The 115,343-nt window shown below is 36.3% G+C and carries 96 protein-coding genes, 1 pseudogene and 2 riboswitches (1 of these 99 running past the window's edge); of the genes and pseudogenes, 26 read left to right on the top strand and 71 right to left on the bottom strand.

All coding sequences use genetic code 11. From position 1 onward, the window contains the following. The 15 genes and pseudogenes from AC0L8O_RS25140 to AC0L8O_RS25070 all read right to left on the bottom strand — a co-directional run. A protein-coding gene (locus AC0L8O_RS25140) for a swarming motility protein SwrAA (protein ID WP_473446008.1) crosses the window boundary here: on the bottom strand, positions 1 to 285 show its 5' portion. Its footprint begins 63 nt before the window's first position; 285 of the gene's 348 nt are visible here — the first part of the coding sequence; its start codon is at positions 283 to 285; its stop codon lies off the left edge, out of view. Between the two features lie 243 nt (positions 286 to 528). Beyond that, positions 529 to 1,992, bottom strand: coding sequence for a S41 family peptidase (locus AC0L8O_RS25135; RefSeq protein WP_473446007.1), 1,464 nt, complete (start codon positions 1,990 to 1,992; stop codon positions 529 to 531). Between the two features lie 354 nt (positions 1,993 to 2,346). After that, positions 2,347 to 3,690: a murein hydrolase activator EnvC family protein gene (locus tag AC0L8O_RS25130; RefSeq protein WP_473446006.1), complete on the bottom strand. Its 1,344-nt coding sequence runs from the start codon at positions 3,688 to 3,690 to the stop codon at positions 2,347 to 2,349. A 58-nt stretch (positions 3,691 to 3,748) separates the two neighbouring features. Next, a complete protein-coding gene (gene ftsX / locus AC0L8O_RS25125; RefSeq protein ID WP_473446005.1) occupies positions 3,749 to 4,639 on the bottom strand; it encodes a permease-like cell division protein FtsX in 891 nt (296 codons plus the stop codon). Next, positions 4,632 to 5,318 carry a cell division ATP-binding protein FtsE gene (gene ftsE, locus AC0L8O_RS25120; RefSeq protein ID WP_473446004.1) on the bottom strand — a complete coding sequence of 229 codons (687 nt, stop codon included), beginning with the start codon at positions 5,316 to 5,318 and terminating at the stop codon, positions 4,632 to 4,634. The genes ftsX and ftsE overlap by 8 nt, the downstream gene beginning before the upstream one ends. A gap of 300 nt (positions 5,319 to 5,618) precedes the next feature. Then, positions 5,619 to 5,954: a cytochrome c551 gene (gene cccB / locus AC0L8O_RS25115; protein WP_026559715.1), complete on the bottom strand. Its 336-nt coding sequence runs from the start codon at positions 5,952 to 5,954 to the stop codon at positions 5,619 to 5,621. Positions 5,955 to 6,016: 62 nt separating this feature from the next. Further along, complete coding sequence (locus tag AC0L8O_RS25110) at positions 6,017 to 6,874, bottom strand: YitT family protein (protein ID WP_473449147.1); 858 nt, start codon at positions 6,872 to 6,874, stop codon at positions 6,017 to 6,019. A gap of 269 nt (positions 6,875 to 7,143) precedes the next feature. After that, positions 7,144 to 7,653: a hypothetical protein gene (locus tag AC0L8O_RS25105; protein ID WP_473446003.1), complete on the bottom strand. Its 510-nt coding sequence runs from the start codon at positions 7,651 to 7,653 to the stop codon at positions 7,144 to 7,146. Between the two features lie 140 nt (positions 7,654 to 7,793). Next, positions 7,794 to 8,895, bottom strand: a protein-coding gene (gene prfB, locus AC0L8O_RS25100) for a peptide chain release factor 2 (protein ID WP_156931891.1) whose coding sequence is annotated in 2 segments (ribosomal slippage) — positions 7,794 to 8,822 and positions 8,824 to 8,895 — 1,101 coding nt in all. Because the reading frame shifts where the segments join, the coding sequence is not laid out codon by codon here. Between the two features lie 393 nt (positions 8,896 to 9,288). After that, positions 9,289 to 11,798, bottom strand: a pseudogene (gene secA / locus AC0L8O_RS25095) (preprotein translocase subunit SecA). Between the two features lie 220 nt (positions 11,799 to 12,018). Beyond that, a complete protein-coding gene (locus tag AC0L8O_RS25090; RefSeq protein WP_473446002.1) occupies positions 12,019 to 12,615 on the bottom strand; it encodes a CBO0543 family protein in 597 nt (198 codons plus the stop codon). A gap of 107 nt (positions 12,616 to 12,722) precedes the next feature. Then, positions 12,723 to 13,613, bottom strand: coding sequence for a ribokinase (rbsK, locus tag AC0L8O_RS25085; RefSeq protein WP_473446001.1), 891 nt, complete (start codon positions 13,611 to 13,613; stop codon positions 12,723 to 12,725). Between the two features lie 49 nt (positions 13,614 to 13,662). Then, positions 13,663 to 14,217, bottom strand: coding sequence for a ribosome hibernation-promoting factor, HPF/YfiA family (hpf, locus tag AC0L8O_RS25080; protein ID WP_078431741.1), 555 nt, complete (start codon positions 14,215 to 14,217; stop codon positions 13,663 to 13,665). 222 nt (positions 14,218 to 14,439) lie between these two features. Next, positions 14,440 to 15,861, bottom strand: coding sequence for an OmpL47-type beta-barrel domain-containing protein (locus tag AC0L8O_RS25075; RefSeq protein ID WP_473446000.1), 1,422 nt, complete (start codon positions 15,859 to 15,861; stop codon positions 14,440 to 14,442). Positions 15,862 to 15,983: 122 nt separating this feature from the next. Next, the gene (locus AC0L8O_RS25070) at positions 15,984 to 16,520 is read right to left on the bottom strand and encodes a hypothetical protein (RefSeq protein ID WP_473445999.1); all 537 of its coding nucleotides are present in this window, start codon (positions 16,518 to 16,520) and stop codon (positions 15,984 to 15,986) included. Between the two features lie 32 nt (positions 16,521 to 16,552). Here AC0L8O_RS25070 and AC0L8O_RS25065 point away from each other — a divergent pair, with 32 nt between their 5' ends. Next, positions 16,553 to 16,675 carry a hypothetical protein gene (locus tag AC0L8O_RS25065; protein WP_473445998.1) on the top strand — a complete coding sequence of 41 codons (123 nt, stop codon included), beginning with the start codon at positions 16,553 to 16,555 and terminating at the stop codon, positions 16,673 to 16,675. 139 nt (positions 16,676 to 16,814) lie between these two features. Continuing rightward, positions 16,815 to 16,904: riboswitch (cyclic di-GMP riboswitch) on the bottom strand. 123 nt (positions 16,905 to 17,027) lie between these two features. Here AC0L8O_RS25065 and fliT read toward each other — a convergent pair. The 26 genes from fliT to AC0L8O_RS24935 all read right to left on the bottom strand — a co-directional run bounded on the left by fliT (position 17,028) and on the right by AC0L8O_RS24935 (position 39,590). Beyond that, on the bottom strand, positions 17,028 to 17,378 hold the full coding sequence (gene fliT, locus AC0L8O_RS25060; RefSeq protein ID WP_473445997.1) for a flagellar protein FliT: 351 nt from the start codon (positions 17,376 to 17,378) through the stop codon (positions 17,028 to 17,030). Further along, positions 17,378 to 17,776, bottom strand: a complete 399-nt coding sequence (gene fliS, locus AC0L8O_RS25055; protein WP_473445996.1) for a flagellar export chaperone FliS — start codon at positions 17,774 to 17,776, stop codon at positions 17,378 to 17,380. Before fliS (AC0L8O_RS25055) ends, fliT begins: the two co-directional genes overlap by 1 nt. 24 nt (positions 17,777 to 17,800) lie before the next feature. After that, on the bottom strand, positions 17,801 to 18,157 hold the full coding sequence (flaG, locus tag AC0L8O_RS25050; RefSeq protein WP_473445995.1) for a flagellar protein FlaG: 357 nt from the start codon (positions 18,155 to 18,157) through the stop codon (positions 17,801 to 17,803). A gap of 113 nt (positions 18,158 to 18,270) precedes the next feature. After that, positions 18,271 to 19,821 (bottom strand): flagellar filament capping protein FliD, encoded by a 1,551-nt coding sequence (gene fliD, locus AC0L8O_RS25045; protein WP_473445994.1) that lies wholly within the window; start codon positions 19,819 to 19,821, stop codon positions 18,271 to 18,273. A 215-nt stretch (positions 19,822 to 20,036) separates the two neighbouring features. Then, complete coding sequence (fliB, locus tag AC0L8O_RS25040) at positions 20,037 to 21,266, bottom strand: flagellin lysine-N-methylase (RefSeq protein WP_473445993.1); 1,230 nt, start codon at positions 21,264 to 21,266, stop codon at positions 20,037 to 20,039. 132 nt (positions 21,267 to 21,398) lie between these two features. Beyond that, entirely contained in the window at positions 21,399 to 22,232 is an 834-nt protein-coding gene (gene hag / locus AC0L8O_RS25035; protein ID WP_473445992.1) for a flagellin Hag, read from the bottom strand. Between the two features lie 366 nt (positions 22,233 to 22,598). After that, on the bottom strand, positions 22,599 to 22,811 hold the full coding sequence (csrA, locus tag AC0L8O_RS25030; protein WP_473445991.1) for a carbon storage regulator CsrA: 213 nt from the start codon (positions 22,809 to 22,811) through the stop codon (positions 22,599 to 22,601). Positions 22,812 to 22,822: 11 nt separating this feature from the next. Next, the gene (fliW, locus tag AC0L8O_RS25025; RefSeq protein ID WP_473445990.1) at positions 22,823 to 23,260 is read right to left on the bottom strand and encodes a flagellar assembly protein FliW; all 438 of its coding nucleotides are present in this window, start codon (positions 23,258 to 23,260) and stop codon (positions 22,823 to 22,825) included. A gap of 21 nt (positions 23,261 to 23,281) precedes the next feature. Further along, positions 23,282 to 23,860 (bottom strand): DUF6470 family protein, encoded by a 579-nt coding sequence (locus AC0L8O_RS25020; protein ID WP_473445989.1) that lies wholly within the window; start codon positions 23,858 to 23,860, stop codon positions 23,282 to 23,284. Positions 23,861 to 23,893: 33 nt separating this feature from the next. Then, complete coding sequence (gene flgL, locus AC0L8O_RS25015; protein ID WP_473445988.1) at positions 23,894 to 24,802, bottom strand: flagellar hook-associated protein FlgL; 909 nt, start codon at positions 24,800 to 24,802, stop codon at positions 23,894 to 23,896. Positions 24,803 to 24,812: 10 nt separating this feature from the next. Further along, positions 24,813 to 26,405 carry a flagellar hook-associated protein FlgK gene (gene flgK / locus AC0L8O_RS25010; protein WP_473445987.1) on the bottom strand — a complete coding sequence of 531 codons (1,593 nt, stop codon included), beginning with the start codon at positions 26,403 to 26,405 and terminating at the stop codon, positions 24,813 to 24,815. A 17-nt stretch (positions 26,406 to 26,422) separates the two neighbouring features. Further along, a complete protein-coding gene (locus tag AC0L8O_RS25005) occupies positions 26,423 to 26,917 on the bottom strand; it encodes a flagellar protein FlgN (protein WP_473445986.1) in 495 nt (164 codons plus the stop codon). A 68-nt stretch (positions 26,918 to 26,985) separates the two neighbouring features. Beyond that, complete coding sequence (locus AC0L8O_RS25000) at positions 26,986 to 27,423, bottom strand: YaaR family protein (protein WP_473445985.1); 438 nt, start codon at positions 27,421 to 27,423, stop codon at positions 26,986 to 26,988. 118 nt (positions 27,424 to 27,541) lie between these two features. Further along, the gene (locus AC0L8O_RS24995) at positions 27,542 to 29,356 is read right to left on the bottom strand and encodes a flagellin N-terminal helical domain-containing protein (protein WP_473445984.1); all 1,815 of its coding nucleotides are present in this window, start codon (positions 29,354 to 29,356) and stop codon (positions 27,542 to 27,544) included. Between the two features lie 3 nt (positions 29,357 to 29,359). Further along, the gene (gene fliS, locus AC0L8O_RS24990) at positions 29,360 to 29,815 is read right to left on the bottom strand and encodes a flagellar export chaperone FliS (RefSeq protein ID WP_473445983.1); all 456 of its coding nucleotides are present in this window, start codon (positions 29,813 to 29,815) and stop codon (positions 29,360 to 29,362) included. A gap of 44 nt (positions 29,816 to 29,859) precedes the next feature. Next, positions 29,860 to 30,156: an EscU/YscU/HrcU family type III secretion system export apparatus switch protein gene (locus AC0L8O_RS24985; RefSeq protein WP_473449145.1), complete on the bottom strand. Its 297-nt coding sequence runs from the start codon at positions 30,154 to 30,156 to the stop codon at positions 29,860 to 29,862. Next, positions 30,156 to 32,549: a hypothetical protein gene (locus AC0L8O_RS24980; RefSeq protein ID WP_473445982.1), complete on the bottom strand. Its 2,394-nt coding sequence runs from the start codon at positions 32,547 to 32,549 to the stop codon at positions 30,156 to 30,158. The genes AC0L8O_RS24985 and AC0L8O_RS24980 overlap by 1 nt, the downstream gene beginning before the upstream one ends. 91 nt (positions 32,550 to 32,640) lie before the next feature. Further along, positions 32,641 to 32,904, bottom strand: coding sequence for a flagellar biosynthesis anti-sigma factor FlgM (gene flgM / locus AC0L8O_RS24975; protein ID WP_473445981.1), 264 nt, complete (start codon positions 32,902 to 32,904; stop codon positions 32,641 to 32,643). An 80-nt stretch (positions 32,905 to 32,984) separates the two neighbouring features. After that, positions 32,985 to 33,404, bottom strand: coding sequence for a TIGR03826 family flagellar region protein (locus tag AC0L8O_RS24970; RefSeq protein ID WP_026559735.1), 420 nt, complete (start codon positions 33,402 to 33,404; stop codon positions 32,985 to 32,987). A gap of 58 nt (positions 33,405 to 33,462) precedes the next feature. Next, complete coding sequence (locus tag AC0L8O_RS24965) at positions 33,463 to 33,900, bottom strand: ComF family protein (RefSeq protein ID WP_473445980.1); 438 nt, start codon at positions 33,898 to 33,900, stop codon at positions 33,463 to 33,465. A 269-nt stretch (positions 33,901 to 34,169) separates the two neighbouring features. Then, the gene (comFB, locus tag AC0L8O_RS24960) at positions 34,170 to 34,442 is read right to left on the bottom strand and encodes a late competence protein ComFB (protein WP_026559737.1); all 273 of its coding nucleotides are present in this window, start codon (positions 34,440 to 34,442) and stop codon (positions 34,170 to 34,172) included. 66 nt (positions 34,443 to 34,508) lie between these two features. Next, positions 34,509 to 35,996, bottom strand: a complete 1,488-nt coding sequence (locus AC0L8O_RS24955) for an ATP-dependent helicase ComFA (RefSeq protein ID WP_473445979.1) — start codon at positions 35,994 to 35,996, stop codon at positions 34,509 to 34,511. Beyond that, positions 35,993 to 36,091: a hypothetical protein gene (locus tag AC0L8O_RS24950; protein ID WP_473445978.1), complete on the bottom strand. Its 99-nt coding sequence runs from the start codon at positions 36,089 to 36,091 to the stop codon at positions 35,993 to 35,995. The genes AC0L8O_RS24955 and AC0L8O_RS24950 overlap by 4 nt, the downstream gene beginning before the upstream one ends. Positions 36,092 to 36,323: 232 nt before the next feature. After that, positions 36,324 to 37,166, bottom strand: a complete 843-nt coding sequence (locus AC0L8O_RS24945) for a DegV family protein (RefSeq protein WP_473449142.1) — start codon at positions 37,164 to 37,166, stop codon at positions 36,324 to 36,326. 519 nt (positions 37,167 to 37,685) lie between these two features. After that, positions 37,686 to 38,372: a response regulator gene (locus AC0L8O_RS24940; protein WP_026559741.1), complete on the bottom strand. Its 687-nt coding sequence runs from the start codon at positions 38,370 to 38,372 to the stop codon at positions 37,686 to 37,688. Between the two features lie 81 nt (positions 38,373 to 38,453). After that, positions 38,454 to 39,590, bottom strand: coding sequence for a sensor histidine kinase (locus tag AC0L8O_RS24935; protein ID WP_473449140.1), 1,137 nt, complete (start codon positions 39,588 to 39,590; stop codon positions 38,454 to 38,456). 163 nt (positions 39,591 to 39,753) lie between these two features. Here AC0L8O_RS24935 and AC0L8O_RS24930 point away from each other — a divergent pair, with 163 nt between their 5' ends. The 9 genes from AC0L8O_RS24930 (at position 39,754) to AC0L8O_RS24890 (ending at position 50,395) form a co-directional block, all read left to right on the top strand. Beyond that, a complete protein-coding gene (locus AC0L8O_RS24930; RefSeq protein WP_473445977.1) occupies positions 39,754 to 40,395 on the top strand; it encodes a YigZ family protein in 642 nt (213 codons plus the stop codon). A 61-nt stretch (positions 40,396 to 40,456) separates the two neighbouring features. After that, positions 40,457 to 41,374 (top strand): LCP family protein, encoded by a 918-nt coding sequence (locus tag AC0L8O_RS24925; RefSeq protein ID WP_473445976.1) that lies wholly within the window; start codon positions 40,457 to 40,459, stop codon positions 41,372 to 41,374. Positions 41,375 to 41,549: 175 nt separating this feature from the next. Further along, complete coding sequence (locus AC0L8O_RS24920) at positions 41,550 to 44,183, top strand: N-acetylmuramoyl-L-alanine amidase (protein WP_473445975.1); 2,634 nt, start codon at positions 41,550 to 41,552, stop codon at positions 44,181 to 44,183. 2 nt (positions 44,184 to 44,185) lie between these two features. Then, the gene (locus AC0L8O_RS24915; protein WP_473445974.1) at positions 44,186 to 44,830 is read left to right on the top strand and encodes an SH3 domain-containing protein; all 645 of its coding nucleotides are present in this window, start codon (positions 44,186 to 44,188) and stop codon (positions 44,828 to 44,830) included. 4 nt (positions 44,831 to 44,834) lie between these two features. Continuing rightward, positions 44,835 to 46,358, top strand: a complete 1,524-nt coding sequence (locus tag AC0L8O_RS24910) for a SpoIID/LytB domain-containing protein (RefSeq protein ID WP_473445973.1) — start codon at positions 44,835 to 44,837, stop codon at positions 46,356 to 46,358. A 130-nt stretch (positions 46,359 to 46,488) separates the two neighbouring features. Then, entirely contained in the window at positions 46,489 to 47,055 is a 567-nt protein-coding gene (locus AC0L8O_RS24905; protein WP_473445972.1) for a sigma-70 family RNA polymerase sigma factor, read from the top strand. Continuing rightward, positions 47,048 to 48,361, top strand: a complete 1,314-nt coding sequence (locus AC0L8O_RS24900) for a DUF4179 domain-containing protein (RefSeq protein ID WP_473445971.1) — start codon at positions 47,048 to 47,050, stop codon at positions 48,359 to 48,361. The genes AC0L8O_RS24905 and AC0L8O_RS24900 overlap by 8 nt, the downstream gene beginning before the upstream one ends. Positions 48,362 to 48,697: 336 nt before the next feature. After that, positions 48,698 to 48,928: a hypothetical protein gene (locus AC0L8O_RS24895; RefSeq protein WP_473445970.1), complete on the top strand. Its 231-nt coding sequence runs from the start codon at positions 48,698 to 48,700 to the stop codon at positions 48,926 to 48,928. A gap of 318 nt (positions 48,929 to 49,246) precedes the next feature. Then, positions 49,247 to 50,395, top strand: coding sequence for a glucosaminidase domain-containing protein (locus tag AC0L8O_RS24890; protein WP_473445969.1), 1,149 nt, complete (start codon positions 49,247 to 49,249; stop codon positions 50,393 to 50,395). Positions 50,396 to 50,447: 52 nt separating this feature from the next. Here the strand turns inward: AC0L8O_RS24890 and AC0L8O_RS24885 are convergent, their stop codons facing one another. The 10 genes from AC0L8O_RS24885 to AC0L8O_RS24840 form a co-directional block, all read right to left on the bottom strand. After that, positions 50,448 to 51,806 carry an O-antigen polymerase gene (locus tag AC0L8O_RS24885; RefSeq protein ID WP_473445968.1) on the bottom strand — a complete coding sequence of 453 codons (1,359 nt, stop codon included), beginning with the start codon at positions 51,804 to 51,806 and terminating at the stop codon, positions 50,448 to 50,450. A gap of 205 nt (positions 51,807 to 52,011) precedes the next feature. Beyond that, positions 52,012 to 53,070, bottom strand: coding sequence for a non-hydrolyzing UDP-N-acetylglucosamine 2-epimerase (gene wecB, locus AC0L8O_RS24880; RefSeq protein ID WP_473445967.1), 1,059 nt, complete (start codon positions 53,068 to 53,070; stop codon positions 52,012 to 52,014). A 33-nt stretch (positions 53,071 to 53,103) separates the two neighbouring features. Further along, positions 53,104 to 54,258: an oligosaccharide flippase family protein gene (locus AC0L8O_RS24875; RefSeq protein WP_473445966.1), complete on the bottom strand. Its 1,155-nt coding sequence runs from the start codon at positions 54,256 to 54,258 to the stop codon at positions 53,104 to 53,106. Between the two features lie 11 nt (positions 54,259 to 54,269). Further along, positions 54,270 to 54,536, bottom strand: coding sequence for a lipopolysaccharide biosynthesis protein (locus AC0L8O_RS24870; RefSeq protein WP_473445965.1), 267 nt, complete (start codon positions 54,534 to 54,536; stop codon positions 54,270 to 54,272). Beyond that, complete coding sequence (locus tag AC0L8O_RS24865; RefSeq protein WP_473445964.1) at positions 54,537 to 55,268, bottom strand: acyltransferase; 732 nt, start codon at positions 55,266 to 55,268, stop codon at positions 54,537 to 54,539. It lies immediately after the preceding gene. A 20-nt stretch (positions 55,269 to 55,288) separates the two neighbouring features. Then, positions 55,289 to 56,605 (bottom strand): nucleotide sugar dehydrogenase, encoded by a 1,317-nt coding sequence (locus AC0L8O_RS24860; RefSeq protein ID WP_078431792.1) that lies wholly within the window; start codon positions 56,603 to 56,605, stop codon positions 55,289 to 55,291. 13 nt (positions 56,606 to 56,618) lie between these two features. Then, positions 56,619 to 57,632, bottom strand: a complete 1,014-nt coding sequence (locus tag AC0L8O_RS24855; protein ID WP_473445963.1) for a Gfo/Idh/MocA family protein — start codon at positions 57,630 to 57,632, stop codon at positions 56,619 to 56,621. Continuing rightward, positions 57,625 to 57,960, bottom strand: coding sequence for a hypothetical protein (locus AC0L8O_RS24850; protein WP_473445962.1), 336 nt, complete (start codon positions 57,958 to 57,960; stop codon positions 57,625 to 57,627). Before AC0L8O_RS24850 ends, AC0L8O_RS24855 begins: the two co-directional genes overlap by 8 nt. Next, the gene (locus AC0L8O_RS24845; protein WP_473445961.1) at positions 57,957 to 58,253 is read right to left on the bottom strand and encodes a hypothetical protein; all 297 of its coding nucleotides are present in this window, start codon (positions 58,251 to 58,253) and stop codon (positions 57,957 to 57,959) included. The genes AC0L8O_RS24850 and AC0L8O_RS24845 overlap by 4 nt, the downstream gene beginning before the upstream one ends. Positions 58,254 to 58,497: 244 nt before the next feature. Continuing rightward, complete coding sequence (locus tag AC0L8O_RS24840) at positions 58,498 to 59,607, bottom strand: DegT/DnrJ/EryC1/StrS family aminotransferase (protein ID WP_473445960.1); 1,110 nt, start codon at positions 59,605 to 59,607, stop codon at positions 58,498 to 58,500. Positions 59,608 to 59,931: 324 nt separating this feature from the next. Here AC0L8O_RS24840 and secA2 point away from each other — a divergent pair, with 324 nt between their 5' ends. After that, on the top strand, positions 59,932 to 62,304 hold the full coding sequence (gene secA2 / locus AC0L8O_RS24835) for an accessory Sec system translocase SecA2 (RefSeq protein WP_473445959.1): 2,373 nt from the start codon (positions 59,932 to 59,934) through the stop codon (positions 62,302 to 62,304). Beyond that, positions 62,294 to 63,133, top strand: coding sequence for an accessory Sec system S-layer assembly protein (locus AC0L8O_RS24830; protein ID WP_473445958.1), 840 nt, complete (start codon positions 62,294 to 62,296; stop codon positions 63,131 to 63,133). The genes secA2 and AC0L8O_RS24830 overlap by 11 nt, the downstream gene beginning before the upstream one ends. Before the next feature lie 126 nt (positions 63,134 to 63,259). Here the strand turns inward: AC0L8O_RS24830 and AC0L8O_RS24825 are convergent, their stop codons facing one another. The 8 genes from AC0L8O_RS24825 to AC0L8O_RS24790 all read right to left on the bottom strand — a co-directional run bounded on the left by AC0L8O_RS24825 (position 63,260) and on the right by AC0L8O_RS24790 (position 76,970). Next, complete coding sequence (locus AC0L8O_RS24825) at positions 63,260 to 64,792, bottom strand: transglycosylase SLT domain-containing protein (protein ID WP_473445957.1); 1,533 nt, start codon at positions 64,790 to 64,792, stop codon at positions 63,260 to 63,262. Between the two features lie 11 nt (positions 64,793 to 64,803). Beyond that, a complete protein-coding gene (locus AC0L8O_RS24820; RefSeq protein ID WP_473445956.1) occupies positions 64,804 to 65,328 on the bottom strand; it encodes a hypothetical protein in 525 nt (174 codons plus the stop codon). Then, positions 65,315 to 65,914, bottom strand: coding sequence for a C40 family peptidase (locus tag AC0L8O_RS24815; protein ID WP_473445955.1), 600 nt, complete (start codon positions 65,912 to 65,914; stop codon positions 65,315 to 65,317). Before AC0L8O_RS24815 ends, AC0L8O_RS24820 begins: the two co-directional genes overlap by 14 nt. Before the next feature lie 172 nt (positions 65,915 to 66,086). Further along, a complete protein-coding gene (locus tag AC0L8O_RS24810) occupies positions 66,087 to 68,240 on the bottom strand; it encodes a M14 family zinc carboxypeptidase (protein WP_473445954.1) in 2,154 nt (717 codons plus the stop codon). Between the two features lie 165 nt (positions 68,241 to 68,405). After that, positions 68,406 to 70,844: a S8 family serine peptidase gene (locus AC0L8O_RS24805; protein ID WP_473445953.1), complete on the bottom strand. Its 2,439-nt coding sequence runs from the start codon at positions 70,842 to 70,844 to the stop codon at positions 68,406 to 68,408. A 72-nt stretch (positions 70,845 to 70,916) separates the two neighbouring features. After that, positions 70,917 to 72,674 carry a hypothetical protein gene (locus AC0L8O_RS24800; RefSeq protein WP_473445952.1) on the bottom strand — a complete coding sequence of 586 codons (1,758 nt, stop codon included), beginning with the start codon at positions 72,672 to 72,674 and terminating at the stop codon, positions 70,917 to 70,919. A 1,213-nt stretch (positions 72,675 to 73,887) separates the two neighbouring features. Then, a complete protein-coding gene (locus tag AC0L8O_RS24795; protein ID WP_473445951.1) occupies positions 73,888 to 75,918 on the bottom strand; it encodes a glycosyl hydrolase family 18 protein in 2,031 nt (676 codons plus the stop codon). A 155-nt stretch (positions 75,919 to 76,073) separates the two neighbouring features. Further along, the gene (locus AC0L8O_RS24790; RefSeq protein WP_473445950.1) at positions 76,074 to 76,970 is read right to left on the bottom strand and encodes an LCP family protein; all 897 of its coding nucleotides are present in this window, start codon (positions 76,968 to 76,970) and stop codon (positions 76,074 to 76,076) included. Between the two features lie 297 nt (positions 76,971 to 77,267). Between AC0L8O_RS24790 and AC0L8O_RS24785 the strand changes: the two genes are divergently transcribed. Both AC0L8O_RS24785 and AC0L8O_RS24780 read left to right on the top strand, forming a co-directional pair. After that, positions 77,268 to 77,759, top strand: a complete 492-nt coding sequence (locus AC0L8O_RS24785) for a hypothetical protein (RefSeq protein WP_473445949.1) — start codon at positions 77,268 to 77,270, stop codon at positions 77,757 to 77,759. 14 nt (positions 77,760 to 77,773) lie between these two features. After that, positions 77,774 to 78,676, top strand: coding sequence for a L,D-transpeptidase family protein (locus tag AC0L8O_RS24780; RefSeq protein WP_473445948.1), 903 nt, complete (start codon positions 77,774 to 77,776; stop codon positions 78,674 to 78,676). 40 nt (positions 78,677 to 78,716) lie between these two features. Here AC0L8O_RS24780 and AC0L8O_RS24775 read toward each other — a convergent pair whose 3' ends face one another. The 3 genes from AC0L8O_RS24775 to AC0L8O_RS24765 all read right to left on the bottom strand — a co-directional run bounded on the left by AC0L8O_RS24775 (position 78,717) and on the right by AC0L8O_RS24765 (position 81,832). Then, positions 78,717 to 80,498 carry a hypothetical protein gene (locus AC0L8O_RS24775; RefSeq protein ID WP_473445947.1) on the bottom strand — a complete coding sequence of 594 codons (1,782 nt, stop codon included), beginning with the start codon at positions 80,496 to 80,498 and terminating at the stop codon, positions 78,717 to 78,719. Between the two features lie 116 nt (positions 80,499 to 80,614). Beyond that, the gene (locus AC0L8O_RS24770) at positions 80,615 to 81,094 is read right to left on the bottom strand and encodes a hypothetical protein (protein WP_473449137.1); all 480 of its coding nucleotides are present in this window, start codon (positions 81,092 to 81,094) and stop codon (positions 80,615 to 80,617) included. Positions 81,095 to 81,343: 249 nt separating this feature from the next. Continuing rightward, positions 81,344 to 81,832, bottom strand: a complete 489-nt coding sequence (locus AC0L8O_RS24765) for a hypothetical protein (RefSeq protein ID WP_473445946.1) — start codon at positions 81,830 to 81,832, stop codon at positions 81,344 to 81,346. A 320-nt stretch (positions 81,833 to 82,152) separates the two neighbouring features. On the opposite strand from AC0L8O_RS24765, the gene AC0L8O_RS24760 reads away from it, so the two are divergent. The 6 genes from AC0L8O_RS24760 to AC0L8O_RS24735 all read left to right on the top strand — a co-directional run bounded on the left by AC0L8O_RS24760 (position 82,153) and on the right by AC0L8O_RS24735 (position 88,125). Further along, complete coding sequence (locus tag AC0L8O_RS24760) at positions 82,153 to 83,433, top strand: L,D-transpeptidase family protein (protein WP_473449135.1); 1,281 nt, start codon at positions 82,153 to 82,155, stop codon at positions 83,431 to 83,433. A 199-nt stretch (positions 83,434 to 83,632) separates the two neighbouring features. After that, positions 83,633 to 84,175 carry a hypothetical protein gene (locus AC0L8O_RS24755; RefSeq protein ID WP_473445945.1) on the top strand — a complete coding sequence of 181 codons (543 nt, stop codon included), beginning with the start codon at positions 83,633 to 83,635 and terminating at the stop codon, positions 84,173 to 84,175. Between the two features lie 8 nt (positions 84,176 to 84,183). Beyond that, positions 84,184 to 84,510 carry a hypothetical protein gene (locus AC0L8O_RS24750; RefSeq protein ID WP_473445944.1) on the top strand — a complete coding sequence of 109 codons (327 nt, stop codon included), beginning with the start codon at positions 84,184 to 84,186 and terminating at the stop codon, positions 84,508 to 84,510. A gap of 57 nt (positions 84,511 to 84,567) precedes the next feature. Further along, on the top strand, positions 84,568 to 86,334 hold the full coding sequence (locus tag AC0L8O_RS24745) for a hypothetical protein (protein WP_473445943.1): 1,767 nt from the start codon (positions 84,568 to 84,570) through the stop codon (positions 86,332 to 86,334). A 58-nt stretch (positions 86,335 to 86,392) separates the two neighbouring features. Then, a complete protein-coding gene (locus AC0L8O_RS24740) occupies positions 86,393 to 87,262 on the top strand; it encodes a hypothetical protein (RefSeq protein ID WP_473445942.1) in 870 nt (289 codons plus the stop codon). A 17-nt stretch (positions 87,263 to 87,279) separates the two neighbouring features. Next, positions 87,280 to 88,125, top strand: coding sequence for an O-antigen ligase family protein (locus tag AC0L8O_RS24735; RefSeq protein ID WP_473445941.1), 846 nt, complete (start codon positions 87,280 to 87,282; stop codon positions 88,123 to 88,125). Between the two features lie 41 nt (positions 88,126 to 88,166). Here AC0L8O_RS24735 and AC0L8O_RS24730 read toward each other — a convergent pair whose 3' ends face one another. Further along, a complete protein-coding gene (locus tag AC0L8O_RS24730; RefSeq protein ID WP_473449132.1) occupies positions 88,167 to 91,646 on the bottom strand; it encodes a S8 family peptidase in 3,480 nt (1,159 codons plus the stop codon). Between the two features lie 560 nt (positions 91,647 to 92,206). Here AC0L8O_RS24730 and AC0L8O_RS24725 point away from each other — a divergent pair. Both AC0L8O_RS24725 and AC0L8O_RS24720 read left to right on the top strand, forming a co-directional pair. Beyond that, positions 92,207 to 92,866 (top strand): hypothetical protein, encoded by a 660-nt coding sequence (locus AC0L8O_RS24725; RefSeq protein ID WP_473445940.1) that lies wholly within the window; start codon positions 92,207 to 92,209, stop codon positions 92,864 to 92,866. A gap of 12 nt (positions 92,867 to 92,878) precedes the next feature. Continuing rightward, positions 92,879 to 94,120 carry an efflux RND transporter periplasmic adaptor subunit gene (locus tag AC0L8O_RS24720; protein ID WP_473445939.1) on the top strand — a complete coding sequence of 414 codons (1,242 nt, stop codon included), beginning with the start codon at positions 92,879 to 92,881 and terminating at the stop codon, positions 94,118 to 94,120. 76 nt (positions 94,121 to 94,196) lie between these two features. Here the strand turns inward: AC0L8O_RS24720 and AC0L8O_RS24715 are convergent, their stop codons facing one another. Together AC0L8O_RS24715 and AC0L8O_RS24710 are read right to left on the bottom strand one after the other, a co-directional pair. After that, complete coding sequence (locus tag AC0L8O_RS24715; protein WP_473445938.1) at positions 94,197 to 97,676, bottom strand: hypothetical protein; 3,480 nt, start codon at positions 97,674 to 97,676, stop codon at positions 94,197 to 94,199. Between the two features lie 350 nt (positions 97,677 to 98,026). Further along, positions 98,027 to 99,592: an N-acetylmuramoyl-L-alanine amidase gene (locus AC0L8O_RS24710; protein WP_473445937.1), complete on the bottom strand. Its 1,566-nt coding sequence runs from the start codon at positions 99,590 to 99,592 to the stop codon at positions 98,027 to 98,029. 201 nt (positions 99,593 to 99,793) lie between these two features. After that, positions 99,794 to 99,882: riboswitch (cyclic di-GMP riboswitch) on the top strand. A gap of 121 nt (positions 99,883 to 100,003) precedes the next feature. On the opposite strand from AC0L8O_RS24710, the gene AC0L8O_RS24705 reads away from it, so the two are divergent. Together AC0L8O_RS24705 and AC0L8O_RS24700 are read left to right on the top strand one after the other, a co-directional pair. Then, positions 100,004 to 101,506 (top strand): hypothetical protein, encoded by a 1,503-nt coding sequence (locus tag AC0L8O_RS24705; protein WP_473445936.1) that lies wholly within the window; start codon positions 100,004 to 100,006, stop codon positions 101,504 to 101,506. Positions 101,507 to 101,661: 155 nt separating this feature from the next. Next, a complete protein-coding gene (locus tag AC0L8O_RS24700; protein ID WP_473445935.1) occupies positions 101,662 to 103,956 on the top strand; it encodes a hypothetical protein in 2,295 nt (764 codons plus the stop codon). A 167-nt stretch (positions 103,957 to 104,123) separates the two neighbouring features. On the opposite strand, the gene AC0L8O_RS24695 is transcribed toward AC0L8O_RS24700, so the two are convergent. From AC0L8O_RS24695 to AC0L8O_RS24675, 5 genes are all read right to left on the bottom strand, one after another. Beyond that, entirely contained in the window at positions 104,124 to 106,337 is a 2,214-nt protein-coding gene (locus AC0L8O_RS24695; RefSeq protein WP_473445934.1) for a 5'-nucleotidase C-terminal domain-containing protein, read from the bottom strand. Positions 106,338 to 106,942: 605 nt separating this feature from the next. Beyond that, a complete protein-coding gene (locus AC0L8O_RS24690; protein WP_473445933.1) occupies positions 106,943 to 107,878 on the bottom strand; it encodes a CAP domain-containing protein in 936 nt (311 codons plus the stop codon). A 389-nt stretch (positions 107,879 to 108,267) separates the two neighbouring features. Then, positions 108,268 to 110,250, bottom strand: a complete 1,983-nt coding sequence (locus AC0L8O_RS24685) for a methyl-accepting chemotaxis protein (RefSeq protein ID WP_473445932.1) — start codon at positions 110,248 to 110,250, stop codon at positions 108,268 to 108,270. Positions 110,251 to 110,708: 458 nt separating this feature from the next. Next, positions 110,709 to 111,482, bottom strand: coding sequence for a DUF7225 domain-containing protein (locus tag AC0L8O_RS24680; protein WP_473445931.1), 774 nt, complete (start codon positions 111,480 to 111,482; stop codon positions 110,709 to 110,711). Between the two features lie 111 nt (positions 111,483 to 111,593). Continuing rightward, positions 111,594 to 112,199: a GIY-YIG nuclease family protein gene (locus AC0L8O_RS24675; RefSeq protein WP_473445930.1), complete on the bottom strand. Its 606-nt coding sequence runs from the start codon at positions 112,197 to 112,199 to the stop codon at positions 111,594 to 111,596. A 625-nt stretch (positions 112,200 to 112,824) separates the two neighbouring features. Between AC0L8O_RS24675 and AC0L8O_RS24670 the strand changes: the two genes are divergently transcribed. Together AC0L8O_RS24670 and AC0L8O_RS24665 are read left to right on the top strand one after the other, a co-directional pair. Continuing rightward, positions 112,825 to 114,606 (top strand): MBL fold metallo-hydrolase, encoded by a 1,782-nt coding sequence (locus AC0L8O_RS24670; protein ID WP_473445929.1) that lies wholly within the window; start codon positions 112,825 to 112,827, stop codon positions 114,604 to 114,606. Positions 114,607 to 114,675: 69 nt separating this feature from the next. Then, a complete protein-coding gene (locus AC0L8O_RS24665; RefSeq protein WP_473445928.1) occupies positions 114,676 to 114,924 on the top strand; it encodes a DUF3006 domain-containing protein in 249 nt (82 codons plus the stop codon). Positions 114,925 to 115,091: 167 nt separating this feature from the next. Here AC0L8O_RS24665 and AC0L8O_RS24660 read toward each other — a convergent pair whose 3' ends face one another. Then, positions 115,092 to 115,301, bottom strand: a complete 210-nt coding sequence (locus tag AC0L8O_RS24660; RefSeq protein WP_473445927.1) for a hypothetical protein — start codon at positions 115,299 to 115,301, stop codon at positions 115,092 to 115,094. Positions 115,302 to 115,343 lie beyond the last annotated feature (42 nt).

Below are 115,343 nucleotides of genomic sequence, written 5' to 3'. Positions count from 1 at the left end.
TTCCATTCCCAGTAAATCCACAATCACTTTCATCGACTTTTTAATATCACTTAAAGAAAGTGACAAACGCTTATGATTTTGCAGCAAGTATTGAAAATACTCCTTTACACAGTCCTCATCAATTTGTTCCACCTTTTTAATGGACGTGTAGTTTGCCACATACATGCTAAATAGCCTAATCGGCTTACTTGGGCTCGAATGAAACAGCTGTGCCGCACTGCTTTCGGTTAATTGTGTAAAAATCTCCTGATAAACCTGCTCCTTTTGAAAGCTTGAATTTCTCATTAACATAAAACCTCCCAAATTTACCCGACTATAAGAAAAGCGCAAGCGCCCTGATCAGCCTAGCGATTTGGAATAGAAAGTGCTCTTACCCTTCAATTCCAAATTGGCTTATCACCTCGAGGGACTAGGCGCTGGAGCTAGACACTGTAGAATATGTTCTACTATATAAGTTCGGAAACACTTGAATTTTTACGTCCTTAAATGAAAAATAAGAACTAGCATCAGCCAGTTCTTATTCCACCCTTATTTAAAAAGAGCTTTAATCGCCATCTTCAGTTGTAAATCATTTTCTTCTTTTTCTCTTTGCTCCAATACTTTTTGATTCAGCGTATTAGCTGTTTGTTGGTCAATTTTTCCGCTAATTGGAAGTTCATTTGTTTGTTGAAAAGCTTTTACAGCAGTTTCCGTTCCTTTACTAAAATACCCATCTTCCCGTTCTGGTTCAAAACCTAATCCTTTTAACGCAACTTGTGCCGTTTTGACCTGTTCATTGTTCATATCAGGTACTAGTGGTTTTTCAATTTGGAGTGGGCTGGCTTGGTACAATTCCGGTTGCTCTACTTTTATTGTCGGCTCGACTCCTTTTTTGTGAATCCAATTGCCTTCCGGTGTTAGCCATTTGTAGAGCGTTAATTTAATGTTACTTCCATCCCCCATCGGAACGGCCTGCTGAACGGTTCCTTTTCCAAACGAAGTAACACCAACAATGTCATACCCTGACGCTTCTTTTAACGCACCTGCAAGGATTTCAGAAGCCGATGCACTTCCTTTATCAATCAATACTGTTACCGGATACTCTTTTTTCTTAGAAAGTGTTGAGAAATAGCGCTTTTTATCACCATTTCGCTCCTCAATCTGAATGTATGGAGAATCCTTTGTTACAAACTGCTTTAAAATTTCCTCAACGCTTTGTAAGTATCCGCCCGGATTTCCTCGAACATCTAAAACTAGACCTTCAATGTTTTCCTTTTCAAGCTTAGATAAAGTGTTTTTGAAATCTTCTGCCGTGTTTTCTGAGAAAGATGTAACCTCAATATACCCAACCTTTTTGCCTTCATAATCTTTTGTTGAACCAAACACTGTTTCAAGTGGGATTTCATCGCGAACAACATCAAACGTTAGTTTTTCTCTTGAGTTTGGACGAAGCACCTCAATGGCTACCTTTGTTCCCTTTTTGCCGCGAATTTTCAAGACAGTTTGATGAAGATCTAAGCCCTCAACGTTTTCTCCATTAATACTGATAATCTGATCATTTGGTTGTAGACCTGCTTTTTCCGCCGGTGATCCTTTAAAAGGTGACACAATCGTTACTTTGCCATTATTCATCCCAACCTCTGCACCGATTCCTTCAAATGAAGAATCAAGTGATTGAGAGAATTGCTTAGCTGTTTCTTTATCCATATACACAGAGTAAGGATCATCCAATGTAGAAAGCATGCCCTGTATCGCACCCTCTAAAAGTTCTTCCTGATCCACTTCCTCCACATATTTTGTTGAAATTAATTCTAGTGCTTGCTGAAACTTTTCATAGCCTTCAATTTCGGTAGCTTGTTTTTCTTCTTCAGCTTGAAACACGTTTCCAAAGGTTGGGACTGCCTCAACCTCTTGTGTTGATTTGTCCTCTGTTAATTCCATTCCTACATACATACCACCAGCGCCAACTATTAAGGCTAGGGTCATCAACATTGCTGTGATTTTCTGATTCATCTTTTACCTCCTATTTCCAACGTCGCCAGGTTATGTCATTCCTAATTTTTTTAGACTATTTTAGTATATGACAAGCTTGGCCAAATCATGTAAGGCAATTGAGAGGGGATTTTTTGAGTGGATTGTAAGGGAAGGGGTGTGACATTCGAGCTGAATGTTTGCTTGATGGAAAAGGCGTTTTCGGTTGCTTTCAATTGTTTTCTTCTCAATAACTTCAGGTTAATTCTCACTTGTTTTGTCCTTCATCTACCAACACCCCCGAAAAACCGCCCCTATTCACAGAGTTCCCACCAATTCCAAACACAAAAAACCTCCTAAAACAACGTGTTTTAGGAGGTTTTAATCCGGGTAATGTTATGGTAAATAGTTTAATGGGTTTACAGAACTTGCTGATCCGTTCCATGCACCTTTATGAATTTCAAAGTGTAAATGCTGTCCTGTTGAACGGCCTGTGTTCCCCATGATTCCAATTTGTTGGCCTTTTGATACAGATTGTCCCGAACTTACCATCAGTCTTTCTTGGTGTGCGTAAACAGTTGTAAAGACTTGTCCATTTATTCTATGAGAGATGTACACGACATTCCCAAAGCTGCTGGAGTAGTTTGCACGAATAACGGTTCCACTTGCAGCAGCAACGATTGGTACATCTGCACTGTTGGCGATATCAATACCGCCATGAAGTTTTCTTCCGCCTGTTACAGGGTGCTCACGGTAACCATATCCTGACGTAAATGTTCCGGATGCCGGCCACATGAACGAACCACTGCTTACAGCTGGTTTTTGAGATGATGCTGAATTACTACTGCTACTGCTGCTTGAGCTTGATGATGACGAAGAAGATGACGAGCTTGACTTCGCCGCTGCTGCTGCCGCAGCTGCCTCTGCTTCAGCTCTTTTCTTAGCTTCTGCTGCTGCTCGTGCCGCTTCTTCACGTTGACGTTTTTCTTCTGCTTCAATTGCACGTTTTTGCTCTGCTAGGAAGGCTGCTTCATCTTCCAACTCGTGCATTTCATGAAGGGCATCATCTTGTTTCTGCATAACTTGTGACATTAATTCTTCTTTTTTCTTCTTTTGGACAGCTAATTGCTTTTTAAGAGATTCTAATTCTGTTAAAGCTGTCTCTAATTCTTTTAGCTTACTATTTAGATCTGCCTCTGATTGCTCTAAAAGCTGTTTATCAGCTTCATGTGCTTTAATAATTTCACGATCAGCTTCTACAATGGTTGATACAGCACTTACACGACCTACAAAGTCTCCAAAGTCCTGAGCACCAAGAAGCACATCTAAATAGCTAATCATTCCACCCGTTTCTTGAAGTGCACGTGCTCGATCTTCAAGTAACTTATTGCGCTCTTCGATACGCGCCTTTACTTCAGCAATCTGTATTTTTAGCTCTTCGATTTGCTTTTGCGTTTCCTTTATTTTTTCTTCTTGCTCTCTAATTTTCCCATTTGTTTCTGAGTATTGAGTGTCAATTTTTTGAATCTCCGAATCAATATTTGCCTGTTGGCCTTTTAGTTCATTGATTTCATTTTCTTTTTCATTTAAGCTTGATGACACATCTGATTGTTTGCTTTCAATTTCCTGCTTCTTTTCCTGTAGTGTTTCTGCAAGGGCGAGGTGGTTATTCGGAAGCAACAACCCGCTTGTCCCAACTACAGCAGCCAAGCTATACGCAACTAGCTTTCTTTTCATCATTCATCCTCCCCCATAGTTATGTAAAAACTAGTAAACTAGCAATTAAGAAATTGCTAGTTTACACTTTTAAGAATTTACGAACAGACATTAAACTTCCCCAAACACCGATCAACGCACCAATTAACAATAATAGAGCTGAAACTTGGAACACAAACGGGCTAAATGGTAATACTTCAACAAATGATCCTTGAAGCTTAGGTAGTGCCCATGTATATAACGATTGATAGCTGACGCTAATTAATACGATTGGAACAACTGAGCCAAGTACACCTAATAATAATCCTTCAAGGAAAAATGGCCAGCGGATAAACCCGTTAGTTGCACCAACTAATTTCATAATTTCAATTTCACGTCTACGAGCAATGATCGTAATTTTGATTGTATTTGAAATTAAGAACATCGCCGTGAAAATTAACCCGATAATCAACGCAATACCGATGTTTCGTGCAACAGAAATGGCATTAAATAATTTATCAACCTGATCCTGTCCATACCGAACTTTTGATGCATTTTCTAATTTTTCTATTTTTTCTGCAACAACAGTTGTATCACGCGGTTCTTTTGCTTTTACAACAAACACATCATTCAAAGGATTGTTTTGCTCAAATAGTTCAAACGATTTTCCTTCTTCTCCCAAGCTATCTACTAAGTTTTCTAATTCTTTTTCCTTAGGTGAGAAAACAACCGAATCTACTTGGCTTATTTTTTCAATTTCGCCTTTCAGTGTTTGCTGTGCTTTTTCATCAGCTGTGACATCTATTAAAACGCGAATTTCAACGTCTTTTTCAAGATTATCTGCGACATGATTCAGGTTCATCATAATCACAAGGAATGTTCCGACTAAAATTAACGTGACAGTTACAGCACTGACGGATGCAAATGTCATCCATGTATTTCTCGCTAAACTTTTTAAGCTTTCACGTAAATGACGGCCAAGAGTATTAATCATATATACCGTACTCCCCTCTTGCTTCGTCACGCACAATTTTTCCATCTTCAACAGCAATAACACGTTTTTTCAATGTATTTACAATCTCTTTATTATGAGTTGCCATCACAATGGTTGTGCCACGATTATTTATTTCTTCAAACAGATTCATAATCTCCCAAGATGTATCAGGGTCAAGGTTTCCTGTCGGCTCATCCGCGATCATCACTGCCGGATTGTTGACAATCGAGCGGGCGATGGACACACGCTGCTGCTCCCCACCAGATAACTCATCAGGGAAAAACCTTGCTTTATGTTTAAGCTGAACTAAATCTAAAACATCTAGTACTCTTTTTTTGATATTACTTTTGTTTTCACCGATAACTTCTAATGCAAATGCGACATTTTCAAAGACTGTTAGTTTTGGTAATAGTTTAAAGTCTTGGAAAACGACACCGATTTGACGTCGTAACATCGGAACCTTAGATTCTTTCAGGGTTGAAAGATCAACACCATTAATGACGATTTTTCCGCTTGAAGGCTTTTCTTCACGGTACATCATTTTAATGAAAGTCGATTTCCCTGCACCACTTGGTCCGACCACATATACAAATTCGCCTTGATTTATCATAATATCTATTCCATTAATAGCTAACACACCATTTGGATATGTTTTATATACTTCTGACATTTCAATCATAGATATAAACCACCTAAAGTTGTTTTTTAACACTTTGAAACTATGTCAATACCTGTCGATAAATGTCGACGATGTAGACATAGTAACCCCTTGTCCTTAAATTACAAAATTAATTATACCATCAAATTTCGGCAAATATAGACTAAATTATATTACATTTTTATTTCATCTGTGTGAAGTGCCGTCGAAACGTTGGCATATAAGGGGTTTCCTGAAGAAATAATGGTATAATGTAACAGACATATTTCACAAAAAAATAAAAAGATAACCTTTTGCGGGCTATCTCTTTTGCATGTTGCCTTATTTCTTTTCTGCTAACCAAGATGCTACAACTTCCGCATCTGCATCATTTAATAATCCTTTTGGCATACCGCCTTGTCCATTAATGATGATGCTTTTAATTTCATCTTCACTATATTTTGCGCCAACTTCTTGTAAATTAGGACCAGATCCGCCTTCAAGGTCCCGACCATGACAACCGATGCAGCTTTTTTGGACAATTTCCTCAGCATTGCCTGCTGTTTCAGTTGTAGTACCGCCGCCTTCAGTTGTTTCTTCTGCTGGTTCTTCAGCACCTCCGCATGCACTTAACACAAGAACTGTTCCGAATAATAAGGCCATTAATTTTGTTTTCATAACTGCCACTCCTAGCACACGTATTATGGTAAATACTCCAATTCAAGGATATTATAACCTATCTATACCCGTTTGAAACCCTCACCCAGTACCTCAGATGCGTCTGTCACCGTCACAAAAGCATGTGGATCGATATGTCTGACAACTTGTTTCAATTTTGTGAATTCTGTTTGATCAACCACACACATTAACACTGGCCGTTCATTATTCGTGAATCCCCCGTGTGCTGCAAGCCTAGTGACACCGCGATCAATTTCATGTAAAATCGCATCCTGCACTTCCTGCTGTTTATTCGTAATAATCATCGTCATTTTCGAACGACCCCAGCCAATTTGAACAATATCAATCGTTTTGCTAGTCACATATAAACCAATTAACGCATAAAGACCTCTTTCAATATCAAACACAAAAGCAGCTGATAACACAATTAATCCATCTATAAGTGCCACACATGTCCCAAGTGATAAACCTGTATATTTATGTATAATTTGTGCAGCAAGATCTGTTCCGCCTGTAGACGCTTTTCCCCGGAAGACAATGCCAAGACCAAGTCCTATACAAATCCCTCCAAAAAGTGACCCTAGTAACGGATCCATTGTTGCAGGTTCCCATTCTCTGGTGAGGTACACAACGAATGGAACAAAAATTGTTCCAATCAATGTTTTGAAACCAAATTGCTTTCCTAAAAGGATAACCCCTGCAATAAATAACGGGATATTAAAAGCCCATTGCACATAAGCTGGCTCAAATCCAAATGTTGCATCAAGGATTGTACTGATTCCACTAACTCCCCCAGAAGCCACACGATTAGGTAATAAAAACAAGTTAAAACCGATGGCGACAAAAGCAGAACCAACTACGATGTATATATACTCCAGGATTTTTTCTATTTTAGGATTTTCGATGTTTCTTCTTTTCATATTCAAACCATTTTCCTCCCTATTCACATAGTGAATGATCCTAGAAGAGTATAGCACCAGAGTTTTCCTATGTGAATAACAGCTAGATAACGTGGTAGTGAGGTAAAGAAGTTACGGTTAGTGTTTGTTAGTTGTGGGGATTTTACACAGGGAAACTTTAAGGTGATGTTATTTTTGGAGAAAAAAACGCACTTAGATAGGCGTTAGTTATTTATACGATTTACAAGAATATAGAGTCGATTATTATTTTGTGTCATTCGATTGTTCAATTAATGGAAATCACCCTCCGTTTTTTTGTTCAAAAGATTTAATAAAGCAATAACATCTTCCGTTTGTGATGTTTCTATTCGATTTACTGTTTCTTTAATATCTACTACATCTGATTTTAATTTTCCGGTGTCATTTTTCAGTAGTTTAACATCAGTCTTTAATTCTTGTGTATCGTTTTTTAATAACTGAACATTTACCTTAAGTTCTTTCGTATCTGTTTTTAGTAGCTGGACATCGCCTCTTAATTCTTTCGTGTCCGCTTTTAATAGCTGGACATCCCCCTTTAGTTCTTTCGTGTCCGTCTTTAATTGCTGGACATCTCCCTTTAGTTCTTTCGTGTCCGTCTTTAATTGCTGGACATCTCCCTTTAGTTCTTTCGTGTCCGTCTTTAATTGCTGGACATCTCCCCTTAATTCTTTCGTGTCTACTTTTAATATCTTGACGTTAGATATGACTCCTTTCATATCCTTTTGTAGTTCTAATAAGATGTTCAGTATTTGTTTTTCCACAGTCTCTATCACCTCTCTTAGATTTTTCACCTTTAGTACTTACCATCATTATGACATGTTTTTTCTTAGAGGAAAAATAGCCGAAAATAAAAAATCACACTGATTTTGATACATAAACAGTGTGATTTTTTACTTTTATATTATGAAAGTTTTGAACGTAAAAAGGCATCAATAAATGGATCTAGCTCTCCATCCATCACTGCATGTACGTTTCCGATTTCTGTGTTAGTACGGTGGTCTTTTACCATTGAGTATGGGTGGAATACGTATGAACGAATTTGGCTTCCCCAACCAATGTCCTTTTGTTCACCACGGATTTCCGCAAGCTCTGCTTCCTGCTCTTCAATACGCTTCTGATAGAGTTTAGCTTGAAGCATTTTCATTGCACGTTCACGGTTTTTAATTTGTGAACGCTCTGTTTGACATGTTACAACGATGTTTGTTGGTGTATGTGTGATACGAACAGCAGAGTCTGTTGTATTGATATGCTGTCCACCGGCACCACTTGCACGGTACGTGTCAATTTTTAAATCTTCGGTACGGATTTCAATGTCGATTTCTTCATTGAATTCAGGCATGACTTCACAAGAAACGAATGATGTATGACGACGACCTGATGAGTCAAATGGTGAAATACGGACTAAACGGTGAACCCCTTTTTCCGCTTTTAAATAGCCATATGCGTTATGACCTTTAATAAGAAGGGTTACACTCTTGATCCCGGCTTCGTCACCTGGTAGGTAATCAAGTGTTTCAACCTTAAAGCCTTTTTTCTCTGCCCAGCGAGTGTACATACGGAGAAGCATGGAGCCCCAGTCTTGTGACTCAGTTCCACCTGCACCCGGGTGAAGCTCAAGGATGGCGTTGTTTTTATCATGTTGTTCACTTAGTAATAGTTGAAGTTCAAAGTCGTTTAGTTGTGTAACAAGTTCTTTCATTTCGGACACAAGTTCACCTTGGAGATCTTCGTCTTCTTCTTCTTTTACAAGTTCATATGTTAGTTGAAGATTTTCGTAGGATTCGTTTAGGTTGTGGAATTGGTCCACCATTTCTTTGAGTGCGTTTGTTTCGTTGATAATGGCTTGTGCTGCGTTTTGGCTGTCCCAGAAGTCGGGGGCTGTCATTTGTGCTTCTAGTTGTTGGATTCGTGCTTCTTTGATGTCGAGGTCAAAGAGACCCCCTAAAGTCCGCTAAACGTTTAGCTGTTTTTTCAAGTTCTTGTCGAATTTCTACTAGTTCCATATTGTTCACTCCGTTTATAAAATTAGTCTTCTTAAATTGGCCGTTGATTTCCGCTGCAGGCATTCGCTTTCCGTGGGCGGTCCGGGAGCCTCCCCACTCATCTCGTGTCTTGCTCCAGCGCCTAGCCCCTCGAGGTCATAAGCCAATTTAGAATTGAAGGCAAAGAACGCCTTCTATCCTAAATCGTCTTACGCTTGTCGGGGCTGACCAAGGCGCTTCCGCATTTCTAACAGGAGTCTCGCACCTTCCGCTCCAATCAACTAATTGCTACATACATTGTAAGCTTAATAAATTATCGTTCTACTTTATATCCGTAAACAAGAGAGAGGCTATTAAACCTCTCTCTTCTTCAATAATTGTTTATTATATCCTGTAATGGCTGTGGAATGCTAGTTATTGTCCGCAGCAGTTTTTATATTTTTTTCCGCTTCCGCAGATACAAGCGTCGTTGCGGCCGATTTCGACCACTTTACGTTTTGGTTTCTTTTTCGGTGCTTCGTCGCCTTCTTTTGGGTGTACGGCTGTTTGTCCTTGTGCTACTTCCTGGCGTTCAAGGTTGTTGCGGATTTGGGCTTTCATGATGAATTTTGCTACATCTTCTTCGATGGCAGCGATCATGTTTTCAAACATGGCGAAGCCTTCCATTTGGTATTCACGTAGCGGATCGTTTTGACCATATGCACGTAAATGGATACCTTGACGAAGTTGATCCATTGCATCGATGTGGTCCATCCACTTCGTATCAACAGCACGAAGAAGGATCACTTTTTCAAATTCGCGCATTTGTTCTTGGCCGAAATCTTCTTCCTTCGTATCGTAGTGTGCATGTGCTTTTGCATAGATAAACTCAACCATTTCTTCTGGATCTTTACGGCGAAGATCTCCAATTGTCAGCTCATCCTCTTGAAGAATATTCGCGTTCATATAATCAAGAATCCCTTCAAGATTCCACTCTTCCTCTACCTCATCTTTTGGAGTGTACATCGCAACAACACGCTCGATTGTTGATTTAAGCATTTTCTCAACGATTTCACGCAGATTGTCAGAATCAAGAACCTCGAAACGCTGTTTATAAATAACTTCACGTTGTTGACGAAGAACATCATCATATTGAAGAAGCTGTTTACGTGCATCAAAGTTATTGCCCTCTACACGTTTTTGCGCTGATTCAACTGCACGTGAAACGATTTTACTTTGAATTGGCTGTGTATCATCCATGCCAAGACGATCCATCATGTTCATCATGTTTTCAGATCCAAAGCGGCGCATTAATTCATCTTCCATAGAAAGATAGAATTGCGTAATACCAGGATCACCTTGACGACCTGAACGTCCGCGAAGCTGGTTATCGATACGACGTGATTCATGGCGCTCTGTCCCGATAACGGCTAACCCGCCAAGTTCACGGACACCTTCACCAAGCTTGATATCTGTACCACGACCAGCCATGTTTGTCGCGATCGTTACGGATCCACGATGACCTGCGTTTTCGATGATCTCCGCTTCTTTTTCATGGTTTTTCGCATTCAAGACATGATGCGGTACACCTTTTTCTTTAAAAGCTGTGAAAGTAATTCAGAAGTTTCAACCGCAACTGTCCCAACTAACACGGGCTGACCTAAGTCATAACGTTGCTTCACTTCTTCCACAACAGCCCGGAATTTCCCTTCCATAGAACGATACACCAAGTCTGCTCTATCATCACGAGCGATCTGTCTGTTCGTTGGAATCGCCACAACCTGCATGTTGTAAATATTACGGAACTCTTCTTCCTCTGTTTTCGCTGTACCTGTCATACCAGACAGCTTTTTGTACATACGGAAGTAGTTTTGGAATGTAATGGTTGCTAATGTCATGCTTTCATTTTGGATTTCAAGGCCTTCTTTTGCTTCAATTGCCTGGTGAAGTCCATCACTATAGCGACGTCCCTTCATTAAACGACCTGTAAACGAGTCAACGATGACAACTTGTCCTTCTTCGACAACATAGTCCACATCATTTTGCATAACGAACTGTGCTTTTAACGCCTGGTTAATGTGGTGAAGAAGCGCAACATGTGAAATATCATAGAGATTTTCAATTCCGAACGCTTTTTCAGCTTTTGTCATTCCATCCTCTGTAAGCTGAACAGCCTTTGTTTTCACATCATAGGTGAAGTCCTCTTCTTGTTTAAGTTGACGGACAAATCCGTTCGCTTGAATATAAAGCTTCGTCGATTTCGCCGCCTGTCCGGAGATAATCAGCGGTGTTCTCGCTTCATCGACTAAAATCGAGTCAACTTCATCGATAACGGCAAAATTAAGCGGACGCTGTACCATCTGTTCACGATAAAGAACCATGTTATCGCGTAAGTAATCAAAACCTAATTCATTATTTGTTGAATACGTAATATCCGCAGCATATGCTTCACGCTTTTCATCTTTGCTTAGTGAATTTAAGTTAAGACCTACTGTTAAGCCTAAAAACTCAAACAGCTGCCCCATTTCATGAGCATCACGACTAGCTAAGTATTCATTGACTGTCACAACATGTACACCTTCACCAGAAAGTGCATTTAAATAAACAGGCATCGTGGAAGTTAATGTTTTCCCTTCCCCTGTTTTCATCTCGGAAATATTCCCTTCATGTAAGGAAATACCACCCATTAACTGTACTTTATAAGGATATAATCCCAATACACGCTTCGCTGCTTCACGAACAACAGCAAACGCCTCTATTAATAAATCATCAAGCGAAGCACCTTTTGCTACGCGTTCTTTAAATTCTTCTGTTTTTGCTTTCAGTGCCTCATCAGATAAGCCGCTCATTTGACCGCTTAATGCATCAATTTGATCAGCCATCTTTTCGTAACGATTTAACGCACGTTTGTTAAAATCAAACACCTTATTTAAAATTCCAAGCATGTAATACGCTCCTCTGTGTTTAGAGTGAAAGATCATATAAAACTATTGTCTACCCTTTATTTTAGCACTATTTATGGTGGGGGACAACTGAACAGATGCCTATGTAAAAAAATGATAGATAGGATTGCTACTAACTAGACTGCTACTTCATTTTATCTCCTTCAAGGTAAAAAGATTATCAACCAAAAAAAGCACTTGAAGTGTGCTTTTAACATGTTTTCTACTCTGCTTCGCTCACTTTAGCCTTGGAATTAAGGTGTAGAAACACATTTGTAATGACTCTAGAAAATAGAACAACAAATACATATAACAAAAAAATATAAAAGTAATTGGCACCATTTTTCAAATGAAAGAGATGATGAGCAACGATTATTGGCTTAAATATAAATGATAAAAATAAGACTAACCCAAAATTATAAAGATAAAAGTTTTTCTTATTTTTTAAGATCCATTGATACAACAAAATAAATAACACCGGTACTAAAGAAGTGTCAATTCCAACATGGATCGGTAAAAAAGGGACTGCTTTATACGGATATTCAAAAAAATTATATCTTGTCCCTATTGCGTCCGTGTATACCATCCATGCATGGATATTAAAACCATAGAAACCTAATAAAAATACCCTTTTTTTATCAATAAGAAAATATAGAACAACTAATGGAATAATAATAAAACTAACATTTAACCAAAATTGCCAAGTATCGAAAGCTGAATAATCTAGCCAGTAATCAATCCATCCGTTTGAAACCTTTTCTTGCGTTTCTTTTAATTCGTTTAGCTGATTCAGCTGTTCTTGGGGGAGATCTTTCCTCATACGTCCACCTCTTATATAAGTTGGTCGTCTTATTATTGGCAATTGTATTGAAATAAAATCCCCCTTTTTTATTCTACACAAAATTAATTTATATGGTTAAGTAAATATCAGTGAAGCAAAGACTCAACTTCTTTCTTTGTCGGCATTCCTGATTGTGCACCAAGCTTTGTGACAGAAAGAGCAGCTGCTGCATTTGCAAACTTGCTTGCCTCCAGTATTGGTAATCCACTGCTAAGAGAAAAAGCCAATGCTCCATTGAACGTATCTCCCGCACCAGTGGAGTCAACTACGTCTACCTGATATCCACTAATAAGCTGCTCCTCTCCATCTTGTTGGAGTTGAATTCCCTTTGACCCTCTTGTGACAATGCTTTTTGCCTCCAATGCCTCTGTTTCTTTCTGTGATAGATTTGTACTTGAAAGTAGGCTTTCTAGTTCATGTTCATTTGGTGTGAGATAAGAAGACTTGAGAATCAACTTTTTAGGAAGCTCCTGCATGGGTGCTGGATTTAGGATGACCGGTACGTTATGTTTATGTGCTATTTCGGCTGCTTTTACTACACTGTCCAACGGGATTTCTAATTGTAATAAAACAATATCCGCATCGGTGATCAACTGTTCATGTTGTTGGACAAGTGCCGGTGTGAGTTTATGATTGGCACCTGGAACCACGATGATGCTGTTGTCTCCTTCTGATAATGTGATCGCTGCGACACCACTTGAAGTATTGGAAATGGTTTGGATGTGTTTCGTCTCGACACCTTGTTTATGTAAATGTTGCGTTAACTCGCTGCCAAACGCATCGTCGCCCACACAACCAAGAATTGTGACATCCCCTCCCAGTTTTGCAGCAGCCACTGCTTGATTAGCCCCTTTTCCGCCCGGGACTGTCATAAAATCTTTCCCTAGAACAGTCTCACCAACTTTTGGAATGGTGTTTGTTTGTGTTACAAGATCCATGTTGATGCTGCCAATGACAACGATTTTAGGTTTCTTCATAGCGATTCCCCCTCAACGTAAAACAGCGCCCTAGTAGGCGCTGCTCATTTTATACATGTGGCTCAATTAAGCCGTATTTTCCATCTTTACGTTTATATACAACATTGGTTTTATTCGTTTTTGCATCTGTGTATACGAAGAAGCTATGTCCAAGCATATCCATTTGAAGAATCGCTTCCTCACTGTCCATGGGTTTTAGATTAAATCGTTTTGTACGAACAACTTCTTCTTCTTCATCCAGCTCATCCTGTGGCAGATCCTCAGGCTGGTAATTGCTAAACACAAACTTTGGAGCACCCTGCTCGCGAAGCTTGCGGTTCACTTTTGTTTTATGCTTACGAATTTGTCGCTCTAATTTATTCACAACAAGATCAATCGCTGCGTACATATCCTGGTGGTTTTCCTCTGCACGTAGAACCAGATCTGTCATTGGAATGGTCACTTCTATTTTAGATTCCTGATCATTATAGTACTTTAAGTTAACATTGACATTTGCGTCAACTGACTCTTCAAAATATCTCTCAAGCTTACCAATTTTCTTTTCTGCATATTCTCTTAATGCTGGAGTTATTTCAATGTTTTCCCCTCTGACGTTATATCTCATGATTGAACTCCTCCTTTATGATAAAGCTATGTAGTACTATTTCTATACTTCCCTGCTTGTCTCCTGCATAAACTTAAAAATACTTTGTGACTTTTTGTAGAAATTTGTATGGTTCGGTAAAGTTTGTGAAGGGGACATTAAGGGTATGTAAATAGTTTATGCGAATGTATAGATTAAATGAAAAAACTCACCTTGGGTTGGCGAGTTTTTTTCAAATTTAAGTTATTTATTTTGAACCTTTACAGTCGTTTGTCCAATAACCAAATTACCATCGAGATATCCACGGAAAACCAATGTTTCCTCTGATGAATCCCATGTAAAGTCAGAACGCTCAAACTTGAATTGTCCAAGTTTTGCTTGGTTATAGTACCCTTTGTTGCTTGTTAGGGCATGTACCCCATTTATTGTTGCTGTATCAAGGTCAAAATCTTTACGATCAAATAGTTTCGGTACGTCTACACGAACTGTGAAAATACCCTTATTTCCTTTGATCACTTTTGGTGTTACTTCAATTGTTGCAGGAATGTAGACAACAAATTGTTTATGAATTTCTGTTGTTAAGCCTCCAGCATTTGTTGCAACAACTGTTATGTTGTAAACACCTGGTTTATCTAATGAAATAGACGAACCATTTTGAACTTCTTTTCCAGACGATTCACCTGGTGCTGTTACGATCATTTTTTCAGATATAACTTCAGAAACCGTATCTTTTGCTGTATAAAGCAATGGCAATGCAGAATCTAATGCATATTCTTCATTTACATCCATACTTACTTCAGGTGCTGTTTGATCGATTTTCACTTCAAGCGTTTTTACACCTTCTATATTATTTGCATTGTCGATCGAAAAGAATGACACTTCATGAATGCCTTCGTCTGTTAATGTAAAAGATGTTCCTTCTTTATATTCAGATCCATTAATTGAATAGAATGTAGTTGTTACGCCACTTAAACGATCTGATGCTTCAAGGTATACTGTCACATCGTCTATGCTCCAAGTCTCAGGTGCATCAGAAGTTGTCTCCGGTGCTGTTTGATCTACCTTAACACTGATTGTTTGTGGTTCCTCTTTGTTTCCAGCGTTATCTAGAGAATAGAATGATACAAGATGTAGACCTTCTGTTTCTACAACAAAAGATGTTCCTCCCATATATTCAGATCCGTTAATAGAATAGTAGGTTTTTGTCACACCACTTTGTTCATCTGCTGCTGTCAAGTTCACTGTCACATCTTCCTTGCTCCAGATGTCTTGTGCGTCAGAAGTCGTAGCTGGTGCTGTTTTATCGATTTTCACTTCGATTGTTTGTGCTTCTTCTTTGTTACCGACTTTATCAACGGAATAGAAGGATACTCTATGAACACCTTCTCCTTTTACTTCAAAAAAAGTGCCTTCTCTAAAATCATTGCCATTAACTGAATAATATGTTTTTGCTACTCCTGTTTCATTATCTGTAGCAGATAGAGTAATGACCTGGTCTTGATTTACCCAAGCTGTTGGTGCGTCGCTTGTTGTCACAGGTGCCTCTTCATCTTTGATTAGCTTTGCGAGAACAACATTAGATGGTTCAGACTCTCCAAATGAGTTACTGTAGGACGTTACGACATACTCATGATTCGCATAGGATAAGTCCATGACCGTATACATTAAATTATTTACTTTTTCTGAAACTAATACTAATTACCCATCTATCACTTCATAGATGTTATAGCCATTTGCATAGGTAATAAAATTCCAATTAATTCTTGCTGTTGTTTCATTTATCATCGTTAAGCTTGCTTTTGGAATTCCATAATTGGATAAACAATTGTTTCTGTAATGCGATTTGATGTTTTTGATTCACCAAAACGTGTATTATAAGCTGTTACCTCAAAAGAATGTGTATCTTCTGAAAGATTATTAACTTTATAGCTTCGTGCAGTACCTTTATAAATTAATTTTCTCTCATCTTTTGTGATTTGATAAACACGATATTCACTTGTCCAAGCAGTTGCAGGCCAAGATAACGTAATATTGTTTATATTTTCTACTTTCCCTGAAATAACCGGTGCTTCAACAACAGGCCATGTTAAGGTAAAGTCAATAGAACTTCCTTTTGGTGACTCCTCAAAGCGATTACTGTATGAATGAACCACGTATTCGTAATTTCCTTCAGGCATATTGCTAAATGTGACAGAAGTTCCAGTTACTGTTTTCTGCAAAATACGCTCTCCATCAATAATTTGATATACATTATAAGCAGTGGCATATGTTGAAGCATCCCATCTCAGCACAATATCATTTCCATTATTAACGCTTTGCTTCACATTTGCCGGTGCTTGCATAATTGGATGAACAAGTGAGAAAGTTCCAAGTTAGCTTCACATCATCTGGCGTTACCTTTACTGCAGTAAGATTGGTTGGAGGTAACTTACTATCTGATGATGCAAAAACGCTACCAATAGGAGCAATCACTTGGTAACTGAGTAGCACCAATACAAGAAGTAATGGTTTCAAACGAGATAAATGCTTCATTTTTTCTTTTCCCTTTCTTTGTGTGAAAAAGGCATAAAAAAATAAACCTTTTACAAGGTTCATAGATTTGATAGACTATGATCCCTTGTGGCAGCCGGCTGCCATTCATGAAGAATTACATAAGCAGGCCCTTGGCTTTGCGTCCCACCGTTTCCAATGGTTTGCCTTTTTCACTTGGTAGTTTAATAGCATATCAACATAATAATACTTTTATCCTAAATAATAAATAGTAATTAATTACTATTCTAGGTTTTTCTATTCTTACCGTGGTATTATTGACTCATTTTCTATTAATAAAGTTATTTACGCTTATCATAAAATAAGCCGCTTATCGTATCTTTTTGGTAAGGATCATGATATTTTTCTTGGCTTACCTTATTGTTCTTTAGTTTACGTAAGTCAGACTGAATTTCGTTTTTAAAACTCATTAATTGCTGGTTAATTTCCTTGTTTACCTCAATCAGTTTCATCCCTATTGTTTTTTGTTCTGTTGTATAGGGTGGTTGAGTCGCTTTTATTAATTTCTCACGATCTTCTAAATTCGCTTCTATTTGATGAATAAACTCATCTCGCTCCTCACTTGTTGTTCCTTTTTCTAAAAGTGAAAGGAGTTCTACACTGACTTCATATAGCTTTTGCACCGCATCCACTATGCTTGTCCACCTTGATGTTGCTTCTGACGGTTCGCTTGAATGACTTGCTTCCATGTATCACGAAACTCTGTCACATACCCTTGTACCTCTTCTAGAATTTCAAGGTCGTTACTAATATTTGCTTCTACAAGACGATTCTTCATGTAGTCATACATTGTAAGCATATTTTTTGAGACTTCATAATCCATATTTATGGTTACCATAAGCTCTTGAATAATGTTTTGGGCTTTTATTATATTCGTATTTTTTTCGCTAATATCTTTATCTTCTATTGCTTTCTTCGCAAGTTTAATAAATTTTATACACCCATTATAAAGCATTAATGTTAATTCACCCGGTGCCGCTGTTGTCACTGCGTTTGATTGATATGACTGATATGGATTACTCATAGCCATTTTCATTACACTCCTTTATCTACTCTAAACCTTTTTATCGACAGCTAATCCTAAAAATTCTGTCATCGATGCGTATATATCTAGTAGTTTTTTCGATGGAATTTCACGGATAACTTCCTTCGTAGTTTCATCAATTACCTTTACATAATATTTATTTAGCTCGTCATGTAATTCAAATCTTAATGAAGTTGTTGTAGGAGATAAAAAATCATTCATGCCTTTTACCACTTCTTCAAGCTTTTCTTTTGTAACTTTTATATTTGGTTCTGCTTGTGTTGGACCATTATTTTCAGGTTGGTCAATTGAAACATTTTTATTTTCAGTTACTGCATCAATTTTGTTACTAATAAAAGAATGAAACGACATACCCTCGACTGACAAATCCATCTCTCCCTTTCATTTACAAACCTTTCTATTATTTATATCGGCATGTTCTAGTAAGTTTAAAGAGAAGTTTCAAATAAAAAAGTGAAGGAATTAAATCCTTCACCTCATTACATACCACCACTGAATTGCTGCATGAGCCAACCACTTTGCGAATTTGCTTTCTGCATAGCTGATTCCATTGCTTGGAATTGTTTCCAGTAACGATCTTCTAATTGTTGAATTCTATCTTGTTCTTTTGAGATCCCACTTTCAATACTTTTTAACTCTTTTGCCAAAACACTATTTACATCCACAGTTGAATTTAAATAACCAGCTTTTTTACTTAAGTCTGAAATTCCTTGTCCTAATCTCTCATATAGTCTTCTTCCAATACCACTTTCATCATGTTTTGTTCTATTTGTTAAAGTATTTCCTTCTGTAATACTACTAGTAGAACTAAACAGCTTTTTTACACTATCAAGATTACTTTCAAGGACGGCTTTCAATTTTGTTTCATTTAATTCTAGCTTTCCATTGTCTCGATAGTTCTTGCTTGTTGTAATCCCTATGTCAGATAAATACTTAAATCCTTCATCACCATTTGAAACAGGTGTCATTAGACTACTTCTAAGTTCGTTTAAAAAACTGGAAATGGAACGATCTCCAGTTATTAACCCACTTTTTGCTTTTTCTTCCCATAACTCTATTTCTCGATCCTTCATTTCACTTTTTTGGTCATCTGTTAATGGTGGAAAATCTCGGTAACGTTTTTCTGTCACTTTTGAGTTTAACTCAGCAATTAGTTCATTATATTTATTTACAAACGTTTTAATACTATTAAAAACAGCTTCCGTATCATTTTTTGTTTCAACGGTTACTGGTTGATCGCTTGTAATGTTAGATTTCAGATCAAATTTTACTCCATCAAATGTAAAGCTATTTCCAGTAGGATTAATTGTCAGTCCATTAATAACAACCATAGCGTTCACTACATCAGAGCCTTTTGCTGCTGAAACACCACTGTTTGTACTAAAAGTATTAGTAATATTATTTACTTCCCCTCCAATTAACCCTAACTTATTTGTAGGGTCTGTTAGACCATTAACCGATAAATTCTCTAATTTAATTTGAGAATTTAATGCTTTTGTTTCACTTGTTAGGATTAATGCATTTCCATCTTTAAAATAAGATGCTTTAACACCTGCACCTGCACCGTTTATCTTGGAAATTACAGATGAAATCGTGTCATCAGATCCAACTGAAATAGCAGTACCATTTAAATCAAAGGAGATGTCTTGTCCAATAGCTTCTCCTTCTGTAACATTTAATATAAAACTAGCTGAAGCAGCTCTAGCATCCGCTGCCATAGTTGCTTCCGTTATTGTATAAAAAGAAGCAGATGGTGTCCCAGTAACAGTGGCACCAATCTTTTCAATATTACTTACAGAGGCAGTTTGTTTGTTAAAAGGAGTTTGTAACCTTAAAGCCTCTGTAGCTGTTCTAAAGCTTGATATCGTTGTATTAATATCTCGAAAAGTATCAGTTTTCCAAGTATTCATTATTTTAGCTTGCTGTAATTTGATTAATCTACTTTTTTGGGCATCAACTAACTGTTTTACCATGCTTTCAGTGTCCATTCCTGAAGCTAATCCCGAAAATCTTATAGATGTAGTGCTCATTGAGTCTCCTCCAATCTTAAATTCTATTTTCATTAATTAATATCTTATAATTTATAATTATTTTAAAGTATTATTTCTCTAACTCAAACAAAAATTTGAAAGTTGTAAAGCCTTTTACAGAATAGTCCTACCCCAACAAAAGAGGTAAGGACTAAAAAAAATCTTCTTAAGCATCTACAGGTATAAAAGAATATGATTAGAGTAGATAACCTTGACTAGTTATTAATTAATATTGACATGTAAGGTAATGTCATATAATCCTTGTCCTTCATTAATTCTAGTATCTGCTCAAAATATGAAGGATAATGCTCGAAAGTTTTAGATAGAGATTGTATTAGTTTAACAACTAATTCTGAATTTAATCCCTTATGATGATTTGCAATCCCAACTAGATGCAATTTTATCAATGTGTAGTACAGTACCATTCTAGAATAGCTTTCAAATGGGAATTCAGTATCTATAGGCATTAAATTTTTAAACACATAATTAACAAGGTAGTTCTCTAACATATACCCATTTCCCTCCATAAAAGGTATATAATATTTATTGTATCCATTCTCATATTGTTCTCTAGTTTCTTCATTTGTAGAATTTTCATTAATCTTCAATCCGAGTAACATATCTCTTGAACATTCTAAATATCTTGCAGATGCTATTGGTTGGTTAAGTCTAAGAATTAAGAGCTCTTTGCATAAACGAAGATGTATATCAATTCTTTTTGAAACATCATTAAATGCTCCTTTAAATGTGAAATCCTCTAAACTTTTGATATATTCTCCGAAAATATCTGGGATCTTAATTATATTGTTTTTCTTTACACACTCATCAATTTCATTATAAAGCAATCCTAAGGTTAGTAAACGCTCTTCGATAGAGTAGTCTCTATTCTGTAAAATCGAAATAGTAATATAGCGATATTCGTTAAAGAGGTCTGTCCAATGTGTTATTGTTTCGTTATTGGTATTGACAACACTTGTTACTCCTATTCTGGTAACCTCATTTAATCCCTGTTCAAATTTAATGCCATCTTTATTTAGTAATACTAATCTAGTAGCTTCTGGACAAGAGACAGTTAGACTTTGTTCATATACCCCATTGAAGTTATTATTTGTTCTTGGGTATATCGTACAGGTATTACATAAATATTCTTCACCCAGATTAGTTTGAATATCACACCAACCTTCGTTACTTAAAAAAGAACATTTTCCATTCTCCATTTTCATTTTTGCAACATTATTTATTTCAGGATTAGTGCGATTCCGTTCTAAATTTTTCTCAAGTTTAAATTTCATACTTGGATTTTTTACTTTTTTATATTTTTTATAGGTTTCTTTATCAACGTGAACAGTCCACCCTGAACAACACGTATCTTCACAGGAGGATCCGATACAAGAGAATTCTTTAATATATTCTGGAATTAGCATTTCAACCATTTTAGTTTTCATAATTCTATACTCCTTTTATTTTAATCTTTCAGAATAGAAAACCCTGACATATTTTCTATCTTGAAAGATTAAAATCTTATTATACAAAAAGGAATGGTATCCCCATTCCTTTTTTGTATAAATAAAAATGTTTTAACGTAGTAATTGTAATACAGCTTGTGGTTGTTGGTTGGCTTGTGCAAGCATTGCTTGGGAAGCTTGGTTAAGGATATTATTTTTAGTGAAATTCATCATCTCTTTTGCCATATCAACGTCACGGATACGAGATTCAGCTGCCTGTAAATTTTCAGAAGCATTATCTAGGTTTTTAATTGTGTGTTCCAGACGATTTTGGTTAGCACCAAGTTTAGAACGTGTTTGTGATACTAATTCAATTGCTGCATCAACAGCAGTTAGATCAGTAGTAGTCTGCGTTGAAGTACCATCAGGAGCTAGTCCATTTACTCCAAGATCAGTAGAACTGAAACCTTTAGTTGCTGTACCTGAATCAATAGTTAATGTTAGCTTTTGCCCATTATTAGCACCTATTTGGAAATCCTTAGAGAATGAACCATCTAATAGTTTTTTCCCATTAAACTGTGTACGTGTAGAAATTCCATCTAACTCAGTATTAAGCTCTGTAAGCTCAGCTTTAATCGCACTAATGTCATTTGCCTCTAGAGTACCGCCATTACCTGCTTGAACAATTAACTCTCTTTGTCTTTGAAGGATTGCATGTGTTTCGTTTAAAGCACCCTCAGCAGTTTGGATTAGTGAAATAGCGTCTTGCGAGTTACGAGAAGCTTGATCTAATCCACGAATTTGTCCACGCATTTTTTCAGAAATTGAAAGACCAGCAGCATCGTCACCAGCACGGTTAATACGAAGACCAGAAGATAATTTCTCCATTGCTTTACCAGCGCTAGTAGTGTTCATTCCCATATTACGGTGAGCATTCATTGCATTTAAATTGTGATTGATAATCATTTTGATTTTCCTCCTTGAATTTAGCTTTTCCACATCCATGTGGTAGTTTTTATTTCAGCTAAAGTCGGCCGCCTTTAGCTTGTTCGCCTTACACTATATATATCGACATGGTTTGTAGAAGTTTAATAGTTTTTTTAATATTTTTTGAGTTTTTTCACTGTTATTTTCTCTCCACTTTTTTCCTTATAATAATATATGAGAGTTAATACTCTTATCAGGATATGTTCTATTGTTGGTGTTAAGTAATACACATGTCGGTATTTCAATATTCAGTTGGAAAATGACATTAATTTAAACAATATAAGCTTTTAAGTACTCTGTTAAATATAAAAAAACCTTTAGATTAAACTAAAGGTCACGGTTTACCTACTTCAATTCTCTAAGCAAACTCTCATCAAAAGAAGCAGCTTCATTATTTGATTCCTTAATACTCAAATAAACTTCCTTCCGATGAATTTCCACATTCTTCGGTGCATTTATCCCAAGCTTTATCTGATCACCCTGTACAGATAAAACAGTAATTTCAATCTCTTCACCAATTTGGACAGATTCCCCTACTTTCCGGGTTAAAACCAGCATACTCCCACCTCCTATTTTTTCACTACTTCGTTACTCAACTTATGCCTTGTTGTGTACTTAGTATCATTAAGAATAATTTGTTTACCAAACCTCTCTGATAGATTAATGACTACAGGTGCTTGAAGGTTTGCTGTTGTATTAGAAAACGGCTCCTTTAGGGACAGAATTGAAAGTACTTGGATTGTTGAGTCATCCTTTATATTTAATGCTTCCTTCTCATTTTCACCTAGGCGAAACTCATAGTCTTTAAAAAAGGAAAAAGGTTCTGTAACAACAAAACCCAATTCAGGTGTTTTTACCGACTGCATGATATAGTAGGGAGAGTTTTCTTCTAAAGGTAGTAGAATAAATTTTGTTTCTTCTGAAAAGCCAGGTATTCCACTTTCAAAACGAATAATTTCTTCTTCCTCTATATTTATCACACCATGATATTTAGTGTTCAATTCCATAGAATCACCATCCTAATTAAATTATTTCTTTATATCAATCATTTCAACGTTAATTTTCAATTCATTCTTTTTTTGAAGATAAATATCAACTTTTCCTGGTTCATATTGAACGATTGGTTTATTAGTCTTTACAATTATAATTGGTTTCCTTGCTTCAGCATCGATATGAACCTTTGCTGGTTCATAATTTATTTTTACACTACCGACGGAGGGAACAAACTTTATAGCAATTTCCTTCATAGGCTTTTCACTATTCATTTTTGCCTGACTTGCAATAGGGTTTCCATTATTCTCTATTTTCATTAGTTCATTTCCTTGATTAACTCTTCTTGCTATTCCTGCCAAGTTGTCCTGATATCCCCTTTGTGCAAATTCATCTATATTTTGTGTCATTGTTTTTAATTCAACATCTGCTCTTGCTTGTGATTGATCAATTGTTAATTTTGAGTTTGTTGTATGAATGGATAATTCGGCTTTAGGTTGTTCAATTGAAAGATCCGCCATAGGTTGTTGGATTTGATTTGAAGCATTTTTCGTTTGAATACCTATTTGTGCACTAGTACTCTCCATTCTCAATTGTGGAAATTCCAAACTAATCACTCCTAGTAAAAAAGCTATCCTAAAAAAGATAGCTTAACGTAAAAAGTCCATTAAAGTTGGTTGTATAATCTTAGAGCCCGTTGCTAGTGAAGCTCGATGAATACTCTCTTGAATGGTTAAGTCAGTAATCACTCGCTCCATTTCAGCATCTTCATTATCAGACAGTATTCTGCTTGCAATAACTTCTTGATTCGCAAGGCGACTATCAATTAATTCCAGTCTATTATATCTCGCTCCAAGCTCAGCTCTTTCAGAGGTTAAGTTCCCCAAGTGTTTATCCAAATTACTTAATAGTTGATCACCATTCTCTAAAGTTCCGACGCCATCAGTTAGGTTTCTTTCTAATTCCTCCAATGTATTCAGAAAATCCTTCCCAAAAACATTGTGTGAATTAATATTTACCTTTAACTGAACTCCTTTTGATACTTCAACGTTATAAGGAGAATTATCTTGTGTAAATGTATATTCTTTATTTCCAACTGCATCTGTTGTGAAAGCATCGTCTGCTATTGGAGCAGTTTGAGTTTTTTGACCATTAAAGATATATTTCCCAGCTACCTGAGTATTGGCAACTCCCATTAAATCCTCTTTAAGTTGTCCAATTTCAACACCAATTGCCTTTAAGTCTTCCGGGCTGTTCGTTCCGTTCTGAGCTTGAACGACTAATTCACGAATTCTTTGGGTAATTTGTGTTGCCTGCTCAATACCTGCTTCTGAATTTTCCAGCCATGTATAAGCCTCAGATAGATTTCTCTGATACTGTTCATTTTCAGTTAAGTTCGTACGATAGAACATCCCTTTGATTGCTACTACCGGGTCATCCGAAGGTCGAGTTATTTTCTTTCCTGTAGCTAATTGATCTTGATATTTACCTAGCTTTGCATAGCTGTTACTCAAGTTTCTTAATGAATTATTCGCTAACATGCTTTGTGTTACACGCATAATTGCTCACCTACCTTCCTGCACCCATACCGTTAATGATTTTATCAAGTAACTCATCCTGTAGCGAGATCATTCTAGCTGATGCATTATATGCATGCTGAAATTGAATCATATTTGTCATCTCTTCATCTAGTGATACTGCGCTAACGGATTGTCTTCGCTCTTCTACGGAATCTCTAAGGACCGTACTGTTCTTAGTCAATCTTTCCGCTTCCTGTGCATTAACGGCCATTCCACCGATGATGCCTTCATAGAAGTTTTGAAGAGTTGTGTTCGTTCCACCAATGTCGATCACATCATTTTTTACATTTGATAGGGAAACAGCGTTATTCCCATTTCCGATCTCAGGAAGATTACCATTTACCTTACGACCAGCTGCTATAAAATCAGTCGATTCTTTAATTTGATCTGTTAAACTTAACATGCTCGCAGCACCCTTTGCATTTGTGCCGATCTTAAAGAAATCTATATCAACTTTGTCTAATTCATTAATTGGGTTCTTATTTGTATCATAATCTCGTAGATTCCAACCTTCACGATGAACAGCATTAAATTCTGATGCGAATTCATATGCCATGATATCCAAATTGTTTAGCATATCTGGATATAAACCATATTCCACAACACTGCCGTCGTTTAGTGTTTCAGAATAGCCATATGAATCTATTAATCCACTAATCTTCCCAGCACTATTAAAATCCATAATATTAATAGATTTTGAACCAATCTCAATACCTTCCGCGAGTCCATCTGTGATATTTCCATTTTCATCAGTGATCTTTCTATAAGTAACACTAAATTCACTAACACGTTGACTTTTTCCATTTACTAAAGTTCCTAAAACCTTACCGTTGTCACCAACAATTTCAACTGTTGCTGTTCCTTCAGAAATTTTCAGAGCGTTACCACCAGAAGCGTTGTAAGAAACTTTAATATTTGCTAGCGATGACAATTTATCAAGCAAACGATCACGTTCGTCATAAAGGTCATTTGGTAAGTAGCTATTCGGTTCTATTTCTGAAATTTGTTTATTAATATTATTTAATTGATTGGCAAGTGAGTTTATTTCTTTTACAGAAACATCCAGCTCATTTTTTAAGTCCCCTTGTACCGATTTAAGAGATGTTGCTAGATAGTTAAATGTATCAGCTACTGCATTTCCTCTTTCGCGTACAACAGAACGTGCACCTGCATTTGTTGGATCTAGTGCTAAATCCTGAAGTGACTGCCAGAATTTGTCCAAAGAACTAGCTAAGCCTGTTTCAGATGGTTCATTCATAATTTCTTCCATCTTTTGAAGCGCATTTGCTCTCGAGTCCCAGTAGCCTAGTTTATTACTTTCCGAGCGATATTGAATATCTAAAAAGCTTTCTCTTACACGTTGCACACTTTCAACCTCTACACCTGTTCCCATTTGACCAGGAATTTGCGGTCGATTTATACCAAGTGAAGGGTATGCTTCTGTTGCTTTAAAATTAACACGCTGACGTGTGTAGCCCTCTGTGTTGGCATTGGCAATATTATTTCCTGTTGTATGCAAGGCACTTTGTTGGGTAAACATTCCACGTTTAGCTGTTTCTAACCCCATAAAAGTTGAACGCATTTAGGTCCCTCCTATCATTAAGCCTTTGAATCAAAAATAGAACGATTGATGCTTTGAGTCTCATCGGAAGATTGATCGTTATAATTAGTTGATTCCTGCTGTCCCAAAAGAAGATCAAGATTTAAATGAACAAAATTTAAAGAATGCTGAAGCAAATCTTGATTCAATTCATTAATCTCTTTTAATATCTTCATTTGGTCTACGAGCTGTTGTTGTAGATTTCTTAGTTTTTCTTTATCTTGAATTTTGTCAGAAGAAAGTAAATCAGATATCGTTAAACTCTGTGGAGAAAGTGAAATCTCGTTTGCGAGTTGATGCTGAAGTTGCTCTCTTTCATTATTAATTACTTCAATTGCTTTAATATGTTTTAACTCATCTTTTATTAGTTCACCGAGGGCTTCAATATTATCTGCTTTTATGATCTCAGTTTTCTTTAACGCAATTTGATGAAGACTTTTTTGAAGCTTCAATATTTTTTCTAAATTATGACATAGCTGATCTTCAACAAACATACGACTCCCTCTTTCTTTTATTTCTATCTAATCTTTATATCGACCATTATCGATTATTATTTAGACCATTATGTGTAGATATTTATTAAAAGACCTTGGACTTCTCCCACCATATTAAGAATGTTTAATCCTTTTTGTTGTTTATTTAATACTTCGTTTGTTAAATCAATTAGCTTACTGTCAACCTCTTTTACAATTTTATATATTTTCGTACGACCTCTGCGATTAAAACCACGTTGATCTTCTAATTGAAGAGCATTGTTAACTGCCTCTTCTAAAAATGTTTTCACTAACTTTTTATATTTTTTTAAGTCTTCTACTGTTCTGGATTCTGAGAGGACTTTTCCTTGATCTTCGATATCTTTTGCTAACGTAGCAAATCTTTCATATAGGGCATTTCCCCTTTTATTTGCCATTACCTCTGTAAAGCTGACAGATTCAGTTGCTACTTGCTGTTTTTTTTCTATATTATTTAAAGTTGCTCTTCCAATCTTTTGAACATCCATTTATTTCACCTCATTGGGGTTATTAATAAAAACGATTGTTTTGCTACACCCATTTTATAAGAAGCATAAAAGAAAAAAAGGGGAGGAGCCAATATATGACTTACCTCCCCAATGGTAATTATTTCAATAGTTGTAGAATTCCTTGTGGTAGTTGGTTTGCTTGTGCAAGCATCGCTTGTCCAGCTTGGTTTAAGATGTTGTTCTTCGTGTATTCTGTCATTGATTTTGCCATATCTGTATCACGAATACGTGATTCAGCAGAAGTTAGGTTTTCATTCGCTGTTTGTAGGTTTGTAACAGTGTGTTCAAGGCGATTTTGGAATGCTCCAAGCTTACTACGTTCTGCAGAAACAAGGCTAATCGCCTTATCGAAAGCAGTAATAGCTAGTTGTGCTGCATCTGCTGTAGACACATTTACACCTAAAACAGCATTCACACCAGCTGTTGATAATGTTGAGAAGTCAGCATTACGCGCAATTCCAAGTGTTGCTGCATCCATTACTCCTAGAGACAGAGTTAAAGATTCAGATGCATTTGCGCCGATTTGTAAGTCTACCTTTAATTCTTTCCCTTTATCAGCCTCGAAGTCGCCATCGATAAGGGCAATATCAAGACCATTTGCTGGAAGACCAATTGGATTTATGCCATCATCTGTTTTTGTTGTTCCTAATATTAAGCTGTTATTAGAAACTGAATGTACAGGCGCTAAGGCTGGTACTGGATTTGGAGTAGCATTTTTAGCTTGTGTAATTACTGAATCTATTTCACTAAGAACTGTATCTAAATCTTTATTTGTAACATCAATAGTTGCCGCGATGCCATTAAAGGCTGACGCCGGACTATTAAAATTAATCGTTAGGCCATCGATTTTCAGCGTGTCTCCTATTTTAGGTACTTCTGAAAATGTAATCGCAATTGGTTTAGCTTGAGCTGATTCTGGATTTGCAACTAGTTTGTTGGTTGCTGTGTTTGTTAACGGATCGTTAAAGGTTACTCCACCAGTAATTGTTGTGCTTATTTGACTTAAAGATCCTAAATCTTGAACAGCCTTAGGTGACATAGGGTTTGTAGTAGAAAGTGTTAACTTTCCATTATTAATCACACCATCATTTGCTGTGCCTGAATCTGTTGGTAAACTTTTATTAACATTAAACATTTGACTATCATTTTGATTAATAGCACTTTCTAATGCGTTCATTAATTTTGTAATATTAGATGTAATGTTTGCATCAGTAGTGCCCACATTATCATTCCAACCTGTAATGTTAACAGCTATATTTCTACCAGTAATCCCTTGTAAAGTACCGTCAGTATTATCAATTTCATAAACTTTACCATTAATAGTGAATGTTTTACCCTCAAGTTGTGCTTTCGTTAGTGAACCTAGATTCTTATCAAATTGAATCTCCACTTGTGCAGGCTCCGTTGGCTCTGCAGTCACAATTCCACTCCAAGTACCGTTAGAAGTATAAGCAACCTGTGAAGAATTTACCTCAGCAAATGGTCTTCCCTCTGCCGAACCACTTAAAAGCTTCTTCGTGTTAAACTGTGTTGTATCAGCAATACGGTCAATCTCATATGTTAACTGATTGATTTCCATTTGAATCGCTTCACGATCACTATCTTCTAGTGTACCATTTGCAGCTTGTACAGATAATTCGCGCATTCTTTGTAAAATACTATGCGTTTCATTTAGAGCACCTTCTGCGGTTTGAATTAAGGAAATGGCGTCAAGAGAGTTTCTTTCTGCTGTTTCTAATCCACGGATCTGTGAACGCATTTTTTCTGAAATAGCTAGACCTGCTGCATCATCAGCTGCTCTATTAATGCGTAAACCAGATGATAATTTCTCTAATGTTTTAGATGTTTGTCCCATTGTTTGAGAGAGATTTTTATAAGCATTTAATGCTTGAATATTATGATTGATTCTCATAGTCTATTTCCCTTCTTCAACCGTATTTGTTTCTCTTTCATATACCATTACATTTCGTTCATAGGCATTTGCTTTTTTGAAAAGCTGTTGCTGTATCTGACTTGATTTATTATTTTTCATTGCACTTTGCCATGCCTCTGAGATATCTTCTAAAATTGCCAGCACTTCTTTTAAAGGCTCAATATCTTTCTTCACATTAGCCTTAATCACAAGGCCTGCCATATAGTTGTATAGAACATCAAGCTGTTCGGCAATAATACCTGCTTCGTAATTTATACCTACGCCTAAGCGTTCTAAAATATCGTTCACTTTTTTTAGCTTTTCATTCGATTCTATCAACCTAGAAGCTTCAATATCTTGTATTGCTTGTTTTGTATGATCTATTAACGCTTCATATAATAATGAAGTAATTTCTTGAGATGATTTCTGGTAAATGATTTCTTTTGTTAAAAAATCCACGAATTCTACCTCCCATTTAATTTATCGGAATATCCGGTCAAGTTTTAATACTTTTTCTCCATTTCTTCAATAAGAAGTAGAATTTCTGCAATAACAGAATAAAGCTGTGGTGGTACATTTTCTCCTAAATCTATATCTAAAAGATGTTGAACAAGTCCCTCATCTTCCTGCATTTGAATGTTATGTTGTTTTGCCAATTCCATAATTTTTGTTGCAAGCAACCCTTTACCTTGAGCTATGACAGTCGGTGAACCGCCCTTCGATTCATCGTAACGAATAACTGCCGCAGAAGGTCCATTTACTTGACGACGTTTTTTTTGATTAAAATATTGCTGTGACATCATACTGAAAAATCGTATCCTTTCTCTGTCATCTTTGACAATTGAGTTTGTTGAGCACTTGGTGTCACAGCTTCTGGCTTTTCACTTGTGTTAAGTGGCTCGAACTTGATTCCCGCAATGTTGTATCCAATATCGCTTAGTCTTTCCTTTGCTAGTTCAGCAAGAGGCTCCATTCTTTCTTGAAAGCCTTGCTGATCATTTTTTATTTTTACAGAGAGTGTTCGATCAGTCGATGTAAGAGAGATCCCTACTTCTCCGAGCTTTTTCGTTTCAAAAAGAAAATATAGACTACAATTCTCCCAATCTATTTTTTCATTCTGATTTTTGGAATTTACAAAAACCTTCACATTCTCTAATTTTTCTTGTAGTAATAAAGGTAATGTGAACATTAGACTTTGAAGTCCAGATGGATCGTTTTTACTTAGTAACTGCTGTCCAGTTATTGAATTGAGCACTCCGTCAGCTTTACCCTCTCCATCATTCATTTTCAATAAGAAACTTTTTAATGAATGTGGCAAGCCTTCCTGATTTCGATCTCTTGCTACAAGTGCTTGAGCATGATCTGCTTCATGTGTTAAACCTAGATTACGTAAATATTCATATGCATTTCTAGCCATCGGCTCTTGTTTTAATGCATTCATTGACATCTCAAGATTTTGGGTTACTTGTTTTGATGCTGGTAAGTTTTCTAAATTCCCAAGCTCTTGTGATACAAAATGTTTCACACGAACATCTGAAGGTTTAAAGATCATTTTATCTAAAACCGTTCTAACCTCTGAAACAATCTTTGTTGCTCCACTGTAGTCACCTTTAGAAAGAAGCTTTTTTGCTTCAGTTAACTGAGCACTTGCTGTTAACATCTTTTTCTCTGTTCTCATATCTGCATAAAGCATAAAATCACTTCGAAGTATCGCTTGATCTAGCTTTTGAATAACAGTTTCTAGCATTGGCTTAGCTGTGATCGTTGAACGCGATTTAAACTGTTGAACGAGCTGCTCCACAGTTTGCAAACTTTTAGAAATATCATTCTTGAAGTTTTTAAAATCAATGGCAACTTGAGAAAGCTTTTTTGATACTGTTTCCACGATAAAATTCTTCGATTGAATTGGCAGGGACGCAATTAGCTCTTCTTGCATTTGGTATGCCTCTGCTTGATCTACTTGAGTAGTTAAATTTTGATTTGAGACCACAGGGATTTCATTATTTATTTTTGTTAGAGATTGCATTAATTCTTGCCTAGCACCGAGTTCTTTTCCACTTTGAACAAGCTCTTCTGCTTTAGCTAATGATTTCGTAAGCATTTCTTGATGCTTTTCATCTAAACTAGTAGCTTGATCAAGAAGTGCTGATAAGTGCTGAAAAACTTCATTCATATTTGGTTCTTTTTTCAGCACATGTATAGCCTTCTGAATGAGTTGATTTGAATTTATATTGTTGTCAATTAATTTTGTTGGTTCTTTTTGGACTGGTTCTAGTTTTGACTGCTGAACCTGCTCTTGAGTCTGTGTAGCAACTCTTGCCATGTTCGCTAGCTTCACTGCATCGGAAAGTTTTGATGCCACATTCTGTAATAGTCTTAATTCAAAAGAAAACGATTCTCTTAACTTTTGAACAACTTCTTTTATATTATTTGAGTTAATATCTGCTTTTAGCTGTTTAAGCATCCCTAACTTCTTCGGATCAACCGTTACTGTTTCTAATAGATTAATAGCTTCTGCTACCCTTTGGACAGCTGCTTTTAATTGAAGTTGTGATTGCGCTGAATTTCCTTCTGATTTCAAGGAAGCGTCTGTTCTTTCCTGTGATTTGAAGCGAAACTCTGGGTCTAATCCCTTTATCACATCCTCAATCGAGCTCGCAAATGATTTCTCATGCAATGCCTGGTGAACAGCCTTTATATGAGTAGCTGTTGGTTCTAATCCTTTTTTCACTAAGGCAGAAAGAGTTTCAAGCTTTTGTTCTCGTGTTCCATTTTTATCATCCATAAAGGTTTGGATTTGTTGAAAGGTATCTTTATTAAGGGGGATTCCTTTTGAATGAAGGAAGTCGACAGCTGATTGTGTTTCATTAGAAACAAGTGCTCCACCATTTAATTGTCTCGCTAAAGCATTTGTGCTATTTAACGAGTTTATCTTTCCCGTAGTAGACAAAGAGATTTCTTTAACTTGTGGTACTTCCTGTTTACCGTTTGTTATTTCAACTGTCACTTGGTTTTGCTTAGGAGGCTCTCCTTCGAACTTTACTTTTACGTCCTGGCCCTTTATTTGTAGAATGGCTTCATTTTGAGGCAATCTTTCTTTGACGAGCGCACTGTATATATCTCCTTCTTTTAATTGTACTGATTTTGTAGAAGGGATTTGAGAAGAGACTTTAAGCTCTTGATTAATTTGCACTTTTCTCACTCTCCACAATTTTTGAATGTTTGGGGTACGCTCGTCCTTGAGCTATAGTAAACATCCTTGTTTTCAAAAAATATTAATAGATTTATTTTTTATAAAAGTCTAGCAATCCCTTCGCAACCGCCTGCGGATCAATTGTGTACGTCCCATTCTCTACTTGAGATTTAATCGCTTGTACTTTTTCCTGTCTTGCTTTAACCAAATCATTTGATTGCTGCAGATCTTTTGCTTTTGAAGAGATCTCTACTTTATCTTCTCTTGATTGTGCTTTTGAGGGTGTTGCTATATTTTTATCAATGCTTTTTTTATATGGATTTACACCCATTGAGCCTATATTATTTATTTTCATAAGTAATCCTCACTTTCAAAGAGAACGTGCTTTGTCATAATATTAGTATCGGTATCTTTATTAAAACTTTAAGCATTTCATCATTTTTTAGGACTTTGGGAGTAGAAAGTTGTTTCTCGGGCAGTTTGTTTATTACGATCACTAATCATTTTTTCCTGTTCTAGTTGGTGGATTTGTTTGTGTATGCCTTCTTTGCATTCCTCACATAACCGATCCTCTCTAATTGTTTTCCCACATTTTTCGCATGGATAGCCTAAATTAGGAAAGTTAATTAACTGTATTCTTCCTTGACGGATAAATTTGAGAATCAAATCCTTTGAAACTCCTGTTTCATCAACAACTTCATCTAATTGTGCTTTGCGATTTTCACGCTTTCTTAAAAATTTATAGACTGTTTCATAAGCTTGTTCTTCTTCTTTAAAACACTTATCACATACAGTCCTAAACTGACTTTGAACAAATAATGTATTACACTTTGGACAATTCGCTAATTCACCCATTATTATATCTCCTATCGATTCAGTATCTACTTTTTATATCGGCTAGGTTTTCTACTTTTTAACTTCTAATTAATGTAAAAGAAGAAATGGATATTGCACCAGAGTCTTTTAGACGTTTGGCTGCGTGTCTTAGTGTAGTTCCTGTTGTATAGATGTCATCGATTAATAAAATGTTTTTCCCTTCTATTATACTACGGTCGGTAATAGAAAACACATTGGAAGAAGTTAGTCGTTCTTGACGGGATTTTTTTGATTGTTTTTCATGATGTGTTCGCTCGAGGACGTCCAGTTGTGGAAGAGGAAGAAAGTCTGCTAAAAGTTTTGCTTGGTTAAAGCCGCGTTCGTAGAGTCGCTCAGGACTTAGTGGGATTGGGATGGTTGCATCGAATTTAGTTGTCTTGAAGTTTGCTTTATAGCTTGTTTTGAAGTCTTTTTTAAAAACAGCTGCAAGGGCTGCGTCACCGCGGAATTTAAAAGTTGAGAGAATGTCCTTCATGGCGTCATTGTATTCATAGACAGATACATTACGCTCTAGAATTCCTTTCCATTTAGGGGCATTTTCCCATGACTCGCAGTCTGAACAAATATCTAGATTACTTTGGGGCCTGAAGCAGCTTGGACAGGTGGGGTTATTAATTTTCACCAGAGTTTCATAGCAGGTGACACATGTATTCGTTTCCGAACTTGGCAGGAGACTTTTCCATGTAATTTGAATATTTACCTGCTCGTTACAAATTAAACAATATGTAATAAAAACCTCCCCCTTTATCGGTAGTTCTCACAGGTTGGATTATCAGAAACAATTTTTGCACATTCTGCTAATTTCACTAGCAACGAGGTCATTTCCTGCTTGTCTATAAATTCGGCTTTAATATACATCGCTTTGTCTATATTTGTTACATAGCGAGGAGTGGTTTTGTTGAGGCTTAATGCCAGAATATCGTCAAGGCATGTGCTGCATGAGCAAGTTAATTGCAGACGATCTTTATATTCATCTAATAAATCCTTCATAATTTGTTCCATTGCGTTAATGACCATAAACTAGTCTCCTTATCCTCCATATAATACTCTATTATGCCATAGAGAACAGGTTTCTAAAAGTATCTACTCTTTTAGGAAGCCTTCACGTTTTGCTTCATCATTCATTTTCAAAATATGCTTCCTTGCTTCTACCATTGCTTGTGTTTTGCCATAATGAAAAAACGTAACATTCCCAGTTGGATAGCTTGCACTTCTCCCAACCCGACCTGAGATTTGTACAAGGGCGCTTTCTGTAAAAATATCATCTTCACTTCCTAAAACTGCAACATCACTGTTTGGGATCGTGACTCCTCTTTCCAAAATGGTAGATGTGATAATAACAGGCATGCTGCCACTTCGAAATTTTGACACCTTTTCACGTCGTTCAGGGTCTTCAGCGTGGACACCTTCGATTCTTTCATCTAGTTTTCTGCATATCTTTACAACCTCATCAATGATTGAGACCGACGGGACAAAAAGAAATGCCTGCTTATTGGCTAAGATTCTCATCTTTAGCCACTCGATTACTTTTGAAGGTAATCTTCCTTTTTCAAGCTGCTTCTTCCAATTCCCTACCCAAACAAATTCAGGAACTGGAAGTGGATGACCATGATACCGTGCTGGAATTCGAACAGCTTTCCTCTTATTTTGCTGGACTTCATTCTTCCATTTTTTATTGGGAGTTGCTGTCAGATAGATGAGAGAGCTTTTTTCTTTACGCGATTTTTGTACAGCAAATTGGAGAGAGGCATCTGCTGAGTATGGAAAGGCGTCAACTTCATCAACGATGATGCAATCAAACGTTTGTTTAAAGCGGAGAAGCTGGTGGGTTGTTGATATGGTGAGGGGTGCGTGTTTGTGGCGTTCTTCGCTGCCACCGTATAACGCAGCAACAGATGTTGAAGGAAAAACTTTTTGAAGGCGTGGCGCTAATTCTAAGACGACATCTGTACGTGGAGTTGCAATACAGATTTTTTTGTTATCGGAGAGGGCCTGCTCAATTCCTTTGAAAAGAACTTCTGTTTTTCCAGCGCCACAGACTGCCCAGACCAGCAGCTCTGTGTGGTCTTTCACCGCTTGGACAACTTGATCTGACGCAAGGGCTTGTCCCTTTGATAATTCACCTTCCCAATCTAAACCGGAGGAGTGAGGTACCTGAACTGTCGGGCCACTCCAGCTATAAAGAGGTGTACACTCACTCACCCGCCCCATCATGATGCAGTTTCGGCAATAATGACAGCTCTGTTCCCCACATTTCGAGCACGAAAAGGAAGCAAATAACGAGGAATTCGAATTTCCACAACGCTTACATAGTAAGCCCTTTTGTATTTTTTCGATTCCAACCGTTAATTTCACATAGCCTTGCTCATAATGAGCTTGCAATGTTTCAAGGGGGAATGGAATTTCAGTTAAAAGTAACTCTTTTCCATCTAGATGTGTTTGGAGTTCAGGTAAATATGAAAAATGCGGATAAGGTGTAATCTCAGGTAGTCGGTGATGTTGTGATATTGGCAGGCCTTCTTCTTTGGAGAAAGTTGGAGTTAGGGAACCATTTACCAAGTGAAACCTCATGATCCACCTAAATAGGTTTGGCATATTTTTCGATAACGTTTTTCTACACTGATTGGTGTACGTGATAATTGTTCTGCAATATGTCTGAATCTCATTCCACTTCGACGTAATTCTAATAGCTTTCGGTCCTCAAGGGTTGTCCAGTGGCGATATGTACGTTTTTTTCTTCGCTTTCAATTGTTTGATTTGTGTATTCACTCAATTTTTTTATGACCTCCTTGCAATTTCTATACATAGTATGAGGCAATAATAACCAAATGTCCATGATTAGACATAAATATGAGAGGTTAGAACTATGCATAACTAGTACTTTCCTCTCATAAACATTCACTTTTTATACCATCCGACCCCAACTGCACCTTCACCAAGATGGGTACCGATAACAGGACCAAAATAACTGACCATGCATTCGATATTAGGATACTTAGTTGAAAGCTCTTGTTGCATCTTTTCCGCTTCTTCAGAACGATTTGCATGGATCACAACGACACGCATCGGTTCGTTTTGGCTTGCTACTTCATCAAGAAGCTCGAGCACCCTGTTTAATGCTTTTTTACGGGTACGTACCTTTTCAAATGGAACAATGACTTTGTCTTCAAAATGAAGGATCGGCTTTACTTGAAGCAAGCTGCCGATCAAGGCTTGCGCTCCGCTTAATCGTCCACCCTTTTGAAGGTTGCTTAAATCATCGACCATAAAATAGGCATTGATTGTTTTTTTCATTTCATCCATCCGTGCCAAAATATCCTTTGGATCAGCACCTTCATTGGCCATTTCTGCTGCTTCAAGGGCATAGAAGCCTTGGACCATGCAGCTGATTTCGGAATCATATGCATAAACGTCAATGTTTTCAACCATGTCTCCTGCTGTTGCCGCACCGTTGAATGTTCCACTAATTCCGCTGGAGAGGTGAATTGAAATCACTGCGTCATATTCTTTGGAAAGTGATTCAAACAGTTCAACAAACTTTCCTACCGGTGGCTGTGATGTGGTTGGAAGTTGTTGCTGTCCCCGCATTTTTTCAAAAAATTGTTCTGATGTGATTTCGATTTCTTCCTGGTAGGATTCAGTTCCGAAGTTAACGCTTAAGGGAATCATATGTATGTCATATTTTTCACGAATTTGTTGAGGGATATAGGCTGTACTATCTGTGACGATTGCCGTTTTCATAAGTTTTATTCCTTCCTTGTCCATATTATTATCACCATTTTAACGGATAATCCTTAAGATTTCACTATTCGTTTAGTATATGGGGTAAGTTCGGATTATTATGACAGTTTATATTTTGGTGAAGCACGGACTTTGACTCTCTGTAACATGTGTTCGTGGCGGTTGATTGAAGCTCCAGGATGCTCGCTTTCCGTGGGGCGTGCGGTGAGCTTCCTCGGCGCTAGCGCCTGTGGGATCTCACCTGCCACGCAGCTCCCACAGGAGTCTCGCACCTTCCGCTTCAATCAACCTAAACTTAGTTTTTTGTACAATAAAATTAACTTTTTTAGAATATAAACTATAGAAAGAGTTCTATTTATAAGCAGCTTTTAAAAAAACCTCGTCTGAGTGAGCCTGAAAAAAATGTCTTTTCACTCTTATACTGTATTTCATTTAAAAAGCCACAACGCTAATTTATAACCTTTTTAGGTACCAAAAAAAAGCCAGAACCTAAAAAGATCCTGACTCTTGTGACGTTCCTTATTTCACTTCAACCCAACCATTTTTAATCGCAACAACAACCGCTTGTGTACGGTCATTCACATTCATTTTCTGAAGAATGTTACTTACATGGTTTTTAACAGTTTTTTCGCTGATAAATAATGCTTCCCCAATGCCGCGGTTGCTTTTACCGTCTGCAAGCATTTGAAGAACTTCGCATTCGCGACGTGTTAAGATATGTAGTGGTCGACGAATTTCTGGTTGTAATGGCTGCATGGTTGCAGCTTGTCCATTTGCTGCGGCAAGTCGTCTAAATTCATTTACTAAGTTATGTGTTACTTTTGGATGTAGGTATGAGCCGCCGTCTGCAACAACTTTGACAGCTTCAATTAATGTATCAGCATCCATTTCTTTTAATAGATAGCCTCTTGCACCTGTTTTTAGCGCATGTGTTACATAGTTTTCATCGTCATGAATTGATAAAATAATGACTTTTGTGTCTTCGTTTGCTTCAATCAATTGCTTCGTCGCTTCTACACCATTTACTTTCGGCATGTTGATGTCCATGATGACAACGTCCGGTTTATGAGCATCGACTAGTGCTAATGCTTCTTCCCCGTCATCACCTTCAGCAATTACCTCAAAGCTTGGTTCGAAATCCAAAATGCGTTTTACACCTTCACGAAATAATTGATGATCATCTATAATAACAATTTTCGTCTTCATGCTTACGCCTCCCCATTATCTCTTTTAGTCTAGTTGCCAGTTCATTCCTACGTCAATATGCCTATAGTCATGCAACCTGGCTTAATTTCCATTAAACGGAACTTGAAACATGATAAAAGTCCCTAAATCGATCTTGGAGTCAATTGTCATTTTTCCTCCTAACAGATCGATTCTCTCCTTCATGCCAATAAGCCCAAATGATTTCTTATCTTTATTTCCTTTAACATTTTTAACATTAAACCCTTTTCCATTGTCTTTTATGACCATGGTTATACTTTCACAGGTGACCTCGACTTTAACAGATATCTCTGATGCCTCTGAATGCTTTAACGCATTTGTGACAGCCTCCTGGGCAAGACGAAATAAAGCCACCTCAAAGCGGGGTGGAAGTCGCTTTTCTTCCATTTTACCTACACTTTGGAAAAGAATCTTAGTTTTACCATTATATTCTTCGATTGTATCCATATATTTTCTGAGGGTCGGGATGAGTCCTAAGTCATCAAGCGCCATTGGCCTTAGGTCATAAATAATTCGCCTTACTTCATATAAGGCGTTTCTTACATTCACCTTAAGGCTCTTAATTTCCTTAAAGCCTTCCTCAGTACCACGCTCTCGGAAAATTCGTTCGATTAACTCCGAGCGCATCATCACATTTGCAAGCATTTGTGCAGGTCCGTCATGAATCTCCCGTGACACACGTTTTCTTTCTTCCTCCTGTGCCTCAATGATCCGCAATCCAAAATCCTGCTTTTGCTGAGCATCCTCGAGTAACATGCCCACCTGACGTAGATCACTATTTAAGTAATTCAGCACAACTGAAATTTGCCCAACAAGCGCCTCTGATCGTTCAATGATTTCCTGAAGTCCTAAAAGACGTCTTTCCAAATCATCACGGCGATCGCGAAGCTGTTTTTCATGCTGCTGAAGCATGGTGTGCTCAACCTGAAGTCCATGTGCCTTTTCATACGCTTCCCTAATTTCATCCTCAGAAAACTCTCTGAAATTCTTGCTCACTTGTGAGAGACGATTACGAGCAAGACGTGCCTGAACTTCAAGCTTATCTCCCTCTTCAATCACTATGCTTACTTGCATTTTGATGTCTTTTAACTCTTCAACCAATGATTCATACTGTTGCCGGGAGTGTTCACCAATTTTAAAAATCTCATCCTTGCTTCCGGCAACCGTACCAATCATCTTATCTAAAATCAGATCAAGCATTTCGCTATCTAATTTTTTAAAGGAGTTCACACGTATCCCTCCGTTTTTTCAACAGATATTTTTAGTTTGTCACATTTTTTACGATTGAAGTAAAAATTATGTCGTTTTATAATAAAAGAATGCGCTATTTTCATTTTGCTTGCTTGTCAGGAGGTGAACAAGCATGCTTTCACATTATTATACCGTAAAAGGCTATGGAGAGCATGAGATAATTATTCAAAAATCGCGTTTTATTTGCTATGTAGAACGTGTCACAACAGAAGAAGAAGCAATCGAGTTCATTCAAAAAATAAAAAAGAAGCATAAAGATGCAAATCATAATTGCTCAGCCTACTTAATCGGGGAAAATGACCAAATCCAAAAAGCAAATGATGATGGTGAACCAAGTGGCACCGCTGGAGTGCCAATGCTTGAAGTCTTAAAGAAAAAGAAACTAAAAGACACCGTTGTCGTTGTTACACGCTATTTTGGCGGTATAAAACTAGGGACAGGCGGGTTAATCCGTGCTTATGGTAAATCGGTTTCAGAAGGGTTACGCATAATTGGTATTGTTGAGAGAAAACTAATGAGAGTTCTTCATACCAAAATTGATTATACATGGCTAGGCAAAATTGAAAACGAACTAAGATCTTCAATCTATATGCTAAAAGAAATTCATTACCTTGAACAAGTAGAAATCGAAACATACGTCGAGGAATCACAAGTGCCTGATTTTATAGAATGGATGACAGAGCTAACAAATGGGCAATGTTACAATATAGAGGGTGAAAATCTATATTTAGAACAACTAATTGACACTAACTAAAATGAGGGATTTAAGTGGCGAAAAGATATACGGCTAAAAAGCAGAAGAAAAAGAAGAAATTATGGAAACGCGTCCTTTTTTTCTCCTGCTTGTTCTTATAGGAGTTGGCAGCTATACAGGATATACAATCTATAAAACGTATGAGGCAGCCAACCAATCGTATCAAGAATTAGATCGAGGCGAAAAGTCAAAGCTTCGAGAAACTCCCATTAAAGTTAATGAAGATCCTTTTTCCATCCTATTGATGGGTCTTGAGGATTATTCTTCCGGAGGAGAAAATGGGAGAACGGATACATTAATAGTTGCTACAGTTAATCCTACACTTCAGACTATTAAGATGGTAAGTATACCTCGTGATACGTATGTAACAATTCCTGATGAAGATAAGAAAACAAAAATTAACCATGCTTATGTATACGGTGGTAAAGAGGCTACAATTGAAACAGTTGAAGAACTTTTGGATATTCCAATCGATTATTACGCTTTAGTAAGCTTCCAAGCATTTAAATCTGTTGTTGATGAATTGGGTGGTGTTACAGTAAATGTCCCATTTGATTTCTATGAGAAAAGTGATGAAGACGGCAGCAGAATTTACTTCAAACAAGGAGAAGCAAAATTAGATGGTGAAGAAGCACTCGCTTATGCAAGGATGCGAAAAAGAGATCCAAGAGGTGACTTTGGCCGAAATGACCGACAAAAGGAAATTATCAGTGCTATCATTGATAAAGCCATTTCTCCTTCTAACTTATTCAAAATAGATGAACTTGCTGCACACATTGGAAAAAATGTTGAAACAAATTTTAGAATATCTGAAGCAATTGCATTGCAACGCAAGTATCCCAACATTAATTCTAATAGTATTGAAAACCTGACAATTGAAGGATCAGATGATTATATAAGCGGTATTTATTACTTTATACCTGATGAAGAACAGCTGGAAATTGTAAAAAGTGATTTAGAAACTCATTTAGAACAATAAGACTATTTTATTCGACACATTGTTTATACAGTCTTCATAAAAAGACAGATTAAGACAATATTCCCAAAGACAAAGTTACAGAACTTTGTTAGAATATGTATATAATTAAACCTCTGAAATTATCTTCAGGGGTATTTTTTTGTGAAAACCACATAGGAGAGGAGAACTAGGAAAATTGAAATGGATCACCACATTGTTTTTTGTCACTACCCTGTTTTTTAGCTTTGCTATGCCGCAAGTAAATGCGGAAGCTTCTGCAAACTATCCTTTCATTGGACAAGTTGCAACTGAGGATACCCAATTACACAAGGGGGCTACAGCTAATTATGAAGTTGTATTAACTCTTGCTAAGGGACATGTTGTTGGGGTTTTATCAGAGTTTACAAATAATCAGAATGAGAAATGGTTAAACATATCTGTTAATTCTACAAAAGGTTGGGTTAAGCAGGAGAATATCTCACCAATAAAAGAGAAACCCTCATCACTTTATGTTAAAAAGAATGCTGCCGAAATGAGAAAGGGTGCATCTACTGACTATTTGCTTATTGAACATTTAGAATACGGCAAAAAGGTAACAATTATTGATCAATACGTTAGCAACACTGGTGAGATTTGGTACCGTATTGATTTAGGAACTGTTCAAGGGTGGGTCAACAGCAGTAACCTGTCCACTACCCCAGTTGCCGAAAAACTACAAACAAATCAATCAGCCACAGTTCATAGCGGAGCCACCGAACAATACAAGATAGTTGCAACCCTAAAAGAAAATATACAAGTCACCATAATTAATCAAATTAAAAATGCTGCTGGTGACATTTGGTATCAAATAGAGCTTGAAGATGGAGTAAAAGGTTGGATACATTCTGAAATGACAGAGACTATCCAGGAAAATGGCAGCTCAATACAAGACTACAAGACTGTATATGTAAAAAATGTTAATTCGAAGGTTCATAGCGGAGCGCTTGACTCTTATCGAGTTGTATATCTGCCGAAACAAAATGAAGCACTCCAGGTAATTGATGAATTTACAAATAATTTAAATCAAAAATGGTATAGAGTCTCTATTAATGAAGCAACCAAAGGATGGATTCTTGCATCTTCTGTTCAAGATTCTCCTCTATCGGAGAATTATATTGTAGGAGATTACGTTTTTGCTAAAAATAATACAAGTGTTATTAGAAAAGGAGCACTTTCTAGTTATTCTATTGCAGAGAAATTAACAGCAAATGATGACTTAAAAGTAATAGATACATTCTTTAATCAGAACAATGAGTTCTGGATTCGGGTACAAAGTTCAAGTAACGTAACAGGTTGGATTCATTCAGAGGATATTATAAAAAGTCCTAAGTTAAATACTACCTATTATCTTAATCAATCAGGCACTGTAAGAAGCGGAGCACTTGACTCATACCGTCAACTAGCCTCATTACCAAATGGGTCTGCGATCTATGTTATGGATACATTCACGAACAATAATAAAGAGCTTTGGTATCGAGTGAAGATGGAATCAGGAGAAACTGGATGGATCAATGCAACTTCTGTTACCAGCAAAATCATTTACATCAATAAATCATTACGTGTTGGCACAAATGCGACCTATGCATATAAAGGTGCAATGTATACCTATTCAAAAGTTACAAAGCTTCCATATAACACTAGCATAAAAGTTCTATATGAATTTATTAACAACCAAAATCAACACTGGTACAATGTCCAATTATCCAATAGCAAAAAAGCATGGGTACCAAAAGCGGAATTGTTTAACAGCTTAGCAGATCGCCAATTTGTCTATTCAATAAATTCAAATGTATTACACAAAAGTGCTACTTCAAGTTCAGGATATAACACCAAGGTACAGGCTGGTGAGCAATTACTGTATTTATGGAGCCATAATGATTGGATTAATGTGGAAAATTCAAAAGGTGTTCGAGGTTGGATTTTAAAATCCGGAACTAGAGAATTTATCCCTAATGTTTTTCGTAACCCGGTTATCTCTAAATCAGGCAACACCTCAACGTTAACTTGGGAAAAGTCACAGAATTTTGGCGTAGGTAATAAACTCCTCTCAAATGGTGTTGTTCAGCTTACAGGCAGTAAGCTTCATACTGAATTACCATCACAATCAATAACCGGTTTAAAAAGTATAACAGCTACAACTTCTGCTATTACATTAACACCACAGCCTGGTTATATGATTCAAGTGAGAAACAACACAAATCAAACACAGGTTAAGGTCATGCCGGTAGGATTGTCAGGTAAAAAAATCATCATTGATGCCGGTCATGGAGATAATGATCCAGGTGCAATTGGTCCTACTAAGCTTAGAGAGAAAGATGTTACATTAGATGTGTCCAAGAAACTAAAAGCTGAGCTTGAACGTCAAGGAGCCATTGTTACACTTACACGCAGCGATGACACGTACTTAACACTGGAACAACGTGCAAAAATTGCAAACTCCTCAGACAGTGATGCATTTATTAGTATTCATGCTAATGCAAGTGTGAGCACATCAGCACGGGGAACAGAAACCTATTACAATACAGCCTATAACTTTAATGGTCCAAGAAGTAGTATCCTAGCAAAATATATACAAGATTCATTGGTTGATAGAATCAATACGTATGATCGCGGTACAAAAACAGCTAATTTCTATGTTATTAAAAATAATGAACTGCCAAGCGCATTGGTGGAATTAGCATTTATATCTAACCCAAATGAAGAATCAATGCTGAAAAATAATGTTATTCGCGGCCAAGCTGCGGTTGGGATTGCAGAAGGGTTTAAAAAATACTTTAGTGGGGGCTATTAATAATGAAAAAGAAAAGTATGCTCGTTATCTCAGGGGTTTTTCTTACTGGATTTCTAGTAGGTAGCTATACTTCACCCAATGTTGGATCAGCAGCTAGCAATGTGGTGTTAGCTAGTGTGGAATGGGTTACAAATCAGATAAACCCTCTTCAATCAAGGGTAACAAAATTAGAAAGTGAAGTGCAAACTCTTCGAAACGCTATAAATGATGGCGGACTCGAAGATAGCTTACCTTCTCATGTGTATGTTAGCAGTACAAAAGCTACAGTTCATAAAGGAGCTACAAGAGACTACGCAGTTGTAGCAACTTTTAGTAAAGGTAAACAATTGCCTGTAATAGCGGAGCATAATGGTACTGATGGAAAATGGTATCGTGTTGAATACTCAACTGGTAAATACGGATGGATATATTCTGGTGATATTTCCACTAAATCTGTTGCAGCTATATCATCGGTAACGATTACGAACACTACAGATGTACGAAGAGGCGCTACAACTGATTATCAAAGTGTTACTGTTCTTCAAAAGGGTACAACGGTTAAATATATTAGCTCATTTACAAATAACAAAAACGAACAATGGTATAACATTGAATTATCTAATGGTGTAAAAGGCTGGATCCTAGCAATTCATGGAGAGGTGAAATAATAGTATGGCTGCTCGAAGAGTTATACTAGGTGTACTCCTAACACTTAGCCTGCTATGGACTCATGATGCAGCAAATGCAGCATCAATCAAAATTTATTCTAATCCTGTGGCTGTCCAACTTATCGATGCTTCAACAAGTACTATTAAGTTGCAAGGATTCTATGAATTAACCAATAAAGCAAACAATCAAAAAACATTTTTATTACCTAATCTTACAATTACAATTACCCGCACTCAAAGCAATGTAAACATTAATGCGGGTTCAATATCATTTTCATCTTCCAGTGGCTTTGAATTAAAAGAAGTCACGAATATAAAACAATACGCTCGCTTTACAAGTACAACAGAACTAAAAAGTGGTGCAACAGCCGATTATACCACGAAAAAAACATTAGCAAAGGCTGAAACAGCAGAATATATTCAAACCTTTGTGAACAATAAAGGAGAAACCTGGTATAACGTCCTTGCTGCAGATGGCACTATAGGGTGGGTTTCTGCCAATTCTACACTGGTGGACAATTACTCCACTTCTATTCCTACCATTGTGTATGGCAGTACAACATATAGAGGTGGCGCTTCCTTTCTACCTAAAACTTCCGGCAATGTTGCGATAATAAATAATCTTGACCTGGAAGACTATTTAAAGGGTGTCGTACCTAATGAAATGCCGGCTTCATGGCATAAAGAAGCTTTAAAGGCACAAGCAATTGTTGCTCGAAGCTATGCTGCAAATAGTATGTCTCTAAAGAATACAACAGCCAGCCAAGTATACAAAGGCTACTCATCAGAGGATGCCAGAACAAATCAGGCAGTTGACGAAACATCAGGGATTCTTGTTAAACATAACGGAAAACCTATCCAAACATTTTTTTATTCAACTAGTGGTGGAAGAACCGCAAACGTTGGAGATGTATGGAACTCTAATCAAGCAAGCTTTCCATATTTAATCTCAGTTGATGATCCATATGAGAGCTCTCCACATAGTAGTTGGGAAAACTCTTTTACATCAAGCATGATTTTAAAGAGCTTTGGATTCGATCCGTCATCAACGATCCTATTCGATATTTCTATAAACCCAACCGGTGCTAATGGAGAAGTTTCCAGTGTTACGATTGACACATCTGCCGGTCAAAAAACCATTACCGGGAATGAGCAAGCCATTCGCAAGCTATTTCCTATTGAAGGTAGTTATGGTTTCTTAAGATCAAATTGGTTTACGTTAAAAGTGAATAAAGACTTTGCGATACAAACAACAACTGGGCAGCAATCCCAGCTGGAAGTAACGGGGCAGCAAGTAATGACAGGCTCAAATACTCCTGTTAGCATTTCATCAGAAAAAATTTCTATTCAAACTTCTTCTGGTATCGTTACAAAGGACTCTGATCCAATATCTATTACAGCAACAGGTAAAGGCTGGGGACATCGAATCGGAATGAGCCAATATGGAGCAAAGGGATTTGCCGAACATAACTGGAAAGCTATTGATATAGTAAAACATTACTTTCCTAATACAGAAGTATCAAAATAGTCCATTAACATTAAAGCAGGTAACGAACAATGTTACCTGCTTTTTATTTTAGCCTAATTTACGATTTAAGGAAAAAAGTGAACCTATTCCTCAGCTGTCCCACGTCTAATAATTGGAAAGGAGGAAAAATATGAAATCTAAAGGAGAAGTCTACTATCAGGATTTAAACAATACACATGCTGACGATCTGGATCTACTCTTAAACGAATTAATGGAAAATCATGGAACCGAACTAACAAGACTAGCCTATACTTACACGAAAAATGCAGAAACAGCAAAAGACATTGTTCAAAATGTGTTTATTAAATGTTATAAAAATCTACATACCTTTAAAGGAAACGCTACGATTAAAACCTGGTTATACAGCATTACGATCAATCAATGTAAAGACTACTTAAGATCATCCTACTTCCGTAGAGTTGTTCCGGTTGGAATGAGACATACAGATAACCTTGAGAGTAGTAGTACTGAAAAAATTGTTCTTCAGAATAATACGAAGCAGCAAGTGGATGAGTGTATTAACAAATTATCAGCTAAATACAAAGATGTCATCTACTTGTATTATGTACAGGAGTTAAGTCTAAAAGAAATAGCTGCTATTTTAGGTCTATCAATTGACACAGTAAAAACCAGATTAAGAAGAGCAAAGGAAAAACTCCAGCCAATCTTGCAAAAGGAGGATGTGTTCTATGACTAGTAAATTAAATACGTTGAAGGATTTGCTTATTGAAGATGAGATGAGTAAAGACTTGGAATTTACAAATGAAGATCGGCAGAAAGTGTTACGTGAGATCCATCATCAGCAAGGGAAATCCAGAAGACACTTCAACTTTCCTGTCATAATAGCCTCCTCTTTATCGGTTGCATTGATTTTTGTCCTAATCATCACTTCAACTTGGAAGCCAGTTGAAAAGTCAAATCCGGCAGATCAGAAGCAAATTGAATATATAGATGAATCAAGCCTGTACTCACCCTTAAATATGACAGTGGAAGATAACGGTATAAAGGTAACGGTTAATCAAATTATGTATGACGGCTCTCGAATATTAGTTGGGTATGAAGCTATGTCTACCATGGAAGAAGAACTTGACAGTGTAACTGGAGGATATCGTGTGACAATCAACGGAGAAGATAAAGGTCCAGATTTAACTCTAATATCTCATGACGGTGATAAAAAAGGTACGGCAGTAGTAGCAATTGAATTATACAAGGAATTTCCTGACGAGTTTGAACTTGGATTACAAATTAGACAAATTCAAGAACAAAAAGGAAACTGGAATTTCACCATCCCCGTTAAGAAGATTCCTGGTGAAATAAAAAGATTTAAACCGGAAACTGTTGTGAAAAAAGATCATCTACAATTATCGATTAAGGAAGTAATAGTGTCACAAAGTGCACTTAAGTTCAGGTATGAAGAAGGTTCAAATGAGGATGTTGACAGAGCATCTCCTTTATATAATAAAGGTGTAATTTTCGAATTACTCGATCCAGAAGGAAATGAAATACTTCCTCTAAATTCGTATGGTATAGGTTTAAATGGTTTTAGTGGAACTCATAAACATTCATCAACTAGTTGGTTTCATTCACCAAAGGTTTTACCCGAGTATCTCCTATTAAAAGCATATATTTCAACTGAGACTACAGGTATGATACGAGTTAAAAAACCTATTAATAATTCCTTTCCAATTGAATTAATTCAAGATGGTGAGAATAAACTCATTATTTCAAAGGTTGAAGAGAAACAAAATCAAGTCTGGGTACATTATTCAATTGATGGAAATCTTAAGCAATTACGTAACAGTCTTATGTTAAAAGTAGAGAAAGATGGCGAAGAACAATATTTCCAACCAAGTACTTATTTAAATTACAAACCAGGTAAAGATAACATTGCGAAATTTGATGTTGAATACTCGAATGATCTATATGTTGTAACAGATAAAATCCAATTTGAGGAATTCGAAGAACTAAACGCAAAAATTCCTTTAATAAATCCTGAGCAATAAAACGTGGGACATAACTAGATTCAGATAGTGAGAAAGGTGAATTTGAGCGTACTCAAATTCACCTTTCTCTATTTTTATTTTTCGAATAAAAATAAGGCGCATTTCTGCTTCAAAGTAAAAACCGAAAATAATTAGTGAAAATTTCAAAAATCCTACCGATATTATTAATAGGGACAAATAGGAGGAAAGACATGGGTATAGGAAAATCACAAAATCAATTCACTCCATATTTAAAGATTATCTGCCATATGAACAAAGTGTTTAAAGGTATCCATAATGGAAAATATCCAGAATTAATATGGCGATATTATATATCCAGAATGTATAGAGGATAAAATGAACGATTTAGATCAACATTCTATTAAAATACTAATTGATGATTTCTCATTCCAATTTATTGGTTGGATTGCAATTTGTACAAGTGCTTATATTTTTGGACTAGTTATTTTCCGCCTCATTAAAATCCCTGACAGACTAACAAACATTTTTGCTACAGTCGTATTCTTAATCGCGATGTATTATTCATTTATAAATGGATTTATCCCTGGTTCCTATGGGACTCAGTAATAAGTTTTTATAATTTTTTATTAAGTTTGAATTATGCAAAAAAAACCTTCTCCGCAATAGAGAAGGTAACGACAACAATAAAAGTTGAAGGTTGTTAAATACATCATACTACCTCCAGATCATAATATCTATGGTAACTTTAAGGTAAATTAACCAATATCTCCATACAGGCAGCCTCAGCAAAACGTTTAAATTTATACATATGTCATATTTTCCTAGGGAATTTGTTTTTTTTACCAGAATTATATTACTACTTATCTATTATTTGTTATAATATGTCATGTTGTATCTAAAATTGGAAAAAGGAGATGAAAAAACATGCGAAAAGACATCCGTCTTTATTCCTTATCTTTTGTTTTTGTATTACTTTTGAGTTTCTCACTTCAACATATCCCTACTAAAGCAGCCTCTACTACAATTATGGGACCCTCCAAGTTAACATCAAAGCAAATGGGTGATTATGTTCTCTTGAATGAAGTGAATCCCAGAATGACAAACCTATCGATCTATCAGCTTGCTGAGCTATATTTAGAAATTGGAAGAATTGAAGAAGTGCGTGGTGATATTGCATTTGCTCAAGCAATTCATGAAACAGGCTTTTTCAGATTTGGCGGAGATGTGATTCCTGCACAAAACAATTATGCAGGAATTGGGACAACCGGCGGTGGAGTGAAAGGAGCCTATTTTGCAACTCCTGAAGAAGGAGTTCGAGCACATATCCAACATTTAAAAGCATACGCTAGTAAAGATCCACTAAATACAGTGCTTAACGATCCAAGATTTCATTTAGTGACAAGAGGTATTGCTCCTTTGTGGACAGACCTAAACGGAAGATGGGCAGTACCTGGAAAAGGATATGGAGAGAAGATTCTTCAGCTTTATTCCAATATGTCCAAGATGACATTAACGATTCCTAAGGTTGATCTACAATCTGTACATAAGCTTCCAGTAGCCAAATTAAACATACAAGCTGATGTTCCTATGCTTGCACCAAATGGCTCACTACATAGAACGATTAAAAAAGGTGAACAAATAAGAGTGTATGGAGTTTTAGGAAATAGCTATGATGTTGGTGGCGGCTATTTGGTTGAAGCCAATAGCAGTAAGATGAGTATTTATATAGGACGAATCTTAATAAAGGATTCTAAAACAAACATGTACAAGCCTGACGGAACTGTTTTCCGCACCTTTAAGAAGGGTGAAGCACTTAGAGTCTATGATTATGATCCAAATACCTATCAGGTAGGTGGAGGCTATTATGTAAAAACGTCTGATAAGCCTATTTATCACGTTGGCCGACTTGAATTCAAAAAGGATACTGTCATGTATAGCCCTAATGGTACACCGTACAGTACGCTAAAAAAAGGAAGTACTTACCGAGTTTACACTATTAATGGTGATCAACTTGATATGGGCGGCGGTTATACAATAAAATATAATAAGAATGATATGGTTTATATCAATTAACCAAAAAAATCAGACAGCACTATGTTGTCTGATTTTTTTATCATTCACTTTTTTAAACAAGCGTTTGTTTTTTTGATCGATTCCTTAGCATCTCCAACAATTTAACAAATACAAAAGGAGACACAAGCACAATAACAAGCGCTACCCATAACGTGTTTAAAAGAAAGTCTGTAAAGCCTCCTACAACTACTCGCGGTATATTTACTGTAAAGTAGATAAACAATGAGATGAATAGAGGATTCTTTTGTAATCTTAAAAAGATGATATAAATTAATTGAATATAAATTCCAACATATATGGTACCTATTAGTAAGCCAATATAACCGAAGTTTGCAAATGCCTCGCCCGCAAATAATGTATTTAGAACACCCGCTGTCCCTGCTTCAACCCGATCTGGAAAATAGGTTTCCATGGCAAGACGGGCAGAACGTATTTGCTCAATATCGTATAGTCCTATAATTGAGGAAGGCATGCTTTTCCCCAGCAATAATGGCAAACGGTCTGAAAATAACTCCAGATGCATATAGTAACCAGCAATTTGCGTTAAAATCAAACGTCCTACGGGTCCCCTATTATAGTCTGTAAATTGCTCCAGCCCTACTCCTTGTATAAAGACATACATGATCACAATTAGTGACACACCCAAGGCTCCAAGGATAAAAACACGTGTCCACGTAAGCTTTATGATGTTTAAGTATAGAAGTAAAAGGATAAACATAAGTGTGTAGAAAAATATCGGTCCTTTTGCAAGGTCATATACTTGGATAAATACACTACAAGGAAATGTAATAATAAAAAGTATCCACCACTTAAGCTTTTTCGTTTTATATCCATAGATAAAAGTTATCATCGATAAGATTGGGGTTAGTCCCAAAGCAAAAATATTCCGAATAAGTGTATTGCCGCCAAAATTATGAGATGCCTCAATGCGCAATTCAGCAAGATTATTGCTTCCTAACAGCATCTCTAAAATCGGGATGGCTTTTAAATAGTACACTGTATAAGCAACCGACAGAATTCCTATACCTGTTAATCCAACGTAAATTAAATACGTAAAAGTATCTGTATCTATCCGAACAGGCTTATTAAGATAATCATTGAATTCCTTTTCTGGTTTAAAACCGAGAAGTTTTGAAACAAATAACATGGATAATGGCAGCATCACCATAACAAAGCAAATCGTATAAAAGCCAATCGACCTAAATCGATCATCTGCCAGCAGGTTGATCATATAATGTTCATCAGTATTAAGTGCAATTAAAAGGCTACCAATAAATGAAGAAATAAATAAAGAATAATAGAAAACAATAGATAAGACATTGGGTTTTAAGATTGACATTGTTCCTGCAGACTTTTTGAATAACCAAAAAGACAATACACCAACAATCAGCCAAATAGTAAGATAAAACACTAGGATTAGACCCCCATATTTGGTGTTTTCGTAAATAGGACATGGAGCTAAGGGTAAGACGTATAGGAATAGAAGGCGTTCTTTGCCCCTTCCATTCCTATTTGACTTATCACTTTAGGCAATCAAAACGCATATATCTCTATTATGCTCCTTGCAAATGATCTTCTAAGAAAAAGGGCGACTTTTTATAACCCGCCCATTCCATTTATCTCGCTTCAGACAATAGTTTAACAATCTTTTCAGATGTGTTTCCATCCCCAAATATTGGCGGATAAGTAGATTCACTAGGAGATTGCACAGCTTCTATAATTTTAGTTGTGTCCGCTCCAACTAGGATATTTGCCCCCTGCTCGACTGTTTCCACCCACTCAGTTTCATCACGGAGTGTTACACATGGAGTTTTGACAAAATAGGCTTCTTTTTGAACACCACCTGAATCAGTCAGGATCTTCTTAGCATTTTTTTCTAGTGCAAGCATGTCCAAATACCCAATCGGCTCAATAACCTTTAAGCCGGGAATTGACTCAAGATTGATTCCGTATGATGCAAGCTTGTTCTTCGTTCTTGGGTGAATCGGCCATACCTTTGTTCCTTCCACTTTCGCAAATGCATCAAGAATACCTGTGATACGATCACGGTCTTCTGTATTTTCAGCACGGTGAACTGTAATTAAATAGTAGTCATTGTTCGTTAAGCCTAAGTCATTTAATAAAGTCGAAGAGTCTGCAATATCCTGATTATATAAGACTGCATCATACATAACATCACCGACATTAAAGACGTTACGAGTAATGTTCTCTTCTTTCAGATTTTTCACAGCTGTATCTGTTGGACAGAATAAAAACTCTGAAACATGGTCAGTTAAAATACGGTTTACTTCTTCCGGCATCTTCTTGTTAAAGCTTCGTAATCCAGCTTCAATATGAACGATCGGGATATGTAGCTTTGATGCTGCAAGGGACCCCGCTAGAGTCGAATTGGTATCACCATATACCAGTACATAATCTGGTTTTTCTTTTAAAATAATCTCTTCTATATTTATAAGCATGTTTGCTGTCTGTATACCATGTGAACCAGAACCAACATTTAAATGATAATCCGGTTTCGGAATATTTAATTCTTCAAAGAAGATATCTGACATATTTGCATCATAATGTTGCCCAGTATGAATAATAATTTCTTCATGCTGTTTTCTTATTTCACGTGACACAGGACCCGCTTTGATAAATTGAGGTCTCGCACCTAATATAGTTATAATTTTCATGTGATCAACCCTTTTAATGATATTTCAAGCTTTTTAAGAAGTTTCAGTTGCTTCAACTGTTTTCTTTCTTAACTCTTTGTCAATTCTGGTTGCACCGATCGATAATAAGAATACACCCCATATAGCAGCAACATACCATAGTGATAATTGATTTTCCTGTACAAACGTAATCCCAATAACACCGGCAATCATCACAATGAATAACACCGCCACTTTAATTGACGGAAATGGAATATAGTAGAGTTTTTGACTTTTTCTGAAAATAAACACGATCGCAAATGTGTATGAAATTAACGTAGCTGCCACAACACCCCATATCGAGAAAGCGGGAACTAAAATTAGATTCAACACAACGCTAAGACCTGCAGCAATTGCAAAGATATAAGAAATCACTTTTGTTTCCTTCGTAAAGAAAATACCGATGGAAATAATTAAGTAATAAAAATTCAAAAACGTAGCAGCAGAAATTAAAGCCACATACTTATAAGCTGAATGATAGGAATCCTCTAGCAACAAAATAACATAAGGCATAATCGTTGCCACAACGAATACCCCTATTATTCCTAATAAAAAGATAATGATGTAAATTTTTGAAAACAATTCCTTGTTGTTTGATTTATCTTTAATAGACATGGAATACGGCCGCCAGGCCATTTGGATCCCACTCGTCACAAGGGTAATCAAAGCCGCAAATTTTGCAGCAGCTCCATAAATCCCAACCTCTTCAGGTGACTTCATTAATGCTAAGAAAAAGGAACTTGAATTCAAAATTACCCAAAATGCTAATGAGGCAGGCACAAGAGGAAGGCCATATTTTATTAAGTCCTTAAGTACCTCCCGATTAAGCTTGAAGGTAACAACTTTTGATAACGGCTTTAAGATCAGCAAGAAGATCAGTAACCCTGTTAAGATTCTAGCATACATGATTCCTTCCACAGACTGAACGACTAGCTTTAAGAAAAGGTAAGAGCCTACAGCAATTAGCAGCATCTTTGTAACCGTCAAGACGACAACCTTTATCGTCTTAAACTCAAACCTCATAACCGTTAAGACAAGGGCAGTAATTGTATCGAAAAATAAAACTCCTACACTTAAATATAATAGGAAAACTCCATTTTCAGCAGGAAGAATGTTATGTGCCACTAAAGGTCCTATCAATACAACCAATAAGAAGATGATTAATATCATCGCCAATCGAATCAAAAAACGTTTTGAGAATAGATTCTTCTCTGTTTCTCATCCTTCGTATCAAAATAATAGAATGCAAGAGCTGAATCCGTTCCTAAAAAGACTAAGAATGTTAACATCGTCGTCCAGCGGTCTATAATATCAATATAGCCATACTCACCAGGAGGTAATAAATAGGTGTATATTGGCAGCATAATGAATGCGATCAATTTTGTTCCCACATTCATTAAAGCATAAAGGAGGGAATCCCCTCCTAGACGTTTTAAATTCTTTAGCAACTATAACAGCTCCCGTTCCTCAACCATTCTTACAGGTTTAGCCGGGAACCCTTTAACAACCGTTTTTTGATCCGTATCTTTTGTTACTAAAGCCCCTGCTGCAACAAATGTTTCTTCTTCCACAACAACTCCAGGTAAAAGAATCGATGCACCACCTACACGTGCTGCTCGTTTCACGACCGCTCCTTTAATTTTATCGAAGCGCTCTTCAGTACGTCCCATAAAGTTATCATTTGTTGTTGTCACACAAGGTGCAATAAAGACAAAATCTTCGAGTGTTGTATATGCTGTGATGTAGGCATTTGATTGCATTTTGACTCTGCGACCAATTTTCACAAAGTTCTCAACCGTCACCCCTCTACCAACAATACACTCAGGGCCGATTTCAACATTTTCACGGACACTTGCTAAATCTGCAACAAGTGTTGAAGATCCAATTGTTGAACCAGCATAAAGCACCGCATTCGTACCGATTGTTACGTCGTTTCCGAGTTGAAGAGGTGCAACTGCCCCTGAAAGCTTCACAGTTGATGTCTTCCCCGGTGATGGTTGTTTCCCAAGCACAGCTCCGTCTGCAATTCGAACACCGTCACCAATCACTGTTCCTTCATAAATTGTCACATGGTTACCAATTGTTACGTTCTCACCAATCTTTACATTTTCACCAATGACATTAAAGTGACCGATTGTAATTGAATCATGAACAACTACTGTTGAATGGATACTATTCATACGATCCGCTCCCGTCTTAATTACAGTTTGATATATCTCTCTGGCTTTTTCGCAACATCTTTTAATGCATTACGAGTATCGAATACAACACGGCTGCTGCTTGCAATCATGTCATAATCAAATGTTGTATGGTCTGTCGCAAGTAACACTAAGTCAGCTGAAGATAATAGTTCCTCAGTTAATTCTACTGTTTCAACCTGCTTATCAATTAATCGGAATGCCGGTACAAATGGATCAACCACTTGATAGTCCGCACCCTCTTTTTCTAATATCGTTAAAATATCTAAAACTGGTGATTCACGGACATCATCTATATCTTTCTTATAAGCAACACCAAGAACAGCAACCTTTGCTCCGCGAAGTGCTTTTCCATCATGGTTTAGAATGCGCATCATGCGATCAACAACTAGCTCAGGCATTGAGTTATTGATTTCACCAGCTAGCTCAATTAAACGAGTGTGATAGTTGTATTCACGAGCCTTCCACGTTAAGTAAAATGGATCGATTGGAATACAGTGACCGCCAAGACCAGGACCTGGGTAGAACGCCATAAAGCCATATGGTTTTGTTTTTGCTGCATCAATCATTTCCCATACATCAATCCCCATTTTTTCACATAGAATCGCCATTTCGTTTGCTAACGCGATATTAATGTGACGGAATGTGTTTTCAAAGATTTTTTCCATTTCCGCAACAGCCGGGCTTGATACTTCAAACACATCACCTTCAAGAACAGCGCGGTATAATGCAGACGCAACTTTTGTACAATTTTCTGTTACACCACCAACAACTTTTGGTGTGTTCTTTGTTTTGAATTGTTTGTTACCCGGATCAACACGCTCTGGAGAATACGCAACAAATACTGTTTCTCCACAAACTAAGCCTTTTTCCTCTAAGGCCGGTACAACGATTTCTTCAGTTGTACCAGGGTAAGTAGTTGATTCTAAAACAACTAACATACCTTCACGTGCATACTTTGCAATTTCTTTTGAAGAGCTTTCTACATAAGATGTATCAGGCTGTTGGTGATGATCAAGTGGTGTAGGTACACAAATTGCCACAGCATCTACTTCTGTAATACGGTTATAATCTGTTGTGGCTTCAAGCATACCAGACTTGATAATTTCTTCTAAATCTTCGTTTACAACGTCACCAATATAGTTTTGAGCATTGTTTACTTGATCAACACGGCTTTGTTGTACGTCAAAACCGATAACTTTAAAGCCAGCTTTTGCTTTTTCAACCGCTAATGGTAAACCTACATATCCTAAACCAACAACTCCAACAACTGCTTGTTTATTTTCAATTTTTGATAAAATCGAATCTAAATGAGACATTACGTTCACTCCTTTATTGTAAAAAGACTTTCTTTCCTGTTTCGGCTGATTCTAAAAATGCCTCAATAAGCTTGACAGGTGCCAGTCCATCTTTACCAGTTACAACTGGTTCTGTATTTGTTTTAACTGCTCGAACCATATCTTCAATAATCCACTGATGACCAGGTTTTCCAAATGGGTCTTCTTTGATTGTTTCGATTAGTTTGTTCTTTTCTTCTTCGTTTATATCACTTACATTTAATGTTTCTAAATAAATTGCGTTCGGGCCGCCTACTTTTACTGTTCCAGCTTCACCGAAAATCGATAGTGATTCTTCAAGGTTTTTAGGGTAAATGGTTGTTGCCGCTTCAATGACACCTAAAGCGCCGCTTTCAAATTCAACAACACCAACTGCTACATCTTCTGTTTCAATGTTACGAAGACGAGTCGCTGCCATCGCTTGAACTGCTTTAACCGGTCCCATGAACCAAATTAAAAGATCTAAATTATGAATTGCCTGGTTCATTAGTACGCCGCCGTCAAATTCCTTTGTTCCTCTCCAAGCAGCTTGATCATAATACTCTTGACCGCGATTCCAGCGAACAGTAGCATTCGCATGGCTAAGCTTGCCAAATAAACCCTTTGATTTAATATCCTGAAGAGCACGGATTGCCGGACGAAAGCGATTTGGGTGAACAACTGACAACTTAATATTCGCTTCCTCTGCGATTTGAATGATCTTCTCAGAATCACTGCTTGTTAATGCCATTGGCTTTTCCATGACAATATGTTTACCCTTAGAAGCAATGATCTCAGCAAGCTTGAAATGAAGACCTGATGGCACACAAATGTTAACAACATCTATATCTGTTTGCTGCTCCAGCATTTCATTTAAGTCTGTATAGACAGTACAAAGACTTTTATATTCCTCAAGGCGCTGTTCGTTCGTGTCACAGACCGCGACAAGATTTGCACCTTCAGCATTTTTAATGGCATCGATATGTTTTTGGGCAATAAATCCTGCCCCTACAATCGCAAAATTAATCATTTAAAGCCCTCCTAGCTTCACGAATGTATCTCCAAAGCATAAGTCCGATAAGTGTTAAGAAGAAGCTTAGTGCAAAAGAGATGATCATGTTTTGAACGAGATAATTATCTGATTTTGTGATTTCTTCACTGAGTATTGTAGGCCTTACGAATTCATCTAAATCCGATTTTTTTCTGTAAGCACCATTTCTATACTCTATAACAAGCTCTTCCATGGTTACAGATTTACTAAGGAGTTCTGAATAGTTTTCATAAACCCCTTGATTTTCCAGATTTTCTAATTCTTTTTTGATTTCTTCAATTTCTTTATCGATATACTCAGATTTCAACTTAGCATCTTCTTTTTTTGTTCATAGAATTCTCGAGAACTCTCTGTATCCTCGTATATGCGATTATAGTCTTCTTTCAAATCTTCAAAATATTGTGTTCCCACTGATGTTAACTCGTTCTGTACAGCATCTTTATTCTCTCCAACAACTCTTAACTGAACTTTCCCACCTGATATCACCGAAAATTCAGCATTTACGTTTTCTGTATCTTTTATGTATTTCTTATTCACTAGATACGGATCTGTCAGGTCATCCTTTCCAAGTGTGGAAGTATAATAAACAGCCTTCCCCACATACTCACGACTTCCAAAAAAGAAAACGCGGACACAATAAGAGCAATAATAATTGGAATAATTAAGAGAATCCATTTTTTACTCCATATAAATACTAGGTTTTTATAAAATAAATATTCTTTTTGATCAGTCATACAAATACCCTTTCCTCCGAGATTGGATAGAACTGAGTCTAATATTTTAAAAAAACGGAAAGAACTCGCCTAGTGGCGAGCCTCATCCTTCTATCAAAACAAACGCTCCATTATTGATAGAATTTTGTAATACATTCTACAACATAGTTCTGTTGTTCTTCGCTCAATTCAGGGAACATAGGCAATGAGATAGCTTCCTTCGTTGCCTTTTCCGTCACAGGGAAATCTCCTTCTTTGTAGCCTAATTCTTTAAACACAGGCTGCAGGTGAAGTGGTTGTGGGTAGTAAATCATTGTTGATACTCCCTGTTCTGCTAAGAACTTTTGCAGCTCGTCTCTTTTTTGAACACGAATAGTGTACTGGTGGAACACATGATAGTTTCCTTCCACCTCTACAGGTGTCACAACTTGATCACCAAGAGCAGCTGTTAGCATTTCTGAATAACGATTTGCATGTGCACGGCGCTTTTCACTCCACTCATTTAAGTGAGGGAATTTCACATTTAAAATAGCAGCCTGCATTTCATCAAGACGGCTGTTATAGCCCAAAACATGATGATAATATTTCGGCTTGCTGCCATGAACGCGAATAACACGCATTTTTTCAGCAAGATCTTCATGTTTTGTTACGATCATACCGGCATCGCCGTATGCACCTAAATTTTTCGTTGGGAAAAAGCTGTATGTGGCCGCATCAGCCAGCTCACCTACTGTTTTTCCTTTATATGTAGCACCGATTGCTTGTGCAGCATCTTCTAAAACGAATATATTATGTTTCTTCGCTACTTCCATAATTCCATCCATATCTGATACTTGTCCATAAAGATGTACGGGAATGATAGCCTTTGTTTTATCTGTAATTTTTTCTTCAATCTTACTAGGGTCGATATTAAATGTAACAGGATCAATATCAACGAAAACCGGTGTTGCATTACATCTTGCAATTGCACCTGCAGTTGCAAAGAACGTAAATGGTGTTGTGATGACTTCGTCGCCTGCTGTTACACCATGTGCTTGAAGTGCAATGTGAAGTGCATCACTTCCATTCGCTACTCCAATTCCATATGGTACATTACTATATGCAGCAACATCTTGCTCTAATTTTTTGACATTATCACCTAAAATAAAACGTGAGGATTTCATCACCTCATCTAATACTTGAAGCATATCATCTCTCAAAGATAAATATTGCTCTGACAAATCGAGCATAGGTACTTTCATAAAAGAATCGTCTCCTTTATTTCTGTGAAGATTAGTATAACCTATGATATTCTACCACAATTCACCATAACTTTGTCACTACCTGTCGTTTAATTTGTCAATGTAATAATTGTAATGTAATTATTTCGACATTTTTTACTATTCCCCAATAAAGCATATTTTACAAAAAAACCCCTATATAATTAAGTTTTTTCTAAACCAATGTCACTGATAAAAGATTATACCTTACCCCTTCCTAGATTTATACAGTATATGGTAAAGAATACAAAAAAAATTTATGGTATAATTGTCCTTGAAAATTAGGCTGAAAATGGGGAATAAAAAATGTCGGTTATGCTCAATCAATATACAAAAATGAAATCTCGTAGCGAAATAAATAAACTACAAAAAATTGTCAAACAAATTAATGATCTTGAATCAACTTTTCTTTACTATACAGATGAAGAATTACGCAATAAAACAATTGAATTTAAAGAAGCAATAAAAAATGGTAAAACGTTAAAGGAAATCCGGATTGAGGCTTTTGCTGTCGTAAAGGAAGCTGCTTCACGCGTTATTAACCAACGTCACTATGATGTCCAGTTACTAGGTGGACTGGTCTTAACTGACGGAAACATCGGCCAAATGCAAACTGGTGAAGGGAAAACCCTGATGGCTTCTTTACCAAGTTACTTATATGCATTAGAAGGAAAGGGTGTCCATGTCATCACGTCTAATGAATATTTAGCACGTCGTGACTATGAACTAATTGGACAAATCCATCAATTTCTTGGCCTTGAAGTAGGACTTAATGTGGCAGAAATTTCACCACAAGAAAAAAAGCTGGCATATTCTGCAGACATCACTTATGGAACAGGTACCGAATTTGGCTTTGACTATTTACGGGACCATATGGTAATGAGCGAAGCTGAAAAGGTGCAGCGCGGCCACCATTTTGCAATCATTGACGAAATTGATAATACATTAATCGATGAAGCGAGAACACCTTTAATCATCGCCAACAAGTCATCACTTTCTTCGGAACTATTTATGATCACATCGATGATCGTCAAATCATTTAAAAAAGATGAAGATTATGAATTAAACCTTTCTCATCGCCAGGTCCATTTAACAGAACAAGGTGCAAAAAAGATTGAAGCAGCCTTTGGAATCGATAATATTTATAACGCCGATGACCAGATTCTCCTTCATTTTATTACGCAATCTTTGCAGGCTCATTTTATTTTCAAAAAAGATAAGGATTATATTATTCGTGATGGAAAAATTGAATTGGTCGATGCCTTTACAGGTCGTGTTATGGAAGGCAGAAGTCTCAGTCATGGACTTCATCAAGCTATAGAAGCGAAAGAAGGCTTGGACATTAACGAAGAAAACATTACCCAAGCAGCTGTAACGATTCAAAACTATTTTAGAATGTATGCCGCATTATGTGGAATGACTGGAAGTGCCTTACCTGCACAAAAGGAATTTCTTGAAACATACGGTATGGACGTAATCAGTGTACCGACAAATCGCCCGAATCAACGGGTTGACCAAGAAGATCTAATTTTTAAAGATCTTAAAAGTAAATACGTGAAGATGGTGCAGCTGGTAAAAGAGGTTCATTCAACAGGAAGACCTATTCTAATTGGGACAACTTCAATTGAACAGTCAGAGACTATTTCAAGTATTTTGAAAGAGCAAACTATTAGCCACCAATTATTAAATGCAAAAAGTGCTGAAGAAGAAGCCAAAATGATCTCTATTGCCGGTCAAAAGGATATGGTGACAATTGCTACGAACATGGCAGGCCGTGGAACAGATATTTTACTCGGTGAAGGTGTGGCAGAATTAGGAGGTCTTTATATTATCGGCACAGAACGTCATGAAAGCCTTAGAATTGATATGCAAATGCGAGGCCGTGCCGGTAGACAAGGTGATCCTGGTACAACTCAATTCATTGTGTCCCTAGAAGATAACCTTATGCATCAATTTGATGAAGAAGAGCTTGAAAAATACCAAAAGAAAATTAAATGCAATGAAGAGGGCTTAATCTTAAGTCCGAATCCAAACAAATTCTTCAAAATTGTCCAGGACGCGATTGAAAATAGTCATTATTCTTCAAGATTACATCTTTTAAAGCTTGATGATACACTGGATCAACAACGTAAAGTCATCTATAGCAAGCGCAACAATCTTCTAACTACAGATGACATCCTGGCAGAACTTGAAAAAGAGGTAAACGATTATATCGGAAAGCTTATCTCTCACTCTATTCATGGTACAGATGGACTTGAAGATGATCGTCAAGAATACTTCATTTATCAAATTCAAGAGCTGCTTGGATTAACACTTACAAAAAAACAATTAGAAGATCTTGAAGAGGACGAACTGCTAGCCTTAGTGACTCCTTCTATGAAAGAATATTTCTCTACACTAGCTGAGCTTATGGAAGATAATTCAATGATTATTCAAGTACGTAGTATTTTGTTGAGAGCTCTTGATCAAGTGTGGCTGGAGCATATGGATAAAATGGAAACTCTAAAAGAAGGAATTCACTTAAGAGGATACGCACAGGAAGATCCTTATCGATTATATACATTAGAAGGCTTTGAATTATTTAATCAAAGCATGGAGACATATCAACATAGTGTTACATCTAAAGTATTTGCCTTTATGAAAAGTTTAAAAAAGGAGGGTGAACAAAATGACAACTAATACGGTTGAAACAACATTGTCTATTCATCCCAGCTGGAATATCACTAAACAAGAACAATATATCTATCAATTTCATTTAAACCAGCTTGAATCATTAAAAGAAAACCAAATATCAATTGCCGGGATTAAATTAGAAGAATTTGATGAGCTAATTTATGTCACAGCACTTATACGCAATACACTATCAAAAGCAATCAAATTTGAAATGCTTGATCTTCTCATCCTAGATGAAGATCAAAAGGTTATCGCAAAGGAAACCTTTGATATGGAAGAATTCGGGGAAATGCCTGCCCTCAGCTGCAGGCCTTGGTCCTTCGTCTTCCAAAAATCAAACTGGCAAAACGATGAAAATCAAGAACCGACTTCATTAGAAAATTGGCAAATTGCTTTTGAGCTAAAGAAGAAACCATCAGATACACATCAATTACAGCTTGAACCAAGCTGGGAGGAAAATCTTTCTCAAGAGCGAAAAGACCACTTAAAGCAGCTCGTTGAGAAAATGCCTCCTCTAACACAAAATGAAGTAAATATTATGGGGCTTGAAGCGAAAATGAATGAAGAAAACAACTTAGTTGTTACTCTCCTTATTCGAAATGGCAGTCTCAATAATATTAATATTGAACAGCTGCCGCTTCTTGTCGAGGATGCTTCAAAAGAAGTAGTGGCAAAAGGGGTATTTACATTAAACAACTTAGAGATACTTGCAAATACAAGTAAACCATGGTCCTTTATTTTTCCAAGTCAGCTACTATCTACTCATAAGCCCGACCTCTCTACATGGAAAGTGTATCCTTTAACTAACCAAGCAGCTAAATCGGCTGTTGAATAGACTCGGAGTGCGGCGCCATTGCACTCCTCACAACATAGATAAGCCTTTGGCATAGGAATTCACCAAAGGCTTCCATTACTCATAAAAGAAAAGGGATGAAATCTTAATGGATTCCATCCCTTTTACTTATAAAGACGAATAGTTTACAACACCACTATTATCATAAAATACGTAGTATCCTCCACCAACATCTAAATGTCTACCATCTATTCCATAAACCCATACACGTTGTCCTGCTTTAAGTGTCTTATGAACAGTACCGTTAGGCTTGTACATAGTGATATCCTTCTTAGGTGTAATAAACCCTTTTACTAGTTTTACAGCAGCATCTCTTTTCAGTACATGTTTCCCTGTTTTATCAGAACCAACATACAAATAGCGATCATCATAATCATATACTCTTAGGTATTCACCATTTTTATACGTGATTTGACTTGGATGCTCAGATAACTTATTGTCACTAGTTAAGCGATATAGTTTAGTAGGCTTCTCAATGAATGCGCGACCGATCATGATATTCATATCAATTTCAGAGTTTTTAATGTAGTACCCACCTCCAACATGGAAGTAATCTCCCATCACACCATAAAGACGGATCATCTCACCTTTGTTAAAGTTAGGATTTTTGTTACTTCTTTTCACAACTGTGAATGTCCCATCTTCATTGCTTTTCAAAAACGGAACATTGTTCGTTTTGATCACGACTCTTCCAACTGGTTGATTATGATTTGTTGGAAATTCCGTATGTGGAACTGTCACAGTAGGTGTTGAGCTCTGTAGATTTGAGGATGCAAGATATCCTTCTTTTCCATTTACACTAACCTTATAAAAAGAAAACAGATTTGCTTTTACTCCTGATTCATATGGACCAGATAAAACTTTCACACGACTGTATGGCAATACAGTTGAAATAACCTTAGATGGTGATAGTGTGTCTGGTATGTCACGAAGGTTTGAAACACCATTTGCCAGGGTACTATATGAAGTATAAACAATATCCCCACTTTTCAGGCTTTGCATAGAAGAAGTATCCCATTCTTTAATCGAATAGTGTTTTTTTGTAAAAATTAACGTTCCATTACTAGTTGTAGAAGCTTCAATTTTTGGTGCTTCAGTGATTGGGATGTTTCCCCAGTTTCTAATATAATTAAACACCTTTTCCTGATAAGGTACAGGATTTGTTTCACTTGGCAGGTTGCGAATTGATAGACCATTATACGCCCAAATGGCAAAATACCAGTGCTCAATTATACTTCTGTCACGGTCATTAATTGTTGGAATATCGTAGTTCCACTTACTGCTGAGAATCTTTGCACCTTGCTTGATGTTATAGGCAGTATCGTATTTAAGTCTGCTTTCATCAATACCTTGTGCTTCCATTTCCTCTTCAGACATGGTGACCTGCATCATTCCAATTCCACCATCATTGTTCTTATTCATTACTGGTTCACCATTTGCTTCGTACTGCATCATTCCTGTCTCTGCCATGGCAATTGCCTTTAATACTTCTGGTGGAATGTTTTCTTCCAGAGCTGTTTTTGTGATGAGTTCCTTTTTCTCTTTAAAACTCAATTCTGTCTCTGCGGCATTAGCAGTTGATAGATTTGTAGAAAATATAAGTGTAAATATCATTAAAAAGCTTAAACTTATATTTCTCATGTCTCTCCTCCTTATCTGCTGGTTTGTAATTCTGCCTGTAATCTACCCTTTTCTTCTTGTAGCTGTTGATGAATTCTGTCAAGATTTTGATAAGCATTTGCATGTAATGAATTACCCAGCACTTTTATTTCTTTTGCACGTCTTTCAAGTCTATCATATTTTTCCAGTAGATTACGAGCTTCCTCAAGATTCCCTTGATTTTTTGTGTTGTTAATTGTGTCTAGTAAAAGATACATAGAGACTTCATAAATAACTGTTTCTTTTGCTATTTTTGCTGACGTAACCGATTCTTTATTAAAACGATTTCTCAAATCAGGGCCATACAAGCGGCTGTATACTCTTTCACTCTTTCTGATATCTGCTGATTGTTTCTGGTAAAGAGTGACTGTTTCATCTGTCAGCTCCTGGTTAGTAATCATCTTGTCTGCTAACTGATTTGTAGTGCCTGATAATGTATTTGCTAATTTAATAGAATCGATTAAATTAGCTGTTCTTAACAAATGTTCTCCAGCAACAGTGTTGCTATCTAACTTCACTTGGCTTCGTAATAGATTGTATAAACCTACTAGTTCCTGATTTTGATTCGTTACGGACGAATTCAAATAATAGTTTGAGGCTTTTTGCCATAGCTTCTTTTGCTTCTGCATCTGTTGAAAAGCTTAAATCGTTTGAAAGTTCATTATGTCGTTTTGCCCCAAGGTATCTCTTATTCCAATAGGATTCCTCTAGTTTGCTAACGGTAACGCCTTTTGAAGAAGATGCGTGAATAAATTCATTGTTTCCAACATAAATTCCGGCATGTGATGCTCCCGGCTTATATGTAGAAAAAAACATAATGTCTCCAACTTTAAGATCTTTAACAGGTGAGAGGCTTTTTGAAGCATACATATCAGCACTTGTTCTAGGAAGTGTATAACCATATTGATTGTACACATAGTTTATATAACCAGAACAATCAAATCCAGATGGTGTAGTTCCCCCATAACGGTATGGTACACCGATGTATTGCTTGGAAAGACTAATAAATCCACCTTCTTTCGACAACTCTGAAGCATGACTTTTCACTTGAAGTGAAAGGAGAAAGATCGGTAGTAAAAATATAATTAGTGCACATTTTTTCATAGAATATATCACCCCTTTAGTTTCACTCTTGTATTATAACAGCAATGTTACACACATTCTGTAACATTACCGTTAAATATGTCGGCTTATGTTACAAAAATATTACAAATAAGAATAATTTTCGACAGCTTCTATTTAATAAAATGTAAAAAGGAGGCTATATAGCCCCCCTTTACATATACTTTTCTACTAAATTTGTTTTCTGTGATTGGACAACAATCTCTGAAATAAGTGCTTCCAACTGTGCTTTTTTGCTATTGTATTGGAATGTCTGTTCTTCATGGGATTGCCCCTGTTCCTCAAGCTTATCTATTTCAGAAGCAAGCTTTAGTAATTCTTCTCCCAACAACACGGACTCTTCAAACTTTCTTACTTCCTGAAGCTGAACAATAACTGCGTTATACTTCGCCCTTGTAGCTTCGTCAAGAAGATCCGGTTTCATCGCAGCATTTTCAATGAATGCATCTATTTCATGCAGTTCTTTAAAAAGAGGAAGATCATCCGAAAGCTCTGCTACCAGCTGATAGTTTGTATAAAGCTGTTGAGCTTTTGTTATCGTTTCGTTTAAAGCTTTGAGATTAGTTATCCCTGCTGCTTCTTCGTACAATGCTACGAGTCTTTGCTTTAATGAAACGAGTTGTTCTTCTATACCTGGCAAATCAGGGTATTTTCCTGGATGCAGCTTATTACCATCTGCTTTAATTTGTACAGAACGTTTTTCAAGACGGCCTAACATAGCAAGCTTATCACCAGCTTGTTTATAATCTTTGTTAGCAATATCTGTTTCAATTTCAGTAAGAAGCTTATAACGAGATACTTCATAGATGACTGCTTCTTTTGAAATTTTAGCAGGAACAATATATTTCTCTCCGAATAAATTACGGTAGGTTCCCCCATATACTCGGCTAATGACCTGTTCAGATTTTTTTATTTGATATGAAAAATCGTCATACTCTTTCACAACTGAAGCATTTAAAATACCCTTTTTCACAAGATGATCAAAGTCTTTTTTCTCAACAGAAAGCTTGTCCCCCACCTTAACAGCATCAATAAATCTTGCAGCCTCCAGCTTACGGTCTTTCGCTTCCTTTATATAAGTTGTTAAGAACGCTCGATCAGAGCTAGTTAATCCTGAAAGAGAGCGTTCAGCAGTCGTAATTAAACTGCCTGTTTTGTTATAAACATTCATAAAGCTTGGACTTACAGTAACATCACTCACACGTTTAATTTTATTCGTGTGATATGAACGTAACGATTTGCTTGTTAAAAAGGCGTCATTTACTTTTTTAGTAGCTGCTGATTTTACAGGGCTATATTTTTTCATATATAGTTTATTACCTTCATTTGCTGTATAAAGCCCAATCCCTTTGTTTTCATTCCATATACTCGGGAAGTATGAGAGCGGTATACTCGTCTCACCGACATATGGGGCAATTTCAACTGTAAATGCCGGTTTTTTATGATGAGAAATAAACCAGTCGGTTAATCCCCCGCCAGATGGATTAGCCTTTGGATAAACAAGCGAATAGCCTGTCATGCTTCCAATTTGTTTAGCTAAAGAATGATCACGATTATATCGCGAACCTGATTGATGGAAATTCCAGTAAAGAATCTCACCACTGCTATGATAACTTACAACGATTTCAGGTTTCGTTTTATTAATAAAATCAACCATAGCAATTGTTTCTTTTGCATAATTTGCTCGTGGCCCTTTATAATTTTTGAAATAAGGTCTTCCAGGGTTACAACAAATGTTTTTCCAATCTGCATCATATTGTCTGTTTAAATCGATGCCTTTTCCATTGGCTTTCCATCTTCGAAAATCCATACTTCCATCATTCGCTTTGATCAGTGCTTTGTGATCAGAGCTTGGAAACTTCTTTAACCCAAATTGCTGTAATGTCACACCATCGGGGTTCACCATTGGTATAAACCAAATGGTGGATTGATTAATAATTGATTTCACATTAAACCCATCGATAGATTTACCATTTTTGTAAGCTTGTGCATACTGTTCGAGCATATTCAGGTTCACCATCGTGGTCATCCATTCGCGCGCATGATGGGAACCATTAATCTGAACAACAGATGGTCCATTTCCTAATGAAACAGCATAGATATTTCGGCCGTATTCACTTTTACCAATTACTTGATACTTAATAAGATCCGGATAAGCTTTAGCTAATTCTTTAATATCCTGTTCCATTATTTCATACGTGTAAACCTTATTATTGCTAACATATGCTGCCGAAGCATCTGAAGGAATTAGGGCTAAACTCCCCAATCCTACTAAAAAATATAAAATAAATAATAGCTTTTTCGACAAATACTTATCCTCCATTTCACTTGTTTTCTATGAACCTACTAATCATATCAAAAAACAGAAAGAAATATGTCGTTTTTTAGGAAATTGTAACTATTTCCTAAAAAAAAGCAAAAAAACCTTTCGAGATAATCAGGAAAGGTTTTTGTACTTCAACTATTGTTAAAGCTAGTTTTTAACAAATTCTAGATCATTTTTATTATCTTTTACATAATACCCATTACCTAAGTCAATTTTACCAGCACTTACTTTCGATACATAATATAAGTTTCCAGCTTTTAAAGTCGAATGTTTGGTTCCTTCAGGTTTGTATAAAGTAATACTACGCTTCGGCTTCACATAGCCTATTAAGTATTTTGTATTATTATTATCTACTTTTATCGTGTAGCCACCACCAACTTGGTAGGACTGCTTGTCATAAGAATAAACCCTTATTGCCTCACCAACTTGAAGGACACGGGATACTTTTCCATTTGAATCAAGCAATGCTGTCTGTTTTTTGATAAGAGCTCTTCCTATAAAGGGGGTTGTTTGGTTGTCTTGATGTCTTATATAATAAGCTCCCCCAACATGGTACTGGTGACCTAAAACTCCATATACTCTGATCTGCTCACCTTTAGTTAGATAGCGGCTCAGTATATATGTGTTGTTTGCATTCTTTTTGTATAACCCTACTTTATCGCCACGGATGATAACACGAGCAATTGGATGGCTATGCCCCGTCGGGAAGGATACATTTGGAATCTGTATATTATTAAGTTCATAGTGAAAAGTAGCGATCTCACTAACTTTTGAACCATATACAGTCGCTGCCTTTATTTTAGTTGTTTCATAGATAGGAAGCGGGTTTTTATAGATATTTCCGTTGGTAGCAGATGGCGTTGTGCCGTCTAAAGTATAGACAACCTGCCCTATCGAATTTGTTTTTAAATGAACGTCAAATGATTTAGTGTATGTGCCAGACAACATATTGGATGAAGGACTGCTTAAAGTAACTTTCTGCTGGTCAACACTAATATTATAAGGGGTCGATGACCAGTGACTATAAAAATCGGACACTACTAGATAGTATTCTCCTGCAGATACAGTGATCGAGTCATTCTCTGCTTCGCCAAACCCATGATTATCAATATACTTAACATTTTTATAGCTCGTTCCCTCTTTTTTGTATAGATCTGCATACATATCTATATCCGTAGAAAACCCATTCATCCTTATGTTAACAGTAGTAAGATCTGAGACCTTAAAATAGTAAACATCAACATCATATGGATGATCCAGTTTTTCAGAAAGAGATTTATTACTCCCAATATCAAACGCTCCTTCTGGTTCGGGGGAAATGTCCCTTTCAAGAGATGGGTATGAGGTTTGTAAGCTGCGATAAGCATCCACAATACCGTATCCTGTATCAGGCTTCCATTTTCCATTGCTGGCTCCAAGACCTAATGCCCATTCCACTTCCATCGGAGAGAGAGTTGGATCTTTACTCTTTAATAACGATGCAATTCCAGTAACGACAGGTGCTGAAAATGAAGTCCCTTCCTTAACGGCATATCCTTTATTTAAATGAAGTGTATACATTCCTTCCCCTGGTGCAGCAACATCAATACCATCTCCCCGATTAGAGAAGGAAGATAATTTCTTTGCTTTGTTTGTTGATGATACACTAATGACTGGTGTATAGGATGCAGGGTAAAATGACTCACTGCTTTTATCATTGCCTGCTGCTGCAATTAATGTAATACCTTGGTCAAATGCATTCCATAATGCTTCATTTTCAATTCCGGAAAAATATGAGCTGCCATAACTCATATTAATAATATCGGCGTCCTGTTGAATGGCGTAATGTATTCCTTTGACAGCATTTTCTATTGTTGCTTCTCCTTTGCTATCACTTATTTTGATCGGAATAATTTTCACATTCTGGTTTATTCCAGCTACTCCTGTAGAGTTATTGGAGATTGCGGCAATGATTCCCGCTACACTTGTTCCATGCCCGTTATCGTCCGCCGGATTCGTGTCATTGTTAACAAAATCGTATCCCTTTAGTACTTTGCCTGCCAGATCGGGATGGGAGGCATCCACACCAGAATCAATAACAGCCACTTTTATTTCACTCTTAAATGAAAATGAGCTCCATGCATTTGGCACATTTACTTCCGGGAGATACCACTGATTTGAGTAATAATAATCGTTAGGAGTCGCAGTTGGTTCAATTTTATAGTTTGGTTCAGCAAACTCTACACCTAATAGTGCTCTCACATTTCCTAATGTATCTTTATAGTTTAATTGATTAGGAATTTTTACTTTATATAGCCTGGAATCAGAATCTGCTAGATTTGTAGTTTCTATTTGTTCCAGACCTATTGATTCTAAATCTTGAATAGATACCTTTCCCTTAATAATTAACTCCCGGTTTTCAATCCTATTTAATTGTATATCAGGATTAGATTCGCTAGCTGCTTTTGATTTTTGTGATTTTGTCAATAAGCCACTATCAATTTCCTCACTTGTAACAACCTTTAGGTCCTCAGCTGCATAGGCAGACACTGTTGTGTTACATAATAAGTACATAATTGCGAACCCAAGCAATAGAATTTTCTTCAATTTTGTCCACCCGCCCTTAAATCGATACTACAAAGGACTCATCCAATAAATGAACCAGTCCTTTGAGTCATGTTAGCTTTTATTATATTTCATTATGCTTTTATCATATTCGATATAGTAACCATTTCCAATATCCATCTTATTTCCATCTGTTCCTGAAATAAAGTATTCTTCTCCGGCAGATAGAGTAAGTACAGGTTCTTCTTCACCATATTTATAAAGAGGTGTTTCCTTTAATAAAGTGAGAGATCCAGTATAATAAGTTACTTCTGTTGATTTCTGAATCGTATACATTGAGCCTACATCGTATTTTTCTTCATCATAATTATACACTCTTATTTCTTCACCAGGCATCATTAATCTAAACAGTTCACCGTTTGGTTTATAAATTGGTGTCGGTATACTAGCAGCTACTCTTCCTATATATGGAGTAGTTTTTGAATTTTCATGGAATACATAGTATCCACCGCCTGTGTGATAATAGGAGCCTTCCACCCCATACACTCTAAATGCCTGTTTTGCTCCTAGCGTTTTGAAAGGTACCATCCTATTTCCTTGTTTCTGATAGAGCATAACAGGTCTTTTTGTATAAACACGTGCGATCGGAAATGGTGATTCCGTCACTGTTACATGTGGTAAATAAAGCTGCGTTGGTGTAATAGCCTTATCACTCGTTAATGAAGATTGCTTTACTCTCCAAAGGTTTGCTCCACTATTAAAATAGAAATACCCTTTGTTGTCTTTCACAAGAGTATTTACATCACCTTGTCTAAAGATGTTTATTCGATAATTTTTAAGATTTACTTTAAATAAAGTATTTTGAACAGTTCCATATAGGTAGCCGTCCTCACCTTCTAGCAGGGATTCATTTCTCCCCATTCCTAACACATTCTCCGGAATAATTGGATAGATCTCAACAGTTTCTGATACTTTATCATCTGATGAATTATAGACAATAAACTTGTTGTCAAGAATTCCATATATTTTTCCATCTGGAGTCCATTTAAGAGCTGATACCATATTGTGATAGCCACTTAGCGCCGTTACTTCTTCCGGCTCCAATGTTTCCTTATTTAAATCAATCTTAAAGATATTTGCACCATCTTCTGTTTTTACACCTGAGCCGTCATAAACAGATGTCCCTGCATATAATATATTATTTTGCTCGTCATATGTAGCAGATACAACACGTTGACCCTCTTTTAATGTAAATTGTGCGATCTTTTCTTTTTTCTTCACATCGTAAATGACTATAAGTCCTGATTTTTCTCCACGTTTCGGAACAGTACCTATGAAAAGTCGGTTATTTTTTTTATCTGAAACGATAACAGAAGGTCTTGTTTGTCCCTCATCAGATAAAGATAATAACTTTACAGGATTGGAGTTTTTACTCCAGCTCACATTTGGATCATATGCAAATACATTTGCATCCGGATATGTCCCGAAATAAATTTTGCCATTTTGCTCTGCAACACTTTCAACTTGTCCTAATCCACTGAATATTTCATTTGTTGTGGTGATTGGATTATATCGTGACAGATGTCCTGAAATAAATCCCGAGCTGTATATATCTCCTGATGAGCTGCTTCCTATTTTAAACAATTCAACAAACTGTGGCGGCAGATCTAACAGCTTAATAGAAAAGCGATTTTGACTATAGTTGTACTCATAAAACCTTCCTGCATTCCCTGCCAAACCAACTACTTTTTGTTCTCCTGGAAGTATATCCAGTGACACCGCACTTGAACCATATAAATCCGATTGTAACTTTTTATTTGTGTTCTCTTCATAATTATATTCATAAAGAGAGCCATTATGGCTGTAAAACACAACTGGCTCATTTGGTTTTTTTCTGATACTCCTCTGGAATTAGCGTCAAAGCGATGAACTGGTCTATCAGTTTCTAAATCATAATGGAGTATTTCATTTGTGCCTTCCATTTTAGCGAAAAGCTGACCATCGACTAAATCTAAATCATAAACCGATGAGCTTGAGCGGTCGTACTCTAAAATATTTTCTTTTTCATTCGTCGTTAAATTCCATTTAACCAGTGCAGCTGGTGAACCTACACCAATATACAATGTATTTTCATTCGAATCATACACTATACTTCTTGCATATTGCCTCCCACTCATAGCCGGGCCTAGATCCGTAAATCCTTGATTTTGATTATAATAGAAAACCCGACCTCCATATGAGGTAACACCATATAATCGGTCACCCTTCTCATCATATGCCATGTCCCAAATAACCGTATCCGAATTTGTTGTTGCTTTTCCAAGATCGACTAATTCTCTTGTGTTGACATCGTACTTATACACATGTTCATTTGGAGTTGTACCTATATAAACGATTCCATTTGGAGTGGATTCAATCGACCAAGCAGCCTTTGCACCTTCCAATTCGCGCAAATCAATTACTTTTTTAGTATTGTAATCAATGACAGCTAACTTGGCAGGCTCACCTTGGAGCAAACTTACATAATAGTTTGTTCCTTGTGATGAAACCATCTTACCTTTAATAACATTTACATACTCAACTTTTGGCCCTAAATTTTCGAAGATAGAATCCCCCTCCGATATAGCCTTCCCCTTCAACGGAGCTAGAAAGGAAAGACAAAGTAACAGGATAGCACTTAAACTAATAATCTTTTTAATATTTGACAATTTTTTCTACTCCTCGACTTTTTATAACTTTATCCTACCATTAATAGTTAGTTTAGTCATTAAGGACTGGAATAAATTCCATTTTTTAGATATTATTCAATTAAAATTTGAAAATAATACCATTAAGGACTTTAATACTACCGACTATATAAAACTTTCTTCATAAAAAAATGAAAAAATAAATCCATTCCAGTGAAAATGTGGTAAAATAATGTGTGTTCCCGTTATTACATTATTATGGTAGGAATCCATCTAATTGGATAAACTTCCATAATTATGTCTAATCATGTAATACATCGTTGGGCTTTTCTTTTAGACAAGTGTATGATGAACATAAAAGCCTCCTAACGGGAGGCTTTTATGTCTATAAGGCCATATTAATGTCGAATAAATGTTAGCTTGGCTCGATCATTAAGAATATAATATCCTCCACCTACATAAAATCGATCACCATCAATTCTGTAAACACGTATGAGTTCATTTTGCTGAATCATCCGATGGACCTTTCCAGTTGGATTAAATAACGGGAAGTTTGTTTTCGGCCTAATAAACCCTTCATAGTAGGAAACATTTTTTGTAGGCTTTACAAAGTACCCTCCGCCTACATCGTATTTCTGTTGATTGAATGTGTACACCCGTAGTGCTTCCCCTTTTTTAAGGTATCGATGAAATGATCCATCAGGCTTATATAGGATTTCTTTATCCTTGATTAAGAGACGGCCAATATGTAAGCTCATTTCATTTGTTTCCTTAATATAATAGCCGCCTCCTACATCATAGCGATTTCCTAAAACACCATAAACATTTATAACTTCTCCTTTTTTCAACATCTTGTAAGTTATAAATGAACCATTCGGTTGTCTTTTAACCAATGGAGTATCCTTCTTTAACGTGAGACGCCCAACAATTTGCCCATGATTTGTTGGTATCTCTGTATTTGGAATTTGTATTGTGGTATTTTCCTGATTAGGCGTTAGGTACAATAACTGCCCGATATAAATGCTATCCGTAGTTAATGAGTTAAATTGCTTTAATTGATCTACAGTAATTCCATTACTCTTTGCTATTCCAGATAAGGTATCTCCACCTCTTACAATATACGTTCTCTCAGAGCTTGAAGTTGTGTCTTCACTCCCAGTTGAATATTCACCATTAGGAGTCACGTCGGAATGAGTAAGCATCCACGTTTTATAATTTTCCCAAATAGAAGGGTCTTCTTGTCCTAAACTCCAGCTTCCAGTCCCTTTTAGGTTATATTTATGCACCAAGTCCACTTTGGCTTTTATTGAACGTGCATCCTCAAACCATACATAATAGGTACCTTCTGTCAATGTCCTTCCCGCAATCGTTGTTTTTGGATCAGCTGCTTTAACTTCAAAGGTTAACTTAGGAGATTGTTTTTGTTCATCAAAGATAACAGATGACTTATATTTGTCCATTAATTCATTTACGCGTATGTTGGATATGCCATAACCTCCATAAGATTCACCTTTTTTCCAATATCGACCGTAGAATGGCACACCAAGTACAATTTTTTCAGGTGGAACTCCCTCTCCTAGGGCATATTTAATGGAGCCCTCGGCAAAATCAAGACTTGCTACCGGTCCTTCTGGGCTTCCTTGAAAGCTCTCGTCATAGCCCATAATCATTAGATAGCTTGAATACTTAGCAAGTTCTTTATAATTATAGGATCCGTGCCACCCTTTATTCCACCCGTAAGGATTTGCTGCCACTGCAACAGATACTTCCTTATTTGCAGGAATCTTCTCTCTTAACAATCGTACTAAATCTGTGTAGTTGGATTGATCGGCATCTGTTACATTCTCTATATCCACTTGAACACCGTCAAGATCGTATTGAGAAATCGCATTAGCTATTTGTGTAGCAAGCTGCTCTCTATTTGCTAAAGCAGCTCTTCCTATATTCCGATCCCAATGATTACTTAAGAATGGAACAACTTTGATACCTCGATTATGCATCTCAGTTACTAGTGTTGAGTTCACTTGGGATGTTAGCTTCAAGCTCCCATCTGCTTGAATATCAAAAAAACTAGGAGAAACAAGATTAAGGTTTCCATTAGTACGATCAATCTGTTTAATATAACTGCTTGTATTACCAAAATATAAGTATGTCATATTAAAATCCGCTTCATGGGCTGATACCTCTACTTCTCCTTTAGCAAAGGTAAAGCTGGATACCAATAATAAACCTGAAACAACTTTTATTGTGGCATTTTTTATGTTCGGGTATCTTGTCTGAACATATTTTTTAGCACTTTCCTGAAGATCCTTCCTCTTCCCCTCATGGCCAAGTTCAGCCGCAAACTCAGTAGCGAAGGGATGTAAATAGAGGATGATGGTGCATTCATTTTCTGATTGTAAAACCTTATGCCGCTCAAATAGCTCCATATTGACACTCCTTAGGACTACTCATATTTCCTAGTTTGCACAACATGATTGTGAATTATTTTATGATTGTCCATATTCATTGCTAATTTAGATAATACAAAAAGTGCTCAGATCTTTAAAAATCTGAGCACTTTTTTCTTCTGCTATTTTTTTATTTATTCCTGTTCAGAGTCGCTTGTTACAACTGATGAAGGACCATTTAAAAATTCATCAAGAGCTGCTTTATTTTCTTCCATATCAATCTCTAACACAGACCCAGCATGGGAATAGCTTTCGTTTGTGTATGAACCTTCAACCGGAATAGTCATTGTCTCAATATCCTCTGGTGTGTTGACAATAAAGTCTTTTAAAAGACCTAGAACCTCAGAACCACCCACATTTGTTTCAATATATGGTTGGACTGTTCCGACTAATTTAGGAAGCTTTGTTACACCATTCACACTAATTAACTCATCTTTTAACGCATTAATGACTTCCTGTTGACGTTCTACTCGTCCAAAATCACCTTTTGCATCCGCACGGTATCGTGCATATCCAAGCAGTTCTGCACCATCAAGCATTTGCACACCTGGCTCTAAACTTACTCCAATATTTTTAGACATGCTCTGCTGTACATCAATTTCAATTCCATTAGGAGCTAAAGTATCAACAACCTGTTGGAATCCTTTAAAGTCAACAAGTGCATAATAATGAAGATCAACCCCTAAGTTTTTCTCCAATGTTTTCCTTAACAATTCAGGACCACCCAGGAAATAGGCTGTGTTGATTTTATAATTTTTATAATCTGGTATCTCAACATACGTGTCCCTCATAACGGAAACCAACTTTGCTTTCCCTTTTTTTGGATCATATTGAGCAATCATGATCGTATCTGTACGCGATTTCTCTTCCCCTCTGGAATCAACCCCAAGTAACAGAACATTAATTTTTCCTAGTTCCCCTACTTCAGCACCGGCAAAATCAGATGCTGCACTTTTATCAAAGCCTTCTCCCGCTGCCTGCAGACCTGTGTAATATTGATAAAATATATAACCACCAAAACCAATTATCAAAAGTAAGAGAAGAAAAATCCTCTTGCAATCTTTTTCTTTTTCTTCTTTTTATGTCGAACTTGTCTTTTATTCATCATTTATCCTCTTTCATTATTAGATAGTAGATTACTAATTAGTAATTGTATCATTTTTTTCTCATTTTTAAAGTTAAATTTCAGGGTCATTTGACAAATTTAAACAAATAAATCACTCTTGTATTCTTTCATCATTCATTATATTTTGTCTATAGGCCTAATTTTAACAATTTTGTCGAATAACTATTATTGTGTAAAAACATAAAAGAGGAGGTAACATTTCTTGAAAAAAAGTTTAATTCTTTTGCTATCTTTTGTGGTTTGCTTGTCCATCGTACCACAAATTTCTCTCGCAACTAGTCAATTAAATGGATTTGAACAATTAAAAGAGATTAGTAACACAAACCAGGTCATCATCGTTAATAACAGTAGGGGAATAGGAGCTGCCGTAACAACATATGAAAGGACCAACGGCAAATGGAAGATAGCACTTCCTAAAATGGCAGCAGTCGTCGGCAAAAATGGTATTACAAGTAAACAAAAAGAAGGAGATGGTATAACACCTGCTGGAGTATATACACTAGGGACAGCATTTGGCTGGACAAAAAAACCAAATGGTACTATGCTTCCATACCGCTTAACAACGGCAAATGACTATTGGGTTGATGACTCATCTTCTGCTGACTATAACAAATGGGTAACCTATAGCGGAAATCCTAACACACGTTGGAATTCCTATGAAAAATTAAAAAACCCCTTTACAAGTATGCAGTAACCATCGATTATAACGTGAACCCTATTGTCAAAGGAAAAGGAAGTGCCATTTTCTTACACGTTTGGAGAAGCTCAACAAGCCCTACCGCTGGATGTGTGGCCCTTTCAGAACAGAATGTTGCAAAGCTGCTTACTTGGCTTGATCCTGCAAAAAAACCAATTATTGTTATAGGAAAGACGAATCAAATAAATTCTCTTTTAAATGGATATGCTGAAAAAACAGCCAGTCAATTAGTTGCAGACGCTCAAGTAAAAGCTAATAAATTAAGAGGTAAATATGATGCAGCATCCATTGCTGACATAACGATTACTCCTCAATTCAGTAAAGAATATTCCGCAGCGAAAAATGCTGTTTTAAGTGCCCAAGAAAAAATCAACTTCCTTACGGGTCCTAAAAAACAAGAATTACAGCAGGATTTGGAAGCTGCAAAAACTCACCAAATGAGAGCAGCACGTTTCATTGATTCTGTGAAATTTGGACAAACTGAAGTAACAACTTCCAAAGATAAAGTATATAAGTTTGTGCAAAATGATACTTTTACGCCAGAACTGGTCGAATCCTATCATGTATTATCAGCAAAGATAAAGAAGGAAGAGCAGTTAATAGGGAAGATTTATGGTAGTGAAACACGTAAATACATGGCTGATGCACTAGTAAAGCAAGCCAAAATTGTTCGTGAAACCGTCATTTATGAGATATCAATCTATGAATTACTAAGAGAAATAAACAACCTAATAGCTCAAAATAACCATACCAAAGCAAAAGTGGAATTAGAAAAACTCGATCGTTTAAAGAACCGGGCCATTGAAATTAAGAAAACAGGAAATCAATTACACCCAGGAAAATACCCTAATTTACCAGGAATGAAAGCATATTTAGATGATTACGAGTTGGAAACAAGAAGTAAATTAAATTAACTATTAAGAGGGCAGCCTATGCAGGCTGCCCTTCATTTTGTTAGATAGAATACTTCCAAAGCCGGGCACCATCATGGAAATAAATTGTACCGTCAGTATCCTGAATTACTTGTTTTACATCTTTCTTAGTGCGTAAAAACACAAGTTTTTTGTTATTAGGATTTAGTTTAAACATTGTTCCTTCCACTACTCCATATAAATATCCATCTTTTCCAATAAGTAACGATCCATTTGGTGAATGTCCAGAAACATCTTTTACGATTTTTTCACTAAAAACAACACCCTTCGATGGATCGTATGCATAAAGAATTTCATCAGCCAATCCCCACACGATTCCATTATTGGCAACGGTTATCGCAGAGTAGAAACGAATGTTTGTAAAAGGCATTTTCAACATGACAGGATTAGCATTCGAGTTGTTTGCAGGAACGGTAAACAGCACAGCATTTGTTTTAGACGGATCTACATTTGGCTTACCGAAAATGGATGTTCCTCCGTACACAACCTTCTGATGTTTTGAATAGGCAAGAGATACAATACTCTGATTTGGAATCAGTTTATTCTTTACAACAGTTTTATTATTACTTACGTCCAAGATTGCCAAAGCACCTCCAGCATATCCTGAGCGAGGAGTTGTTCCGATATAGAGCTTATTTGTACTTGGAATATTGATAACAGCAGTTGGTCGATCTTGTCCATAGCCTTGCAAATTCAACAGCTCTGTTTTTTGATTCGTTTGTGGCTGATATTCGATAATTTTTGCCTGCGGATAGACTCCCAAGTACATTTTCCCATTAATTGGAGCAGAGTCTTCCACCTGGCCGGTTGTGCCTCTCGTAGTTGTTTCATTTGCATCTGAAGAATACACAGCTAAGCTTCCGTTTAAAAATCCACTGCTATAAATATTTCCACTATTATCTGCACCAATATGATGCAGTTCTATCGGTTGTGCAGGAAGCGTCATCAAGTCATGCTGAAACACATCATTTTTGAAGCTATACGTGAAATAACGTTCGTTGTTCCCAAGCTTTCCAGCTAATGTATAGCCGTTGCTCCCCTCATTTATAAGGCTAAATGATGTAACCGTACTCGGTACTTTCCCTTTGACAACTTCTTTACTTTCCTTTGTTGTTACATCAAAGGAATAGATTGATTTTCCATTTCCATAGTAGACAACATTCCCATGCTTTTCTGAAACACCAAACGAAGTCGCAGGGAATTCTCCTAAATATTTTTTTGAATTAACATCAAAATAAAGAATTTTTGCACTTGGGTTAACCTTTACTAACAATAAATTATCTACTACTTCCAAAGATTGAATCGATTTTTCACCTTTATACTTGCTTGGCAAAATCGATTGCTTCTTTTTCGTTTTCAACTCAAAAGCAATAAGATCAACAGGTGAGCCTATCCCTGCAAACAGTGTATTATTTGAAGCATATGCGACACTCTTGGCATCCTTTTTCCCTGAAACAATTGTCCCATAATCATAGAATCCTTTTCCTTCTTCGTATTTAAAGGCTTTCCCTTCATTTGAAGTTACACCATAAACTGCTTTCGTTGAAGCAGAATAATCAAGATCCCAAATAACTGTATTATTCATGGACGTTGCTTTGCCGAGCTTTGTCAATTTCTTTGTATTTACATCATATTTATAAAGCAGCTCATTTGGTGTTGTTCCGATATAGTACGTACCTCGGGAACCTTGTTCAATTGACCACCCAGTCGTTGTATCAGCTAGTTCTTTAATATCTACTAGATCCTTTGTATTAAGATTTGTGACAGTTAAAGTACCAGGCATTCCTTGCAGGACTGAAAGCATTAGAGGCTCACCGTTACTGCTTGTACCAAACGTGGCAGTTGAAACATTGATATTTGTTAATTGTGGACCTAAATTTTGAACAAGATTTCCTTTTCTTACTCTTTTTTCTGTGTTTGTTAGATAGGCTGAAACCCTTGATGGAAGCTGCGCATAGCCGCCAGCCTTTTTGATTTCAACTGCTCTTTTTTTAGGCGGTCAAGTTTCCTTAAATCACTATTTCCTTTAGAGGTGTTACCATCAAAAAAAGATCGCTCAATGGATTCTAACAATCTTAATTGGGAAATTTCATAAATCACCCGCTCTTTGGTTATCTTTGAAGGGTTAACATATTTATTTAAAAGCTTTGAACGATTCGAGTTTCCTGATACCTTACCAATCGCTCTCTCCATTTTCCCAATTGTGTTTGTAAAGTCATTATAAAGCACATCGACTTTTTCTATATCTCCTACATTAATCGCTTCTACGACAAGTTGATTTTGCTGTACTAGTTGCTTCCCTACATTTTCAGCATTCTTATACGCAGCGTTTGCTGCTGAAACCGGTACTGAAAATGCGAGAACCGGAACTAGAAGTATAGAAGCTAAAACGATTCTCATTCCTCGCAAGTTGTAAACCTCCTATTATCATAAGTTATGACCAAACAGACTGAGACTATCCCTGTAAGAAGCGCTAAAATTTGACGCAACCTTCTATTTTTGTATGAATTCTAAAATAATTACTAAGCTCCTTGTTAATATATATTTTTTTGTGCCCCCTCAGAGAATAGGTATATTGTACCATGAATATCCTAAAATTCCCCTCTAAATAAAACAAAGCCCCCACAATTTATATTGTGGGGGCATACATTAATTCAAAACAGTAATACTTTTTAAGATCTTCTGATCATTTTCATCAATATAATAATCTATATTCACTTTACTACCTTCCTTAATTGAATCAAAATCAACATCTGATTCAAGAGTTTGGAAGATCACCGTTTCTTGGTCTGCTGTCTCGATTTCAATGCTGTGTGTGTCTGCTTGTCCTATGTAGATAGCTTCTGATTCTTTCATGATCTCTTGTTCTTCTCCAACATTAGGTTCTTCTGTATTTTCTTCCGTTGTTCCTTCTTCTGTTGACCCTTCAGTTGTTTCTTCTTCTACAGGCTCCTCAGATACCTCTTCTGCATTCTCTTGTTGTTCTTCTGTTTCCGTAACTTCTTCATTATTATCTGTTGTTTCTTTTTCTTCAACTGCGTTTTCTTCCATTGGTTCGTTTGTATTTTGCGATACATCAGTTCCACATCCTGCAAGGAAAATGGAGGTTAATAAAAATAAAGCAGCTAGCATTCTCATTATATATCACCTCAATGTCGTATTAGCATTATGATAACAACAATGTCGAATTTGGTCAAAATGACAATTTTTTAAAAACATACAAATATTATGTATATCTATGTCGATATAAAAGTATATCCTGACAAATCTATGTAAATATTTAGTTAATCCGCTCCACTATTTTACATTATTTTCAATGTTCTTTAACTATAATTATTTATAAGGTTCATAACTTAATAGGTGGTGTTTATTTTGAAACGAGTGGGCATATTTTTTATTTTATTCATTAGTTTTTTTACTTTTTTCAACAACCTGCGGAAGCTTCAGGTGATCAATTAATTATTATTAACAAGAGCACCAATAAACTGGCTTTTTTTGATGACGGAAAGCTTAACAAGGTTTTTAATGTTGCAACAGGTAGACGTGACTCCTATACTCCAGAGGGGAAGTTTAAGATCGTAAACAAAATCAAAAACCGTCCTTACTACAAGGAAAATATCCCGGGCGGCGATCCCAGAAACCCGCTTGGTGACAGATGGCTTGGACTAGATGCTAGAGGTACATATGGTACAACATATGCAATCCATGGTAACAGCAATGAAGGCTCAATAGGGAAGTATGTCAGCTCAGGCTGTGTGAGAATGCATAACAATGAAGTTAGATGGCTTTTTGATCGGTTAAACCTTTATACAACAGTCATTATTACAGATTCAGGAGCTTCCTTTGAGAAACTAGCTGTTGACCATGGGTATCTCGATCAAAACCTTTTAAATAAGCAACTTGCAGAAAAAGCAGGGAGTAAGTTACTCAACGAGTTATCAGCTTATAACTCTGCAATAAATTCAGGATCCATTTCAAAGATTAATAGTTTATATGATCGTCTAACATCCCAGCTTAAAGCAACAGAACTGGCAATTGGAAAGGTTAGTGGAAAAAGCAATCGAGAAATGCTTGAAGCAAAATACATCCGGCCTTCCAAAATTGCCATTGAACGTACGATTTATGAGGTATCACAATATCGATTACTGAATGACGTGGGGGTACTCATTTCTAAAAATAAAATGAGTACAGCCGAAGATCAATTGTCGAAGCTGGAAAGACTGAAAAAGCGTTCAATCGCTATTAAAAAGGCAGGAAATTATAAAGCATTACCTGCAAACGTTGATCGATCACTTCTAGCCTTAAAGGCGACAAATCAAGGGAATATTTTGAACATAACACTAGCTCAGTTTAATCAAACAATCTCAGCTGGAAAAATTGGAACCATTAATAGCCAATATGATTCCTTCACAAAAAAATTGCGAGCAACGGAAATAGCAATTGGTCAGGTGTACGGCAGCACCAATCGTAACAAGCTCGGCGATAAGTATATTACACCTTCAAAGGTGGCAGTTGAACGAGTTATTTATGAAGTCTCTATCTATCGTCTATTAAACGAGATTTATTGGTTACTCGATGATAACAAATTAAATCAGGCAAGAAGTGAATTTTCAACGCTTGACCGACTAAAACGAAGAGCCATCGAAATTAAGAAGGATGGTGGCTATCAATCTGTTCCTGACTCGATTTCAAAAAGTTTATCATCGTTTGAGAATAGATTAAGAACACAAGTAAAATAAGGATAAAAGCTACTCACCTATCGTGTGAGCAGCTTTTTTCGTGCTTAATACCCCAGAATAGCGTATTTTCACACCATTAAACCTTATTTTAAAAATGTCCTTTAAAAAGAATGAAATCACATTCATAATCTACTAAATATTTCCGGATCCCCACCGATATATATATAGTAAAAAAGTCCGTGAAAGGTTGTTCGTCACCATGTCAAAACTACTACCCCTTCTAGTATTATTCATGACTGTCATTTGTTTTGGAGTATGGTTTACTGTTTTTCTGGTTTTTTCTGAAAACAAAAAGGAAACTACAGTTGAGAAAGTTGAGGAAGAAATCTTTGGTATTGTTGAAGATGAAGCCTTAATTGCTGATACATCAAAATTGGAAACACAACCAGAAGCAAACGAAACAGAGTTGGTTGAACAAGAACCATTAAAAGAGCCTGCAACTGAACAACTGTCACCGGAAAAAGCAAACGTAACAAAGCCCTCTGAACCAACAAAAAAACCTACCGCAGACCCGCCAAAAACATATCGTTTATACGAGACGTTTTTCCCTGATTTTTATGAGTGGTTTGACCAGGTATCTGGTACAGATGTGATGCCTCCTGTCTATGAGGACTATGAGCTTGACCAGTATTATATCCAGTTTGTTGAGCAGCATTTTCCTGATGTTCAAAATAAGTTATTTTCTTTTAATCGCTATTTTCAGTATTTTGGCAAGAGCTTCCTACAAACGGGACAAGTGTAGAGCCTGACATGTATGAACTGAAGGAAAAGGCTGACGTACTAACAGATATTACACTAAGCGGTGTAAGTGAGCCGCATACGTCTTGGCTAACAAATGAGCTCGGGGAAGCTTATAAAAACTATCTGAATATAGCAGAAAGATATATGTACCATGTCAGAATCACTATTGATGACGGAGTGTTTGAACCTGTTCATACATATGAATACACCGCGTTTTTCCGGGAGGATTTAACTGAGCAATCAAAAATTATTCAACAATTACTAGGCGAATCTAAAAGAAAACTGGAAGAAGAAAAAGAACGAATAGATAGTGGACAAGTCACTTTCGAGTACTAATGTGTAAAAAGTCCAGTAAATGGATTTTTCTATATAAAATATATTTGGGGGAATTTGATGTTTTCAAAAAAAGCAATACTTACGTTTATTTGTGCCTTGATTTTCATCTTTATAGGCACCAACCAATCGTTTGCTGCATCAACCACAGCAAACGTAAAAAAACAAGGTAACTTACTTCAAGACAGGCTTACAACATTTAACAAGGTCATTAATAGTGGTGATATCCAACATATTGATCGTCTGTACGATGACCTGTCGAAACAAATTAAAACAACTGAAGCTGCCATCGGAAAAGTATCCGGCAAGAAAAACCGCGATGCATTACTAGCGAAATATGTGGTAAACGCAAAGATTGCTAGAGAACGCGTGATTTATGAAGTTTCTCAATATCGCTTACTTCAAAAGATAGATAATCAGCTTTCACAGCAGCAAGTCAATCAAGCAAAAAGTAATATAGCAAAGCTTTCACGCTTAAAGAAGCGTGCAGTTGAAATAAAGAAATCAGGTGGCTACCAAGCTGTTCCTGCAGCGATAGCTTCTACGTTAAAAAAATGGGAAGGTAACCTTTCCTCTCAAATTAAAAAAGACCCCGAAGGAATAACAGAACTATGGAAGTTACAATTTAAGGGAGAGCCTTTGTTTGATAAAACAAATGTACAGGCTGACGGATCCCTTCAATATGGAAATTACAACATTATCAATGAAGTCTACCACGCAGACATTATGTCACTAGATGAAAGTGGAAAAAAACAGTATTCCTGGAATATTACCGAGGAACAGGTCGATCGTGGTGGCACAGATAAAGATCCAAAGGTTCTCACGATCAAGTATTCAGAAGGCATCCTACGTTCATATTCAATGGATGGTGACCTAGAATGGACCTATTCCCTAAAGCAACCGATCGATAAATTCGAACATTATTATGATGTTGATCAAAATGGAACAATTTATTTTTATCTTGACGATGAAATTCAAGCTATTTCATCTAAAGGAAAGCTTCTTTTTTCCATTCCTAAGCCAACAGCTGAATATGATGTAGAATATGCGAATGATGGATCCGTTTATGTATTGGATATTCAAACAGATCGTTGGAAAGAAAGCTCCTTTATTAAATATACAAACACAGGAAAGGAAGCATGGCGACAAAGCCTCTCAATTGACAGGGATGATATTAATACCATTTTCCACTATGACATTGTTAAGGTCGAAAATAATGCTTATGTTTACATCGGCTATGATACAGATGAGTACTTTAATTCTTTAAGAGTCCTTTATTCCTTTGATTCTTCCGGAGATATAAACTGGTCAATCGATTCAATAGGCTACGTATATGAAAATGGAATAAAAGAATACAACAATGGGACTCTTGTTCTATCAGGTGCTAAATTTTATGTAATCGACTCATCTGGTCATATTAAAAAGGAGTCAGAGATCATTGCAAAAAATCCATATGGATATAACTCTGATGAGATTTATGAAAATTACTTTCTATCAAATGGAAAGCTAATTTTTAATACAACGAAATTTTTAGCAGCCTTGAATCCAAACGGTGCTTATAGCTGGAAAACAGATATTGCCGATTCCCAATGGTACAGTAGCATGAAGCTTATAGACGATATTATTGTGTTAACGTATCAACAGGAAAACCAGGCACATATTTACTCAAATGCTGGTAAAAAACTCGGAATGTATTCCTTTGAAGCTAATGGAACTGCTCAATTATCAGGTAGCAATACACGTACAAATTCATTATACTTCGTACAAACAAGCTATAATGAAGAAAAAGACGAGAGTCATACAATATTACGTGCTTTAAACTATTAAAATGAGTCAGAAACAGCCTGCTAAAGGCTGTTTCTGTCTTTTATACTAGGTGATGGTTATGAAAACTTTGGTTTATCTCCTATTTATAATCGGTTTGATCGGGTTTAGTGGATTATATAATCCAGCCTATATTTATCTCTATACGATTTTCCTATTTCCTATCACGGGGTTTCTTTTATTATTCAAACTTAAGAAAAAGGTCAACGTCAATGTACCGATATGGATACTACCTCTTCCCTTTTTGTCGGTAATACCTCTTTTATCCCAAGTTGAATCTGTACAAGGAACGCTCGATGAATACCTTGTTTGGTGTGCACTTTTTGCGTTTGGCATACTATTGCTACAAATAAATGAGAGAGCTGTTCAACTTCCTCTACTTCTTTTGGCTATCAACTGGACGACAATAGCTGGGACATATCTAGTACTATTAGGGATTATTTCCATCCCTCAGTTTATATTGTCTTTATCAAAGGAAGTGTCAGGACTTGGTGAACGACTTGGAGGCTTTTTGCAGTACCCTAATGCGTTTGCCTCCATACTTGGAGCGATGATTCTTTTTCACCTTGTTCTAGCTGTGAGAGAGTCCAAGAAAAGTTGTGCTTTTTTACATAAGCTACTTCCCTTTTTTGCTTGGCCACTTTTTTTATTAACCGAATCACGGGGTGCTTGGTTAATGTTTATCATCGTTTGGTTTTTCACGTTTTATGCGATTTCGAAAAAAACACATATTCGTTATTTGATCATTTCCGGACTCATTTTTGTATGTGGAACTATTGTTTATACATCAATAATTCTTAACGGAACCTCGACTATTAATTGGATATCACTTGTTGTTGGAATTGGCTTCGGTGTACTTTTATGGTGGGTGGAAAGAAAAAAATTTCGACAAGGACCAAGGATCCTCGCAGCATTCACCTTGTTCCCCTGACTTTATTAGTAGGATTTATGTTCTTATTCAGTGACCTGTATTGGAAAGGTGCCTTTTATCACTTATTGCCAAACTCCTTACAGCAGCGGTTGTTGTTCAATTTTGATACGTTTTCTGAGCGGGTTTTATATTGGAAGGATGCTTTATTACACTGGGATGAGTTTTCCCTTACGGGTTTAGGTGGAAAGGCATGGCAGATTCTCATGTACCGAATCCAAACTTCTCCGTACTTAACAAGCGAGGTTCACAACGGCTACCTTGATATTTGGATTGAGATGGGCTTAATTGGGTTGTTTTTTGTTTTATTTCTTATTATTAAGGTAAGCGTTCAGTTATTCAAAGAAAGAACTGCATCATTTCCGGCATTTCTATTTCTACTTTTTCATGGATTTATAGAATTTACATTTTCCTATCCAATCATTCTGTTTTATCTACTTATACTTAGTCTTTGTCGGGAAGAAAAAATCAAACAACCTGCGTCCAATCAACCTATTCTACTAATCTTAGCATTCATCGTTCTGACAAGTGGTAGCTGGTTTTCCATTACGTTTGCAAGGGCTGAAAACGCCTACCAACAAGTGCAATCAGCTGTAACAAAGGAAGAAGCTGCGGCTGCTGTTCAAGATGCTTATAAACTAAATCCGCGGCAAACTCAGTATGTGCGATTCGCAGTTGAATATCAGCTGCTTTCTCCCGAAGAGCAAACCATTTGGCTGAACAACGCCATTGAATATGAACCGAACCATTCCTGGCTTTTATATCATGCAGCAAAAGCTGCTGAAGAAAACGGTGAGGTAGATAGAGCTAAAATCCTTTATCAACGATCAATGGAGACGAATCGGTTTGAAAACAGGAGTAAATAAATGAATGTTAAAACCCCCTCTGTGACAGAGGGGGTTTACACTTATTGAAGTGTTAAATTGTACGGTGAAATACTTGCCGTTCCATTTTTGTCTTCTACTTTAAAGTAGTATGTTCCCTTTTTCAAATTCACGTAAAATTCTTCAGAATCTCCTAGACCATATACATCTTTTTTAAGCAATTGTTTTCCTTTTGCTTCATAAAGACTGACCACTCCGTCTAAATCAGAAGGAACATCTAGCTTTACTTTGTATTTCTTTGCTTTATCTTTAATAACAAGCTTAAAGTAATCAACATCACCTTTTTGGTTTGAAGCATTCATATAGCCTGATCCAGTCAGCTTTCCTTTTTTATCTGATTTTAAGGAAATAGATTTGCTTGGCACATTGTTTTTAATCACAGATCCTTTGTCTTCATCCACTTTATTACCAGATGCGAAGGTAAACGTATAATTTTGTAAGGAAGCAGTGCCGTAATAATCAAATAACACAACAAAATAACCTTTTCCTTTTGATGCGTTAAATGATCCTCGTTCTTCATCACCAGAAAGTCCAATATCGGTGATGATTACCTTCCCTTCTTCCTCCACATCAAGTTCCTTATCACCGTCTGTATCTTCAATAAGTAACACTGCCGGATCTAATTCTCTTTTTAATTCCTTTGGTACTTTACTGTCGTATTTAGTTTTTACCGGCTGAATTTGATATCCGTAAATGCCGCTCTTTGTTGGTTTGTAATAGAGTATATCCATGTCCTGCTCCGTAGAGAAGTTACCTGTTAGTGTACCTTCTTTTAGCTCTGTCGCATCAGAGTATACATCATTTGATTCCTGAGAATCCAACGGTGCACCTGTAACAAATTTAGCTGTGAAAGAATATTCGTTTAGGTTTGGACGATACATTGGGTCTGCTACCTTAATATAGTATGTTTGATCTGTTTTTAAGCCAACATACATTTTTTCCCGTACTGACTCCCCAACCATATCAAAGTATAGATTTGAAGCGATCATACTGAAATCGCCTGTTTCAGCATTTTGCTGATATACTTCAATTCCTGATTGAACACCTTTATTGGAAAGTTCATATACCCCTGTTTTATCAAGCTGAACAGAATACCAGTCCTCGTCACCGCTATATTGGAAGAAGCCTTTTGCTTCCTCGTTAACCGTATAAGGCATCGCAATCTCAGGAACTAGTGAGTAGTAATCTTCCTCTTCACCCAATAAAGCCAGTAAATCTTCTAAAATACCATTTCGAATATTTTCTTTCGTTTTAACAGCTTGTTCCACATATTCCTCTGTTACTTCATCTGAGTAATCATATGAAGCTTCAGGGAACTGATCTTCATCAGCAGTTAATACTGTTTTATCTACAGTGACTTTATAAGGAATGGTTGATGAAAAGCTCCTATTCAAGTCTAACTCTTGTCCCATATCCATCCACATAAACATTTCTGATAAAGGATTGTTTGTTACTTCAATAACAAAGGTTTCACCAGGGGAGCCGTTGAAGGATATGGTTTCACCCTGACCATAGCTCTTACTATTAACAGAGTCGTATTGTACTCTTTCTTCAAAAACTTCGCCATCCATTTCGTATTTTTCTATCATATAAAGATTGATCGTTTCGTCAATACCAGGAACTCCTGTTGAACTTACCTGATAGGTTTCTGTGCTTTCACTACCAGCAGGCACTGTGAAGGTGAAGAAATCACTGTCACCGAACGTAAGATCATCAATTGGCTCCTCTTCCTCAACTGGTGCTTCTTCGTTTGAATCGGGAGAAGCTGCTTCAGTAAAGTATAAATCATTTGAACGGTAAGGGAACTGAGTAATAGTTTGCATATTTTCTTCAGTTAAACCATCATCTTGTAGCTCAGCCACTTTCGAAGCTGTTAACGTGTACGTTTGCTTAGCAGATTCAACATATTTTTTCAAAGCATCACTTACGCCAATTACAACTGTTCCAGCCTGAGGTGCTTTATATAGGGAAGCTTCCTCACCACCAACGGTTACATCATTAACCGTTATATGTTCTGTAGCAGCTTCTGTTTCTCCCTCAGGGAAGAAATAAAGATCATACTTATAGTCATAGGATTTTCTAGAAGGAAGTAAATTTAACTGAACATATTCATTCTCACTAACAGAAAATTGATACCAATCTGTTTGGTACAGCTTTGTAATTGCTCCCTTTTGAACAGAATTCTCTGTTACTTCTATTTTCTTTGCCTTCTCAATCAATTGGTTTTCTTTAAGCTTTTCAACAGCTGGTAGTTTTTTAGCATCATATTTTAATGCATTAACAGGATTAACTAAACCAAAGCCATAAGTCGTATCATAACCTTTGCTACCTAAATCTGTTGCTGTTTTGTTTAAGATATATTGAACCTGCCGTGGTGTTAGCTTCGGATTTTTCGATAAAAGCAGTGAAACTGTTCCCGCAACTACCGGAGAAGCCATTGAAGTACCGTCAAGCTTCGCAAAAGAAGAGCCTCGCTCAGCCTCATAGGTTGAACTATAAATATCTTCTCCTGGTGCCACAACATCTACAGATGGACCATATGTTGAGAATTCAGCTAACTTGTTCTCTTTATTGGTCGCACCAACACTAATCACTCCATTAAATGAAGCAGGATATTCCAGCATTTCAGAACCGCTGTTACCTGCTGCTGCAACAACTGTAATGTTTGCCTCTATCGCTTTGTCAATCGCTTCTTTGATGATTGGAGAAGCAAAAGTAGAACCTAGACTCAAGTTAATCACTTGAACCTTTTGTTTAATAGCTTCTAAGATTCCTTCAGCCACTGTGTAGTCACTTGAGAAGAAGGAGCGATTAAACACATCAATTGATACAATTTGCACATTTGGGTTAATCCCATATCCGCCCACTTCATTGTTTTTCTCAGCAGCGATAATTCCGGCTACATGTGTACCATGTAAATCAGCAGCACCCTTTTTCAATGGATCCATAACATTGTAGTTATACACAATTTTGTTTTTTAATTCAGGATGATTAGGGTCGATACCTGTATCAACAACCGCCACCTTCACTTTATTTTTACCTGCTAGCTTTGCTGCATCATCAATTTTTAAATTATCCAGGTGATACATAGACGATCTCTTTTGATCTGGTACACCAAGCTTTGTAACCTTAGCACTTTTTGTAACGGATAATACATCATCGCGCTTCATATACTCAGCTGCGACCTTTTCAAGATTTTTCTTATTTGTCACCTGAACAACATCATATTGAAGGTCACTAACCTTATTTACTAATGTTGTCCCCATTTTTTTATGAGTACTGGTCGAAATCCCCTTCTTATACTTAATAACTAGGAGATTATCATAAAAAACATCTTCCTTCTCTTTTGATGTTGGGAGGGATTGTAAGTTGCTTGAGCTCTTAAATCCTAACCTATTTAATGTTTCCGCATAACTTTTTTGTCCTTGCTCAGGCTCACTCGTTGCATAACTTACTTGGCTTTGACCGAGGGAGGAGAAAATCAAAGCAGCACTAAAAGCCATGATTCCTGCCTTCTTAAAAATCTTCATTCGACAACCTACTTTCATATTTTTTACATACTCTTTGATAATACGATATTATTCCTTTTTTTCCTCTATTTCCATAAAAATTTTAAAATTTTGTATCTTTTGGCAGAAAGTAAACATATAGCCTCGATGATAGATAGGTTTTTAATCCTATTTAAACCAACTACATTAGTCTTTAAGTCTCATGATTCCAACTGTTAGCAGATATAGATTTTTTCTACTACGGACATAAACTTTTTAAGTTATGGGTATAATATATATGTGTGTTTTTTACCTTTCGAGTGCAGATTTTGCACTCTTTTTTGACATTATAAATTTTTACCCTATCCAAAACATGGATTTCCGCATGAATATTATATTGAAATTTCAAACCCTTAAAATATTTTTTATTTTTTGTAACCAAAACCACTATTACTCTTTCAAACATCTTCTTTTTATCTATAAAAATTCATTTTGCTATCCTCCCACTATTTTACATTCATCAAAAGTAGGTTAGAATAAAGCCTAGACTAATAATAAAATAGAGAGGTACACACATGATCTACCAAACACAACTATTTAAAGGCCTAACCAAACCACGAATAAGCCTCTATCAATTACAAAAAGCTGAAGCTGTGAAAAAGGTATTCCTTAAGATCCTACTTCTATATCTCGCATGCTTAATTATTTTTGCAATCAGTACATATTTCGGCATTGGAACAGAGACGTATTCAGAAAATATTAGTGATTCAAGTGGAAAATATGAAGCAGGTAAATTGCTGTTATTAGCTGGAAAGCTTATTGGCAGCTTACTTTATCCAACACTTTTTATTTGGTTTACTGCGTTATTTTTTTGGATTGCTTTGGATATACCATATCTCAAAGCAGTGATCGTACAAACGTTTGCATTGACTGTTCTATTAAGTGGACAACTCCTTACAATTCCCGTTCTTGTTTTACTTGATTTAAATCACGTGAGCAATCCATTCTCATTTGGGGTGATAAGCCAATATGTGATGGATCATGAATATTGGACGAATTTTTTCGGGGCGATTACAGTGTTTCATTTTGTCGCGATATGGGTGCAATACTATTATTTTCGTTTTCTTAGTGAGAAAAATAGATTTTACACCCTATCTATTGTTATATTGTTTTATTTCATTGTTTGGCTGTTAGAAGGATTACTAGCTTTTCTTAAAATTTCGGTACTTTATTAAGGAGGTGTTTAGATGAAAAAATGGTTCGTGACAGTACTCGGGATTGTTTTTGTTGGATTCCTTTGTTTAAACGGTTATTTAATTTTTAAGGATGAAAGCAAGGTCGATCGTACGATATATGTTAAAGAATGGACGCGTGTGCAAGAGGATGATATTGTGGAAACGATTGAAGCCGACGGTATGATAGTACCGAGGGAAAATCAAGATATTTATCTGCCGTTAGAACAGATTGATTTTCAACAGTTTCTAGTAAAAGAAGGCGATGAAGTTGTTGCAGGAACTCCTTTATTTGTCTACTCATCACCGGAAATAGATCATTTAAAAGAAACAATGGAGCTTGAAATTCAACAGTTAGAAGGAGAAATAGAAGGTGTTGATGACTATATTAGCTCTTTAATAGCCTATCAATCTTCTGTTTTATATTCTGACTCTGAAATGGAGATTGACTCAGACTTGGAAGATGGGTTAAATATCGATGTGAACACATCATCTGATATGATCGTGAGTTTAATTGAACAAGAGATTTACCGAAACGAGTTGGAAAAACAAAAGTTGGAAGCAGAAATTTCAAAGTATCAAGCTCAATTGAGTAATATTAATGAACAAGATCAATCAGCGAAACTAGTAAGTGGAATTGATGGCACTGTTGTCAAAGTGAACAAAAAACTGGAAAACCCTCTTGTGACAATCGCTTCTAACGAGTTAGCCATAGAAGGCCTTTTTACAGAAAAACAATTATCCAAGGCGGAGGCCGGAATGGAGCTTGTTGCAGAGGCATCTGGTCAAAAGCTGGAAGGCACATTGGATAAAATCCACGCATATCCTGTTAAGGACCCTGCAATCGGCCAGAAGAACGCTTATACATTTACAGCAGGTATCCTGGAACAGCCGGAAGTACTACCAATCGGCACAGAAGCAGTTGTAACTGTTGTCACCGCACAAGCAAACGGTGTCCCTACACTTAAAGATAAAGCCATTCATGATGGGAAAAAGTCGTTTGTTTATCAATTAAATAAAAATGGACTGATTACTAAGAATACGGTTGAAACCGGTTTGAGCTTTGAAGGTGTTCGGGAAATAGTTGATGGAGTAGAAAATGGCGATGTTATTGCAATAGATTCTGGAATCCCACTGCATAATAAGACTAATTTTGTAACAGAGATGAAGCCCGGTAAAGTAACCAAATCATCATTAAAAGATCTAGTAAAACAAGATATGTTAAGATTTTTCTTGACTGGTTTGATTGAGAGATAATGACTCATCACTTTGCTAATCAAGCACATAATAAAAATGCTCTATAGATCAATCTATAGAGCATTTTTACGTTTTATTAATTGATGTTTTGAGCTGTTATCACAATATTACTTGTTGCTTTATTTCCATAAACATCTTCAATTAGTACTTCATTAGTATTAATTGTTAAAGTATCAACAAATGTACCATCAAACTCTCCACCATCACCCTCGGTATCGTCACCAAATTGGACAATAAATATTTGATTATCATCTGTCGTTACGTTCACTCCATAAGTTCCAAACTCTTCCGTCATACCTTCCAAAGCATCTTTTACTTCCAATGCAGAATCATCGCTTAATTTTTCACTAAAGTTTACATGCAACTCTCCGTTATTTAATTCACCTGGAGTGACATAATTTAGTTCATTTATTTCAGGAGGTGTTAAGTCATTAGGAATACGTGAAGCATTCGCTTCCTCTATTGCATCATTAATTGCCTGTGTTTCGCTTAAGATAGACTCTGGAGTAAAAGAACCACCTTCTAAAAATCCTCTTGCATCTTCAAGTGCAGCTTGTAGCAAATCAAGTGATTCCTGTGTGAAATTACCTGGCTCTGTTCCCACTGTTGCACTGTCCACAATTTGTTGACCTTCAGATATGGAGTCTGATAATACTGCAACCAATTGATCTAATTCATTTTCATTTTCATAAGGTACTCGATTGATATATGCTTGCTCAATAGCAAGTGAAAGATTTTCAGATACCTGCATTATTTCCTCTTCAGTGGCATCTGTATTTTCACGTAATGTTAAAGCAGTATTTAAAGCTGTCTGTAAACCAGTAAAGGATTCTTCTGTATAGTCCCCTGGAAGAGTTCCTATAGTACCGTTATTCAATATATCCTGCGCATCATTTATTAAATATTGTAGTTGTTCAGTTGGATCTATCTCATTTTCAAATGGAGCGTCTTCTAATAGGTCGTTGATCGGTGTTACATTAATATCTTGACCATCATTTGAAACAACCAGCTTAAATACTTTCCAATATCTCTCATTATTTTCACTAGACGGAACACTAAATTCCTGTTCAGCAACCAGAGCATTTCCTTTAAATATTTTTACCTTGGCACCAGATTCAGCCAGCGGAGTCTCACCTGAGAAATTATGAACATAAAATAAGTATTCACCATCCACAAGCTTACGAATAGTTGTTGTTTCCGGTCCGTATGAATTTGTATCATCCCAATCTAAGTCTGCATAAGTCGTTCCAGCTAGAACAAACTCTTTATCAGAATACCAAGTATGATATTGTTCCTCACCATTTGATAGGGTAGCAACTAAATGTGAATCTAAATCTGAAGGATTTTCTCCCCATTCAAGCATTATTTTCAATTCATTTGTTGCAGCAGCTCTTATTGCTGTTTCATTTTGATCAACATTAAATGTATCAGTTGGTGCTGTTCCCATCATATATGAAGTAACATATCCTTGCTTAGAAAACTCTCCTGTGTAATTGCCTGATGGTAGATTAACAGAATAATAACCAAATTTATCAGTTGTCACTTCAGCAACTACTTCACCTTCTGTCGTGCCTGTGCCCTCTCTAAATTTAATCGTCATTCCTTCAATACCAACATTCGCAATGTCAGTAATTCTCCCACTAAAACCAGTGCCAATTTCAACCGTAGAGCTAATCTCTTGTCCAGTAACCTTAGTAGAACTTTCTGAAGGTTTAACTTTAATAACCAATTCCTTATCAAGGTTTTCTGTTAATGGAACAGGAGTAAATGTAAAACGATTTCTATTTGAATTATACTCTAAATTTTGCAATTCATATGGCTGCCCATCTAATGTAGCTGTTACTTCAAAATCAGCTAAAGATAGTCCGGCTATATACTCATCATATTCTACACTAATGCTTGATTGATCAGCATGTACATTAGTCATCAAAACAGAATCTATATCAGAGTAGCTATCAGTTACCTCATCTTCTCCAACTCGAACAGAAGTTCCATTATCTAAAACTAGATTTTGCGGTCTTTGTGAAATAGTAGAACCATCAGCATTTATTCGAGCTGTATCGATTCTTCCAGCCCCCAGCACACTAGCTGCAGCATTTAGAATTAATGTGCGAATGTCTGTTTGTTGATCTAAATTTATACGAACATTCATAGCTCTAGAATTAATCGTTTCAAATGAGCCAATCAATTCTACACTTAAATCTTCTGTAGCTGATTGAACACTTTCACCAACTGTAATATTGGTGAATCCATCTGCATTATTATCTAGGTTTTCTTCTTCAATCTTCACATATGATTCCAGTTGAACTTCATATACTTGTGTCGAGCCACTAGCAACGATACGGATTGCTCCATTATTTTTATTCACAATTACAGTGGCTAAAACTGAATCAGTGAAATGGATACTGTTGCTTCCGCCACCTTTAACTGTAGTAGTACCTTCAACAGTAACTCCTTGAAGTGTTACGTCTCCTTCCCCTACTTCCTCAGCAATTAACAAGTTCCCTTTAATAATCATGTTTTTTAGAGTCACGTTTTGGCTTTTTACAACTAAATCTCCTTCAACTACAAGAGGATCTCCAGTTTCTTGTCCATATGTACCTTCGGCTGTGATTGTTGATGGAATCTCTGTACCTGGAGTAGCAGGTGTTTCTGTGTCACCACCAGTACCTGGATTTGCAGGCGTTTCTGTGTCACCTCCAGTGCCTGGTGTTGTCGGTGTTTCACTTCCTGTATCAGGGTTTACTGGCGGTTCTTCTGGTACTTTTTTTATAATTTCATCCTTAGAATGAACTAAACTGGACTCAATTTGAGGTAGACTTGGGTATTTACCAGGGTGTAGTTTATTTCCCGCTTCTTTTATATCTACTGATCTTTTTTCCAGACGTTCTAACACAGCAAGTTGTTCTTCAACTTCACTAAATTTATCATTACTTACAAGTACTTCAATTTCTTTTAATAAGTTATAACGAGATACCTCATATATAATGGTTTCTCTTACAATTTTTGCAGGCGTTATAACTAACTCATTTGCAATTTTCCGGTTATCACTGCCATACATTTTCCCAATAGCTCTCTCTGTTTTTCTTATTTCAGCAGATAGCTTGTTATATTTATTGACAGTCTCATCATTCATCATTTGTTTTTCAATATCTTTCTTTAATTCTGCTTGTAATTCTTCTAAACTACCTCTTAATTTTGTTAAGTCTATAACTCTAGCAACACGTAATCTAATTTCTTCAGCTGACTTTAACTTTGCTTCTAACTTATTTTTATTAGATACCTGAGATGACGAAAGAATAGATTGGGCCTTTTGAATTGATTCTTTTGCTTGATTGTATTTTGTCATATTTTCTTTAGACAAAGCAAAATCATTATCTTGAGATATAACATAGAGAGATTTTAGAGAATTCGCTAATTTAAATGCACTATTAACTGCTTCCTCCACATTTGCTTGTGAAGCAGCCTGAGCAGGTGTTACCGCAACTACGGCACTAGCAGCCATCATTAAGGATGTCGTTTGTACTATACGCTTCTTTTTCTTATTATTTTTCAAGATTCTCTACCTCTTCCAATTTATTTAATAGCAAAAATATTCTAGTACAAATTACACAAAATGTAAACTTCGGAATTTTTATGAAAATTTTATATCAATATTTTAATATACTTAATTCATTGGGAAATATCTATTTAAAGAACTTTTTTATAGGTAATTTATTATCTCAACATATCATTTGTTCCAAAAAAGAAAATATTACCAATAAAACTAAATACCTACTTGGTATGAGTCCAAATTACCTATTACAATTAAATTATTCTATCTTCCGTCTTTTAGAAAAAGCTTTATAACATTAAAAAAACCCAGCTATTATGCTGGGCTCTTTTAGTGACATGCACTCCATCTATCTACTTATAATAATCCAAAACTCCAAGTAATATAGCTTCTGCTGCATTATCTCGGAATTGGCTTGTCTTTAACTTTGCCGCTTCAGCTTCATTCGAGATAAAACCAAGCTCAGCTAGTACGCTCGGCATCGTCGTATATTTAATAACGTAGAATCCAGCATCTTTCACTCCACGGTTTTTCGTTCCAAGCTTTTCAATTAGTCTCTTTTGGATTTTCTCAGCTAACCTTTCACTATTGGCACTTTGGTACTTATCATTCCAATACGTTTCTGTACCACTGGCTGATCCGCTAGTTGCTGCATTAACATGCAAGCTTATGAATATATCCGCCTTAGCATTATTTGCTAGTGTTGCTCGTTCTTGCAGTTCCAAAAATGTATCATTATTTCTTGTCATGATAACCTTCGCACCTTCGGCTTCAAGCAATGTTTGAACCTTTAATCCAACATCAAGTACAATATCCTTTTCTTTCAGACCAAAACCTATCGCACCTGAATCTTTACCACCGTGACCGGGGTCAATTGCAATGACTTTCCCTGCTAATAAAGAACTACCACCTTGTTCTGTCGATCCTAGAATCAAATAATTTTTGTGAACATAACAATCTTTATTATTGATCTTAGTTTTTGCCCAATCTCCCACAATTTCATAAACCGTTATAACGTCACCATTATTCAGTTTACCTACAATATCTGAATTCACCGTCGGTTCTGAACGAACATTTAAAGAACTGGCTGTTACAACAGCTTGAATCGGAGAAGTACTAGTGCCTCCCGAGCCTTTTGCTGTATCATAATTTTTTTTGTAGGTTGTTTCCATTTTAACCAACGTTTGATTAATTGAACTCGGTAAACTAGCATAACCACCAGTTTGTTTAATCTCAATGGCACGTTTTTTCAGTCTGCTTAAAACACCAAAATTCGTATTTGCTTCTGTCAACTGTTTTTTTTGAATTTGTGAATTAATTGTATTTAGTAATCGATAATGTGAAACCTCATAAATGACACGTTCTTTTGCGATCTTGGAAGGAGTTATGTAGTAATCCAATAATACTCTGCGAGTAGCAGGACCATAAACCTTACCAATTGTCTCTTCTACTTTTCTGATCTTAGTTGAATACCTGTCATACAAGCTATCGACCTGACTAATGCTGCCTTTCTTAATTGCTGCCTCAAACTCTGTTAAATACTGGCGGAGAATAGCACCATGTTTCGCGCTGTCAATAAAATACGCAGCACGAAGACGTAATTCCTTTGCCTTATTAAGTCTTTCTTGTAAGTTACTTTTTCTTGAATCACTCAAAGAGTTAATCGATTGTTGAGCCTTATCGATCGATGCTTTTGTTTGATTATATTGCTTTGAGAATGTTGAAGAAACACCAATACCCTTTGAAGACTTAATAAGGTAATACGGCTCAAGACTTTCCGCTTCTTTTACTGCCTCGTTTACTTGCTTCTCTACTTGTTGATAAGTTGCTGCTGCCGATACGTTTGATGGTGTAAAACAGCAAAGTGCAATGAACAAGATTGAAAGATATGTAGCGAGACTGATTAACTTATTCTTCATCAATAATGCTCCTAGTTTTTTATTTTAGTAAAATCTTCCTTAATACATTCTACTAAAAAACCAGCACTTTGTAATATGTATTTACAACAAAACACAAAGTCTTTTTACCTATTTTTCATCCATTTTCAAATTATTTTCCAAATATTATTTTATTTTTCCAGTAAAGTAGTATAATAGTCTCATGCAACTTCCAACAAAATACTATGCAAAAGGCAAACCTATTGAAAACTAGGGACGCAAAGCCGTGAGTCTAAGGTAGAAATATCTGCTACGATCGTCAGGTTACCATAGAAAGGATGCACTATGGCTAAATTCTGTCATAGTGTTTTTTTATCTATAAAAGGGGGATCGATAAGGTCTTAACAAGATTAACTTTTTCTTTACATCATAGAATACAGGAGGTACTTATTTTTGAAAATCAAATTATTAAAAAGTTTAGCACTTCTATCTATTTTATTTTTTATTAGCTTTATACAATTTGGTATGCAAGCTGAAGCGGCAGAGGCTAATCTGCCTTTTAATGTAGAAACAACCGGAACGTTAACCGAACAAACCAAGAAAAACACGTATACAATGAATGTCAAAGAAGCTGGGCGAATTTCTTTTGACATGATTTCTTATGTTGATTCAAGAGCATATATTAGATTATATGATTCACAAAACAACGAAATATTTGACCATTATATTGACGGGAGCTCTTCTACTCCTGGGAAGTATTCCCATTGGGAAGATGTAGAACCTGGCTTATACTACGTAGAAGTCTATAATGCTAGTTCATATACAAAGCACGTAGGATCATACAAAATCAAGACAGGCTTTAAATCGGCAGGAATGAATGAGATTGAACCAAACAACGGAACAGTCGAAGCACAAACCCTAGCTTTTAACCAGTCTATTAATGGATTCTTATCATGGAATAATAAAGTTGATTTCTACAAGATTACTGTCCCTAATTCTGGTCAAGTTACCTTTGATCTGTCTTCTTATGTGGATACTAGAGCATATATTTCACTTATTGATAACAATAATGAAGAAATATTTAACTATTACATGGATGGAAGCTCAATAAATCCAGCAAAATTTATCCATTCAGAAGACCTGAATAAAGGCACATATTTTGTAAAGATATACAATGCTAGTTCATATACTCGTCATACTGGAACTTATAAATTTAAAACAAGCTTCACTTCAGCTGGTAGTACCGAATCAGAACCAAATAATGGAATTATCGAAGCTGAATCAATCGCATATAATAAAACAAAAACAGGTTTTCTTACATGGAATGATAAAGTCGATGTGTATAAACTTAACGTAAGTGTACCTGGTAAAGTAGGAATTGATTTATCCACCTATGTCGATTCTAGAGTTTATATTGAATTACTAAATAATAATAATGTTTCACTTTTTGATAACTATGTTGATGGAAGCTCTATTACTCCAGGTAAGTATAAAAACTCGATTGAATTGGAAACAGGCATTTATTATTTAAGAGTGTATAATGCTAGTTCATACACTAAAAATACAGGTAAATACCAACTAACTGTCACACCGCCACCAAATAAACACATCGGACGAGTATTAATTCGCAGTAAAGAACAATATTTATACAGCCCGACTGGAGCTAAGTCCCGCAAGCTAAGACAAAATGAAGGACTTCGCATTTATAAAGTCCTAAATGACCGCTACGATGTTGGCGGAGGCTACTATGTGAAGAAAACAAAAGTAAATTTATTTTATACGGGTCATGTCTGGAGTAAAAGATATGATATGAAAGTTTATAAGCCTGATGGTTCATTCTTTAAATATTTTGATCCGAAAGAACCTGTTCGAGTTTATGGCTACAGCAATGGACGATATGATGTAGGTAATGGATATTTTGTTAAAGTAAATGATGATGTACAATTTGATCGTTAATAACCACAAAAAGCTCTGTAGAGTATTTTCTCTATAGAGTTTTTTCTTCGGTTAATGACAGACATCAATCCTATTCCATCTTCTACAAGTTGAATCTCTACTAAAACAATTGGTAGGATATAGTGATAATACTCTGAACGAAAGGAAGTACTTTGTTGAAACAGCTTAGAAATTTCATCACTGTAACAGCTTTAATCATTATTATTTCTTTAACTCAAAAAGCAAATGCTGAAATGCCAAGAGGGTATTCTGCTGCCGAACGGGAGGGACAAAAGTTACATCAAGAGCTTCAAACTTACAATAAGGTAATCACTAGCGGAGACCTTCATAAATTAAATAATCTTTATAATCAATTTACCACGCAGTTGAAAGCAACTGAGTTGAAAATAGGTCAAGTATCCGGATCTTCTAATCGAACTCACTTGAATAATAAATATGTTCGTCCTGCAAAGATTGCTGTAGAGAGAACAATTTATGAGGTATCTCAAGTACGTCTTCTGCACTCTATTGAACGTTCAATTAATCAAAAACAATTAGAGAAAGCAGAAAACGATACGGCCAAGTTAGGTAGATTAATAAAACGTGCTGAGGAAATTAAAAATATCGGTGGTTATCAAGGTTTACCTAAGACTGTAAACCAATATTTAAGAGAAAACGAAGCCCTTGTACAGGGAAAACTGCTTACCGAACGAATCGCTGAGTATAATGACAATATTTCAACATCAAATTTGAAACAACTTAACATTTTATATGATAACTTTACAAAACAAATTAAAATAACAGAACAAAAAATCGGACAAGTATCGGGTTCACGAAATCGGACCAACCTAAATAATACCTATATTAGACCAGCTAAAGTTGCTAAGGAAAGAACAATTTTTGAAGTTTCACAGCTTAGATTGCTCTCTTCAATTGAAACCGATATTCAAACAACAACCAAAACATTCACAAGTGATTTTGCTGCCCTCGATCGATTAGTAAATCGGGGCAAGGAAATTAAATCATCCGGAAACTACCAACAGCTACCTGAAGAAATTCCCGCTACTCTAGAAGGTAAAAGATATTATCTAAGCTATCTCTATCATGAAGCAACGAATACATTAGATCCTAATAACCCTGAACATACATTCCCTCGATTAGCAGAGCTAAAACTAAAATGGAATGCATTAAGTGAGGACAGTAAAAAGGAAATCGTAATGAAGGATGCGTGGACATTACAATCGGATACCAAATATCCAGGATATCTCCCAAAGCACTTAGGTTTCCTCTACCATCTAACAGGTGATTCACAATATAAAGAAATGGTGAAAGACAACATCTCTCTCCTGAAAACCTACTATCTTAAAAATGGACAGCTTCAATCACCAGAGTACCAACAAACCGGCTGGTGGTACCGAGATCCGTTTGCCCGGGATCTTAACGGCCTTTATGAGGCCTATAAATACACAGAACTTCCTGAGATCATCGAATTTATCGATAAACAGGCAGCTCTTTGGATGTCAAGAGTACCGCGTCAGAGCAATAATGGATACAGTATATATCCTTATGGCATCTCTGATGAAGGAAAAGTCGGTTCTGTTGAAATCAACCCTAACCAAAATATCCAGGTAGCTACATTGTTTTCGAATTTATATTGGGAACCTGAATCAATATTTTATAAAAATCCCCTGTTAAAAGACATTGTCTTTAATGAAGTGAATGCTGTGCTTTCCTTACAAAAGGAAAATGGCTCTCTTCCACTAAGGCAGCAATTGCCACTTGTAGAGGATACAAACTACGGCGGTTATACAGGTAATATGCTCTATCAACTGGCACAGATATGGGGAAATCCATCCTGGATAGAAAGTACAATTGAATTAGGAAACTGGTTATTCCATGAATATCCCATAAATCACCCATGGAACACACCTGAGGATGCCCCTAATTATCACTTTGATCGAATAAGCAGTTTTAACTTAATAAGTAGAGTTCTGTTATTTTATGCCTCAGGTATTCCAGAACGAGATGTTGACAACTGGTTAAAATTCTCTGAAGATCGCTTTCCTCAAGAGGACTTGTATTTGCTTGAAAGGTGGTACTTTTACAGATCAATTCCAAGAGAGTATTTAAGTAAGAACATAAACATCGTCAATCAACTTCCTCCAGGAATATATAGTGAAGCTATTACATCTAATAACACGTCAATACGAATAGTTGGTGAAACAATCGTCAACGCGACAGTAACAGTAACCAATTCTCTAACGAATGAAACGGTTTCTAAATTTAACGTGCATGGTGATCAACATCAAGCTACCTTCCTATCAAAAGGAGAATATCAAATTTCGATAGAAGCAACTGAGGCAAATGGAAAAACGACACGTACAAGTGAAAAATTTTCACTTAATCAGGATTTAACATATTCTATTAACGTGATGTTGTTTGATCAAAATAACCTCTTTTATCAAAAATAAACAACCGCGAAAACAGGTAACTCTCGTTGCCTGTTTTTTTATCTAAATATAAAGTTCGGACGGAGCCCAAGTCATCCGTTTGGTGGCACTACAAAAAAACAAGCCCCTCCTCTTGGAGAACTCAGGCTTGCTTTGATGATCTTCGAGCAGTGATAGACACCACTAATTTACTCTGCTATATCCTTAATACGTCCTTCTATGATCGGCTCAACTTTCACAAGCCCGGCAACATAATCTCTTAAATTCTCCCAATCAGACAAACCTAAGTCTGTTACACGACCTTCTGCGTATGCCTTAGCAAAGATTGAATAGCCATCCCCACCTTTTGCTGTGAAGGCATTTGTTGCGATAGAATACTCTTTTGCCGGATTAAGTGCAGTGTATTGACCTTCAGTTTCTTCTACTTCTACTGAAACGATTCGCTCACCTGCAGGCTTCTTGCTGTCATATGTGAACTTCATGCCTGATACGTGCAAGAATCCACCGCTTTCTTTTGGTGTTTGACTTACGCTGTGCTCAAGAGCCTCTAAAATTTCTGCTCCAGTTAGATTCATTGTCGCTAGAGTATTTCCAAATGGTAAAACAGTTAGTACATCACCATACGTAATTTCTCCTGCATCAATTGCCGCACGGATCCCCCCACCATTTTGCATCGCAATCACTGTGTTTGGTTTAAATTGTTTTGCTTTTGCCAACATACCGTCAGTAATTAGGTTACCTAGTTCTGTTTCACTGTTACGTACACTTGGTGCTGTTGGGTCTTCAGCTGTTGTACGTGGGTTAGACAATCCCTTTGCTGTTGTTGCACCAGTTGGTGTATCTCTTATTTCAGCGATTTTATCAGAATACTTTTTCAGCATAGCTGCTGCTTCTGGATTCGCTTCTTTTTCTGCAACTTCAATTAACTGAGCAGCTTTATTTGTGATAACTCCGTCTTTGTCAAATTCAACATCCACTGTACCTAGATATTCTCCATATTGACTTGCTTGGACAATTAATGTAGGATCCTTTTTTGCACCTTTTTCATCTTTATCAACAATTGTTCCTGTGTCAAGCTTCGTATGGCTATGGCCGCCAACAATAACATCGATCCCATCAACCAACTTTGCAAGCTCAAGATCATTATCATATTCTACATTGTCATCATAGCCGATATGTGTGATCGCAACAATTTTGTTGATGCCTTTTGCTTCAAAAGCATCCACTGCTTTTTCCGCTTCCTCAATATAATTTTCAAATTTAATGCTGCCCGGGCTTGAGATATCCGCTGTTTCTTCTGTTGTTAAGCCAAAGAATCCAACTTTCTCACCGTTTACTTCCTTCACAACACCACTGTATATTTGACCATTTTCCGCTTTTTCTGTAACAGTGTCGTGGAATAAACCTTTCATATTTTCGTCAGTTGAAAAATTAACGTTTGTACTGACGAATGGGAACTTGGCACCCTTTACAAAATCTGCTAATCCCTTATGTCCCTCAGAACTTGAACCAAGATCAAATTCATGATTACCAAATGTCATCAAGTCATATTGTAGTAGATTCATAAATTCGAGATCTGCTTGTCCTTTGAATTCATTGAAGTATAAAGTTCCTGAGAAAACATCACCTGCATTTAGCAGAAGTGCCTCGGGATGTTCAGCTCTTACCTCATTTACAGCTGTTACGAATTTAGCAATGTTTTCAATATGTGCATGTGTATCATTAGTGTGCATGATAGATAATTCATACTCATATGGTAATTTTTCTTTAATCTTTTCTTTACGTTCTTTTGCCTTTTTCGCCATTTCAGGTAATTCAGGATACTTTCCTGGATGCAGCTTGTTTCCTGCTTCTTTAATTTGAACAGCTCTCGTTTCTAAACGATTAAGAATAGCAAAAGCAGCTTTAGCTTCTTCTGTTTTATCTTCTAATAAAAATTTTTCAATTTTGTCTTGTAATGAAGAAATAGAAACCTCATATATGACTGTTTCTTTTGCAATTTTTGCATCTACTAAAAATGCATTTCTAATTGCGTTACGGTTATCAGTTCCATATACTTTACTAAATACTCTTTCAGCCTTCCTTATTTGAGTAGAAAGTGCATGATATGTTTCTACTAACTCTTCACTCATCGAATCTGCTTGTACGTAGCCATTAAGCTTTTCCACCAATGCTTCTAGCTCTTTTGCGGTTTTAACAGAGTCTATGATTCGAGCAGCTTTTAATTGACGATCTTTCGCTACATTTAGCTGTGCTGTTAATTTCTTCTTCTCTGATCCATTCTTTAAGCCTAGTACTGCTTTTTCAGCTTTTTTAATATCAGCACTTGCTTTATCATAGGCTGCAGCAAACTCTTTTGAAACAGATATTTCCTTTTGACTCTTTACATTGTAAAACTTCACTATTGCTTTTGAGGAATCCTGAGCCTTTGTGACCAGACTTTGAGCATTTGAGGCTGCATCTGCCGAAATAGGACTTGTTGCAACAAATGCTGCTGTTACTAAGGCTGATGTAGCTGCTACTTGAGAAACTTTACTCTTTTTTTCATTAAAATAAACTCTCCCTTTTTTTGTAGTATGTAATGAAGAAGAATCTGAAAAACAGCTTTTACATCACTGAGTATAGTATAGTGTTTACTAGTTTGCTAGCCACCCGATAGATAATATCTCCTACTTTTACATTACAAATAAAAGCATACTTGGGTTTATTGGGTTGTGTTAAAAGTTTGTAAAAATTATGTAAATTGACTTCCTATTTGTTTTTTCAGGTCTTTTCACTTAATAACCAACATGATAATAAGTCTATTTTCAACAATACCAGCAAGAACTTATAGGAGTTTTTGACTCTTCCTCATCTTCATTTATTAGCTACATTTCACTGTCTGCCGACTCTTTCTGATTAATAGGAATCTACAACTATCATTTATCTTAAAGGTGATAAGGATTTCTAACTACTACATTTTGTAGAAGAATAAAAAACCGCTGACAACTCCCGCCAGCGGTTTTCTTCAATTCGCGATATGGAGAATCGTTACATGGTCATGATCTACCCCAACTCCTGAGTAGGTGATATCACTTTTAAGCAGAATATTTCTATTTTGAGAGCTGGCCATTAGTTCAGATACCGTTTTACGGGCTGAACCCCATCCTTTAGCGATATTTACTCCATAGCTGCTTCCACCTGAGGTAAGGCCATGTTTACTTAAAAGATCTTCAATTGAACCGAATTTTGACGAATGTAACGAAAAGGATTTGCTTACATACATGTCATTAGATTTAATCCTTGCAACATTACTAAGCTTTTTATGTATCGTCAATGGTTGTAGACCTTGTTCATATCGTTCCATATTAATAAGCAAGAAGGTATCAAGCTCGTAATTATTAATCGTAAAGTTTACTGAAGGATCAGGAATAGCAAATTTACGATTTTTTAGTGGTACTTCAATACTTTGTAACTGTTTATTAATTAAGCTTGGTACAGATTGATAATTTCCAGCCTTCTTAATTTCCACCGCTCTTCTTTTTAGACGGTCTAATTTTTTCAGATCTGAAGATACAATGCTTTCCTTATTTGCAATGGCATTTTTTCCAATAGACTTCAAAAGGCGGTATTGAGATACCTCATAAATCACACGTTCTCTTGCAATTTTTGCAGGCTTAACATATTTTGCTAATAACGAATTACGTGTGCTTGAACCTGAAACTTTTCCAATCGCTTTTTCTGTTTTGTTAATTTGATTCGAAAGATTATCATATTGAGCGTCAATATCATAGATCTCTCCACTATTAATGGTTTTTGTATAATTCTTTAGTAAATAAAGAAGGTACTCACCTGAATCAATAGCTGTACTTTTTGAAGATGCTTCTGCTTTACTTGGAGTGTATAGAGTAAGAATTAGACATACACTTAAAACTAAACTAAATGCGATCTTTGAAAATCTCATTTTGCCCCTCCTAAATTTTACATTTTTTACTCACCTAACCAATTATCTTATTATTCCCATCTATATGTCTAGAAAAAATATAGTCTATTACTCCCCAATCTTAGCAAAATCAAGGGGTACAGCTCTAAAAACACAACTTTAAGATCAGTCACAAAAAGGCACAAAGGCCCAATGGACTAAGGCGGATATTTCATAGGTAAGAAAGTACTGTCTTTGATTCGACAAACTTCGTATCCTTGCTCTCTATCACGGTAAAAAAGTATTCAAGTAAAGCAATAATAATCGTTTTACTTGATAATTAGATCTCATTCAAAATAGAAGGAGAACCGATTGGCTCTCCTCCCGAAAATGTGATTTTAATGTTTTTAGCATTCATACCACCATATTAATTAATATTTAAATTTTGAGATTAATACCTTTAATTCCTCTGCCATATCAGACAAGGACTTTGCTGATCCCGCAATTTCCTCCATAGAAGCAAGTTGTTCTTCTGTTGAAGCAGCCACCTCTTCGGATGTAGAAGCATTATTCTTAGCAATATCAGTCAATTCATTAGCAGTAGCATCCACTTCTTGAACACCTGCTGACATTTGTTCCGCAGTAGCAGAAACGTCTTCAATTTGAGGTGTTATTGATCTCATACTAGTAAGAATTTCACTAAATTTGTTCATCGCTTCTTTTGAAATATGCATCCCATTTTCTACATCACTTGTAACACGCGACATTATTTCAACTGAACCATTTGTCTCATTTTGTATAACTTGAATTAAATCAAATATTTGTTTTGCCGATGCTTGCGATTGCTCTGCAAGTTTCCGAACTTCATTGGCAACAACTGCAAATCCTTTGCCATGTTCGCCTGCCCTCGCGGCTTCAATCGCTGCATTTAGAGCAAGTAAGTTTGTTTGATCTGCAATACCTGTTATTACGTCCAAAATAGACGTAATCTCTTTAGAGCGATTGGATAACGATTGAATCATCGCATTAGATTCAAATACAGATGAATGAATGGAATCCATTTGGTCCAAAGTATTCTGCAATGCCTGATTACCTTCTTCAGCTTGTCTAGTTGTATTTTGGGATAATTCTGCAACTGTAGAAGAGCTTTCTGCAATTTTAGCAACTCCTATTGACAGTTCATTTAACGATTGTGAATTTTTTTCAAGTCCTCTTGTTTGTGCCTCAGCACTACTAGCAACAGCTTGGATGGAGCTTGCTACCTGAGATGTCGCAGCACTTGTTTCTTCTGAACTTGCTGTTAATTCTTCAGAAGCAGCTGCCACTTGTTCCGCACTACTATCAACTTGTTGAATCAGGGTGCGAAGGTTAGATTGCATTTCATTAAACGCTTCACCTAATTGACCTATTTCATCATTGGTTTTAATAGTCATTTTTTCCGTTAAATTTCCTTGGCTTACTGTTATTGCTCTTTCTTTTAGGTTTCTAATTGGCTTGATAATAGAACCAATAACAAAAACCACAGCAATTGCTCCCAGTACCAAAGCAATACCCAAAACTAGAGCAGTAGTATTAAATATTGGAGAGGCAGCTTGGCTAAACTCCTCTCTATACATAGTCCCCCCAATTTTCCAGCCTGTCGTTTTGTTGGTAACAAAATACATTCGCTTAGGTGCACCTTCAAGAGTATAAGAAAAATCACCACTATCCTTCTCATACAATTTCTCATAAAAGCTTGGAGTTGCTTCTTCTCCTCCTGCAAAGTCCGGGTGAGAAATATATTTTTTCGTTTTATCAAGGATAATTGTATATCCTCTACTTCCAATCTCTACAGAGTTTGACAATGATTGAATGTGGTTTAATTTAATACTTACTGCCACTACTCCTGAACCATCGTCTACTGCCTTTGATACGGTGATTACCAAATCATCTGTTCCTGCAGCAACATAGGGCTCTGAGATAATGATTTCCCCCTTTTTATCAATTGCATCAGTATACCAAGCTCTCTCTCTTGGATCATAATCTGAATCCATTTCAACTTTAGGTTCTTGAATGAATAACCCTTCTTCTGCCGTACCTATAAAAATACTTGTTGCTTCCGGATGCAGTTCTGCATATTGAGCAAGTTTAGTTCTCAGCTCGGGACTTGCCTCTCCTTTAAATGCAGTGGAATTAATCGATTTAGAAAAAATATTCATATCGTTAATTTTAGGTTGAATCGTATCCTCAATCGTTCTATTAAGCATGTTTATACTCTGATTTGAAGCATCCGACATTTCTTTTGTTACTGCGTCTTTTGCAGAAACATAAGCTAATACTCCGATCGTAATAGATGGGATAATTAAAATTAGTGCAAATGATAAAATTAGCTTGTTTCTAAAGTTAGTAAAAAACCGTTTTATTTTCTTTCCCATTATTCCTGACCTCTCTCATTCTCATAACTTTATAAACCTTTAAGTAAAGTACTATTTGCCATACACCTAAGTAAATATACCTAAACTTAACCATAAAAAGGATATTTAATCTATAGATTATATAGATCCTTTTTACCATTTGTTTGATTGTTTGAAAATTTGACATAATGATAACGTTTTACCATATAAATACATTATTTGTATTAGTTGCTTGAAAAAATTAAAAGAATACCTCCTAAAAAAGAGAACAACCTAGCCTTTTCTTTTTCAAGAACAAAAAATAAACCCTCCATTTAGGAGAGCTTTTTTATTACTTTAGTTTTCTAACCAGTATTATGATAATGATATTCCTAATTTCTCACAGTTACTTCACCAGTAATGCCTCTCACCATTTGATTCCATATTGTCAGGGTATCTACATGCCAAAGTATGATTAAAAGAATGAATAAATACCTTCTTCATTCACTCACATGGTTCCTTGATAGCCTTTTTAAGGAACGAATATCGACCTCATATTTATTTCCATATGTTCTAGATGACGGGATTTCTTCCTTTGGTCCATAAAATAACAGTTTAAAATCATCATCTTTGTACTGAACGACAAAAAAGTCATCGAATTGGTCAAATGTATTTTTATTAATTGTTATAAAACTATTATCCTGTGCAGTTGTTTTAACACTTATTCTTCTACCGTCTTTTATGACATCATATCCATGTTGATTGGTCTCTTTAGCTAACTCACCATTCGTGTAAAGAACACAATAGAATTCTCCTAAGCGACCTATCAGGTGTCTTAATTCAGTTGCTTTACATCCAAGTACATTCATTTCAAATCGAAATATTTCCAGATATTCTTCATATAATTTTTTTATTTGTGAGATTCCTATTAAAATATGTCCACTAATTTGATCCTTTTGATAGAGAAAAAATTGCCCCTTATCCCACTCACCTACAACCGATTCATACTCTTCTCCTTTAGGTTTGTGAAAGATAAGTCCAGTATAAGAGTAATTTTCACCTACATATCTATAAGTGCTTCTATTAATATAGATAAATAAGTGTTTTTTAAAAGGAATTCCTTTGTTATAACGGTTGTAACAATAATCAGAGAGAATAATACTACTTGGGTTTGTATTGAATGTTGTTCTTAATTTTTCTCTTATTTCTATAGATGTTAAAGTATTACCTTTTTCTTCTTTAAGAACCTCTATAAGTTGCTCATAGATAGTCAACCGAATCCCCTCCTTACCAATAAAGTAAGATTTACATATCACTTATATTTTAAAAGTTGATATCCCCTTCAAAAATGAAAAAACAATTATAAAATCTTCATTTTCTCAATATTAATTCCTGTTCAGTTGTATTCCGTTATATGGTCCGACGTTAATTGTTCCTAAAATTTGCTTCCACATACCTTCCCTCTTAATAATGTCAGGACCCTCATAAAATTCAATTACCGAAAAGACAACTTCATTATATCCCTTTTCCAATACAAATAAATTTAAATGATGAGCATCACCAAAGGAGTTTAGATGATTCACCCACCTCTTTAAAATCCCTCCATGTCCATAGGCGCTTCCTACATATCTGCTTGTTCCGTCTTCAGACCTTTGAATATAGATTCCATTTTTTGATAACACCCTTTTAATTTGATTATCTTCTTCGTCATTCTCCCAGATGGAAATAATCTGTTTCCAATTAAAAGTCATTCCCATCACATTATTTATCGATGTATCAACGTCTGGTAGTTCTAACCCTTCAAATCTAGACATTCTAGCTATTGAGCTGGTCTCCTTACAGACTTTAATGATTTCTTTATTCTCTAATATACTCCTTATATTGATAGCTAAATTATCGTAATTTGTTGTTTTAAAAACAGAAAGATATTTCTTTTTCGATACTTCATACCCTTCGATACCTGCAAAACTTTCTTTTAAACCATCAACCATGTCATTAGCATGATATATCCTAAGATAATAATCATTTTCCGAACCAACTAGCTCAAAAGCACGTATTTTATATATGTTTGGCTTAACCCTATAGGAGACATAGGGTGTGGCTCCATCTCTCTTGTCGTCTTTCTCTCTAATATCAAATAGGCCTTGCTAGTCCACTCTTTTTATATAAACTATCTAAAATATGAAACATTAAACACCATAGTCCTTTCCTTATTTTTTCTGTATTACATAACTATAGAACACTTTTAACAATGGAGGAATCTCGATCATATTAAGTTTATTTATATTTACTTAGCACATATTGTTCCGAAAAAATATGCAAGTGTTCTTATAAGTTTCACCAATGCTAAGTGCTATTTTGAGTTCTGTTTTTCTACAACAACTATTGTATCATGATTAAATAGTAAAAATTACACAGAAAATAGCAATATATTTGAAGTAATAGATAATATTACATGATAATAAGTTCCTATATACCAATATTTTTTTACCATTAAAACCCCATAGCAATCCCATCTTAATTCCATTACTATTATCCATGGAAATCAATTAAGGGGGAATTCTTCTGAGAAAAAAGATTTTATTCAATGCGATACTGTTCAGTGCAACATTATTAATGACTCCAATGATTACGAATGCATCACCAGGGGGTTTAGATGCTAACGGTGGTCATGTATGCAGAACTAACTGTTCACAATACGGGTTATCAACAGGTGAATATCATTACCACAGGAATGGTGAGATCGTTAAGGTCAGTACGCCTACAACAAATACTAGCAATGTAGCTTATCAAGATGCCATAAAGCAAGGCAACGTTCTAAAATCAAAATTGGCAGCTTATAATCAGGCGATAAATAGTGGAGATCTTACGAAAGTAAATGGGCAATATGATGCCTTCACGAAGCAATTAAAATTAGTAGAATCAAAGATTGGCAAAGTATCTGGTCCTTCAACCCGCTCAAGCTTAAATGATCAATATGTTAGACCAGCAAAAGTAGCGATTGAAAGAACAATATACGAGGTATCGCAATACCGTTTGTTAAACACAATTAACCAGGATATTGCTGATGGATCAATTGATCAAGCTATTTCTAACACCGAAAAGCTCGAGCGTTTAAAGAAGCGAGCTAAAGAAATTAAAGAAGCCGGTGGATATCAACAGCTTCCGAGTGCAGTGAATAACTTTTTACGTTCTACAGAAGCTAACCACCAAGGAAATCTTCTTAAGAATTTACTTGGTGCATATAATGAAGCCATAAATAGTGGAGACATTTTCGATGTTGATTACCTTTATGATGATTTCACGAAGCAATTACGCGTAACAGAATTGAAAATTGGGCAAGTTTCAGGTTCTACTAACCGCTCAAACCTAAACGATAAATATGTTACACCGGCAAAGATAGCAATAGAGCGTACAATTTATGAAGTATCACAACTACGCTTAATGATCGATATCGTTGACCTTATCGAAAGTGGCCAAACGGACAAAATCGATGCTAAGTTTCATGTATTGGATCGCTTAAAGCAAAGAGCTGAAGAAATTAAGGATGCTGGAGGATACAAAGCACTTCCTGCTATGATTAAAACTGATCTTGAAGGGTTTGAAGAAGAGCTGCGAAATCCTCAGGATTTTTCAGATTTAGGACTTTTTGAAGCTCATTTCATTGACGTTGGACAAGGTGACAGCACGTTATTAGTCACTCCTAACGGTAAAACGGTACTTATTGATGGTGGTAAGGAGTCCGAGGCAGATCAGCTGGTACAATACCTTACCGATTACGGAATTGAAACGATTGATTTAATGGTTTCTACACACCCTGACGCAGACCATATCGGTGGACTTGTTTCTGTTTTGGAACAATTCGAAGTGAAAAAAGTAGTCGATTCCGGCAAATCTCATACAACACAAACCTATACGGACTACTTAACACTTATCGATCAAAAGAATATTCCACTTGAAATTGCACAAGAGGGATCTTTTTTAAATGTTGATACAGCAGTTACAATAGAAGTATTAAATGCATTGGAAGAAAGCAATGATACGAACGATTCATCCATTGTGTTGAAGGTATCTTATGATGAATCAGATTTCTTACTAACTGGTGACGCGGATGCCGAGATTGAGGCAGAAATGCTAGCAGAAGGCTATAATCTTGACTCAGAAGTGTTAAAAGTTGGTCACCATGGTTCTGACACATCAACTTCACAAGCATTCCTAGAAGCTGTCGATCCCCTTATAGCTGCTGTCTCTGTTGGAGAAAATAGCTATGGACACCCAGCACCAACTGTTATGGACCGTTTAACGAACTATGGAGTAGATCTATACACAACACAACAAAATGGCGACATACTGATGATGACTGATGGGCAGGAAATTACGGTCTATACAGAACGTTAAGATGGAGTCAAATCCCTCGGGGTCAGAGGGACAGGTTCCTTGTCCCTCTAATAAAAAGAGGTGTTTTTAGTGGGAAGAAAGATTTACACAATTGATCGTTTTGAAAAGGACTTGGCTGTTCTTCTCTTGAGAGAGGATGAAACAGTTCAGGTTAATGTGTTGAGAAGTGAGCTTCCAAATGGTTTGGAAATCGGTTCGCTTCTTGAGGCAGAAATTGATGAGGGCCATGTCTTGTTTTATCGAGTTCTCGAAGATGAAACAGAAATAGTGCGACAAAGTGCACGTAAGTTGTTAGATAAGATTGTGCGGAAGAAGTGATCCATTCCCAAGAACTTCTGTGAAGGTAAAGGATTGTCCGATAATGGGACAATCCTTTACTTTTAAACTTGATAATCGGTAAACGAATAAACGACCTTAGCTCAATAAAAAATAGAACTAAAGCCACTTCGATCATTCTTTAGAATAGTTGGTTTCTTCTATTTTGTTTAGCGGACCGAGGAACCTGTCCCTTTGTCCCCATCATTCAATTCTTTTTCAATCTCTTCGTTTGAAATTATTTTCTCCTTATCGGCATTTAGCCTTTTTACAATCAAGTTTATCCTGTAATTCAATTTTGAAATTCCGTATACCACATACAAAGCGAAAACAGCAAACAATCCAATTAATAACTTGAACAAATCAATTAATGACTCCATATGTTACTATCTCCCCTTCGATTAATAACATAAATAGTACCA

This window comes from Metabacillus sp. KJ11-3, assembly GCF_055808295.1.
The sequence above is the reverse complement of the archived record's forward strand: the minus strand, read 5'-3'. Positions and strand labels throughout refer to the sequence as shown.

What these genes read in the sequence shown, in the direction of transcription:
- AC0L8O_RS25135 (WP_473446007.1), bottom strand. Translation starts at nt 1,992, where the DNA reads ATGAATCAGAAAATCACAGCAATGTTGATGACCCTAGCCTTAATAGTT.
- AC0L8O_RS25130 (WP_473446006.1), bottom strand. Translation starts at nt 3,690, where the DNA reads ATGATGAAAAGAAAGCTAGTTGCGTATAGCTTGGCTGCTGTAGTTGGG.
- ftsX (WP_473446005.1), bottom strand. Translation starts at nt 4,639, where the DNA reads ATGATTAATACTCTTGGCCGTCATTTACGTGAAAGCTTAAAAAGTTTA.
- ftsE (WP_473446004.1), bottom strand. Translation starts at nt 5,318, where the DNA reads ATGATTGAAATGTCAGAAGTATATAAAACATATCCAAATGGTGTGTTA.
- cccB (WP_026559715.1), bottom strand. Translation starts at nt 5,954, where the DNA reads ATGAAAACAAAATTAATGGCCTTATTATTCGGAACAGTTCTTGTGTTA.
- AC0L8O_RS25110 (WP_473449147.1), bottom strand. Translation starts at nt 6,874, where the DNA reads ATGAAAAGAAGAAACATCGAAAATCCTAAAATAGAAAAAATCCTGGAG.
- AC0L8O_RS25090 (WP_473446002.1), bottom strand. Translation starts at nt 12,615, where the DNA reads ATGAGGAAAGATCTCCCCCAAGAACAGCTGAATCAGCTAAACGAATTA.
- rbsK (WP_473446001.1), bottom strand. Translation starts at nt 13,613, where the DNA reads ATGAAGAAACCTAAAATCGTTGTCATTGGCAGCATCAACATGGATCTT.
- hpf (WP_078431741.1), bottom strand. Translation starts at nt 14,217, where the DNA reads ATGAGATATAACGTCAGAGGGGAAAACATTGAAATAACTCCAGCATTA.
- AC0L8O_RS25075 (WP_473446000.1), bottom strand. Translation starts at nt 15,861, where the DNA reads ATGTATACGGTCATGGACTTATCCTATGCGAATCATGAGTATGTCGTA.
- fliS (WP_473445996.1), bottom strand. Translation starts at nt 17,776, where the DNA reads ATGGCTATGAGTAATCCATATCAGTCATATCAATCAAACGCAGTGACA.
- fliD (WP_473445994.1), bottom strand. Translation starts at nt 19,821, where the DNA reads ATGAGCACTACATCTATAAGATTTTCGGGATTAGCTTCAGGAATGGAC.
- fliB (WP_473445993.1), bottom strand. Translation starts at nt 21,266, where the DNA reads ATGAAAACTAAAATGGTTGAAATGCTAATTCCAGAATATATTAAAGAA.
- hag (WP_473445992.1), bottom strand. Translation starts at nt 22,232, where the DNA reads ATGATTATCAATCACAATTTAAATGCAATGAATGCTCACCGTAATATG.
- csrA (WP_473445991.1), bottom strand. Translation starts at nt 22,811, where the DNA reads ATGCTGGTTTTAACCCGGAAAGTAGGGGAATCTGTCCAAATTGGTGAA.
- fliW (WP_473445990.1), bottom strand. Translation starts at nt 23,260, where the DNA reads ATGGAATTGAACACTAAATATCATGGTGTGATAAATATAGAGGAAGAA.
- flgL (WP_473445988.1), bottom strand. Translation starts at nt 24,802, where the DNA reads ATGCGTGTAACACAAAGCATGTTAGCGAATAATTCATTAAGAAACTTG.
- flgK (WP_473445987.1), bottom strand. Translation starts at nt 26,405, where the DNA reads ATGCGTTCAACTTTTATGGGGTTAGAAACAGCTAAACGTGGAATGTTT.
- AC0L8O_RS25005 (WP_473445986.1), bottom strand. Translation starts at nt 26,917, where the DNA reads ATGTTTGTTGAAGATCAGCTATGTCATAATTTAGAAAAAATATTGAAG.
- AC0L8O_RS25000 (WP_473445985.1), bottom strand. Translation starts at nt 27,423, where the DNA reads ATGGATGTTCAAAAGATTGGAAGAGCAACTTTAAATAATATAGAAAAA.
- AC0L8O_RS24995 (WP_473445984.1), bottom strand. Translation starts at nt 29,356, where the DNA reads ATGAGAATCAATCATAATATTCAAGCATTAAATGCTTATAAAAATCTC.
- AC0L8O_RS24985 (WP_473449145.1), bottom strand. Translation starts at nt 30,156, where the DNA reads ATGTCACAGCAATATTTTAATCAAAAAAAACGTCGTCAAGTAAATGGA.
- flgM (WP_473445981.1), bottom strand. Translation starts at nt 32,904, where the DNA reads ATGAAAATAAATAATATAGGCTCAATGGGTGTAAATCCATATAAAAAA.
- AC0L8O_RS24970 (WP_026559735.1), bottom strand. Translation starts at nt 33,404, where the DNA reads ATGGGTGAATTAGCGAATTGTCCAAAGTGTAATACATTATTTGTTCAA.
- AC0L8O_RS24965 (WP_473445980.1), bottom strand. Translation starts at nt 33,900, where the DNA reads ATGAAGGACATTCTCTCAACTTTTAAATTCCGCGGTGACGCAGCCCTT.
- comFB (WP_026559737.1), bottom strand. Translation starts at nt 34,442, where the DNA reads ATGGTCATTAACGCAATGGAACAAATTATGAAGGATTTATTAGATGAA.
- AC0L8O_RS24955 (WP_473445979.1), bottom strand. Translation starts at nt 35,996, where the DNA reads ATGAGGTTTCACTTGGTAAATGGTTCCCTAACTCCAACTTTCTCCAAA.
- AC0L8O_RS24950 (WP_473445978.1), bottom strand. Translation starts at nt 36,091, where the DNA reads ATGAGATTCAGACATATTGCAGAACAATTATCACGTACACCAATCAGT.
- AC0L8O_RS24945 (WP_473449142.1), bottom strand. Translation starts at nt 37,166, where the DNA reads ATGAAAACGGCAATCGTCACAGATAGTACAGCCTATATCCCTCAACAA.
- AC0L8O_RS24940 (WP_026559741.1), bottom strand. Translation starts at nt 38,372, where the DNA reads ATGAAGACGAAAATTGTTATTATAGATGATCATCAATTATTTCGTGAA.
- AC0L8O_RS24935 (WP_473449140.1), bottom strand. Translation starts at nt 39,590, where the DNA reads ATGCTTGATCTGATTTTAGATAAGATGATTGGTACGGTTGCCGGAAGC.
- AC0L8O_RS24930 (WP_473445977.1), top strand. Translation starts at nt 39,754, where the DNA reads ATGCTTTCACATTATTATACCGTAAAAGGCTATGGAGAGCATGAGATA.
- AC0L8O_RS24925 (WP_473445976.1), top strand. Translation starts at nt 40,457, where the DNA reads ATGGAAACGCGTCCTTTTTTTCTCCTGCTTGTTCTTATAGGAGTTGGC.
- AC0L8O_RS24915 (WP_473445974.1), top strand. Translation starts at nt 44,186, where the DNA reads ATGAAAAAGAAAAGTATGCTCGTTATCTCAGGGGTTTTTCTTACTGGA.
- AC0L8O_RS24910 (WP_473445973.1), top strand. Translation starts at nt 44,835, where the DNA reads ATGGCTGCTCGAAGAGTTATACTAGGTGTACTCCTAACACTTAGCCTG.
- AC0L8O_RS24905 (WP_473445972.1), top strand. Translation starts at nt 46,489, where the DNA reads ATGAAATCTAAAGGAGAAGTCTACTATCAGGATTTAAACAATACACAT.
- AC0L8O_RS24900 (WP_473445971.1), top strand. Translation starts at nt 47,048, where the DNA reads ATGACTAGTAAATTAAATACGTTGAAGGATTTGCTTATTGAAGATGAG.
- AC0L8O_RS24895 (WP_473445970.1), top strand. Translation starts at nt 48,698, where the DNA reads ATGAACGATTTAGATCAACATTCTATTAAAATACTAATTGATGATTTC.
- AC0L8O_RS24890 (WP_473445969.1), top strand. Translation starts at nt 49,247, where the DNA reads ATGCGAAAAGACATCCGTCTTTATTCCTTATCTTTTGTTTTTGTATTA.
- wecB (WP_473445967.1), bottom strand. Translation starts at nt 53,070, where the DNA reads ATGAAAATTATAACTATATTAGGTGCGAGACCTCAATTTATCAAAGCG.
- AC0L8O_RS24875 (WP_473445966.1), bottom strand. Translation starts at nt 54,258, where the DNA reads ATGATATTAATCATCTTCTTATTGGTTGTATTGATAGGACCTTTAGTG.
- AC0L8O_RS24865 (WP_473445964.1), bottom strand. Translation starts at nt 55,268, where the DNA reads ATGAATAGTATCCATTCAACAGTAGTTGTTCATGATTCAATTACAATC.
- AC0L8O_RS24860 (WP_078431792.1), bottom strand. Translation starts at nt 56,605, where the DNA reads ATGTCTCATTTAGATTCGATTTTATCAAAAATTGAAAATAAACAAGCA.
- AC0L8O_RS24855 (WP_473445963.1), bottom strand. Translation starts at nt 57,632, where the DNA reads ATGATTAATTTTGCGATTGTAGGGGCAGGATTTATTGCCCAAAAACAT.
- AC0L8O_RS24840 (WP_473445960.1), bottom strand. Translation starts at nt 59,607, where the DNA reads ATGAAAGTACCTATGCTCGATTTGTCAGAGCAATATTTATCTTTGAGA.
- secA2 (WP_473445959.1), top strand. Translation starts at nt 59,932, where the DNA reads ATGTCGGTTATGCTCAATCAATATACAAAAATGAAATCTCGTAGCGAA.
- AC0L8O_RS24830 (WP_473445958.1), top strand. Translation starts at nt 62,294, where the DNA reads ATGACAACTAATACGGTTGAAACAACATTGTCTATTCATCCCAGCTGG.
- AC0L8O_RS24825 (WP_473445957.1), bottom strand. Translation starts at nt 64,792, where the DNA reads ATGAGAAATATAAGTTTAAGCTTTTTAATGATATTTACACTTATATTT.
- AC0L8O_RS24815 (WP_473445955.1), bottom strand. Translation starts at nt 65,914, where the DNA reads ATGAAAAAATGTGCACTAATTATATTTTTACTACCGATCTTTCTCCTT.
- AC0L8O_RS24795 (WP_473445951.1), bottom strand. Translation starts at nt 75,918, where the DNA reads ATGGAGCTATTTGAGCGGCATAAGGTTTTACAATCAGAAAATGAATGC.
- AC0L8O_RS24775 (WP_473445947.1), bottom strand. Translation starts at nt 80,498, where the DNA reads ATGCTTTCAGTCCTGCAAGGAATGCCTGGTACTTTAACTGTCACAAAT.
- AC0L8O_RS24770 (WP_473449137.1), bottom strand. Translation starts at nt 81,094, where the DNA reads ATGAGAATCGTTTTAGCTTCTATACTTCTAGTTCCGGTTCTCGCATTT.
- AC0L8O_RS24765 (WP_473445946.1), bottom strand. Translation starts at nt 81,832, where the DNA reads ATGAGAATGCTAGCTGCTTTATTTTTATTAACCTCCATTTTCCTTGCA.
- AC0L8O_RS24755 (WP_473445945.1), top strand. Translation starts at nt 83,633, where the DNA reads ATGTCAAAACTACTACCCCTTCTAGTATTATTCATGACTGTCATTTGT.
- AC0L8O_RS24750 (WP_473445944.1), top strand. Translation starts at nt 84,184, where the DNA reads ATGTATGAACTGAAGGAAAAGGCTGACGTACTAACAGATATTACACTA.
- AC0L8O_RS24745 (WP_473445943.1), top strand. Translation starts at nt 84,568, where the DNA reads ATGTTTTCAAAAAAAGCAATACTTACGTTTATTTGTGCCTTGATTTTC.
- AC0L8O_RS24740 (WP_473445942.1), top strand. Translation starts at nt 86,393, where the DNA reads ATGAAAACTTTGGTTTATCTCCTATTTATAATCGGTTTGATCGGGTTT.
- AC0L8O_RS24735 (WP_473445941.1), top strand. Translation starts at nt 87,280, where the DNA reads ATGTTCTTATTCAGTGACCTGTATTGGAAAGGTGCCTTTTATCACTTA.
- AC0L8O_RS24730 (WP_473449132.1), bottom strand. Translation starts at nt 91,646, where the DNA reads ATGGCTTTTAGTGCTGCTTTGATTTTCTCCTCCCTCGGTCAAAGCCAA.
- AC0L8O_RS24725 (WP_473445940.1), top strand. Translation starts at nt 92,207, where the DNA reads ATGATCTACCAAACACAACTATTTAAAGGCCTAACCAAACCACGAATA.
- AC0L8O_RS24720 (WP_473445939.1), top strand. Translation starts at nt 92,879, where the DNA reads ATGAAAAAATGGTTCGTGACAGTACTCGGGATTGTTTTTGTTGGATTC.
- AC0L8O_RS24710 (WP_473445937.1), bottom strand. Translation starts at nt 99,592, where the DNA reads ATGAAGAATAAGTTAATCAGTCTCGCTACATATCTTTCAATCTTGTTC.
- AC0L8O_RS24690 (WP_473445933.1), bottom strand. Translation starts at nt 107,878, where the DNA reads ATGAGATTTTCAAAGATCGCATTTAGTTTAGTTTTAAGTGTATGTCTA.
- AC0L8O_RS24685 (WP_473445932.1), bottom strand. Translation starts at nt 110,250, where the DNA reads ATGGGAAAGAAAATAAAACGGTTTTTTACTAACTTTAGAAACAAGCTA.
- AC0L8O_RS24675 (WP_473445930.1), bottom strand. Translation starts at nt 112,199, where the DNA reads ATGGTTGATGGTTTAAAAGAAAGTTTTGCAGGTATCGAAGGGTATGAA.
- AC0L8O_RS24670 (WP_473445929.1), top strand. Translation starts at nt 112,825, where the DNA reads ATGACTCCAATGATTACGAATGCATCACCAGGGGGTTTAGATGCTAAC.
- AC0L8O_RS24660 (WP_473445927.1), bottom strand. Translation starts at nt 115,301, where the DNA reads ATGGAGTCATTAATTGATTTGTTCAAGTTATTAATTGGATTGTTTGCT.